The organism is Mycobacterium sp. IDUB_24 (assembly GCF_055419385.1).
The window spans coordinates 845996-961338 of record NZ_JBVAXO010000002.1 but is presented as its reverse complement, the minus strand read 5'-3'; the positions used below and the strand labels follow the sequence as shown (position 1 = coordinate 961338).

Sequence of the window (115343 nt, the reverse complement as noted above, 5' to 3'; positions counted from 1 at the left end):
ACGCGAGCCGTTCCGGCGTCGAGGACGGGGCTACCAGGAAGATCCGGTCCAGATCATGTTCCTCGGATGCGGCGATCCAGTCGACGGCTTCCTCGGGAATCAGATCGGGGGTGATCAGTCCGCATCCACCGGCTGAGGCCAGGTCGCGGGCAAATGTGTCAACGCCCTTGCGCAGCACCGGGTTCCAGTAGGTCATCACCACGGCGCGGCCGCCGGCGTTGCTGATCGCCTCGACCGCGGTCAGGGTGTCGCGCACCCGAACCCCGCCCGCCAGTGCGGCCTCGGCGGCGGCGGCGATGGTGGGACCATCCATTCCTGGATCCGAGTAAGGCACGCCGACTTCCACCAGGTCGCAACCGGACTCGACCATCGCCGTCATCGCTGCGATCGACGTCTGAACGTCCGGGAACCCGGTCGGGAGGTAGCCGATCAGCGCGGCACGGCCCTCGGCGCGGCAGCCGTCGAACAACTCCGCCAGCCGGCTCATCCCGCGCTCCCCTCATCGAGCAGCCCGAACCACGTGGCCGCCGTCTCGACGTCCTTGTCACCACGTCCGGACAAGTTCACCACGATGATCGATCCACTGCCCAGTTCAGGTCCCAGCTTGAGTGCACCGGCCACCGCGTGCGCCGACTCGATCGCCGGAATGATGCCCTCGAGGCGGCACAGCAGCGAGAACGCATCCATCGCCTCGGTATCGGTGATCGGGCGGTACTCGGCACGGCCGATGTCTTTCAGGAAAGCATGCTCAGGTCCGACACCCGGATAGTCCAAACCGGCCGAGATGGAATGCGATTCGATCGTCTGGCCATCCTCGTCCTGCAACAGGTAGGAGAATGAACCCTGGAACGCACCGGGCGAGCCACCCGCGAATGTCGCAGCGTGCCGCCCTGTTTCGACACCGTCGCCGGCGGCCTCGAAACCGACCAGCCGGACCGCCGGGTCATCGATGAACGCGTGGAACACGCCTATGGCGTTCGAACCGCCACCGACACACGCGGTGACCGCGTCGGGCAACCGACCGGCCTGATCAAGGATCTGCGCTCTGGCCTCCAAACCGATCACGCGCTGGAAATCACGCACCATCAGCGGGAACGGATGCGGGCCGGCAGCCGTCCCGAAGCAGTAGTAAGTGTCATCGGCGTTGGTGACCCAGTCCCGGAATGCCTCGTTGATGGCGTCCTTGAGGGTCTTGGAACCAGCCTCGACCGAGACAACGGTGGCTCCCAGCAGCCGCATCCGCGCGACGTTGAGGGCCTGGCGGGCGGTATCCACCGCGCCCATGTAAATGATGCATTCGAGACCGAGCAGCGCGCACGCGGTGGCAGTGGCCACGCCGTGCTGACCGGCGCCGGTCTCGGCGATGACGCGAGTCTTACCCATCTGCCGCGCGAGCAGCGCCTGCCCCAGAACATTGTTGATCTTGTGAGAACCGGTGTGGTTCAGATCTTCTCGCTTGAGGAAGATGCGCGCGCCGCCTGCATGCTCGGACAGGCGGGTGGCCTCGTACAGCGGGGACGGCCGGCCACTGTAGTGACGCTGTAACCGGTCCAGCTCATCGAGGAAGGCTTGATCACCGCGGGCCTTCTCGTAGGCCGCGGTCACCTCCTCGATGACTGCCATCAGCGCCTCGGGGACCAACCGGCCACCGTAAGAACCGAAATGTCCCAGCGCGTCGGGATCGTGAACGGTCGGTTCGGCCACGCCTGCGCTGGAACGGGGCAACTCGGGCCCCGCGAGATCCGCCATCAAACAGCCTTTTCGTGCAAGCGGCTCATCGCCTGGTTCAGCGAGCCGGTTTCGGGCAGGACGGGTGCGTACCGGCGGTGACCAGGTCGGCGACCGCGGTGCGGGGATCCCCGCTGGTCACCAGGCCCTCACCGACCAGCACGGCATCGGCACCCGCGCCGGCATACGCCAGCAGATCAGCGGTTCCACGAACTCCGGACTCCGCGACACGGATGACATTGCTGGGCAATCCCGGCGCGATCCGACTGAAGCAGTCGCGGTCGACTTCGAGCGTCTTGAGGTCGCGGGCGTTGACACCGATCACCGTGGCGCCGGCCTGCAACGCCCGGTCGGCCTCTTCTTCGGTGTGCACCTCGACAAGTGCCGTCATCCCGAGAGATTCCGTGCGCTCGAGCAGCGATTCCAACACCGGCTGCTCCAGCGCCGCGACAATCAACAGCAACAGGTCGGCACCATGGGCCCGGGCCTCATGGATCTGGTATGGCTTGATGACAAAGTCTTTGCGCAACACCGGGATTGACACCGCGGCCCGCACTGCGTCGAGGTCCTCCAGAGATCCGTTGAACCTGCGCTGCTCGGTGAGCACGCTGATCACCCGCGCACCACCGGCCTCATACGCCTGCGCCAGCTTCGCCGGATCGGCGATGTTGGCCAGCTCGCCCCGAGACGGACTTGCGCGCTTCACCTCGGCGATCACGGCAATTCCCGGTTCCCGCAACGCAGCCATCACGTTGAGGGGAGGAGGTGCGTCCTGGGCCCGCGCCTTGATATCAGCCAAGCTGATAACGGCCTCGCGGGCGGCAACGTCGGCGCGGACTCCCTCGATAATGGAGTCGAGCACTGTGGCCGAACTCATCGCCCGTCGGTTCCTTTCTGGTGCCTCCGGGCCGGTCCCGGTTGCCCTCCCTCGAAGGGTAGCCGTCGCCACACCTTCACCATTCACCGGCCCTTACTGTCCGGATCAGTGCCCTCGCCGGTCGGATCGTGACCTTCGTCCAGCGCATCCCACAGCATTCGCTCCGACATCGGCTCATCACCGCCGTCACCCCTGACTGCCTCCCGCCGCGCCGCGGGTGCCGCATAGCGGCCCGCATTGCCGCCCTTCGCGCTGTTGGCCGACCGCATCAGCAGCACCGCACCGACCAATGCACACACCGCTGCCACCAGGGTCAGCACTGCGCCCCCGAAGGAACGACTGGTCCCGCCCCCAGCTGCGGTCAGCTGGGAAACCGGAACAACTGCCAGGTCAGCGGCCCGCTGCGCCACATCCTTGACCACCCACAGGCTGATCCCCAGGTACCCCATCCCGGCGCTGGCAGCAGCGATCAGCAGGGCCAGTAACCGCAACGCCCAGCCGTGCACGGCCAGCACCGCGACCGCGGCCGCCAGCACCAGCAGTGCCAGCGGGATCAAGGCCGTCGACCAGGATGCGCCCGTCAACGCCGTGGTCTTGGGCTTACCCAGCCCATCGAACGACGTCACCGATACCCAGGTCATCCGCGACGCGACCCACAACATCACCGCCGCGACGACGAACAGCGCCTGCGCCACCCGGGTCACGGCTCGGCCAATGTGTCAGCGGCGGCAATGGCGTTGAGCACGGCTTTCGCCTTGTTCGCCGATTCGTTGTACTCGTAGGGGCCGTTGGAATCGGCCACAACTCCCCCTCCGGCCTGCACATAGGCCGTGCCGTCCCGCATCAGTGCGGTCCGGATGGCAATCGCGAAGTCGGCGTTTCCGGCGAAGTCGAGGTAGCCCAGCACGCCGCCGTATAGGCCGCGCCGGGTCATCTCGACCTCCTCGATCAACTCCATGGCCCGCACCTTGGGTGCCCCGGAAAGAGTGCCGGCCGGGAAACATGCCGTCACCGCGTCCAGCGCGGTCTTCCCCTCGGCCAACTCCCCGGTCACCGTGGACACCAGGTGCATCACATGGCTGTAGCGCTCGATATGGCTGTAGTCCTCGACCCGCACGGTGCCCGGGCGGCACACCCGCCCCAGATCGTTGCGGCCGAGATCGACGAGCATCAGGTGCTCGGCGCGTTCCTTCTCGTCGGCCAGCAGTTCCTTTTCGAGCAGCACGTCTTCTTCCTCGGTGGTGCCGCGCCACCGCGTACCCGCGATCGGGTGGGTGGTGGCCCGGCCGTCTTTCACTGTGACCAGAGCCTCGGGACTGGAGCCGACAACCGAAAAGTCCAGTCCGCCATCGGCATCGGGAACGTTGAGCAGATACATGTACGGGCTCGGGTTGGTCACCCGCAGCATCCGGTAGACATCAATAGGATCCGCTCTGGTGGTCATCTCGAACCGCTGTGAGGGCACCACCTGGAACGCTTCGCCGGCCTCGATGTCGCCGACGAGCTTCTCGACGATCGCGGTGTACTCCTCCACCGTGCGCTGCGCGCGGTGATCAGGCACAGGGCGGCTGAACGTCGCCACGGTGGACGACAGCGGCTGCCCGAGGGCGGTGGTCATCACATCGAGGCGTCGCACCGCATCGTCATACGCCTCGTCAACCCGTTCGTCGGTGCCGTTCCAGTTCACCGCATTGGCGATCAAGGTGATGGTGCCCTCGTGGTGGTCGACGGCCGCGATGTCGGTGGCCAGCAGCAGCACCATGTCCGGCAGTCCCAGATCGTCGACAGCGAGCTCTGGGAGCCGTTCCAGCCGGCGCACCATATCGTAGGCGAAATAGCCCACCAACCCCGATGACAGCGGCGGCAGATCGGGCACCGCCTCGGTCTGCAGCAGATCCAGCGTGGCTCGCAAAGCTGCCAACGGCTCGCCGCCGCTGGGTGCGTCCTTGGGTGCCGTACCCAGCCACACCGCCTCGTCGTTGCGGACCGTCAGGGCCGAGGGGGCACCGGCGCCGATGAACGACCATCGTGACCACGAGCGACCGTTCTCGGCCGATTCCAGCAGGAACGTGCCGGGACGGTTGGCGGCGAGCTTGCGGTACGCGGACAACGGCGTCTCGCTGTCGGCCAGCACCTTGCGCGTCACCGGGACCACGCGGTGCTCGGAGGCCAGCGCCCGGAAATCCTCGCGCGATGTGGTGCGGGTGAGGCTGTCGGGGGTGGTTTGCACAGACCAATCCTCCCAGATCGACGTAGCAGGACTGGCATGCAGACGGCTAGCGTGGGCGACCATGACACAGATCAGGACCGGTGACACCGTTCCCGACTTTGAACTCCCCGACCAGACCGGCACGATTCGCAGTCTGACGAGCCTGCTCGCCGACGGCCCGGTGGTGCTGTTCTTCTATCCGGCGGCGATGACTCCGGGATGCACCAAGGAGGCCTGTCACTTCCGCGATCTGGCCGGCGAGTTCACCGCCGCCGGGGCGAACCGGGTCGGGATCAGCACCGACCCGGTCGCCAAACAGGCCAAGTTCGCCGACATCCAGAATTTCGACTACCCGCTGCTCTCGGATGCCGACGGCAAGGTGGCGGCCCAGTTCGGGGTCAAGCGTGGCCTGCTGGGCAAGCTCATGCCCGTCAAGCGGACCACGTTCGTCATCGACACCGACCGCACCGTGCTGGCGGTGATCTCCAGCGAGATCAGCATGGACACCCATGCTGACAAGGCACTGGAAGTGCTCAAGGCGCGTTGACCGCCCGCAGCACCGCCGCCATCGACGCCGCGAGTACCGAATCGCTGCGCCCGCACGCCCATCCGGTGCGAGTGGCCGACCGGTACTCCAGGTAGCTGACGGCGGTGCTGCCGATCGACTGCTGGGTCAGACTCAACACCTCGACCGAATGGCCGATCTCCTCCAGCGCGGCCCGCAGTGCATCCACCGGGCCGATGCCACGATGGCTGCTGGTCACGGTGCGGCCGTCGCACACCAGCGTGAGGTCGGTGACCGCGGCTGCACCGTCGCCGCCGGTGTGCCAGTCCTTGAGGTGCACCGGCCCGGCGGGATCGAGATAGGCCGCTTCGAACAACTCGAACAGTTCGGCGGCGGTGATCTCGGCACCACTCTCGTCAGTGTGCGTCTGGACGTGGCGGGCGAAATCGATCTGCAGGCGGCGCGGCAGTTCCAGTCCGTATTCACCTGCCAGCAGGTACGCAATCCCACCCTTGCCTGACTGCGAGTTCACCCGGATCACCGCGTCATAGGTGCGGCCGATGTCGGCCGGGTCGATCGGCAGATACGGTACCCGCCAATCGATTTCATTCTCCGGCCGCCCCGTGTCCACGGCGCGTCGGCGATGTTCGGCGAACCCTTTCTTGATCGCATCCTGGTGTGTTCCCGAAAACGCCGTGTGCACCATGTCCCCGACATACGGATGGCGCTCGTGGATCGGCATTCGGGTGCAATGACTGACTGTCCGCGCGATCTCGTCGATGTCGGAGAAGTCGATCATCGGGTCCACACCCTGCGCATGCAGATTCAATGCCAAGGTCGCGATGTCGACATTGCCCGTGCGTTCACCGTTGCCGAACACGCAGCCTTCGACCCGCTGCGCCCCGGCGAGCACCGCCAGTTCGGCACACGCGATGCCCGTTCCCCGATCATTGTGCGGATGCACCGACAAGATGACGCTGTCACGGCGAGATACGTTGCGGTGCATGTATTCGATCTGATCGGCATACACATTCGGGGTGGCGACTTCGACGGTGGCCGGCAGGTTCAAGATGACCGGACGATCAGGCGTGGCTTGCCACCGCACCGTGACCGCGTCGCACAACTCCAGCACATAGTCGGGCTCGGTGAGGTTGAACACCTCCGGCGAGAACTCGAATCGCACATTGGGCATGCCGTCGGTGCATTCCAGGACGTCTTGCGCGCCGTTCAGAATGAGATCCCGCAGTTCGGTACGGGTTTTCCCCAGCACCACGTCGCGCCAGGTCGGTGCGGTGGCGGTGTACATGTGGATGACGACGTCGTTGCCGATGCCACGAACCGAGTCCACGGTCCGTTCGATCAGATCGCGGCGCGCCGGCACGAACACCACGATGGTGACATCCGGCGGGGCGATGTCGGATTCCGCCAGCAGCCGGACGAAGTCGAAGTCGGTCTGCGACGCGGATGGGTATCCGACCTCGATCTCCTTGTAGCCCATGGCGACGAGCAGTTCGAAGAACCGGCGTTTACGGGCCGGATCCATCGGCTCGGCCAGCGCCTGGTTGCCGTCCCGCAAGTCGACCGGAACCCACAGCGGCGCGGTAGTGATGCGTGCGGTGGGCCAATCGCGTTGCACCAGAGGGACTTCAACACGGTCGTAGATGCTGGCGTAGCGATGTGATGGCATCTGGGATTGCCGCTGCCGGTTCCACGTCGGTGCGGTCGCCGGGACTTCCCCGGCCGGGGTGTCGATGGTGGGAAATGCTGACGTCATCAGGGTGCCTTCGGTCGGATGGGTTTCGACCGGCGCGACACAGCCCCACGGCAGGGGGCCGGTCGATTCAGGCCCCGCCGCGGCGGCTAAGCAGGAGGACGCGCGTCATGATGCGTAGACTATACACAACTCCTCAGACAAGTAGACAGGTTGTGATGACGTCCCAAGTTCAGCGTCACCCGCTGGCAGCCCAGACCGCCCAGCTCCTCCTGACGCGCATCCGCCAGGGCGAGTGGCCGCTGGGCCATCGCCTTCCCGGCGAGACGACCCTCTCCACACAGCTCGGCGTGGGCCGCTCCACCCTGCGTGAAGCCATCCGTGAACTGTCCGGCAGGGGTGTGCTGGAGAGCCGCCAGGGCGCCGGGGTATTCGTGACGGCGCTCGACGCCGCCGAAGACTGGGACACCGTGCTGCGCCGCGCCACCATCGTGTCGGTGATCGAGGCACGTATCGCCATCGAAGCCGAGGCCGCCGCACTCGCCGCCACCCGGCGCACCCCTGCCGATCTGCGCGCGATCCGTCGCACCCTGGCCGCGCGCGGTGTGCTCGGCCAGTCGGTACCCGACCACGTCGACGCGGATATGGCGTTTCACCGAACGGTGATTGCCGCGGCCCACAATGACGTGCTGACCCAGCTGTTCGACGCCTTCCTCCCCCGGCTGCGCCTGGCGATGATCGACATGCTCAAGATCCGGCCGGTCGCGTCCGAACCCTGCGATCACGACCTGCACCAGCAGCTGGCCGACGCGATCGTCGCCCGGGATCCCGAGGCCGCCGCGGCCGCCAGCCGAACCCATTTGAGCTCATTGAAGGAGTCTTTCGCATGACGCCGGTCCTCGACATCGCCGATGTCACCTTCCGCCGTGACGGCAAGCAGATCATCGACGGCATCTCCCTGACCGTGCAGTCCGGTGAGCACTGGGCCCTGCTGGGACCCAATGGAGCCGGCAAGAGCACGCTGCTGGGTTTCTGTGCCGCCGTGACGTTTCCGACCTCGGGCACCGTGCGGGTGCTCGGCGGTCAGATGGGCCGCACCGACCTGGCGGTGCTGCGGCGCTCCATCGGTCACGTGAATCCGCGGCACCGCCTGCAGTACCCGCTCACCGTGCGCGAGGTGGTGCTTACCGGCATCACCGCCACCATCGACATCGCCGCGCACTGGACGCCCACCACCGAGCAGGCGCGCCGAGCCGAGGAACTGATCGACACCGTGGGACTCTCGGCCCGTACCGACGCGATCTGGCCGACACTGTCACAGGGCGAGCGGGGCCGCACCTTGATCGCACGAGCGTTGATCGCCGATCCTCAGCTACTCCTGCTGGACGAACCCACCACCGGCCTGGACGTCGCAGCCCGCGAACAACTACTGGAAACCCTTGACACACTGGATGACTCACACCCCGACATGGCCTCGATCCTGGTCACCCACCACCTCGAGGAGCTGCCAACCAGCACCACCCACGCGCTGCTGATCGCGCAGGGGCGCACCGTCGCCAGCGGCCCGGCCCGCGATGTCGTCAACACCGAGCATGTCAGCGAGGCCTTCGCTCACCCCGTGGTGGTCGGACATGAGGACGGCCGCTGGAGCGCGCGGGCCAAGGCCAGTTCGCGAGTGCTCTAAGCCTGGCGCTCGGGCTCGGTTGGGGTGTTGCGGCGTCGGCGCGCCTCGCGATGCCGGGTCACCGGAGTGGTGTCGATGACGCGGTTGACCATGGTCGCCAGAAAACGCGACGGCTGCAGCTCGGGCGGAACAACGTCATGCCGAATGGCGATGTCGGGCAATGCCGCCAAGGCCTCGTCGACAGCGGCTGTGGCAACGTCCACGATCTCGAACAGTGCGTCCGGCTCGGCCTTTTCGATGCTGTCGACTTCTTCGTCCGCGGATTCAACGACCTCGGAGTCGTAATCGATCATCACCAGCGCCACGGCGTGATAGGCGTCGTCCTCGGTGCCGAGCTTGCCCAGCAGGTCGATGAGCCACTCAGCCTTGTCCGGTTCCGTAGTCAGGATCGTCGAGCGCAAGCCGTAGACGAATCCCAGCGCCGACAACGGGTGGCGCAGGCGCAGATTCTTGGCGTCGCCGTAGCTTTCCTCGACACGGTTCGCGGCGTTCTTGCCGAAGCTGGAATCCATGCGTTTGGTGCTGATCAGCAATTCCGGGCCGGTGTCCCAGTCCGACATCACCACGTCGACCTGTTTCATGTAGTGCTTGCCCAACACGCTCGCGCTCGACGCGGCAACGCCTTTCATCGACCGCTTGAGCCGTTGCTCGATGAGGTGCCGCTCCTTCTGCGGCAGCGCTTCGAGCAGGCTGGCGATGGCGCCGGGCATGATCCGCGGATCGGTCGCCCTGGGCCACACCGCATCCGTATCGAACCCGGCGCGGCGCAACTCGTAGGCCAGCCACACATCGAGGGCCAGGGCCGGAACCCCGGTGGTGGACGGCGCATCCAGGAACAACGGCACCCCGAGCAGCTTCCGCAGAACCCGGAAATCGGGGACGAAGCTCAGATCGCCGGCCACCCGCACCCAGGGGTTGGTGTGCATGCCCCCGGGCGCGGCGTCAGCCACGATCCGGTCGAAGATGGCCCACGCAGTGGCTTTGGTCGACGGTTCAGCGGGCACGCCGAGACCTTACCGTCCGGCGCGTTGCCAATGAATCGCGCGCCGTCCGAACAGGTTCCAGGACGATCAGGGCCGGTAGTCCCAACGCGTCGTCGACGATGCGGGTCGCCTCCAGCAGTCCGCCGCGTTCCAACAGCGCGCCGACGCGACGACGCACCGCCCGCAGCTCGTCGGCGCGAGCCGCCACCAGATCAGGCGACGGAACCAGCCAACGGTCCGCCTCACGGGGTTCGATCTTGAGGATGCCGCCGCCGTAGGAGCGCCCCACGATCTCGGCGTGCAACACAGTCACCGAGTTCAGCGCGGCCAACCCCAGCAGGTCGCGGCCCAGCGTCCGCGGCCCCTCACGCAGGTACACGCCATGCACCGAATTGAGGTGATGTGCCTTGACCCGGTTGGTGATCAACCGCGGGGTGTCGGCGTTCATACAGGTCAGCAGCAAGTCGGCCGGATTCACCAGTGGGACCAGGTACCAGGGCCGGCGCACCCGGCACTTGTAGGCGAGATGCACGCCGGCGGCGTAACCGGCGTCGATGTAGCGCTGCGCGGCGCGCGACGGTTGCCCGAGCGGCCGGAACAGGTGGATGGACCGGCCGTCCTCCCCCAGTTTGTCCAGCTGGTCGGCGGTCAGTGTCAGCCCGCGAAGGTGCGCGCTGCCGGGCGGGGACAACGGCAGCAGATCGGTGCGCTGCAGACCCAGTTCACCGACGCGTTCCGGGGACAGCGCGAAGAAGCTGTTGTTGCCGGTCACCATGCCCAGAGTCGTGTCACCCCAACTCTCCAGCATCGTGAAATGCCCGTCGGTCTGCAGACCGTGGAGCGCGTCGACCGGTGCGTTGCCGATCAGCCCGCTGACCCATTTGTCGGCGGGATCGCGCGGCGACCAACGACGTTGTGCGAGTTCAGATGTCAGTGATGCCGCGTTGCGGGCCCGATGGATGACCGCGTGGTCACACGGACCGCCACCGTAGCCGTCTGCCAGCAGCAGCACCACGTCGGCCTCGGCCTCGGGAAACACCTGCTCGTCGAACATCACCAACTCGACACTGGTGAACCGCTCGAACAAGAACTTCCGTACTGCCGCCGCGTAGTTCACGCTGAGCAGCTCGGCGGGCAGCACCAGCGCCAGCCGGCCGCCGGGCCGCAGGAAGAGCGCGGCGTGCACGGTGAACGCCGCCCAACTCGAGGCCAGGCCCGACAGGGTGACGCCGGCTTTGAGCGCGGCCCGGCGCGATTGGGCCCGGGTGGCGCCGCGGAAGTCCTGATAACGGATGTAGGGCGGGTTGCCGATCACCGCGGTGTATTCAGCACGCGGGTCGATGGTGAAGAAATCGGCAGTCCTGATGCGGGCCGTGCCGCCGGCCGCGGCGACGCGCCTGCGTGCAGTGGCCGCGCTGGCCGCGTGGAGTTCCACTCCGTCAACCCTCGGCTGGATGGCCCCCAATTCGGTCAGCCTCGTGACGGCCTCGACCACGAACACGGCTTCCCCTGCCGCAGGCTCGAAGACCGCGTCATCAGCGGACCGGATGGCCCATCTGGTGAGGTAACGCGAAATCTCGGGCGGGGTGAAGAACGCACCGCGCGCTTTACGGGTCGCGGCGGTGTCGGTCATCCCGTCATTGTTGCCGATCGCCCCGACAAGTTCGGACATCGCAACGCGATGGTGCGTGATAAGGCGGCCACCGGATAGAACCCCGGTTGATCAGGATCGGGGTCCGGTGGCGGCGGAAGGTGCCAGCTGACCGAAAAGTTCTCAGGTTCGACCGGTGCGTTGATCCACCTCGCGAATGGGCCGGAGCTGAGGTCGTTACCGGCGTCAGGCTGGTCGATGATGTTAAGTTCGGATCGGTCTAATTCCGAGGTGCAACTGAGCGCGACGCCGGCGCGCGCCAGGGGTGACCGGCGATTGGCGCGTTTTCTGCCGCCGTCCCCAAGCTCGGGCACCCTAGCCCTGGCACCCTCAACTCCGACGCGCATCCTGCGCCAGGGCACATCATCGCTCCGCGAGGTTCGTGGCCGATTTGCGTCCTGCAACGACTCGTGGTTGTACTGTTTGCTGCACGGCGGCAAGGGGACAGCGCCGCTGGGCGTAGGCGGGGAAGCAAACAATGAAGACAGACAACATCATTCGTATTGCGCAAACCGTCCTCGCGTCCGCTGTCGCTGCGTTCGCGATATCTGTGGTGGTAGGCGGGCACTGGTGGGAAACCCCCGCCGCCCTTCCGCCGACGACCAATGTAGACGCCGTGGCTGCCCAGGTTGTGTCGCTGGCTCGCGCGCAGTTAGCGACCAGTGAGGGGACAAAGGATCTCGCTCTCACTCTGGGTGACGACCTGCAGCTGATCAACGTCGACCTCAACCAATACCGGGGTCTTCTCACCATCACCACGCCCAAAGGCACGCAGAAATACGTGCAGGTGAACGTTACGGCGGATCCGACCGGCGCAATGTTCTACAACATGGACGGCATGTCGCTGTCGAACTTGGTCGAAGCCGCCAACAAAGAAGACGCGAATTAATGACGATCGGCAGGATTTCAGTCGTGAACTTGTGGCGCAAGATGGTCTTAGTCGGCATCGCCTCAGCGACCCTATCGATGGTTGACGTAGCCGTCGCCAACGCCTACGACACCGTTGACTACGGGACGAATCGCGTGGCCTGCATGGCGGCAGAGAAACAACTAAAGGCCTCCGGTATCCGGTACGCGAATTGCTACGAAACGGGGCCAGGTCACTACTCCCTCGCCTGGGATGATTGACTACCGAACCGCTGAATCAGTGGCGTGTCGTCGGCTTTCGATACCGGCTGCGGAGGATTCGATGACCCACAAGACGACTTGGAGCGATCATGCGTGCCACCGCCACGGTGTTTTCCCGTGGTGGCGGCGTTCATGAGGCATTGGTTAACGCGACCTGCTAGGGCGGTCGTCAAACGAATCGAACCGTCAGTCGGAAAGCAGCACGTCCGCGTCGAAGCACGTGTGCGCCCCGGTGTGGCAGGCCGCACCGGTCTGATCGACCTCGAGCAACACCGTGTCGCCGTCGCAGTCCAAGCGGACCGAGTGCACGTACTGCGTGTGCCCGGATGTCAGGCCCTTGACCCACTGCTCGCCGCGGGACCGCGAAAAGTACGTGGCCTCACGGGTTTCCAAGGTACGGGCCAGCGCGTCGTCGTCCATCCAGGCGACCATCAGTACTTGACCGGTGGACCGCTCCTGCGCCACCGCACTGAACAAGCCGTCGGCGTTCCGCTTCAAGCGTGCCGCAATAGCCGGGTCGAGACTCATCGCGCCACACCTCGATCTGTCCTCTTCGCTGCGCTCATCGGACGATGATCCCTTCCGCCGCCATCGCCGCCTTCACCTCACCGATGGTCAGTTCCCGGAAGTGGAACACGCTGGCAGCCAGCACCGCGTCGGCGCCGGCCTGGACGGCCGGCGCGAAATCGGCCACCGCTCCGGCACCGCCGCTGGCGATCACCGGGACGCCCACCGCCGCGCGCACCGCACGCAGCATCGGCAGATCGAATCCGGCCTTGGTGCCGTCGCGGTCCATCGAGTTGAGCAGGATCTCGCCGACCCCGAGTTCGGCGCCGCGCACGGCCCACTCGATCGCATCGATGCCGGTGCCGCGGCGACCACCGTGCGTGGTCACCTCCCACCCCGAGCGGGTGGGCTGATCGCCGGCCGGCACGGTACGGGCGTCGACGCTGAGCACGATGCACTGGGAGCCGAACTGGCGGGCCATCTCGGCCAGGAGTTCGGGCCGGGCAATGGCGGCGGTGTTGACCGACACCTTGTCGGCGCCGGCACGCAGGAGCACGTCGACGTCGTCGACCGCGCGCACGCCGCCGCCGACGGTCAGCGGGATGAACACCTGCTCGGCGGTGCGCTTGACCACCTCGAGCATGGTGGCCCGGCCCGACGAGGACGCGGTCACGTCGAGGAAGGTCAGCTCGTCGGCGCCTTCGGCGTCGTAGGCCGCCGCGAGTTCGACGGGATCGCCCGCGTCGCGCAGGTTCTCGAAGTTGACGCCCTTGACCACCCGGCCGGCGTCGACATCCAGGCACGGGATGACCCTTGTCGCGACGTCACTGATGGTGTTCACAGGTAGTCCTCCGGATTGCCAGCGGATTTCACGAGTTCCAGCATGCGTTCGTGCACGCCGGGCGCGGCGGCCAGTGCCGACTTCGACTCGGCCGTCCACGGCTCACCGGCCAGGTCTGTCACGATCCCCCCGGCCGCGCGAACCAGCGCTACGCCGGCGGCATGGTCCCAGATGTGATGGCCGAAACTGATGGCTCCACCCAGGATTCCGGCTGCAACATAGGCCAGGTCCACTCCAGTGGCGCCGTGCATCCGCACGCGCGAGCACACCCGGCTGAGGTTCGACAGCACCTCGACCCGGTAGCGCCCGGGGAACCGGCCGCGGGAGTCGATGTTGAAGGTCTGGATGCCGATGATCGAGTCGGTCAGCGTCGGTGATCCCAGCGGTGGCAGCGCGGTGCCGTTGTCGCGCACCGGCCCTCCGGCGAGCGCCGAATAGCGCTGTCCGGTGAACGGCAGCCACGTCAGGCCGGCTACCGGCTCGCCATCGGCCAGCAGGCCGAGCAGGATCGCCGCCATCGGCGACCCGGCCGCGTAGTTGAACGTGCCGTCGATCGGGTCGAGAACCCACACCAACGGCGAATCGATCGGCTCACCGCCGAATTCCTCGCCGTGAACCCCGATCCCGGTGGCCTCGGTCAGCGCCCGCACCACCCGCCGCTCGATCGCGAGATCGACCTCGGTGGCGAAGTCGTTGCCCTGCTTGGTGACCGCGGAATCGGCGCGGTGCCCGGCGATGAACGGCACCGATGCCGCGTCGAGGATCTCGGTCGCCGCGGCAACCAGTGCGGCCAGCTTCGACGGATCCAGGTCACCCACCTCGCTTATCCGCTGACCGCGGCCAGTGCCTGCGGCAGAGTGAATCGTTCGGCGTAGAGCGCCTTCCCGACGATCGCGCCCTCGACACCATGGCCCGTCAGGGTGGCGATCGCCCGGAGGTCATCGAGGCTGGACACCCCGCCGGATGCGATCACCGGGGCGTCGGTGCGGTCGGCGACCGCGGCGAGCAGTTCCAGGTTAGGACCGGTGAGGGTGCCGTCCTTGGTGACGTCGGTGACGACGTAGCGCGAACACCCTTCGCGATCAAGACGATCCAGAACGTCCCACAGATCGCCACCGTCGGTTTCCCAACCGCGGCCGCGCAGCCGCCAGCTGCCGTTCTCGAACTGCACGTCCAGCCCGACCGCCACCCGGTCGCCATATTCGGCGATGGCACCGCGGCACCACTCGGGACTTTCCAGCGCCGCGGTTCCGATGTTCACCCGGGCACAGCCGGTGTCCATGGCGGCCTTTAAAGAGTCGTCATCGCGGATGCCACCGGACAGTTCGACTTTCACGTCGAGCTTGCCGACCAGATCAGCCAGCAGCTCGCGGTTGCTGCCCCGGCCGAAAGCGGCGTCCAGATCGACCAGGTGGATCCACTCGGCGCCGTCGCGCTGCCAGGCCTGCGCGGCCTCCAACGCCGAACCGTAGTCCGTCTCGCTGCCGGCCTTGCCCTGCACCAGACGCACGGCCTTGCCGTCCACCACGTCGACGGCAGGCAACAGAATTAAACTCACAGTCCCTCAACCCAATTCGCGAGCAGCGTCGCACCGGCGTCGCCACTCTTCTCCGGATGAAATTGCGTGGCCGACAACGCGCCGTCTTCGACGGCGGCGATGAACGGCACGTGATGCGTCGCCCAGGTAACCAATGCATCCGGGTTACCGGACCACTCCTGGGCGGCGTACGAATGGACGAAATAGAAACGCGTGGTGGCGTCGAGCCCCTTGAACAGCGTGCTGCCTGCCGCCGCGTCGACGACGTTCCAGCCCATGTGTGGGATCACCGGGGCCTCCAGCCGGGTCACCGAGCCGGGCCACTGACCGCAACCGGTGGACTCCGTCCCGAACTCCACCCCGCGAGCGAACAGGATTTGCATGCCCACACAGACGCCCAGAACCGGACGTTCGTTCTGCAGGCGGTCGGCGATGATCTTCTCGCCCCCGATCGCGCGGAGCCCGGTCATACAGGCCTCGAACGCACCGACACCGGGCACCACCAGACCGTCAGCCGCGGCCGCCGCGCCGGGATCTGCCGTGACCTCGACGTCGGCACCTGTGCGCTCCAACGCCCGCTGGGCCGAGCGCAGATTGCCCGATCCGTAGTCGAGCACGATGACTTTCTTTGTCACAGGGTGCCTTTGGTGGACGGGACGCCGGTTACCCGCGCGTCGTATTCGACGGCCTGACGCAGCGCGCGGGCCACCGCCTTGTACTGCGCCTCGGTGATGTGGTGCGGGTCGCGGCCGTACAACGTGCGCACGTGCAATGCGATGCGGGCATTGAATGCCAGCGATTCGAACACGTGCCGGTTGATCACGGTGTGGTACGGCGCGCTGGACCCGGCGATGGTGAACTCCACCATGAACTCGGGCTCTCCGGTGTGCACGAAGTAGGGCCGACCGGACACATCGACGGCCGCATGCGCGAGCGTCTCGTCCATCGGGATGAATGCGTCGCCGAACCGGCGGATGCCCTTCTTGTCACCCAGGGCCTGGCCCAACGCCTGGCCCAGCACGATCGCGGTGTCCTCGATCGTGTGGTGCCCCTCGATCTCGATGTCGCCCTTGGCGTGCACCGTGAGATCGAAGCTGGCGTGGGTGCCCAGCGCGGTCAGCATGTGGTCGAAGAACGGGACACCGGTGTCGATGTCGACGACACCGGTGCCGTCGAGGTCGATCTCGACGACGATGTCGGATTCCCTGGTCTTACGTTCGACCTTCGCGCGACGGGTCACGATGCTCCTACCGGGCTGTTGGCGGGCTGAAGTTCAGTGGCGGCGAGATCGGCGCTGGCTGCCAGGAACGCGTCGTTCTCCTCAGCCAGACCGATTGTGGTGCGCAGGAAGCCGGGGATGCCGACATCGCGGATGAGGATCCCCTTGTCCAGGTAGCGCTGCCAGCTGGCCGGGGCGTCGGCGAACTCGCCGAACAACACGAAATTCGCGTCGCTCGGGATCACCCGGTAGCCGAGTCGGGTCAGTTCGGCGCTCACCCGGTCACGTTCGGCGGCCAGAGTGGCGACGCTGGCCAGGGTGTCGTCGGCATGCCGCAGTGCCGCGCAGGCGGCGGCCTGGGTGAGCACCGACAGGTGATACGGCAGGCGCACGAGCAGCAGCGCGTCGATCACCGCGGGAGCGGCAGCCAGATAACCGAGCCGTCCGCCGGCGAAGGCGAACGCCTTGCTCATCGTGCGGGTGACGATCAGCTTGGCCGGGAACTCGTCGATCAGGGTGACTGCGCTGGGCTGCGACGAGAACTCGCCGTAGGCCTCATCGACGATCAAGATCCCACCGGTCATCGCCTCAAGCAGACGGCGTAGGTCGTCGACCGAAACGCTCTGTCCCGACGGGTTGTTCGGGCTGGCAACGAACACCACGTCGGGTGTGCGTTCCTTTACTGCCGCCACAGCTACGTCGACGGCAAGCCCGAAATCGTCAGCCCGGGCTGCCTGCAGCCACTCGGTCTGGGTGCCGTCGGAGATGATCGGGTGCATCGAGTACGACGGCACGAACCCGATCGCAGTACGTCCGGGCCCACCGAAGGCCTGCAACAACTGCTGCAGGATCTCGTTGGAACCATTTGCCGCCCAAAGATTGTCGATGGTGAGCTGCACCCCGGTGGCCGCCGTGAGATAGGTAGCCAGATCGGTGCGCAACGACACCGCGTCCCGGTCGGGATAGCGGTGCAGTTCGGCCGCGACCTCACGGACCGAGGCGGCGACGTCGTCGATGAGGGCCTGGGTCGGCGGGTGCGGGTTCTCGTTGGTGTTGAGCCGTACCGGAACCACCAATTGCGGTGCACCGTAAGGTGATTTCCCGCGCAGGTTCTCGCGCAGCGGCAGATCGGCCAGCGTCACATCTTGTGCGCTCATCAGCGTCCTCTGCTCTTCGCGCAAGCGCTCATCACCGCTCGAACCTCCGTCGTACCGCCTCGCCGTGCGAGGGCAGGTTTTCCGCCTTGGACAGCGTGATGACATGTCCGGAAACGTCCTTGAGTGCGGCCTCGTCGTATTCGACGACGTGGATGCCACGCAGGAACGTCTGCACGGACAGGCCACTGGAGTGCCGGGCGCAGCCGGCGGTAGGCAGCACATGGTTGGACCCGGCGCAGTAGTCGCCGAGGCTGACCGGAGACCAGGCGCCGACGAAAATGGCTCCCGCAGAACGGATCCGGCTGGCCACAGCGGGCGCATCTACGGTCTGGATCTCGAGGTGCTCGGCGGCGTAGGCGTTAACCACCCGCACCCCCGCCTCGATGTCGTCGACCAGCACGATCGCGGACTGCTTACCAGAGAGCGCCACCCGGACGCGCTCGACGTGCACGGTGGTGGCCAACTGGCGGGTGAGCTCGCGGTCGGTGGCTTCAGCCAGCGCTTCGCTGTCTGTGACCAGCACGCTGGCCGCCATCTCGTCGTGCTCGGCCTGGCTGATCAGATCCGCGGCGACGTGTACCGGATCGGCCGTGCCATCGGCCAAGATCGCGATCTCCGTCGGACCGGCCTCGGCGTCGATGCCGACCTGCGAGCGGCAGATCCGCTTGGCGGCGGTCACGTAGATGTTGCCGGGGCCCGTGATCATGTCGACCGGCGCGAGTTCGGCGCCATCGGTATCGGTGCCGCCGTAGGCCATCAGCGCCACTGCCTGCGCACCGCCGACAGCCCACACCTCTTCGACGCCGAGCAGTGCGGCGGCGGCCAGGATGGTCGGGTGCGGCAGGCCGTCAAATTCCGCCTGCGGCGGGCTGGCGATCACCAGCGAATCGACGCCCGCGGTCTGTGCGGGCACCACGTTCATCACGACACTCGACGGGTACACGGCGTTGCCGCCGGGCACGTACAGCCCGACACGCTCGACCGGCACCCAGCGTTCGGTGACGGTGGCACCGGGGGCCAGCGTGGTGGTGGTATCAGTGCGGCGCTGATCGGCATGCACGGTGCGAGCGCGGTCGATCGCGACCTGCAATGCAGCGCGTACGTCGGGGGCGAGCTCAGCCAGCGCGGCAGCCAATCGGGCAGCCGGCACCCGCACGGTATCGGGCCGGATGCCGTCGAACGTATGGCCGTAATCCAGGGCAGCCTTCGCGCCGTGCTCGGCGACGGCCTCCACGATCGGGCGGACCTTGGGCACCACTGCGTCCACGTCGACTCCGCCGCGGGGCAGCGCGGATCGCAGCTGCGCAGCGTTGAGTACGCGGTTACGCAGGTCGATTCGGGACATCTGAAACTCGGCCATCGGCTCAATTGTCCCTGATCAGTCCAGTTCATAAAAATCCGTCGCCCGCTGCCGCCGACACGGCCCACCGTAGGGTGGTCACAGACTGCCGAATGGAGCCCTAGATGTCAGCGAAAGACCATCCCAACGACGTTCCCGGTGTGCCGATGCTGGTGCCGCCCGCGCTGGAGCGGTTCCAGATCAAGTACATCAACCCGGCCCTCAGACCGCTCTCCAAGCGCCTGCCCGGGTTCACAGTGATCAAGCACCACGGCCGGAAGTCCGGAACGCCGTACGAGACCATCGTGACCAGCTACCGCAAAGGCAATACGCTGGCGGTTCTGCTGGCCCACGGAAAGACCAACTGGGTGAAGAACGTCCTGTCAGCCGGCGAGGCCGACGTGCACGTGTTCCGCGGCGACATCAAGATCACCAACCCCCGCGTCCTGCCCGCAGGCACCGACGATCCGACACTCCCGCGAATCGCCCGCATCGGCGCCCGCCGGACCGGCGTCTTCGTCGCAGATATCGTTTGACACACTCGCCAGACTGCATACATGACCTGGCAGATCTGGCTGGCGTTTCTCGGCGCGTCGATCGCCATCAGCGTGTCCCCCGGAGCCGGGGCGATTCTGTCGATGGCCACCGGCCTGACTCACAGCGTCCGCCGCGGCACGTGGAGCGTGGTGGGGCTGCAGATCGGACTGATGCTGCAACTGGTGTTGGTGGCCGTCGGGTTGGGCGCCGTCGTCGCCGGCTCGGTCCTGGCCTTCCAGATCGTCAAATGGCTGGGTGTGGCCTATCTGATCTACCTGGCGGTCCAGCAGTGGCGCAGCGCCTCGCAGGACCTGCGCGCCCGGATGGGCGGCACCGTCGAGCGGAGCCGGCTGGCATTGATGATGCGGGGCTTCCTGGTGAACACCACCAATCCGAAAGGCTTGGTGTTCCTGCTCGCCGTGCTGCCACAGTTCGTGGTGCCGACGGCGCCGCTGTTGCCTCAATACCTGACGATCGCGGCAACAATGGTCGCCGTCGACATCGTGGTGATGAGCCTCTACACCGGGCTGGCCGCACGGTTGCTCACCTGGCTGCAGACACCGCGCCAGCAGACCATCCTGGGCCGGGTGTTCTCCGGACTGTTCGCCACCGCCGCGGTGGTGCTGTCGCTGGTCCGCCGTGGCGCGACTGCCTAGGACCGCTCCGTCGTGCACTAAACCGAGGATTCCAGCCACATGTTGACCGAAATCCTCAGTTTAGTTGTCGAGGCCGGGCATGATCTGCGACCGGCGGACCCCACTTCGCGACTGCCTAGCTACCCGTCAAGCCCTCCAACGCGCCCTTGATGATCGGCGCTGCTTGCTCCATCGCAACCCGTAAGGGACCGGCGGCTTCGTGTGGCAGTACATCGCGGGACCAGAGGAAACGGCAGCGCTGTGGCCCTTCTGCCACCACCATCATCACGGCGTTGTCGTGCTCCGGTGGTGCGGTGTCGCCGATCAGTGAATATGCGATTCGGCTGGCCTGATCGTCGCGGCTGACCAGGCGCTCACGGGCGACGAAGCCATCGGCGAACGTCACGATCCGAATATCGCCGTCGGCCTCGGAGGATGTCACGAAGCCCGGCGCCATCCGCACCGGTCCGTCCGCCCAATCACCGATCACCTGCCACACGAGGGAACTGTCCGCTTCAACATCGAATTCAAGGTTGATCCATGCCATGGCACCAGTCTGGCCGGGCGCTGACCTCGTGTCTTGAACATTCTTGCGCGCTGTCGGCGTCGGCCCGGACTGTCGGTCCCGACGGCTACCGTGCAAGAGGTGTTGACCGCCGAGACCCTGATCGCGCGACCTGATTTCAGCGTCGCGACGTGGAACTGCACCGGCGGTGGTGCTGACTGGTCCGAGCCCGAGTGCCCCGTCGACGGACGGTTCGTGCTGGTGCGTTCGGGAGGCTTTCGCCGCCGCGGATCCGGCGATCCGGTGGAGCACGATGCAACGCTGGGCTACCTCGGCGAGCCCGGTGAAAGCGAGCAGTTCGCACATCCGCACGGGGGCGACGCGTGCACGTCAGTACAGCTCAACGCCCAGAACTGGTGGCAGCTCGCCGGCGATCCGGGACGGGCGGGGCCCGCTGCGGTGTATGTGGACGCCCGGCTGGAATTGACGCATCGACGGTTGCTGGCCAGCCATCAACACGATCCCGATTACGAACTTGCCGAGAACCTGGTGCAACTCGTGGGCACAGCGCTGCGCGCCGCCGCGCAACGACCGGTGCCGGCCGCCGATGCGCCGGGTCGGCCCGCCGACCGTCGGATGGTGGCTCAGGCGCGCGACGCCATCAGGCAGGACGATGACACAGCCGCGGGACTGTTCTCCCTTGCCGGTGCTCTCGGGGTCTCCGCGTACCGGCTGAGCCGATCGTTCAGCAATGAACTCGGAATCTCGGTGACGCGGTATCGCAACCGGGTGCGGGTCGGAAAGGCCCTCGACTTGCTGCAACGCGGTGAGTCCACAATGGCCGACGTCGCCGCCGGGCTGGGCTTCGCCGATCAGGCGCATTTGTGCCGGACAGTGCGCCAGCACACCGGCTACACGCCGACCGCGGTTCGGCGCGAATTGCGCCCGGTGTCCCCTCGTTAGGTGTCGAGACCGATGTCGAGCACCCGCACCGAATGGGTGAGAGCGCCGATCGCCAGGTAGTCGACCCCGGTGCCCGCGTACTCGGCAGCGCTGTCCAGGGACAGGCCTCCCGAAGATTCCAGCAGTGTCTTGGGCGAGCGCGTGTCCCGGCGCTGAACCGCGATCTGGGTCTGCCAGACCGGGAAATTATCGAGGAGCACCAGCTCCACGTCGGCGGCGAGCACGTCGTCGAGTTGCTCGAGGGAATCCACTTCGACCTCGCACGGCAGGTCCGGAGCCTCGGCCCGGACGGCCTTGAGCGCAGCCAGGACCGACCCTGCCGCGGCGACGTGGTTGTCCTTGATCAGTGCCGCGTCGCCGAGTCCCATTCGGTGGTTGACGCCGCCGCCGACGCGCACCGCGTACTTCTGCAGTGCCCGCATACCCGGCAGCGTCTTGCGCGTATCGCGGATCTTGGCGTGGGTGCCGGCCACCGCGTCGACCCAGGCCGCGGTCGCGGTGGCGATTCCTGACAGGTGACACATCAGGTTCAGCATGGTGCGCTCGGCGGTCAGCAGACCCCGGGTCGGCGCCTCGACGGTCAGGATCGCCGAACGGGCGTCCAACCGGACACCGTCCTCGACGCGGTCGATCACCCGGTAGCCGTCGGCACCGAGTACCTCGTCGAGGACCAGCAGGGCGATGTCGACACCCGCGGCCACGCCCGGCTCTCGGTTCACCACCGACGCTGTGGTCATCGCATCGGCGGCCACGGTGGCAAGGGTCGTGACATCGGGGCCGTAGCGCAAGTCCTCTTCGAGTGCCCGCGCGATCGTGGCCTGGGCCTCAGCCAACTCGGAATCCGAAAGTGCCATCAGCACACCGCCGTTGGGGCGTCGAGGGCAGGACGGCCGGCTACGGCACGAATCGTCACAGAATGCTCCTGAGCGGGATCGGTTTCGGGATGATCGCCACGATGGTGGCAACCCCGGCTCTCGGTGCGGGCCAGGGCTGAGACGGCAATCGCCTGTGCGGTTGCGGTGAGGGCCGCATCCTCGAAGCTGTGGCGAGTGGCGGGCTGTACGGATCCCGCGTCGGACAGGATTCCGTCGAGACGGCGCAGCCCCTCGGCGTCGCGCACCACCGAGGCACACTCGGACATGTTGCGCTGCAGGACATCTCGGTCAACAAAATCATGGCGGCGGTCCAGCGGTGCCTGCGCCCGCACCGAGCCCGCGGTACTCGCGTGCTCGGCAGCCGCCCGGCCGGCCCGGCCGCCGACGACCAGCCCTTCCAGAAGGCTGTTGGAGGCCAACCGATTGGCCCCGTGCATCCCCGTTCGGGCTACTTCGCCCGCGGCGAAAAGACCCGGCAGTTCGGTACGTCCGTGCACGTCGGTCACCACGCCGCCACAGCTGTAATGCGCACCGGGCACGACCGGGATGGGTTGGCGGGTCGGGTCGACGCCGGCTGCCGCGCAAGCCGCCGCCACCGTAGGAAACCGATTGGCGAACTGGGCCACACCCCGGGCGTCCAGGTACACGCACGGGTCACCGGTGACGCTCAGCCGGGCGTTGACGGCCGCGGCAACAACGTCGCGCGGGGCCAGGTCCCCCATCGGGTGCACCCCGTCGGTGACTGAATTACCGTGCGAATCAATGAGTATGGCGCCTTCACCGCGAAGCGCTTCGGTGATGAGCGGCCGCCGGCCACCACTGTTCGCGGCGTACAGCATCGTCGGGTGGAACTGGACGAACTCGATGTCGCGGACCGCAACGCCGGCCCACAAAGCCAGTGCGATGCCGTCGCCGGTCGAGCCACTGGGGTTCGTGGTCGCCTGGTACACGTGACCGAGGCCGCCGGTGGCCAGGATGACCGACGGTGCGTGCACGATGCCCAGGCCGTCCTCGTTGTGGACCAGCACTCCGGTCACGCCACTGTCGTCGCGCAGGACCTCGTACGCCACATGGTCACGTCGGATGTCGAGTTCGGCCGCCGCCGAATCGAGCGCCCGCTGCACCTCGGCCCCGGTCGCGTCGCCGCCGGCGTGAATGATCCGGCGTCGGGTGTGCCCGCCCTCTCGCGTCAATGCCCAGCGCCCGGGAGCGGTCTCGTCGAACTGGGCGCCGTCGGTCACCAGATCGGCTACCGCGCCGTACCCCGCCGCGACGATCGAGCGCACGGCGTCCGGATCGCACAGGCCACCACCGGCGGCAACGGTGTCCGCGACATGGGCCTCGACCGAGTCGTCGGTGTGCGGCAGAACCACGGCGATCCCGCCCTGGGCATGAAAAGTCGCCGTCTCACGGGCCTTGCTCAAAACCACCACCCGGCGGCCACGGCGATGCGCCGCCAAGGCCGCCACCAGTCCGGCGACACCGGTGCCGACCACAACGACGTCAGCACGCTGCTGCCACAGCGTCGAACTGCCGCAGGCGAAGCGGCTCGGTCCCCGGGCGCTGCCCGTCGGAGTCATTCGCCGCCGCCGGGCTGACCAATCGCTATCATCCGCTGCACGCTGGCACGACCCAGCCGGGCGGTTTCAGGATCGACATGCACCTCGTCGGCACCCTCGATCAGGCAGCGCAGCAGCGCGGCCGGAGTGATCATCTTCATGTAGCTGCACGAAGCCCGGTCGTTGACGGCCAGGAAGTCGACTTCCGGTGCGGCCCGGCGCAACTGGTGCAGCATGCCGACCTCGGTGGCGACGAGAACCTGCTTCGCCCGGGTCTGCCGCGCCGCGTCGAGCATGCCACCGGTGGACAGGATCTTCACCCGATCCTCGGGAACCGCGCCCTCACCCGCCAGGTAGAGCGCCGAGGTGGCACAACCGCATTCGGGGTGCACGAAGAGTTCGGCGTCGGGGTGTGACCGCGCCTGGGCCGCCAACTCGTCGCCGTTGATCCCGGCGTGCACGTGGCATTCGCCGGCCCAGACATGCAGGTTCTTGCGGCCGGTGACGCGACGCACGTGCGCTCCCAGGAACTGATCCGGGCAGAACAGCACCTCACGGTCCTCGGGGATGGACGCCACGACCTCGACGGCATTCGACGACGTGCAGCAGATGTCTGTCAGCGCCTTCACCGCTGCGGTGGTGTTGACGTAGGACACGACGACCGCGCCCGGGTGCTCGTCCTTCCACTCCTGCAGTTCGTCGGCGGTGATCGAATCGGCCAGTGAGCAACCAGCCCGCTGGTCCGGGATCAGCACCGTCTTGTCAGGGCTGAGGATCTTGGCCGTCTCGGCCATGAAGTGGACACCACAGAACACGATGGTGTCTTCGGGGGCCTCGGCGGCGATGCGCGAGAGCGCCAGGGAATCGCCGACGTGGTCGGCGACGTCCTGGATGGCCGGCAGCTGGTAGTTGTGCGCCAGCAGCGTCGCGCCGCGCAGGTCGGCCAACCGGCGGATCTCAGCGGCCCATTGCTCGTCGCCGTCAACGCCGGAATAGCCACCGGGACCATCGACGATCTGTTCTGCCAAGCCCCCCGAGAGGGTGTCATTGAGAGCGGTCACGCCGACCTCCTCCACTACGTCAGGTTTTCGACTTATAATCGAAAACATGCCACATCGTAACACCGCGCACGAAGTACTCGCCGCTGTGTTCCAGGTTCGCGGTCTCGACACCCGGCAACCCGCCCTCAACGTGCTGTTATGGCAGCGGGCACTGGACCCGGAGCGGGGCAAATGGTCGCTGCCGGGCGGTCAACTGGAGGACGACGAGGACCTGATCAGCTCGGTTCGGCGTCAGCTGGCAGAGAAGGTCGACCTGCGTGAACTTGCCCACCTCGAACAACTGGCCGTGTTCTCCGATCCACATCGGGTTCCTGGCGTGCGCACCATCGCATCCACATTCCTGGGCCTGATGCCCTCCCCCTCGACCCCAGCCCTACCGCCGGACACCCGGTGGCATCCGGTCAGCGACCTGCCCCCGATGGCCTTCGACCACGCGCCGATGGTCGAGCACGCGCGCAACCGGCTCGTGGCCAAGATGTCGTATACCAACATCGGATTCGCTTTGGCACCAAAAGAATTCGCCCTGTCCACGCTGCGGGACATCTACAGCGCCGCGCTCGACTATCAGGTCGACGCGACTAACCTGCAGCGAGTCCTAGAACGCCGCAATGTCATCACCCGCACGGGCACCACCGCTCGATCGGGCCGCAGCGGCGGACGCCCCGCAGCGCTCTACCGCTTCACCGAATCCCGGTACCGCGTCACCGACGAATTCGCCGCACTGCGCCCGCCTGGGTGAGTCGGCTGGCTTCTTAGACCCTCCTTAAGTAACAATGCCCTGATGGACTTGGGCAGCGCGGCCACCGCCACCAGAGCCGAATGGATCGGTCGAGCACCTCACGAGGATCTCGACCCGACCGCTCGCCCCCTGCTCCCCCACAAGGATCCGTTCTACGACCCGCCGGCGGGGTTCCAGCACGCCGTACCAGGCACCGTCCTGCGCAGCCGCGACGTCGAGCTGGCCTTTCTGGGCCTGATCCCGCAGCGCCTGCAGGCAACACAGCTGCTGTACCGCTCCACCGACCGCAACGGCATCCCCGAAGCCGCCGCCACCACCGTCATCGTCCCGGTCGACGCCGCCCCGGACTGCCCGGTGGTGTCCTACCAGTGCGCGATCGACGCCATCTCGGCCCGGTGCTTCCCGTCCTACGCGCTGCGCCACCACGCCAAGGCCACCGGTTCCCTGGCCCAACTCGAATTTCTGCTGATCTCGGCCGCCCTGGCCGAGGGCTGGGCGGTCTCGGTGCCCGACCACGAGGGCGTCAACGGCATGTGGGGCGCGCCCTACGAGCCCGGCTATCGAGTACTCGACGGACTGCGGGCAGCGATCAACACCGAACAGCTGTCGTTGTCACCATCGACGCGCATCGGTCTGTGGGGATACTCCGGCGGCGGTCTGGCCAGCGCCTGGGCCGCCGAGTTGGCCGGCAGCTATGCCCCTGAACTCAACATCGTCGGCGCCGTCCTCGGCTCCCCCGTCGGCAACCTCGGAAACACCTTCCGCCGGCTCAACGGCACCGTGTTCTCCGGGCTCCCGGCACTCGTGGTGGCCGCCCTCGCCGACATCTACCCCAACCTCAACCGCGTCATCGCCGAGCACGCCACCACCGAGGGACGCAAAGTCCTCGATCGGCTGCACCGGATGACCACCGTGGAGGCCATCGTGCGGATGTTCCGCACCGATATGGCCGACCTGGTCGACCTGCCTCTGGAAGAGATCCTCGACGGGCCCGAGGTCACCGAGGTGTTCCAGGACACCAAACTCGGCGTGGCCGTGCCCGTCCCGCCGGTTCTGATCGTGCAAGCGGTGCACGACGAGATCATCTCGGTCGACGACATCGACGAACTCGCCTACACCTATCTGGCCGGCGGCGCCGACGTGACCTACCACCGCGACATGTTCAGCGAACACCTTCTGCTGCACCCGTTCTCGGCACCGATGGCGCTGCGTTGGCTGACCGACCGGTTTGCCGACCGCCCGTTGACCGCCAACATCGTGCGGTCCAAGTGGCCGGCGCTGCTCAACCCGATCACCTACATGGGTATGGCCCGATTGGCCGGAATAGCCACCAAGGTCGCCCTGGGCCGGACGGTTCAGCGACGCCCGCTCTGATCTGCCGAAAGGCTGGCAGAATGGGGGTAGATGCGTTACATCCGTCAGCCCCCGACGGTGGCCTTGCGCGACAGCGCCGACCACCTGTGGTGCATTGCGGACGGACCGACGTACTCGGCCGAACGGATCTTGCCCACCGGGACGGCCGAATTGGTCATCAATCTCGGTACTGACGTCATCGCCATCACGAACCATCAAGTATCACAACGCCTTTCGGGAACCGTGGTCTCAGGTCCTTACACCAGGCCGTTCGATATCGACCCACGCGAACACACCGCCATGGTGGGGGTGCATTTCAGGACCGGCGGTGTCCGTACAGCCCTCGGAGTCGCATCGCACGAACTGCTCGGGTCGCATGTCGATCTCGACGCGTTGTGGAACAGCGCAGCCCGCGACCTCCGCGCCGAGATCTGCGAGAACAAGTCGGTCACACAACGTTTTGCCGTGCTCGAACGGGCATTGCTCACCCGATTACGCGGTGGCGGCGCACTGACACGTGAAGTGGCCTTCGCCGTCAACGCGCTCAGCCACAGCCGCCAGCCCTCGATCGCAACGCTCGCGCGCGAAGTGGGCTTCAGCCACCGCCGGCTGATCCAGCTGTTCACCACCCAGGTCGGCATGCCGCCCAAGCGGTTCGCCCGCCTGCAACGGTTCCGGCGCGCACACGACGCCATCTCATCAGCGGTGTCCCCGCCGGACTGGCCTATCTTCGCCATCGACCACGGATACGCCGACCAGCCCCACATGATCCGCGAGTTCCAGGAATTCTCCGGAATGACTCCCGGGGAGCAACTACGCCAAAGTCGATATGTGGCGAAGGACGACCACATCGCGCTCAGGCCGTAGGTCAATTTCGTTCAATACATCGGCCGCGAAGTTCGGCAGACTGCGGTCATGTCTGGACACATCACTTACCGCACCGGGGCGGTCCGCTACCAGGTCACCGACGTCGAGCGCGCGATCGCCTTCTACACCGAGCACCTAGGGTTTGATGTCGCCCTCCGCGGAGGACCGGCCTTCGCGTCCGTGGTCAACGGCAATCTCACCCTGTTCTTGAGCGGGCCGGGCAGCTCGGGCGCACGTCAACTGCCTGACGGGACTCCACAGATCTCTGGGGGCTTCAACCGATTCGTGCTCGAGGTCGATGACCTCGACGCTGCCGTCACCGAGTTGCGCGGCGCCGACGTCGCGTTTCGCAACTTAGTCGAGACGGGCCCCGGCGGACGCCAGATCCAGGTCGACGACCCCGACGGCAATCCCGTCGAGCTTTTCGAACCAGCAGCCGTCAGGCGCCCGGCGGACTGACCACCGGCGGGATCACCGGATAGGTCGGCGTCTGTACCGGAGGCCAAGCGCCCAGATCGTCGCGCACCGTCGAGACCGCGATCAGCGCGTAGACCATGGCCGCCGCGGCCGCCGGGAACAGGATCGTGCCCGCAATCTGCAGCGGCGTGTGCCCGAAGAAAACCGACGCCGCCTCCACCACATAGTGGACCCGGTGTTCGGGGGTGACTGGCGCACCCGCGATGTCGAGCGAGCCGAACCGCACGTGAGCCAGCGCCACACCGACGCCGGCAGCGGCCCCGGTGGCCAACGCACAACCGGCGCCCAATGCAGCGACCAGAACCGGCCCGCGATGCGGGGCCCACTGCCACAGCGCCACCGCGGCCACGACTGCCAGCACGACGAGCATGCCGACGAACATGAATGCCGACGTGAAGAAATGGTCGGATTCGCTGCCGAGATAGGCGTGCACCCGCTCACCGCTGCGGGTCAACGCGACCACCCCGTGCACACCTGGGGCCAGCCAAGCCCACAGCGCGCCGAGCACCACACCCGCCACCGCGAGGGCGACCATCACGATTAGCACTGCCCGTCCCCGCGAAACACGGGGTGCGCCAGGGAAATTAGCGGGAACCGGACCGGCCGGGGCAACCCGCTCTTCGCCCGAGAGGCTCATCGGTGCCTTCTGCTCTTCGCCCGAGAGGCTCATCGGTGCCTTCTGCTCTTCGCCCGAGAGGCTCATCGCCGCGTATCCAGGTCCATCGAATCAACCTGCCCATGCCGCGAACACTTGGCCCACCACCCAGTCGGCCGCACCTGGACGATCATCCGGCGACCGCACTCGGCACAGAACCGGGGCGGTTCAAGGCCGAGCTGGGCGGCGGTGGGGACGACGTTCCCGTCCGCCGCGTCCGCCTGGACCCCGGTGTAGACGTTGTATAGGCCGGCGCCGACGGGCGCGGGCAAGTCTTGAACCATCACCACCAGTTCTACAGGCTGGCGTTCAGCGCCTTGATGGGCATCTGCAGATCGTCGAGCAGTTCCAGGTCCGACTCGGCCGGGCGGCCCAACGTGGTCAGGTAGTTGCCGACGATGACGGCATTGATGCCGCCCAGGATGCCCTGCTTGGCGCCGAGGTCACCGAGGGTGATCTCACGGCCACCGGCGAAACGCAGCATGGTGCGCGGCAGAGCCAGGCGGAACGCGGCGACGGCCTTGAGCGCCTCCGACGCCGGCAGCACCTCCAGATCGCCGAAGGGCGTGCCCGGGCGCGGGTTGAGGAAGTTCAGCGGCACCTCGTGCGGGTTCAGCTCGGCCAGGTTGGCGGCGAACTCGGCACGCTGTTCGAGCGTTTCTCCCATGCCGAGGATGCCGCCGCAGCAGACCTCCATGCCGGCCTCGCGCACCATCTCCAGCGTGCCCCAGCGCTCCTCCCACGAGTGGGTGGTGACGACGTTGGGGAAATACGACTGCGCGGTCTCCAGGTTGTGGTTGTAGCGGTGCACGCCCATGTCCTTGAGGCGGTCCACCTGCTCCTGGGTCAGCATGCCCAGCGAGCACGCGATCTGGATGTCGACCTCGTTGCGGATCGCCTCGATACCTGCGGCCACCTGGGCCAGCAGCCGCTCGTCGGGACCGCGCACAGCGGCAACGATGCAGAACTCGGTGGCACCGGTTTTGGCCGTCTGCTTGGCCGCCTCGACCAGGCTGGGGATGTCGAGCCAGGCGCTGCGCACCGGTGAGGCGAACAGACCCGACTGCGAACAGAAGTGGCAGTCCTCCGGGCAGCCGCCGGTCTTGAGGCTGATGATGCCCTCGACCTCGACCTCGGGGCCACACCACTTCATCCGGACCTCATGGGCCAGGGCGAGCAGCTCTTCGAGTTGGTCGTCGGGGAGCTGCAGCACCTGCAGGGTCTGGTCTTTGTCGAGGCCGACGCCACGCTCCAGAACCTGCTCGCGAGCTACGCCCAATACGTCCACGGCTGCCTGCGTCACGAAATGTCCTCCTGTGGATCATGTGGTCGGCGGGCCGACACTTGAACACGTCGGCGGGCCGACACTTGAACACGTCGGCGGGCCGACACTTGAACACCGTTCAGGCTAGGGTAACGGTGTGCAACTCCACAAACCCGACGTGGTGGATGCGGCGACGGCCATCCTCGACAATTACGGCATCGCCGATCTGACGATGCGGCGCCTGGCCCGTGAGCTCAACGTCAGCCCGGGTGCTTTGTACTGGCATTTCGCCAACAAACAGGAACTGCTCGGCGCGGTCGCCGACCGCATCCTGCAGCCCGTCGGCGTCGAGGACAACACCACAGCGTGGCCGAGCCGGATCCACCAGATCTGTGTGGCGTTACGTGACGCGCTGCTGTCACACACCGACGGAGCCGAGTTGGTGTCGTCCAGCTTCGCGGCCGGGCAATCCCAGATCGTCGGTGGAATCGTCACACAGCTTGCCGAGGCCGCCCAGCGTGCCGGCGTGATGTCACCCGACGACGAGTTGGCCGCGAGGACGGTGCTCTATTACGTGCTGGGCTTCACGGCCGACGAGCAGTCCCGGCTGCAGTGGGACGCCGCCGGAGCACTGGTCGACGATCAGTCGGTGATTCACCGCGACACGTCACGGCAGTTCGCGTTCGGCCTGCAGTTGCTGGTCGACGGATTGGCGGTGCGCGGTACGAGCACGCTCAGCGCCGGACCCGACATCCTGCAGCGCGGCCGGAGCTGACCGTCCCGTCAGCCAATCGCGTATTCGACGCGTTCGTCGCCATCCCAGTGCCGTAGTCCGGTGACCTGGCCGACGATCTCTGCGGGCCGTCCGGCGATCCGCACGGCCGTGGACAGACTTGCCGGCGCGATCCGCCGGGCCAGTGTGACGTGTGGGGTCCAGTTCCCCGGTTCGGTGTGCGGCATCGGAGCCGGGTCCATGAACGGCAGGCACCGCCGATACGCCTCGGCCTGGATTTCGAGCAGCTCATCCGTCGGGACCAGCAGTCGCGCCAATACTCCGGCCGAGTGCCCGAAGATCAGCGTCGCGCCGAGGCGGCACGGCAGCGGGAACCGGTCGACGAGTTCGGTGAGCACGGCATCGGCCCCGGTATCGATGTGCTGTGCGACAGTCAGCGTCGCGTGGGGCCGGCTGGCCGGCGCCTGGCTTGGAATATCCTTGTTGCGCAACGTGTCCCAGATGCCGCGGACCACGGCTTCGGTATCGGGGTCGAACACCAGCTCCACGGAGTGCACCACGTCAGGTCAGACCGATCAGCCAGTCCGGGTCGAACGCCTCGGCGCATATCTTCTCGAACTCGGCCACACTGGCGGTTCCTGCCCCCGCCGGCAGCACCGCGCGCAGCGGCGCCAGTTGCGCCAGCGATTCTCGGTTGCCCGACTCCGCCACGCCGGGGTTCTCGGGCCACGCGCCGATGACCAGACCGGCGCAGGTAATGCCCTGCCCAGCAAGTGATTCCAACGTCAATGCGGTGTGGTTGAGCGTTCCCAACCCCGCGGACACAACCACCAGGACGGCAGCGGAGAGCTCGGAGGCCACGTCACGCAGCGTGACACCGTCGGCGCCCAACTCGACCAGAAGGCCACCGGCGCCCTCGACCAGAGTCAGCCCGTCGGCAACCTCGGCGTCACGCACCGCCCCCACCAGCTCGGCACTCGTCGGCAACGGAAGTCCGGCACGCTGCGCGGCCGCCGCCGGCGCCAGCGGCTCCGGATAGCGCCATCCCCCATGCAAGTTCGCCACGCCGGACAGCCGGTTCACCTCAGCGAGGTCGTTGTCACCGTCGGCAGTGCCGGTCTGTACCGGCTTGCACACCGCGACCTCGATCCCGGCCAGCCGGGCCGCGCAAGCCAACGCGGCGGTCGTCACCGTCTTTCCGACGCCGGTGTCGGTTCCGGTGACGACCAGCGTGCTCACAACCGGGCCCCGGACAGGACTTCGGTCAGCACCTGACGGGCCAAGCTCATCTCGTCGGCGGTCAGCGAGGCTCTGGCGGTCAGACGCAGCCGCGAGGTTCCCTCGGGAACCGTCGGCGGACGGAAACATCCCACCCGGACGCCGCGCTCCAGGCAGGCGGCGGCCGCAGCCACCGCGACCTCCGGCTCGCCGAGGATCACCGAGACCACCGCAGAATCGGGCACCGCGGTGCCACCGGAAATCCGGGCCAGCTCGGCGGCGTGGTCCAGCACGGCCTGCGCCCGCCGGGGCTCGGCGATCAGTACCCGCAGCGCAGCCAAGGCCGCACCGACGGCCGCCGGCGCCAGTCCGGTGTCGAAGATGAACGGGCGTGCCGCATCGATCAGGTGCGCGCGCACCGCCTCCGGGCCGAGCACCACTCCGCCCTGGCTGCCCAGCGCTTTCGACAGCGTCGTCGTCATCACCACGTCCGGCGCCCCGGCCAGCCCGACCTCGTACAGCAGACCCTGCCCACCCGGCCCGCGCACGCCGAGCCCGTGCGCCTCATCGACCAGCAGCAGTGCTCCGTGGCGGCGGCACACCCCGTGCAACTCGCGCAGCGGCGCCAGCACCCCGTCTGTGCTGAACACCGATTCGGTCAGCACCACCGCACGTTTCTCGGTACGTGCAGAGAGCACGGCCTCCACCGCTTCGACGTCACGGTGCGGAGTGACATTGACCCGGGCACGGGACAGCCGACACGCATCAACCAGAGAGGCGTGGGTCAGAGCGTCGGACACCAGCAGCGAACCCGGACCGGACAACGCGACAACGGCGCCCAGGTTCGCTGTGTAGCCCGACGAGAAGACCAATGCCGACTCGGCACCGACGAACGTCGCCAGCGCGGTCTCGAACTCTTCGTGCAACTCGGTGTTTCCGGTGACCAGCCGCGATCCGCCGGCGCCGGCTCCCCAGGTGCGCAACGCTTCGATGCCCCCGTCGAGCACCTCGGGATGTTGAGACAGCCCGAGATAGTCGTTGGAGGCCAGATCCAGTTCCGTTGCCACAGCCGGGCGGGTACGCAGCTCACGACGAAGCCCCGCCTGCCGGCGCTGTGCTTCCACATCGGCCAGCCAGGCCAGCGGTGATAGATCGGTGCGCGTCACGGTTGCTCCTCGCGGCAATTGAACACGTCGGCCGGGCCGACAATTGAACACGTCGGCCGGGCCGACAATTGAACACCGTTCAGGTTAGTGCACGAGCCACGCCGACCATGCCCGCGGTGATCTGTTCCACCTCCGCAGGGGTGCAGATGAACGGTGGCATGGCATAGATCAGCTTGCCGAAGGGGCGTAGCCAGAGCCCGTGACGCAGCGCCGCGAGCGTCGCCACCCGCATGTCTACCGGCTCACTCATCTCGATCACGCCGATGGCGCCGAGCACCCGGACATCGGCGACACCGGGCAATCCGCGGGCCGGCTCCAGCCCCTTCCGCAGGCCCACCTCGATCTCGGACACCCGGGCCGACCAATCACCGCTGACCAGCAGTTCCACCGCGGCTACCCCGACCGCGCAAGCCAGCGCGTTGGCCATGAACGTCGGCCCGTGCATGAGCGCGCCGGGCTCCCCTGCACTGATCGTCCGCGCGACCTCGCGGGTACACAGCGTCGCGGCCAAGGTGATGTAACCGCCGGTCATCGCCTTGCCGACGCACATGATGTCCGGGCTGACGCCGGCGTGTTCGGCAGCGAACAGCTTTCCGGTGCGGCCGAATCCGGTGGCGATCTCGTCGAAGATCAGCAGCACATCGTGGCGATCGCAGATCGCGCGCAGGTCCGCGAGGTAGCGCGGGTCATGAAAACGCATTCCTCCGGCACCCTGCACGACGGGTTCGACGATCACGGCGGCGAGCTCATCGGCGTGCTCGGCCAGCTGCCGCTCGAACGCCTCGATGTAGGACAGCTGGTAGTCGGCGGGTACCGGCGGCGCGAAAATTTGAGACACCAGGACGTCAGTCCAGAGGGAGTGCATGCCGCCGTCGGGATCGCACACGCTCATCGGGGTGAACGTGTCGCCGTGATAGCCGCCGCGCCAGGTCATCAGGCGGTGTTTCGAGCCCCGGCCCAGGCTGCGCCAGTACTGGAGCGCCATCTTGACGGCCACCTCGACCGACACCGACCCGGAATCGCTGAAGAACACGGTCTCCAGGGGCGCGGGGGTCAGCTCGACCAGCAGCTGGGCCAGCCGTGCAGCCGGCTCATGTGTCAGGCCGCCGAACATGACGTGGTTCATGGTGGCGAGCTGGTTGTTGATCGCACGGTCCAACACCGGATGTCCGTGTCCGTGCACGGCCGTCCACCAGGACGCCATCGCATCGAGAACCTCGATCGGTGCGCCGTCGGTAGGGTCGATCACAGTCAGCCACGCGCCCTTGGCCCCGACCGCAACCACGGGCGGCAATGCGTCCGCGTCCATGGCGCTGTAGGGGTGCCAGATGTGGGCCGCGTCAATGGCGCTGATCTGCGCCGGGGTCAGCTCAGCCACAGTCGGGCAGCCTAGCTCTTTGCTCACAGGGTGTGACGCACGCATCCGAAATGTGAGCGGCAGGCCGATGTTAGGTAAATTGGCCTCGACCATGAAAACCCTTGACGCCCCCCGGACGGAGCCCGGCACCGAATCCGGTTCCGTTCCGCACGCCGTCATGGGCACCCGAAAATCGGGCTTCTACCGCCATGATCTGGACGGACTGCGTGGTATCGCCATCGCCCTGGTCGCGATGTTCCACATCTGGTTCGGCCGGGTTTCCGGTGGTGTCGACGTTTTCCTGGCACTGTCCGGATTCTTTTTCGGCGGCAAGATGCTGCGCATCGCCCTCAACCCGGAGGCGCCGCTGTTGGTCCTGCCCGAAGTGGTCCGACTGGTGCGACGGTTGTTGCCCGCCCTGGTCGTGGTGCTTGCCGCAGGCGCGGTACTGACCATCCTGGTGCAGCCCGAGACGCGATGGGAAGCGTTTGCTGACCAAAGCCTGGCAAGCCTGGGCTACTACCAGAACTGGGAATTGGCCAACACCGCCGCCGATTACCTTCGCGCCGGTGAGGCGGTCAGTCCGCTGCAGCACATCTGGTCGATGTCGGTTCAGGGGCAGTTCTATGTGGCGTTCCTGGCGTTGGTCTTCGGGTTCGCTTTCCTGGGCCGCCGGATGTTCGGCCGGCACCTGCGGACCGCGTTCATCGTGTTACTGGGCGCGCTGACCATCGCATCGTTCGTGTACGCGATCATCGCGCACAACAACGATCAGGCCACGGCCTATTACAACAGCTTCGCGCGCGGCTGGGAGCTGCTGGCGGGCGCACTCGCCGGCGCACTGGTACCGGCCGTCCGCTGGCCGATGTGGCTGCGCACGATTCTGGCCACGGTGTCACTGGCCGCCATCCTGTCGTGCGGTTGGTTGATCGACGGCGTCAAGGAATTCCCCGGCCCCTGGGCGCTGGTTCCGGTCGGAGCCACCGTCATCTTCATCCTCACCGCCGCCAACCGGATGGACGATCCGAATACGGCCGAGCGGCTGCCCGCGCCCAACCGGATGCTGGCGACCAAACCGTTCGTGTCACTGGGCTCGATGGCCTACTCCCTCTACCTGTGGCACTGGCCGCTGCTGATCTTCTGGCTGTCCTACTCGGGCCACGCCCACGCCAACTTTCTCGAGGGCACGATCGTGCTTCTGGTCTCGGGTGTCCTGGCCTGGCTCACCACCCGCTACATCGAGGATCCGCTGCGCCCGCAGAAATCAAAGGACACCGCGCCGACTGCCTCCCTGCCCGCCGTCCCACTCCGCGTCCGGTTGCGCCGGCCCACCATCGTTCTCGGCTCCATCGTCGGACTGCTCGGCGTCGCGTTGACGGCCACCTCGTTCACCTGGCGCGAGCACGTCACCGTGCAGCGCGCCAACGGCAAGGAACTGTCCGGGCTGTCGGCCCGCGACTACCCGGGAGCCCGCGCGCTCATCGAGCATGCCCGGGTGCCCAAGCTGCCGATGCGTCCGACGGTCTTGGAGGCCAAGGACGATCTGCCCGCGTCCACGACCGACGGCTGCATCAGCGATTTCGGCAACACCGACGTGATCAACTGCACCTACGGTGACAAGGACTCGCCGCGGACGGTCGCGGTGGCAGGCGGATCGCATGCCGAGCACTGGATCACCGCGCTGGATCTGCTGGGTCGCCTCCACAACTTCAAGGTGGTCACCTACCTGAAGATGGGTTGTCCGCTGACCACGGAGGAGAACCCACTCGTAATGGGCGACAACCGCCCGTACCCGAAATGCCGTGAGTGGAACGAGAAGGTGATGTCCCAGCTCATCGCCGATCGCCCCAGCTTCGTTTTCACCACCTCGACCCGCCCGTGGAACATCAAGCCCGGCGACGTGATGCCCGGCACCTACATCGGCATCTGGGAAACCCTCTCCGAGAACAACATTCCCATCCTCGCGATGCGCGATACGCCGTGGCTCACGCGAAACGGTAAGCCGTACTTCCCGTACGACTGCCTGGCCAATGGTGGCGATGCCATCTCCTGCGGCATCGACCGGTCCAAGGTACTCTCCGACCACAACCCCACGCTGGATTTCGTCGGGAGGTTTCCACTGCTCAAGCCACTCGACATGAGCGATGCAGTGTGCCGTAAGGACTATTGCCGCGTGGTGGAGGGAAATGTGTTGCTGTACCACGATTCCCACCATCTCTCCACGACCTACATGCGCACGATGACAGGTGAACTCGGCCGTCAGATGGCGGTTGCTACCGGTTGGTGGTGAAACCATGACGTCATCGTCACCAACGCCTCCGCCGATCCCGACGCCGATGTCGACGGTCTGGCCGGGTGAGGCCTACCCGCTCGGCGCCACCTACGACGGCGCCGGAACCAACTTCTCGCTGTTCTCAGAGGTCGCCGAACGCGTCGAGCTGTGCCTGATCGCCAAGGATGGCACCGAACACCGGATCAACCTCGAAGAGGTCGACGGCTACGTCTGGCACGCCTACCTGCCCACGGTCACACCCGGTCAGCGTTACGGATACCGCGTGTACGGCCCGTGGGATCCCGGCACCGGACACCGGTGCGACCCCAGCAAGCTGCTGCTGGACCCCTACGGCAAGTCGTTTCACGGCGACTTCGACTTCAGCCAGGCCCTGTTCTCCTATGACCTGACCGCCGAACCACCCGGCACCGGCACCCCGCCCCAGGTCGACTCTCTGGGCCACACCATGAGCAGCGTGGTGATCAACCCGTTCTTCCAATGGGGCTCCGACCGGGCACCCAAGACGCCGTACCACGACACGGTGATCTACGAGGCACACGTCAAGGGGATGACCCAGACCCACCCCGGTATCCCCGAAGAGCTCCGGGGCACATACGCGGGGCTGAGCCACCCGGTTGTCATCGAGTACCTGCAGTCGCTGAACATCACCGCGATCGAGTTGATGCCGGTGCACCAGTTCATGCACGACCACCGACTGCTGGACCTCGGACTGCGAAACTACTGGGGCTACAACACGGTCGGCTTCTTCGCCCCGCATTTCCAGTACGCGGCCACGCGGCACGCCGGCGGTGCGGTGGCCGAGTTCAAGACCATGGTCAAGGCGTTCCACGATGCGGGTATCGAGGTGATCCTGGACGTGGTCTACAACCACACGGCCGAGGGCAACCACCTCGGTCCGACCATCAATTTTCGCGGGATCGACAATGCCGCTTACTATCGACTGCTCGACGGCCAACCCGAGTACTACAAGGACTTCACCGGAACCGGCAACAGCCTCAACGCCCGGCACCCGCACACCCTGCAGCTGATCATGGACTCGTTGCGGTACTGGGTCCTGGAGATGCATGTCGACGGGTTCCGGTTCGACCTGGCCTCCACTCTGGCGCGCGAATTCTATGATGTGGACCGGCTTTCGGCGTTCTTCGACCTGGTCCAGCAGGACCCTGTCGTCAGCCAGGTGAAGTTGATCGCCGAGCCGTGGGACATCGGTGAAGGTGGCTACCAGGTCGGCAATTTCCCAGGTTTGTGGACCGAATGGAATGGGAAATACCGCGATACTGTGCGCGATTACTGGCGGGGCGAGCCTGCGACCCTGGGCGAGTTCGCCTCCAGGCTGACCGGTTCCTCGGATCTGTACGAGGCCACCGGACGCCGCCCCGGCGCCAGCATCAACTTCGTCACTTGCCACGACGGATTCACCCTCAACGACCTCGTGTCCTACAACGAGAAGCACAACGAGGCCAACGGTGAGGACAACCGAGACGGCGAGAGCCACAACCGGTCCTGGAACTGTGGTGTCGAGGGGCCGACCGACGATCCGGAGATCCTGGCCCTGCGTACCAAGCAGATGCGTAACATCACCGGCACCCTGATGCTGTCCCAGGGGACCCCGATGATCGCCCACGGCGACGAGATCGGCCGAACCCAGCTGGGCAACAACAACGTGTACTGCCAGGACTCCGAGTTGTCCTGGATGGACTGGTCGCGGTTGGAGACCAACGCCGACCAGTTGGAATTCACGCGCAAGGTGCTGGCATTCCGTAAGCGCCACCCCGTGTTCCGGCGGCGCCGGTTCTTCGACGGCAAACCGATCCGCAGCGGCGATCAGGTTCGCGACATCGCCTGGCTGACCCCGTCGGGTACCGAGATGACGCCGGAGGATTGGGGCACGGGCCTGGGCACGTGTGTCGCTGTGTTCCTCAACGGCGACGCGATCGAGGCTCCCAACGCCCGGGGCGAGCGGGTGGTCGACGATTCATTCCTGTTGTGTTTCAACGCCAACGACCACGAGCAGGATTTCGTCACGCCGAACGGCGACTACGCCAAGGAGTGGACGGCCGACCTCGACACGGCCGACCCGACCGGAACCTCCGAACTGGTCGTGGCCGCGGGCGAGAAGATCTCGCTGCAGGCCCGGTCACTGCTCGTGTTGCGCAAGACGGCCTGACATGCGTCGCCCGGTTCTTTCCACGTATCGGCTCCAGATGCGTGGTGATTGCTGCACCTTCGATGACGCCGTGAACCTCCTCGACTATCTCGATCGCCTCGGGGTGTCTCACCTTTACCTGTCCCCGATCCTGACCGCCGCACACGGATCCACGCACGGGTACGACGTCACCGATCCCACCACGGTATCGGCGGCCCTCGGCGGGCCGGAGGGTCTGCGGCGGCTCTCGGAGGCCGCACGGTCCCGGGGTATGGGGCTTGTTGTCGACATCGTTCCCAACCACCTCGGGGTCGCTCACCCCGAGCAGAACCGCTGGTGGTGGGATCTGCTGCGGTACGGCCGAGCGTCGGCATACGCCGAGTACTTCGACATCGACTGGGATCTCGACGGCGGCCGGGTTGTGTTGCCGGTCCTGGGTTCCGACGACGACGTGGCCGATCTCGTGGTCGAGGGGGACGTGCTGCGCCTGGGCGATCTGGTCTTCCCCATCGCACCGGGAACCGGCACAGGCACGGGCAGCCAGGTGCATGACCGCCAGAACTACCGGCTGACCGGTTGGCGCAGCGGGATCTGCGGCTATCGTCGCTTCTTCTCGATCACGTCGCTGGCCGCGCTGCGTCAGGAGGACCGGGCCGTTTTCGACGCCAGCCATGTCGAGATCAAACGCTGGTTCGATGAGGGGCTCGTGGACGGCCTACGCATCGATCATCCCGACGGATTGTCCGACCCTGCAGGCTATCTGCGCTGGTTGCGTGAGCTCACCGGCCCCGACGCCTGGATCGTGGTGGAGAAGATCCTGGCCGCCGACGAGTCCCTCGACGCGTCACTGCCTGTCGACGGCACCACCGGATATGACGCACTGCGCGAGGTCGGTGGTCTGTTCATCGCCCCCGTCGGGGAAACCAGGCTGAGCGCCGTGAGCGGCCGCCCGGATCTCGACGCCGAACTCATGCTCAAGACCGCGGCGGTCACCGAAACCCTGGCCAGCGAGTTGGGCCGGCTGTGCCGATCCATCACGGCGGTGACCGCCCAGCAGGACCCTCGGCTTCCCGGAGCCGTCACAGCACTGATCAGCCGGATCGGCGTGTACCGAAGTGACTATCCGGCACTGGGCACGATCCTCCCGGTGGCGCTGCAGGAAACCGCGTGCACCACACCGGAACTCGCCGACGCGTTGTCCACCATCTCGGTGGCGATGTCGAGCAGCGTGGAGGTGGTGACCCGGTTCAATCAGCTGTGCGGGGCCGCGACCGCGAAAGCGGTCGAGGACTGCCTGTTCTACCGCGACGCCCGACTGGTCTCACTCAACGAGGTCGGTGGCGCACCCGAGTTGTTCGGGGTCACGACAGCCGAGTTCCACCAACGGGCGTCGACGCGCATGCGCACCTGGCCGTCGACGATGACCACGCTGTCGACCCACGACACCAAACGCGGCGAGGACGCCCGCGCCCGCATCGGGCTGCTGTCCCAGGTACCGGACACGTGGGCGGACTCCGTCGACCGGTGGAACAACCTGACCGCTCCCCCGGACCAAGCCACCGCGTTATTCCTGTGGCAGAACATCTTCGGCGTCTGGCCGGTCAGCGGCGAGGTTACCGACGAGCTCCGCATCCGGCTGCACAGCTACGCCGAGAAGGCGATCCGCGAGGCCGCCACCCGCACCTCCTGGCACGACCCGGCCCGCGACTTCGAGGACGAGGTACACCACTGGCTGGATCGAGTGCTCCACGGGCCGGTCGCAGCCGAACTGACCGCGCTGGTCAGTCGGCTGCACGTGCACGCCCGAAACGACAGTCTGGGCCAGAAACTGGTCCAGTTGACGGCACCCGGAATTCCCGACGTATACCAGGGCACCGAGACCACCGAGGACAGTCTGGTCGATCCCGACAACCGGCGTCCGGTCGACTACCCTGCGCTGCGCGATGCCTTGGAGCGTGGGGATGATGCGAAGCTGCGGGTAACCGAGTCCGCGCTGGCGCTGCGCCGGACGCGTCCGGAATCCTTCCTCACCGGGTCCTACGTCCCATTGTCTGCCACCGGCCACGCGGCGCGGCACGTGCTGTCCTTCTGCCGCGGCGGAGATGTCGTGGTGGCCGTGAGCCGGTGGACCGTGGCGCTCGCCGAAACTGGTTGGGCCGACACCGCATTGCCATTGCCCGCCGGCCGGTGGACGGATCGCCTCAGTGGCCGCCCTTGGGCCGGTGGACCGGTGCCGCTGACCGAGTTGCTCGCCGATTCTCCGGTGGCCTTGCTGGAGCGCACCGATGGCTGAATTCGCGGTGTGGGCGCCCATACCGGACCGGGTGCGTGTCGACGTGGACGGGACGCTGCACGACATGGCGCGCTCCCGAGACGGATGGTGGCGCGCCGAGGTCGCCTGCCGCACCGACGCCAGGTACGGGTTCGTCCTGGACGAGAATCCCGAGGTCTTGCCAGACCCTCGGTCACCGCGTCAGCCCGACGGCGTGCATGCCCGCTCGCAACTGTGGGCTCCGGCCCCCGATGCGTGGACAGACGCCACCTGGGCCGGCCGGTCCATCTGCGGCGGGGTGATCTACGAACTGCACACCGGAACCTTCACGCCCGAAGGTACTTTCGATGCCGCGATCGACAAGCTCGACCATCTGGTGGAACTCGGCGTCGATTTCGTGGAACTGATGCCGGTCAACGCGTTCAACGGTCCCCATGGCTGGGGTTATGACGGCGTGCTGTGGTACGCGGTACATGAACCGTACGGCGGTCCCGACGGCCTCATCCGGCTCGTCGACGCGTGCCACGCACGTGGGCTCGGGGTGCTGATCGACGCGGTGTTCAACCACTTCGGACCGTCCGGCAATTACCTTCCGAGGTTCGGCCCGTACCTGTCGTCCGGCCACAATCCGTGGGGCAGTTCGATCAACCTGTCCGATGCCGATGCCGACGAGGTCCGTGCGTACATCATCGAGTGCGCGTTGCGCTGGATGCGCGATTTCCACGCCGACGGGCTGCGTCTCGATGCGGTGCACGCACTCGTCGACAACACCGCGATCCATCTGCTCGAGGAACTGGCAGCCGAAACCGACGCCCTGGCCGACGAACTCGGCAGACCGCTGTCGCTGATCGCCGAAAGCGACCTCAACGATCCCCGGCTGATCACCCCGCGGGACCGCGGCGGGTACGGCTTGACCGCTCAGTGGGACGACGATATCCACCACGCCATCCACACTGCGGTATCCGGCGAACGGCAGGGCTACTACGCCGATTTCGGATCGCTGACCACACTGGCAGAAACGTTGAAGCACGGATACTTCCACGCCGGCACCTACTCGTCTTTCCGCCACCGCAGGCACGGTCGGCCGTTGGACACGGCCACCATTCCGGCCACCCGCCTGCTGGCGTACACCCTCACCCACGATCAGGTCGGCAATCGCGCCGTCGGCGACCGGCCCTCGCAGCGTCTGACCTTCGGCCAGCTCGCGGTCAAGGCCGCACTGGCTCTCGGATCTCCTTACACCGCCATGCTTTTCATGGGTGAGGAATGGGGATCCTCCTCGCCGTTCCAGTTCTTCAGTTCGCACCCCGAACCGGACCTGGCGCGTGCCACCGCCGAGGGACGCAAGGCCGAGTTCGCCGAACACGGCTGGGATGCCGACGAGATCCCCGATCCACAGGACCCAGCGACGTTCCTACGGTCCAAACTGAACTGGAGCGAGGTCACCGAGGGCGAGCATGATGCACTCCACCGAACCTATCGCGAGCTGATCGCATTGCGGGGCAGCGAACCTGACCTCGCCGATCCGTGGCTCGACCACTTGTCGATCGACTTCGACGAAGACCAACGCTGGATCGTGCTACATCGGGGCGCAGTGTCCATCGCCTGCAATCTGGGCACCGAGCCAGTAGCGGTACCGGTCTCCGGCGAGCTGCTGCTGGCCTGGGATCACCCTGACGTCTGCACCGACGCCACGATATTGGCCGGGCACTCCTTCGCGATCCTGCGCAGCGAGGGCGATCAGTAGTCCTTCTGCACGGATGTTCCGTCGAGGTCCAATACGGCGCCACGCGAGCTCTTCGGCCGTAGCTCCGAAACCTGCTCACCGCGCCGGTCCACCAGTATCGAGTGCGACTCGCCCGATGCGAACGCGTGCCGCTCACCCCATTGACGCAGCGCCACCACGACGGTGAAGAGATCACGACCGGCCTTCGTGAGCGTGTACAGCTGCCGCCGGCCCGACGCTGCCGGCTGCCGGTCGAGGATGCCGCGATCCACCAGTCGACGCAGCCGGTCGGTGAGGATGTTGCGCGCGATGCCGGTGCGCTGCTGAAAGTCGGTGAATGCGCGCGCGCCGTCCATGGCATCGCGGACGATCAGCAGGCTCCAGCGGTCTCCGACCAGGTCGAGCGTGCGCGCGACCGGACACGTGGGATCCGTCCAGGTCACGCCGTCCGTACTCAGCACCGACTCGGTCATCACGCCCCCTAAAGAGTTGCTGAATGAAACCATTCTGCCGTAGCCTCCAAATAGTTGCAATATGCAACCATTGAGAGGAGCGTGGATGGAGCTGACCTTCGGCCGCAGAGTGTTTTTCGCCACCGTGTGCGCAGTGGCTGTGGCCACGATCTACGCGGCACAGCCCGTCCTCGCGCAGATCGGCAGCGACCTCGGCGTGCCGGAGGCGCATCTGGGGTGGATCGTCACGGCCGGGCAACTCGGCTATCTGGTCGGATTGGTCCTTCTCGTCCCCTTCGGCGACATGATGAACCGCCGTAATCTGATCAGCGGGCACCTTCTACTGGCCGCGCTGGGTGTGGCGCTGGCCGCGACAGCCGCACAAACCTGGCAGCTGCTCGCCGGACTGGCAGTCGCCGGCCTGTTCGCCGTCGTCGTCCAGACCACGGTGGCTTTCGCTGCCGCCCTGTCCACACCCGAGCAACGCGGCCGCACCCTCGGCGCGGTCACCTCCGGGGTTGTCATCGGCATCCTCGGTTCCCGGGTGGCCGCAGGCGCTTTCGCCGCCGCGTGGGGGTGGCGCGGCGTCTATGCCGGGCTGGCCGTGCTGCTACTCGCCCTGGCATGCCTCGCCCCGAGGCTCCTGCCGGCCGATCCGCGGCGCGAATCAGCCTCCTACGTCGATATTCTGGCGTCACTGGGCCAACTGTTCGGTGACCGCCTGTTCATCTCACGCGGGCTGATCGCGTTCTTCCTCTTCGCCTCTTTCGGCACACTGTGGAGTGGCCTGGCACTGCCACTCGCCGCGGCTCCGTGGCATCTCAGTACCGCTCAGATAGGGCTTTTCGGAATCGCCGGTCTCGCCGGCGCACTCGGCGCCGCCCGGGCGGGACGCTGGGCTGACGCCGGCTTCGCACGTGCCGTCACCGGCGGGGCGCTCGCGCTGCTGACGGCCTCCTGGCTGGCCATCGGGCACGCATCATGGTCGTTGGCGCTGATCGTGGTCGGTGTGATCGTGCTCGACTTCGCGGTACAGGCCGTACATGTGAGCAACCAGCACCTGCTCACCACCGCCCATCCGCACCGCACCAGCAGCGTTATCGGCGGCTACATGTTCTTCTATTCACTCGGCTCGGCCCTCGGGGCGGCCGCCACGACCGCGGCGTATTCGGTTGCGGGATGGACCGGCTCGAGCATCCTCGGCGCCGCCTTCGCCACCTGCGCTCTCATCGTCTGGGCTGTCAGCCCAGCGGCGCACCGAGTGCCCAGATGACCCAACGCGCGTAGATCACTACCTGTGTTCAGCGCCGACGCGAACAGCGCGTGGCACCACGTGGGCACCGCAACGCCTGATCGCCGCGAATTCGAGTAGGGCACTACGCGCGCAACGGTGTCGCGCTCGACGCATGATCAGGTCATGCCACGCTGCTGACATCCGGCGGTCCGAAGCGAGACAGCCCAACCCACCAATGCGGGAGATGTGAGAACTGATGAACGACAACGGGTTAGAGAGTTTTGCGTTGCACAGTGCAGACAGGTTCCAGGGCCCGGCAGTGCAGGCCATCAATGACGAAGCAGTCGTGCCCGGCGCAGCGCCGGCAGTCGACGTGGCGACGCTCGATCCGGAATCGGCTGCGCGCCGCTACCTCAACCAGATGATCGCCAGCCCCGAGGTGCCGTCGATCACCGACAGCAGCGCGGGACCCGGGACCGAGTACCTGGCCCTCGGCACCGAGTCCGTTCCGTTGACCGACTCGACCGTCGTCAAGTTCGCCCAATACCGCCAACGCATCCCCGTATACGGATCGCTGGTCACGATCGAGCTGGATGACGCGAACAACATGCTGGCTGTCAATTCGGCGATCGGCAATCCCGATGGTGTCGATGCAGTCGCGACCATATCGCCGGCGCGGGCCCAGGATGTGATCGTCAAGGACGCAGGCAAAGACGCATTGCCACTGTCGGAACCACCCCGGCTCTACTTCTACTTCGACAAGAATTCGGACCCCGGGGTTTGGCACTTGGTGTACATCGCCAAGAACGTACAGCGCCACCGCAAACGCACCTCCGACGGTCACCCGGAGACGCTGCCGGAGCTCTTCGACTACGTCGTGGACGCTCATTCCGGTGAACTGATCGCCAAACTTCCTCGCACCCAGACGATTTCGTGGACACTGGAAGAACTGGACTCCACCGATGCCCTCGGCCAGACTCGCCGCATCCGGGCCGAACGGGACGAGAACCACAACACGCGACTGGTGGACCCCACCCGGCGCATCGAGACCTACGATTTCGGGTTCCGCAAGATCGAATCGCAGTTCCGCTCGCTACCGGGTGCGGAGCCGATCTCCAATCCGCCGGCACCTTGGAGCCCGGCCGCGATCAGCGCCCACGCCAACGCCCAGGAGGTCGCCGACTATCTGGTGAACACCTTGCAGCGCAACGGCCTCGACAACCAGGGCAGCCCGTTCATCTCGTCCATCAACTGCACGTCCATCCAGGATCCGACGCCCCAGCAGTGGCGCAATGCCGCCTGGATCGGCACCCAGATGGTGTACGGCCAGCGCAGCGTCGGCGGCGAGCTGCGGTCGTACGCGGTGGCCATGGACGTGGTGGCCCATGAGATGACGCACGGACTGACCGACAACACGGCCCGACTCGAGTACAAGGACGAGTCCGGCGCACTCAACGAGTCCTATTCGGACATCATGGGGATAATCATCGCCAATGCCCAGAAACCCGACATCGACAGCTGGAACTGGGAGATGGGCGAGGAGCTCGACGGCACCGGGGTGCCTCTGCGGGATCTGAGTGATCCGGCCCGACGCGGCCAGCCTGCGCACGTTCACGACTACGTACACACGACCCGGGACAACGGCGGTGTGCACACCAACAGTGGCATCCACAACAAGGCGGCGTTCAACGTCATCAGCGCGAAGAACGGCCAGGGCCATCTCTTCACCCCGCAGGATGTGGCGGTTCTGTTCTATCTCGCGCTGACACTTCACCTTTCACGAACGTCAGGCTTCAGTGACAGCCGCCGAGCCGTTGAGCTGGTGGCCAAGTCCCTCTTCCGCGGAAACCCCGAAAGCGTCCGGGATGAGAAGGTCGCCGCAGTGAGCGCAGGTTTCGAGGCGACCGGAATCAGCGCCTGAGTGCACCGCCGTCAGGCCGGGTTTCTCAGGTGAGGTACCGGTACGTCGGTGACCCTGGTTCGAGCAACTCGACGTGGATATCGGAATCCTCCATACGCGCCAGCAGGCCTTCGAGGTCTGTCGCCGCGCTCAACTGGACGCCGCACAGCGCCTCGCCGGTCTCGCGGTTGTTGCGCTTGACGTACTCGAACAGGGTGATGTCGTCACCGGGCCCGAGGACCTCATCGAGGAATCGGCGCAGCGCGCCGGGTTCCTGCGGGAAATCGACCAGGAAGTAGTGCTTGAGGCCCAGGTGCACCAGTGAGCGCTCCACCACCTCGATGTAGCGGGAGACGTCGTTGTTTCCGCCGGAGATCAGGCACACCACGGTGGAACCGGGCTCGATGTCCGCCTCCAACAGCGCCGCAACCGACAGCGCACCCGCGGGCTCGGCAATGATTCCGTCGTTCTGGTACAGGTCGAGCATCGCGGTGCACACCGCGCCCTCGTCCACCGTGGTGAGGGTGACCATGTCACCGGCCGCGGCCAACACGGCGTAAGGCAGCGCCCCGGCCCGCGCCACGGCCGCGCCGTCGACGAACTGATCGACGTGATCCAGGGTCACCGGTTCGCCCGCGGCCAGGGCGGCGATCATCGACGCCGCGCCCGCCGGCTCCACACCGAGTACCGAGGTTTCCGAAGCGCGCTCGGCGAGATACGTGGTGATGCCTGAGATACAGCCGCCGCCACCGACGGGGACGATCACCAGGTCCGGCTCGTCGTCGAGCTGGTCGAGCAGCTCGGCGCCGATGGTGCCCTGTCCGGCCATCGTGCGCAGGTCGTCGTACGGGGGTACGAGGGTCGCCCCGGTGCGTGCGACGTCTTCGAGCGCTGCGGCGGCGGCCAGATCGTAGGTCGAACCAACTGCGATGAGCTCGATGAACTCACGGCCGTGATAGCGGATCCGGTCCTGCTTCTGCTTGGGGGTTTTGGCCGGCACGTAGACGCGGCCATGGGTACGCATCGACCGGCAGGCCATTGCGAAGCCCTGCGCGTGGTTGCCTGCCGAGGAGCACACCACGCCGGCGGCCAACTCCTCGGGCGAGAGCTGCGCCATCAGGTTGAACGCCCCGCGCACCTTGTAGGAACGCACCGCCTGCAGGTCCTCACGTTTGAGGTACACGTTGGCTCCGGTGGCTTCCGATAGCCGCTCGTTGAACTGCAGCGGGCTGCGCGTGACCACCCCGGAAATTCGCTTGGCGGCCTCGTCGATGTCGGCCGCGGTCAGGGGCGCGGCCAGCGGGGAGACTCGGGAGCCTTTGCTCAGATCGGCAGTCACCGTTCAATGGTGCCACTGGCCAGGCGTTTCACTGCAGTTGGGTGGGGAGACACACTGGAATCCCACCAGTTGTGCCGCCAAATCGAAGAAATCCCGCGCATGCGGTTGAGAGGCCTCCGAACTGGGAAAACAACCTCATGCGGCACATCCAGCAGCGGGTGCGGCGGGCGGTAGCGCACACCCTGACGATCGGCGCGCTGGCAACGTCGGCCTGCTCGGCGGGCACCGGTACCCCGGCAGATGCGTCCACGGCGCGCGTATTCATCAACGGCCAGGAGATGCCGACGACCTACTCGGTGCTGTGCACGCAACGATCCTGGCTGTGGACCATCGAAACTCAGCCGGAAGCGCCCGGCTTCACCGCCATCATCCAGACCGGCACCACAGTCGAACCGAAGGTGATGCGCCTGACCGACATGTCGGGTTTCACCGGCGGTTCAGCCAACGTGGCGGCGTCCGCCGATGCCGGCATCGACGGCACCACATTCCACATGAGCGGCACGGCCCGCGGCTGGTTCGCGGACCGTCCCACCAGGCCAACCGAGGTCCAGTACCGGGTGGAAGCCCGTTGTTGAGCATTCTGGACCGATAAAGTGAGCCTCAACGAAGGTTTCGGCTACCCGAAATCATGGTTACGAGCTATCGTCAATACATGACCACCGCCGGGAACTTTCGTAGCGGCACCTCCCGGGCCGATCATCAGGTCGACATCGCCGGGGTGCCCTGGCCGACGTACAAGCTGATCGCCCTGGCGATCGGTGCCCTGGTCTTGGTGGTGGTCGGCGTGGCGACGATGAGCGCCGCCCCAGCAGTGCTCTCGGCCGCTGCAGCCGCCATCGTGGCCTGGCTGGGACTCGGCCACGTTTCACCCTCTGATCAATGACCTTCCAGCAGCCGCCGCAGCGTTTCTAGATCGGCGGCTACCGCGGCCACATCTGCCTCGAACTCTTCGTCGGTCATCCCGGGCCGCTGCCGGACCGTGAACACGACTTCGCACGACGTTGCGTCACCGCCTGCCGGTACCACCCGCATCGGGTTGTAGACGGCCTCACCCGAGGGCAGATGCACCACGTGATCGAGCACTCCCAGTGCGTTCGGTGCAGCAAATTCGACAGTGACCTCACCCATCGGGGAGTCCGCGAGCCAACCTCGCGGCGTGAGCCGCAACCCACCCTCGGCCAGGCCCGCCGCCCAGTTGACCATCTGTCGCGGATCCGCGGCATAGGCGTACACCGCGTCCGCGGCAACCTCGATCCAGACGCTCACATGCGTGCTGCGCATGCTCCCACCGTAGGCTGGATCGCAAGGGCGGTAAACGTTTTCGCCCAATTGTTCAGCCGCCGACCGGGTGTACCGTCGGGCGTGTGGGTATTGCGACGACGGGCCTGACGCCGGTAGAGGAAACCGCATTCCTGACCCTGTATGCCAGGGCTCTCGACAACCGGTGGGCCCGCCCAATCCTCGGCGACACGATGGCCGACGAGACGGTGGCCAGACTCGACTACGACTTCGCCGGCCTCGGGGTGCAGACCAGCGTGGTGTGCCAGTCGGCGTTACGCGCCAAGATGCTCGACGACCGGGTCCGTGCGTTTGTCGCCGACCATCCCGACGCCGTCGTGGTCGATCTCGGCGGAGGTCTCGACAGCGGCGTCCACCGCGTTGCACCACCGGCCACGGTCGATTGGTACAGCGTCGACCTACCCGGGATCAGCGAGCTGCGCGATCGGGCGATGCCCTCACTCCCCCAGGCACACACTGTCTCCGCGTCGTTGGCCGATCCGGACTGGACCGACCCGATTCATTCCGATCGACCCACCATGTTGGTGGCCGACGGACTGTTCGCATTCCTCAGCGAACCGTTGATCGCCGGCATCTTCCGGACGATCACCGAACACTTCGATTCCGGCGAGCTGGCGTTCAACGACTACGGCCGGATCGGCTGGATGAGCAGGGCCGCGCTGAAGTTCTTTCCTGCCAAAATGTTCAAGGACGTCGGAAGTCAGTGGGGCTACCCGGGTTTCAAGGATGCCCACCATCCCGAAACCTGGAACCCGCGGCTGCGACTCGTCGAGGAGTCCAGCCTCGCTCACCAACCGGAGGTCGATCGCTTTCCCGGTGCACTGCGGCTCGCAACGCGGGCCTCCGGCCTCAGCAAGGCGACGGCCCGTAAGGCGCGCATCCTGCGGTACCGGTTCTGACCGCTGCTGCGTCAGGCCGGTAGCTCGTTGTGAATCCCGCACGTGCACAACTCGATTGACGGACATGTGCACCGCATCCCCCACTCGATGATGGCGCGCGCCTGGGTCAGCGCCTCCATTTGTGCGTCGATCTCGGCAAGCTTGGTCTGCGCCAGCTCACGCGCCACCGGCCGGCCCGTGGTGTCATCCTGCAGCAGTTGCCCGATCTCGGTCAGCGAGAAGCCGGCAGCCTTGCACAACCTGATCACCTCAAGACGCATCAGGACAGATTCCTGATAGCGACGCTGCCCACCCAGGCGCTGCGGGGCGGGCAACAGCCCGACCTGCTCGTAGTAGCGGAGCGCGGTCTGAGCGACCCCACTCCGCTGCGTGACGTCTCCGATGGTCAGCGTCGCGGCCATCTGCCCTCCTCACCGAGCTTGACTTAGAGTCAACTCTAAGTCGTTGACTGGCTACATGCCACACACCGACACCACACTGGAGACCTTGAGTCGCTCCCATTACGCGTTGCTGCGCAGTTTTCGCCGCGACGGAACCGCTGTCGACACCCCGATCTGGTTCGTGCTCGACGGCCGAACGGCATTCTTCCGCACCAAGATCGGCCCGAAGACCCGCAGACTCGCGGTGCGGCCCGATGTCGAACTGGTGGTCTGCGACTACAAGGGACGAATCACCGGCACCACCTGGCTGACCGGCCGGGCCACTGTCCTGGGCGGTGAGGACGCCGAACAGGCCAACCGAGCGCTGCACCGGCGATACGGATGGCAATGGAACATCGTGCCGCTGCTGAAGATCCCCGGCGTCACCAACGTGCACCGCGACCTGCCGTTGCGGGAGAAGCTACGACGCGCCCGCACCCGCGGCGTGTGGCCCGACAGCGCGATCGTGAGGATCGATATGGCGCCGCAGGATGTCCCGGCTCAGCCCAGACAACCGGGGCCGAGCAGTGCCTTGAGGTCGCCCATCAACGCCGAGGACGGTGTCACCCGCAGCGACTGATCCAGCTCCAGCGTGGTGATGCGCTCACCGCTGATCAGCCGCAGATGCACCTGGGACGTGCCGGGATGATTGGCCAGCACCTGTTTGAGCGCACTCACCTTGTCGATCGTGCACTGGCGGGTGGGCAGACTCACGGCCAGCGGCCGGTCGGCCTGGGCGCTGCTGAAGTCGGGTACCACCAGTTCGTGCGCGATCAGCGAGATCCGGTCATCGCGGGCAGCCACCTTTGCCTTGACCAGCACCACGACGTCGTCGGCAATCTCATGACCGAACAGTGAGTAGGTCTGCGGGAAGAACAGCACCTCGATACCGCCGGTGAGGTCTTCCAATTGAGCTGACGCCCAGGGCAAGCCGTTTTTGTTCACCCGACGGTTCACCGAGGCCAGGATGCCGCCGACCACCACCTGCGCATCGTTGGCGACATCTCCGTCGAGAATCGCCGGGATCTGGGTATCGACCTGGTTGGCAAGCAGGTGGGCAACCCCGTTGAGCGGATGCCCGGACACGTACAGCCCCAGCATCTCGCGTTCGAGCGCGAGCTTGTGCTTGTCCTCCCACTCCTCCTCGGGCACGCGGATGGTGAACGCGGAATCGCCGGTGTCAGCGCCACTACCATCGGCACCGCCGAACAGGTCGAACTGGCCCATCGCCTCGGCCTTCTTGGTACCGAGCACCGAGTCGACGGCATCGGTGTGTACCAGGAACAACCCCTTGCGAGGGTGGCCGAGCGAGTCGAATGCGCCTGCCTTCACCAGAGATTCGGTGACCTTCTTGTTGCAGGCCGCGATGTCGATCTTGTTGAGGTAGTCGGAGAAGTCCGCGTATTTACCCTTCTCGGTACGGGTACTGATCAACGACGCAACGACATTCGCGCCGACGTTGCGGATGGCGCCCAGACCGAACCGGATATCGTCGCCAACCGACGCGAAGTTCTGCACCGACTCGTTGACGTCGGGCGGCAGCACTGTGATGCCGAGCCGACGGCAATCGGCCAGATAGACCGCGGCCTTGTCCTTGTCGTCACCGACCGAGGTGAGCAGGCCGGCCATGTACTCGGCGGGGTAATTCGCCTTGAGGTAGGCCGTCCAGTACGACACCAGGCCGTAGCCGGCCGCGTGCGACTTGTTGAACGCGTACCCGGCGAACGGAAGGATGGTGTCCCACAGGGCTTTCACCGCAGCCTCGGAGAACCCGTTGGCAGTCATGCCTTCCTTGAAGCCCTTGTACTCGGCCTCGAGCACCTCAAGCTTCTTCTTACCCATGGCCTTACGGAGCGCATCGGCCTTACCCATGGTGTAGGAGGCGACCTTCTGCGCGATGAACATGATCTGCTCTTGGTAGACGATCAGGCCGTAGGTCTCGGCCAGGATCTCCTTGAGCGGTTCCTCGAGCTCGGGATGGATGGGCTTGATCGCCTGACGGCCGTTCTTGCGGTCGGCATAGTCGTTGTGGGCGTTCATGCCCATCGGACCGGGTCGGTACAGCGCCAGCACCGCCACGATGTCGTTGAACCCGGTGGGCTGCATGCGCCGCAGCAGGTCACGCATCGCACTGCCGTCGAGCTGGAACACGCCCAGCGTGTCGCCGCGGCCGAGGAGCTCGTAGGCGGCCGGATCGTCGAGCGCCAGCGTTTCGAGATCCAGATCGATCCCCCGGTTCGCCTTGATGTTCTCCAGGCAGTCACCGATGATCGTCAGGTTTCGCAGACCCAGGAAGTCCATCTTGAGCAGACCGATGGCCTCACACGACGGGTAGTCCCAGCCGGTGATGATCGCGCCGTCCTGCGGACGCTTCCACAGCGGGATCGCGTCGACCAGCGGCTCGGAGCTCATGATCACCGCGCAGGCGTGCACGCCCGCGTTGCGCACCAGCCCTTCCAGGCCGCGCGCCGTCTCGAAGATGGTCCGCACGTCCGGATCGGTGTCGATCAGGGCGCGGACCTCGGCGGCTTCCTTGTACCGCTCGTGGTTGGGATCGGTGATCCCCGACACGGGGATGTCCTTGGCCATGATGGGTGGCGGCAGCGCCTTGGTGATCCGGTCGGCGATCGCGAAACCGGGCTGGCCGTAATGCACCCGGGCCGAATCTTTCAGCGCCGCTTTGGTTTTGATGGTGCCGAAGGTGATCACCTGGGCCACCCGGTCGCTGCCCCACTTGTTTGCCGCGTAACGCAGCATCTCGCCGCGGCGACGGTCGTCGAAGTCGATGTCGATATCGGGGGCCGACGGACGTTCCGGGTTCAGGAAGCGCTCGAACAGCAGCCCGTGCGGGATCGGGTCGATGTTGGTGATACCCAGCGCGTAGGCCACCAGTGACCCGGCGGCCGACCCACGGCCCGGCCCCACGCGGATCCCGACCGACCGGGCGTAGTTGATCAGGTCGGCCACGATCAGGAAGTAGGACGGAAAGCCCTTGTCGCAGATGACCTTGATCTCGTACGCCGCGCGGTCGGTGTACTCGGGTGGGACAGGTGCGCCACGAAACCTGCGCTCCTCCAGGCCGGCCTGGACCTCATGGGTCAGCCATGAGCCCTGGTCGTGTCCGTCGGGAACCGGGAACACCGGCATGCGGTCGCTGGGCGTCCACACGTCGGCGTAGGACTGCACCCGCTCGCCGATGAGCACTGTGGAATCGCACGCGCCCGGCACCTGGGCATCCCACAGGGCCCGCATCTCGTCGGCCGACTTGAGGAAGTAGCCGTCGCCGTCGAACTTGAACCGGTTCGGGTCCGACAGCGTCTTGCCCGTCTGAATGCACAGCAGCGCCTCGTGATTCTGCGAGGCCTCACGCGTGACGTAGTGACAGTCGTTGGTGGCCAACGGTGGGATGCCGAGCTTCTGCCCGACCTCCAACAGGCCCTCCCGGACGCGGCGCTCGATATCGAGACCGTGGTCCATCAGCTCGAGGAAGAAGTTGTCGGGGCCGAAGATGTCGCGCCATTTGGCGGCGGCCTCCAGCGCCTCCTGGCGTTGGCCCAGCCGTAGCCGGGTCTGCACCTCGCCGGACGGGCAACCGGTGGTCGCGATGATGCCTTCGGCATGCTCGGCGATGATCTCGGCATCCATGCGCGACCACTTGCCGAGCTGGCCTTCGAACGACGCCAGCGAGGACAGCTTGAAGAGGTTGCGCAGACCGGTGGCATTCTCGGCGACCATCGTCATATGGGTGTAGGCGCCGCTACCCGAGACGTCGTCACTCTTCTGGCTCGGGTCACCCCACTGGATCCGCTTGGTGTCAAAGCGCGACGCCGGCGCGATGTACGCCTCGATGCCGATGATCGGTTTGATGCCGACCGTGGTCGCGGAGTTGTAGAACTCACTGGCGCCGAACATGTTGCCGTGGTCGGTCATACCTATCGCAGGCATGCCCAGCCGCTGGGCCTCGGCCAGCATCGGCGTGATCTTCGCGGCCCCGTCGAGCATCGAGTACTCGGTGTGGTTGTGCAGGTGTACGAAGGACCCCGAAGATGAACCGCTCATAGGGGTGCCAGTCTATGGCGACCCACTGACACTTCTCGTACTTCCCGGCGTGTCGCCACTCGTGTCTTCGTCGGCGCGTCAACGATCCCGGTCGGCGATCGACAGCAACCCATTTCCGATCACAAGATGTAGTTGCTTGGCAATCTGCGGTACATCGACGGGCCTGCCCTGCCAACCACTGTAGGCACCCACTCCCCACAGCATCGCGTACAACAGTTCGACCATCGTTCCGTGCTCGGTGTGCGGCGGCAGTTCGCGCCGCACGATGGCCTCGGTCACCACCTCGCCGAGGAACCCGCGGGTGGCCGCGACGGTAGCGCAAGGCAGGTCCGGGTGGCGGTAGGCCTCCAGCCGCGCGTTGGCCAGGAATCCGACGACCGCGCGGTCCCGATGCCACACGGCCACCACGGCATCGATGTAGGCATGTAACCGATCCAACGGTCCATCATGCTGTTTCGCCACGCGGATGCACGAACTGATGACGTCGTGCGCCTGCTTGAGCAGTGTGCGGTAGAGATCCTCGCGACTGGCGAAGTAGTAGTTCAGCGTCGGACGGCTCAGACCGCTGCGCTTGGCGATCTCCTGGAATGTCGCCGCCGCGTATCCGCGCTCGTTGATGACTTCGTAGGCCGCCTGCACGATGCGCTCACGGGTTTGCGCGGCATCGGCGCCAACCGGTCTACCCGGCCGACGAACGGTGCGAGGACCGCTACGCCCAGTCATTCAGCAAACACTATGGCATTGCCAGAATGAGGTCAAAAGATGAGTTCGCAAATAACTTCCCGAGTCGGGTCACGACCCGTGTCCGGCGCGGCCGGTCGATTGCAGACTCCCCAGACGTCCGGTCAGGTACGCCCGGACCGCGTTGTCTGTGGTCAATTCGATGGCCCGGCGGTATGCCGCCGCTGCCTCGCCGACCCGTCCGGCCCCGGCAAGGAGGTGCCCGCGGGTGACCCACGCCGGCTGAAACGTACCGGCCGAGCGGTCCGTGATCCTGTCGAGGGCACGCAGTCCGGCATCGGGACCGTCGATTTCGCCCTCCAAGGCCGCCAGCGCCACCGCGGCACCCAGCGACGGACCGACCTGCATCAGCGCTCGATACAACTTGCGCAGCGCATGCCGGTCGACGTCGGGGGCGCAGTACGCCGATTGAATCGCCGCCTCGTACTGGAACCGGCCCGGAAGGGCCAAGCTGTGGGCACGGGCCAGCAGGCGTTCCCCTCGCACGTGCAGCGCGGAGTCCCACCGACCCCGGCTCTGATCCTCCAGCGCAACGAAGTTGCCCTCCGGATCGAGCCGCGCCGGACGCCGCGCCTCACACAGACACATCAGTGCCGCCAGTCCCAGAACCTCGGGTTCCTCCGGCAACAACTCGACGAGCACCATGGCGAGGTGCAGGGCCTCCGATGCCAGGGATTCGACGGCCGTACCCTGCGGGACGGACAGCCAGTCGATCGAATATGCGCCGTAAACCGCTTCGAGTACCTCGGGCAGCCGCGCATCGAGGTCGGCACGCGCCGGCAGGGTGAACGGGATTCCGGCGTCGCGAATGCGCTTCTTGGCCCGCACCAGTCGCTGCGCCATGGTTGCCGGAGCGACCGCGAATGCCGCGGCGATGACGGCCGCGTCCACTCCCAGCACCGTCTGCAGCATCAACGGGGTTCGGATGTCGGCAGCGATGGCCGGGTGTGCGCACACCAGCATGAGCTCAAGCCGGCGGTCGGGAATCGCCGCCGGTTCGGCTACGTCCCAGGCGACGTCGTGGCCCTCGGTCCACGGCCCGCTCAGCCGGTAGGCGGGTGATTTCCACATGTCCCGCAGTCGATTTCGTGCCACGGTTAGCAACCACGCCTCCGGATTACCCGGCACGCCGTCGCGCGGCCAGCGCTGTAGAGCACGTTCCGTCGCGTCTGCCAACGCGTCCTCGGCAGCGGCGATGTCGCGGCCCTGGGCCGCCAGCAGCGCGAGCAGCCGGCCGTAGGACTGGCCGACCACCTGCGCGAGCCGCGCTGAAACCTGGGTGTTCAGGGGGTGTACCAGCCCCGGCCTCGGCCGTAGGTGACTGCGACGGGTCTGATCTCGATCGAACCCCACGCCGCGGCCGGACACTTCTGCGCCCAGCCCAGTGCCGCGTCGAGGTCGGGCACCTCGATCACGAACACTCCGCCCAGGCGTTCCCTGGTATCGACGAACGGCCCGTCCTGGATCTCCGCCGCGCCGGTGCGTGCGGTATAGGTCGTTGTCGCCGACGCCGACTGCAGCACCTGCGTGCCGACCAGCACGCCGGCCGCATCGAGGTCATCGGCATATCGGGCGAACGCGGCCTGGGCGGGTTTCATGTCCTCCTCGCTCAGGCCCGCCTCTGGTCCTTCCTGGTAATGCATGAGTAGGCAGTACTGCACGGTGTCCTCCTGGTTGTCGATTCCAGCCTGTCACCGTGATGACGATTCCGGTTCGACCCGATCGACAATGTCGGCCACCCGACCAGCCGGCTTTCTGCGCAACGCACCGACCGTCATGATCATCAACGCCACCCAGATCAAGGCGAACCCGATCCACCGGCCCACTGGCATCGGCTCGTGACCGATGAACACACCCCAGGCCATCTGCAACCCGGGGTTCAGATAGAACAGCAGGCCCAGCGTGACCATCGGGAGTCGCTGTGCGGCTGCGGCGAACAGCAGCAACGGCACCGCGGTCACCGGGCCGGCGAGCAACAACAGCAGCGCGTGCCAGGTGCCGTGGTTGAGAAAGTTTCCCCGGCCCAGCACCTCCAGCGTGATCACATAGCCGGCGGCGAGCGGAAGGGCGAGCAGGGTCTCGACAGCCACGCTCACCCGTGGGTCGGCCTGCACCACTTTCTTGATCAGGCCGTACACGCCGAAGGACAGCGCGAGCACGACCGCGATGTAGGGCGGCGCGCCCAGCTCGACGGTCAGGATCACCACCGCGATCAGCGCGAGGACCAACGCGACCGCCTGCCATCGGCTGATCCGCTCGCGGAACACCAGTACCCCTAGCAGCACGCTCACCAGCGGATTGATGAAGTACCCGAGCGCCGCATCCACAACGTGGCCGGTCGTCACGGCGTAGATGTAGGTGCCCCAGTTGATGGAGATCAGCGCGGCGGCCGCCAGCAGTTGCAGCCACGTCTTGAGCGTCAACCTACGGAGGTCGCCGAGCCGCCGGGCCACCGCCAGCACCAACAGCAAGAACAGCGCGCTCCACACGATGCGGTGGGCCAGCACCTCCGGCGCACCCGCGGGGAGCAACAGCAGGAAGAAGCCGGGGCACAACCCCCACCAGATGTAGGCACCCGCACCGTAGAGCACGCCGGAGCGAGTGGCACCGGTCTGCTGTGCAGGTGTCGGCACAGCCACAGCTAGTGGCGGCGCAGAACGTCGAGGGCGGCCTGCAGGTCAGCCGGATAGGGACTGATGATCTCGATGCGCCGGCCGTCAGCCGGATGCGCGAAGGCCAGTGAGCGTGCATGCAACCATTGACGTTCCAGCCCAAGCCTTTTCGCCAACGTGGGATCGGCCCCATAGGTCATGTCGCCGCAACACGGGTGGTGCAGCGCGGCGAAATGCACGCGGATCTGATGCGTACGGCCGGTCTCCAGATGGACGTCCAGCAGGCTGGCGGCCTGGAACGCCTCAACGGTGTCGTAGTGGGTGATGCTGTGCCGTCCGCCATCGACGACTGCGAACTTCCAGTCGTGACCACGATGCCGCCCGATCGGGGCATCGATGGTTCCGCTCGACGGATCGGGGTGCCCCTGCACCAGCGCGTGATAGCGCTTGTCCACGGTGCGTTCCTTGAACGCCCGTTTGAGCACGGTGTACGCCCGCTCCGACAAAGCCACCACCATGACTCCGGAGGTGCCGACGTCGAGTCGGTGCACGATGCCCTGCCGTTCGTGGATACCCGAAGTGCTGATCCGGAACCCGGCAGCCGCCAGCCCGCCCAACACCGTCGGACCGTGCCAGCCCACCGTGGCGTGCGCCGCCACCCCCGGCGGCTTGTCCACCGCCACGATGTCGTCGTCGGAGTAGAGGATGCCCATCCCCTCGATGTCGACCGGGGTGTTCTCGACGGGGGCCGGCGCCGCCGGCAGCCGGACCTCCAGCCAGGCCCCCGCGACGAGCTTGTCGGACTTCGCTGCCGGCACACCGTCGATATCGACACCGCCGTCCTCGGCCATGGCGGCCACCGCAGTGCGTGACAGCCCCAGCAACCGGGCCAGGCCGGCGTCGACTCGCATTCCCGCCAGGCCCTCAGGCACCGGCATCGACCGGGTAGTCACTATGACGACTCGGCCTGGCGCCCGACCGCGCTCGACTCGTCCGAGGAGCTCACCGGCTCGGTGTCACCGGCCTTTGCGGCCTGCTCGTCAGGATCGTCGTCGGCGGGAGCGTCGTCACCGTCAGCCGGTTCGGATTTCGCCGGTGCATCGTCGCCCGGCTGGCGCCGGCCGACGGTATCGAAGTCGAAGCCGAACAACGACAGCGCCACCAACAGGATCGCGCCGCCGACCACAGCCGGATCGGCCACGTTGAACACCGGCCACCATCCGACCGAGAAGAAATCCACCACATGACCGCGCAGCGGCCCGGGCGCACGGAAGAAGCGGTCGATCAGGTTTCCGGTCGCACCGCCCAGGATCATGCCGAGACCGATCGCCCACCACGGAGACACCAGTCGGCGACCCATCCAGACGATTCCGATCACCACGCCGGTCGCGACGAGCGTCAACACCCAGGTGTATCCGGTAGCCATCGAAAACGCCGCGCCGGAGTTGCGTACCAACGTCCACGTCACAGTGTCACCGATGATCGAGACCGGCTGCCCGGGCGTCAGCAGGCGCACCGCGAGCACCTTGGTCACCACGTCGATGAGCAGCACGACCGCGGCGACGGTGAGCAGCAGACGCAGCCGCCGCCGGGGCGGAGCAGCGGTTACAGGGGCTGGTTTGGCTCCCCCGGTTGCGTCGGTCACCGGCTCTGCCGGGCCAGACGTTTCATCAGTCACTCCCCCATCATCCCAAACAGTCCAGCTGGAACAATTGCGGGACAATCTGGACCGTGACGGAGACCGTGACAGGGCCAGAGGTCCCGCCCAGACGAATCGTCGTGATCACCACCGGCGGCACGATCTCGACCAGCACCGACGATGCCGGAATCCGGCATCCGACACGGACCGGCGCTGAGTTGACGGCCGGGCTTGCCCTCGACCCGGACGTCGAGGTCGTGGATCTGTTGGCGACGGACAGCGCGCTGCTGACACCCGCGGACTGGGACCGGATCGGCGAGGCCGCCCGCGCCGCGGCGGCCCGGTCCGACGGCGTCGTCATCACCCATGGAACCGACACCATGGAGGAAACTGCCCTGTGGCTGGATCTCACTTACGGCGGAGACGTGCCCGTGGTGCTGACCGGGTCGCAACGCAGCGCGGACGCGCCCGACTCCGACGGCGCGGGCAACCTGCGCGACGCCGTCGCCGTCGCGTCCAGTCCGCAGGCCAGGAAGCTCGGGGTGGCGGTGTGCTTTGCCGGCGCCCTGTGGCAGCCGCTGGGCCTGCGCAAGCGGCACACCCATGAGTTGAACGCCTTCACCGGCCACAAGCTCGGAACCATCACCGACGGCCGGTGTGAGATCACTGCCGCCAAAGACCGCGTCTACCTCGGCGCTCTGGCCGCGGCGTCGGCCCCACGCGTCGATATCGTCGCGGCGTATCCGGGAGGTGATGCGACCGCCCTGGATGCCTGCGCCGCCGCCGGGGCACGCGCCGTCGTACTCCAGGCGATGGGCTCGGGCAATGCGGGAAGCGAGCTGATCGACGGGGTCCACAGGCACTGCCGCAATGGTGTCGTCATCGCGGTATCGACCCGGGTTCCCGACGGACCGGTCGCCGCGCAGTACGGACCCGGCCGGCGGTTGGTCGACGCCGGCGCCATCATGGTCCCCGCTCTGCGCCCGGCGCAGACGCGGGTTCTGCTCATGGCTGCGCTGGCGTCCGGCCGGCAGGTGGAAGAGGTCATGGACGCCTGCGGTTGACGGCCTGTGCTCAAATAGAGAACGTGCGTTTCCACATTGCAGCGGCAGCAGCCTCCGGCTTGTTGCTGATCGGCCCACTCCCGACCGCGGCGGCCCTGCCCTCACCGCCCGGCGTCGCGGAAATCGACGGCTATCCCATCGCGGAGGGCAATTACAGCTCGCCCACCGACTCCTATGGGCTGTTCTTCCGAACTCCGGACGGCCGATCCTGCGGAATCCGTCCCAACCGCGGCCCGGTCGGCTGCGACGCGGTGCCGGGGGACGCTCCGGCGGGAACCAACCAGACTTTCGCCGAGAGCGGCGCACCCGCTTCCTACCGATACTCCGGGACCGCGTCCTTCACCCGCGATGGCGTCGACGTGCTTCCCGCCGGACACCGGCTGGAGAACTGGGGCGCCAGCTGCGGCATCGGCGATCAGGGCGCAGTGATCTGCAAAACCTCCGGCCGGCATGGCTTTTCGCTGGATTCCGCTTCCGGCGTCCTCTGGTAGTTGACTCGATCGGTTGAATGGAAGCTATGCGCCACATCTGGGCAATTGCTGCGATCGGTCTCTTGACGCTCGGCGCCGCGCCGACCGCTACCGCCGAGCCACCGCCGGGCGCCGACGACATCGACAGCTATCCCGAAGCAGAGGGGCATTACAGCTCGCCCACCGACTTCTACGGTGTGTTCTTCCGGACCCCGGATGGCCGTCATTGCGGCATCGGCCCCAACGGCGGTCCGGTGGGTTGTGATGCAGTGCCGATCGACGCGCCGGCCGGCAGCAACCAGATCTTCGTCAACAGTGGCGGACCCGCCTCCTACCGGCACTCAGACACCGCGTCCTTCACCCGCGACGTCGACGTGCTGCCAGAGGGGCATCGGCTGGAGAACTGGGGCGCCAGCTGCGGAGTCGGCTATCAGGGCACCGTGACGTGCAAGACCTACGGCGAGCACGGCTTCATCCTCACCGCCACCTACGGCGTGCTCTGGTAGTCCGCCAATCCGCTCAGATAGTCACCCCAGTCCAGGCTGGCGATCGGATCAGCCCGGCTGAAACCCGGCGTGTCGTCGGGAAACGTGCGGGCCGGCCCGGGTCCGCTGGCCCGGGTTTCGAAACGGACGGTCATCACGCCGTGTCCGGCGCCCTGAACCCAGCCGTGACCGTGCTCGGGGTGCGCCACATCGTCGCCGATGCGCCATCCGCTTTGGGTGACCTGGGCCGCTTCCGTTGCCTGGTGGTGGGCGTCGAAGTCCTCGTCAGGTTGCTCGAGATCTGGAAACAACGACTCCTGCCTGCTGTCGGACAGTCCCGAAAAGCCCACGCCGACAAGGCGAATAGGGCCGATCTCCACTGGGTCGAGCAGCAGCCTGCGTGCGGCGCCGATCAGGATGGCGGCCTCGGTGGTGGCATAGGCCAGCGTGGCCGACCGAGTCAGCGTGCTCATGTCCGACTTTTTCAGCTTGACCGTCACGGTGCGAGCGCCGCGGCCGTCCTTCTCCAGGCGCCGATGCGCATGCTCGCCGATCGGGCCGATCGCATCCTGCAGCTGGCGCAACGTGGTGAGATCCTCGGCAAATGTCGACTCGGCGCTGATCTGCTTGGCCTCAGCGCGCTCGGCCACCGGACGATCGTCGATTCCGCGGGCCAGCCGATGCAGCGCAGTGCCGACCGCCGTACCGAGCACGCTGGTGGCCTCGGCATCCGACAGCGCGGCCAGCGCACCCACCGTCTCGATGCCCAGCCGGTGCAGCCTTTCCTCGGCCACCGGCCCGATCCCCCACAACTTGCGCACCGGCAGGCCGTGGAGCAACAGCGCCTCCTCGTCGCGGCGGACGATCCGGATCCCGTCCGGCTTGGCCAGCCCGGAGGCGATCTTGGCGATCTGCTTTCCCGAGCCCGCTCCCACGGAGGCCACCAGGCCGGTCTGCTCGCGCACTTTGGCGCGCAACTGCTGGCAGAACTGCTCGACGTCAGTCGCGGAGGCGCCGGCAAGTTCAACAGGCTCGCCGAACGCCTCGTCGAAAGACAACTGCTCGAGCACCGGGACGACGCTGCGCACGGTATCCAGGGCGCGACGGCTCGCCACGCCGTAGACCGCCCCGCGGGGCGGCAGCACCACCGCGGGGGCACCGACGAGCCGTCGGGCCTGGTGCATCGGCATCGCCGAACGTGCGCCCCACCGGCGCGCCTCATAGCTCGCCCCGGCCACCACGCCGCGCCCGCCCAGTCCACCGACCAGGACGGGCCGGCCGCGCAGGGTGGGGCGGGTCAACTGCTCGACCGACGCGAAGAACGCATCCATGTCCAGGTGCAGCACCCAGCGTCCGCCCGCGCCGTTGACCTCGGCGCCGTTCATAGCTGCTGATGCTATGGCGCTAGCCTGACCTGCATGACGCCGGATGACGTACCGATCAGGGACGAGTCGATTCGCCTGGGACAGTTTCTCAAGCTGGCCTCCCTGATCGACAGTGGAGCCGACGCCAAGGGAGTCATCGCCGACGGTCTGGTCAGTGTCAACGGCGAGGTCGAAGTCCGCCGCGGCCGCCAGCTACGTCCGGGCGACACCGTCACGCTCGCCGGCCGCACCGCGCGGGTCGCCGGTCCCTGATCGACCACTGCGCCGAACGTAAACATCATGTCGAAAAAGTTCTGATTTCTGGCAATCTTGTTCACGCTCGGCGTGGCCACGCGCCTCACGCTCTTGCGATCGCGACCCGTACCGCGTCTCCGATCTCCGTGCCCTCCGCCAGCGCAGCCCCGTCGACGAATTCGAAACTGGTCGCCAGGATTTCGCCGGCGATCAGGTCTCGGTGGGTCCGGGCCCACGGCTCGTACCGAGCAGGTACCGACATCTGTACGGAGATCCGGTCGGACACTTCGAGGCCGGTCGACTTGCGCAGTTCCTGCAGTTCGCGGATGCGGTCCTTGGCCCAACCCTCGGCCTCGAGTTCCTCGGTGACTGTTCCGTCGAGCACCACCAGGCCCGCACCTTCGGGCAGGGCCGCGGTCCATTCCGGATCGGCGGCAACCAGTTTGGCGGTGTACTCCTCGGGTTGCAGCACCACCGGGCCCGCGGTCAAGGTGCCGTCGGGGTTGACGACGCCCTCCCCCGCCTTGACGGCCTTGATCGCGGCCTGAACGTCCTTGCCGATCCGCGGGCCGGCGACGCGGGCGTTGACGGCCAGGTCGAACTTGCCATAGGTGTCGATGTCGTCGGTCAACTCGACCGCCTTGACGTTGAGTTCGTCGGCAATCAGATCCGCGAACGGCGCGAGTGCCGCCGGGGCGACCGAATCATTCAGCGCCACAGTCAGCTTCGGCAGAGGCAGCCGCACCCGCAGCTTCTTGGCCTTGCGTAGCGACGACCCGACCGAGCACACCTCGCGCACCTGGTCCATCGCGGCCACCAGATCGGGATCCTTGGGCAGCACGTCGGCTTCGGGCCAGTCGGTCAGATGCACCGAGCGCTCACCGGTCAGGCCCCGCCAGATCACCTCGGTGGCCAACGGCAACAACGGTGCAGCCAGCCTGCAAGTCACCTCGAGCACCGTGTGCAAGGTATCGATGGCGCCGGAGTCCTCTTCCCAGAAACGCGAACGCGACCGGCGCACATACCAGTTCGTCAATGCCTCGGTGAACTGCCGTAGTTCGTCACAAGCCCCCGAGATGTCGCACGTGTCCAACGAGACGGTGAGATCGTCACGCAGCTGGGCCAGCTTGGCCAGGATGTAGCGGTCGAGCACATTGTCCGAATCGGTCCGCCAGGTGCCCTTCTGCGGCGCGTACAGCGCCAGGAAGCTGTAGGCGTTCCACAGCGGAAGCAACACCTGCCGCACGCCTTCCCGGATGCCCTGCTCGGTGACGATCAGGTTGCCGCCGCGCAGGATCGGCGAGGCCATCAGGAACCAGCGCATGGCGTCGGAGCCGTCACGGTCGAAGACCTCGCTGACATCGGGATAGTTGCGCAGCGACTTGCTCATCTTCTGACCGTCGTTGCCCAGCACGATCCCGTGGGCCACACAGGTTTTGAATGCCGGCTTGTCGAAGAGTGCAGTGGCCAGCACGTGCATGGTGTAGAACCAGCCGCGCGTCTGGCCGATGTACTCGACGATGAAATCACCCGGGAAATGGGCGGCCTCACCGGTCTCGTTCCCGTCGAACCACTCCCGGTTCTCGAACGGATAGTGCACCTGCGCGTACGGCATCGACCCGGAGTCGAACCACACGTCGAACACGTCCTCGATCCGGCGCATCGTCGACTTGCCGGTCGGGTCGTCCGGGTTGGGCCGCGTCAGCTCGTCGATGAACGGCCGGTGCAGATCGGTCGGCCGCACGCCGAAATCGCGCTCGAGCTCATCGAAGCTGCCGTAGACATCGATCCGCGGATAGGCCGGATCATCGGACTTCCACACCGGGATGGGGCTGCCCCAGTATCGGTTTCGCGATACCGACCAGTCGCGGGCATTCGAGAGCCATTTGCCGAACTGCCCGTCCTTGACGTGTTCGGGATACCAGGTGATCTGCTGGTTGAGCTCGACCATCCGGTCCCGGAAGTCGGTGACCTTGATGAACCACGACGACACCGCGCGGTAGATCAACGGGTTCCGGCACCGCCAGCAGTGCGGATACGAGTGCTCGTAGGTTTCGTGCCGCAGCAGCACCGCGCCATTAGCAGCTGCGCCCGCGGCTCGATTCTTGAGGTCGCGGATGATCTGCGAGTTGGCCTCGAAGACGTGCAGGCCCGCGTAATCGGGCACGGACGCGTCGAAACGTCCCTTCGAGTCCACCGGGGTGACCGCGACGATGTCGGCGGTGTCAGCGGTGGCCTTGTCATCCTCGCCGTAGGCCGGCGCCATGTGCACGATTCCCGTTCCGTCCTCGGTGCTGACGAAATCAGCCGCGAGCACCTGGAACGAGTTGGGCGCGTCCATGAAGTATCGGAACGGCGGCAGGTAGCGGGTCCCGAGCAGATCCCGCCCGGCGTAACAGCCGAGAACCTCGGGTTCCTCCCCCAGCTCGCGGGCGTAGGCCGCGAGCCGGGCCTGGGCCAACACGTAACGACGCCCGTCGGTGCCCGCAACCAGGACATAGTCGATGTCCGGGTTGACGGCGACGGCCTGGTTGGACGGCAAGGTCCACGGCGTCGTGGTCCAGATCAGCAGGTGCGCACCCTTCAGCGGGCCGTCGGTCACGGTGAAGCCGACCGTCACCGCCGGATCCTGCCGGCTCTGGTAGACGTCGTCGTCCATGCGGAGCTCATGGTTGGACAACGGGGTCTCGTCGTTCCAGCAGTACGGCAGGACGCGGTTGCCCTCGTACGCCAGACCCTTGTCCCACAACTGCTTGAAGGCCCAGATCACCGACTCCATGAAGGTCGGGTCGAGGGTCTTGTAGTCGTTGTCGAAGTCCACCCAGCGGGCCTGCCGGGTGACGTACTCGCGCCATTCGTCGGTGTACTTCAGCACCGAGGCACGGCAGGCCGCATTGAACTTCTCGATGCCCATCTCTTCGATCTGGGCTTTGTCCGCGATGCCGAGCTGGCGCTGCACCTCGAGTTCGGCGGGCAGACCGTGGGTGTCCCACCCGAACCGGCGCTCCACCTTGTAGCCGCGCATGGTGCGGTAGCGCGGCACGATGTCCTTGACGTAGCCGGTCAGCAGGTGGCCGTAGTGCGGCAGGCCGTTGGCGAACGGCGGCCCGTCGTAGAAGACGTATTCCTCGGCATCCTCGCGGCGCGCAATGCTGGCCCGGAAGGTGTCGTCGCTGGCCCAGTAGTCCAGCACCTCAAGTTCGCGCTCCGGAAAATTCGGTGCGGCGGGCTTGGGATAGGCGCTCACGTCTCGTCTCCTGTGCCGGTGCCGAGCTCAACAGCTCAACACGCTCAAGGCACGGGGACGACGTCGCGCGGGTGCGCAAGCGCCGCGGTACCACCCCGCTTGCACGCTGCACCGCAGCGCGCCGCTCAACTTGCAGGCGATCACGGGCCCAACCGTCCGGTTCTACTGGACTGCGGATCCACGCATTCGAATCCTGCAGCTTTTCTTCCGAAGGCTCCCCGGTGATGGCCGGATCAGCGCCGATGCGCCCAGTCTAATGAGCACCGCAAATCGTCGGGAAATCACACCTAGCCGGAGGTGACCTCGATGAGCGCCAGCGGGAACTGCTCGGCCAGTTCGTGAACCGTGCAATGGTCGAACCCGCGGCTGTCGAACCGCCAATCCAGACGCATGGTGGTCGCGCTGTCGTGATGGATGTGCAATGCGAGCGGATGTTCGCACTGCACCGCCCGCGGCCCATCGCCATAGGCGAAGCCCATGTCGGCCGAGGGATGGTCACCGCTGTCGACTCCTGGACGTGCCGCGTCGAGCAATTCCGAACCCGACAGGCCACGATGCGACATGCAGGCCACGCCGACACGCCGATATCCGGCGCGCTCGGGACCGCTCACGACGTCGACGATCAGGACACCGTCACCGATCGTGCGGGCGACGGTCCGGCCCAAAGCGGCCAACAGCAGCTCCTCGGCGGTGCAACCCATCGCGATCTGAGCTTCGTGCAGTTCCGCGGACAACACGTCGTCCAGCGAGCTCGACACAGTTGCCATATCGGCGGCGACGGGAGGCCCTGCGGTGCCGTAGTCGGCAATCCACGAACTCGTGCCATATGCGTCGGGCAGGACGGAAACAGACATGTATGCAACGTTAGCCAGAGAGTCCCAGAAATGGGAGAGTTGTGCCAAAAGTCTGACACCCTTGTCAATAACGCCGTTGCTGACTTTGCTGCGGTTGGTTGTGACCAGGCGCGGGTCAGGGGTCTATGGTGTTCTGATGCCGCGTACCGACGAGAACGGCAGGCAGCTCAAGGCCCTGCTCGACTATCTACTGGACGGCGAGGTCGATGCCAAGGCCGTGTACAGCGCCCTTGGCGTGTCCAGCAGCACGTATTACCGGCGGGTCAAGGAAGCCGATTATCCGAATGCCGAGGAATTACGGCAGGTGGCCGACCGCTTCCATCTCAGCTACCCCGACCTGCAGATCCGGTTCGGGCTGATGAGCCGCCAGGAGGTCTGGCACTACATGGAATCGTCGCCGGTGACGGTGGCGCCCGGGGACACGGTCACCCGAGTTCGACCGGCCGTCCACCGGCACAAGAAACTGTCCGAACTGACCCCACGATCCGACGCTCCCCCGCTGTAGGCAACCCGCACGTCAGCTCAACCGCAACACCGTCCGAGGCAAAGTCTTATGTCCGTCGCCACGCTCATCCTCATCACACTGGCCTGCGTCCTGTGGAGCCTGTGGATCAGGAGAGTCACCTGGTCGTGCCGGTGGGAGGTGGCCGCCACCCTGAACATCGCGCTCCAGGGACTGGCCGTGCTGCTGATGTCGCCCTGGGCGTCGGCAACCATCGGGCACGTGCTCTACGAGCTGACGGGCAAGTGGAACGTCGAGGACTACATCGGGCACGACTGCTACATCGTCGCGGCATCGGCCATCGTCTACAACTCTCTGGGCCGGCTCCAGGACGACAGCGCCATGCAGCGCTCGTTCAAGCAGTACGTCGAGCGCCCGGCCACGATCTGCATCCCGGTCCTGCTCGCCACCTTCTCGATGGGCAACGGCGCCGCGGTGTACCGGGCCGACTTCTTCCAGGTACCCACCGACTTCTGGCTCAGCGTGTACTGGATCATCCTGTGCGGCACCTTGATCTATCTGCTGGGCTATGGGGCCCGCGCCATGCTGATTCTGCGTAAGGATCCGAGGTCACGCCGGATCGCCAACATCTACCTGTTCGCCTCGATCAGTGGCGTGCTCGCGTGCGCGACCCGGATCATCACATCGCTGGTACCAGCGCTGCAACCCATCGAGAACGGCCGTCTGGTATGGGTTTTCGCCTGTGGCTGCGGCGCGATCTTCGCACTCGCGTCCGCCCATTCCTGGCGGATCAAGACGCGGTGGCTGTCGTCGAGCAATCGGTGAGGTCGGGACACACATCATTTCACCGCCACCGCGGCGCCGCCTACTGCCCTACCGCTCGCCCGTAGGATCGTAAAGTGCCGTCGCAGACAAAATCTACGAGCACGGCCGAACACTCCTCGCTGTTCGTCCGGCTCGGCTCGGTGATCGTGCGATGGCCGTGGCTCGTCGTCGGAATCTGGCTGGCCATCGCGGCCGCCCTGCCCCTGACGTTCCCGTCGTTGACGCTGATGGTGCAGCAACGTCCGGTCGCGATCCTGCCGTCGCACGCGCCCGTCACCGTGGCCACCCGCGAGATGACCGAGGCGTTTCACGAATCCGGCTCGGAGAACGTCCTGTTGGTCGTCCTCAGCAACGACAAGGGCCTGGGCCCGGCCGATGAAGCGACGTACCGCACGCTCGTCGACAATCTGCGCAAGAACCACACCGATGTAGTCATGCTGCAGGACTTCATCAGTGCCCCGCCCCTGCGCGAATTCATGGCCAGCAAGGACGGCAAGGCCTGGATCCTGCCGGTCGGCATCGCGGGCGATGTCGGTTCGCCACAGTCGTACGCGTCCTATACCCGCGTCGCCGACATCGTCAAAGACAGCGTGCACGACGCCTCGCTGACCGCGAGCCTCACCGGACCCGCCGCCACCGTTGCCGACCTCACTGATATCGGCGAACGCGACACGACGGCCATCGAGATCGCCACGATCGGAATGGTTCTGGTGATCCTGCTGATCATCTACCGCAACCCGGTCACGATGCTGCTGCCCCTGCTCACCATCGGGGCGTCGCTGATCACCGCCCAATCGGTGATCGCCGGCCTCGCCTATCTGGGCATGGGCATCTCCAACCAGACTGTCGTGTTCCTGACCGCCATGATGGCCGGCGCCGGGACCGACTACGCCGTCTTCCTCATCAGCCGCTATCACGACTATCTGCGTGACGGACTGGAATCCGACCGCGCGGTCGAACAGGCACTCGGCTCGATCGGCAAGGTCATCGCCGCGTCCGCCGCCACGGTGGCCGTCACTTTCTTGGGCATGATGTTCGCTCAGCTGGGTCTGTTCTCCACCGTCGGCACCGCACTGGCCGTCGCCATCGGCATCGCCTTGCTGGCTGCGCTGACGCTGTTGCCCGCCGTGATGGTGTTGGTCGGGCGCCGGGGTTGGATCTCCCCGAGACGTGACCTCACAAGCCGGATCTGGCGACGGTCCGGTATCCGCATCGTGCGCCGGCCATGGTCCCATCTGGCCGCCAGTTTGGTCGTCCTCGCGGCACTGGCCAGTTGTGCGACCCTCGTCCAGTACAACTACGACGACCGCAAGGCGCTGCCGGCGCACGCTGAGAGCTCCATGGGTTATGCGGCCCTGGAGGACCACTTCCCGATCAGCTCGGCCATTCCGCAGTACCTCATCATCCAGTCCCCGAACGAGTTGCGTACGCCCCAGGCACTGGCCGACCTGGAACAGATGGCCCAGCGGGTGAGCCAGCTTCCCGGGATCGCGGTCGTGCGAGGGATCACCCGGCCGACGGGAGAATCGCTGCAGCAGGCACGACTGAGCTATCAGGCCGGCGAAGTCGGAACCAAGCTGAACGACGCGTCGACCCAGATCAACGGGCGCGCAAGCGACCTCAACCGGCTCACCGACGGTGCCGATACGTTGGCCACCAGCCTGCTCGATGTGCGCACTCAGGTCACCCGCGGCGTGGCCGGAGCGCGTGGCCTGGTCGATGCCCTGGCGACAATGCAGAAGCAGGTCGGCGGCAACAAGACGCTCCAGCAGATCGACAGCGCGGCAAAGCTGGTCAGCAGCATGCGGGCGCTCGGCGACTCGCTCGACACGAACTTCGCCGATCTGACCAACGGTATGCCGTGGATCGATCCAGTCCTGCGGGGACTGGACACCAGCCCCGTCTGTCTCACCGACCCGGCCTGTCTCGAGGCCCGCGGATCACTGCGCCGACTGGCCGCGGCCCGAACCGACGGTACCTTCGATCAGATCGCCGCCCTGGCACGGGATCTGCGGGCAACCGATTCCATGCAGACCCTCGATGACACCGTCAAGAAGCTCAGCGCCACCATCGACACCGCGAGCAAAGCCATGCAGTCCATGGGGCTGGCCAATCCGACCCAGGCGCGATCACAACTCAGCACCCTGCAGACCGGTGCCGACACGCTCGCCGACGCCAGCAGGCAGATCGCCGACGGAGTCTCGCAGCTGGTCACCGAGACCAAGCGGATGGGATCAGGGCTCGACGAGGCGTCGGCATTCCTGCTCACTATGAAGACCGACGCCGCCAGCCCACCGATGTCCGGGTTCTACGTGCCCGCACAGATTCTGACCCAGGACGAATTCCGTAAGGCCGCAGCGACGTTCATATCACCGGACGGCCATACCGCGCGCTACCTGATCCAGACCGATATCAACCCGTTCGGCACCGAGGCGATGAACCTGGTCAACTCGATCGGTGACACCGCGCGGGGCGCCCTGCCCAACACGGCGCTCGAGGGGTCTTCGGTGTCGATCGCCGGATATCCGGCGATGCTGCGCGACACCCGCGACTTCTACAACCACGACATCCGGCTCATCATCGCGATCACCATCGCGGTCGTGCTGCTGATCCTGGTGGTCCTGTTGCGTGCGTTTGTCGCGCCGCTCTACCTGATCGCCTCGGTGGTGATCTCTTACCTGTCGGCCCTGGGCATCGGTGTCGTGATGTTCCAGTATGTCCTTGGCCAACAGTTGCATTGGAGCGTGCCCGCACTGACTTTCATCGTGCTGGTGGCCGTCGGCGCCGATTACAACCTGCTGCTGATCTCTCGAATTCGCGACGAGTCGCCCAATGGCGTGCGCTCTGGCGTGATCCGTACCGTCGGATCCACCGGCGGCGTGATCACCGCGGCCGGGCTCATCTTCGCCGCGTCGATGTTCGGGCTGTTGTTCGCCAGCATCAGCACGGTCGTCCAAGCCGGATTCGTGGTGGGTGTAGGGATCCTGTTGGACACGTTCCTGGTGCGCACCTTGACCGTACCCGCGATCGCCACGCTGATCGGCACCGCGAACTGGTGGCCCTCGGATTTCGTCACCCGTCAGCTCGACCGGCTACGGAGCCGCCTCAAGGCCACGAGGGAAGCCGAGCCCGGCAGCTGAGCCGGTATCGGCTGGCTAGCCGATACCGGGGAACAGGTTCTTGACCTGCTGAGCGGCGTTGTCCATGTTGGCCTGATCAGTGGGGCTCAACTTGATGCCCTGCACCGCCTTGTCGATGTTCTCCTGGTCCGTGCGGCTCAGCTTGATCGTGGGCTGCGGCGCGGGCGCCTGCTGTGGCGGCAGTTCGGACAGGCCGGTGCCGGCCTGCCGCAACCAGTCCTCGACGTTGGCCCGGGCCACGGGATCGATACCGGTCGCCGGGGCCCCCGGGTAGTCGTTACGTGAGTATCCGGCGTCCACCATCGGCCGCAACACGCCGTCGAGCTGGTCGACCAGTTCGTTGGGAACTCCGTTGTCACGAAGCGGCCTGGTCAGCGGGAGGAGTTTGGTCGGCAGGAAATACGTCGTCTGTGCCGCTCCCTTGGAGTTGACCGTGACCACGACGTTCTGCAGTGGCACGTCCTCACGCGTGGAGTACGACGTTTCGGTGTGCAGATACTCCAGGGCGACAAGAGAATTCGCCAACGCCAGCCAATTGTCCGGCCGATCGGGGAAGTCGGCGATGAAGTCGTATTCACCCACCACCATGGTTGTGTCGTACTGACTTTCCACCGGACCACGCACGGTGTAGTCGATCAGCGGAATGTAGGTCCCCGGCGTCAGCGACGACAGGACCGAGTGGCTGAACGGTGTGACCGCCTGCGGCGGGCCGAACAGGGTGAAGGACACGCCTTCTGGAGCGCGCGCACCAGGATCCTGCGACAGGCGCGCCAGCGCCTCGCTGAGTACCAGGGCCCCCTCGGAGTTGCCGACCACCACGGTCTGGCCGGGGGTGCCCTGCAACGCGGCCTTCAGGTTGCGGGCACCGGTGTCCACCGACAGGCCCACGCTGTCGGTCGAGATGTCGTTGCCGGGCCACAACTTGTCGGGCAAGCGGCCATACACCATTCCGGCGGGATACTCGACGATGCGCCGGTTCGCATTCGGGTAATAGCCGCGCCCCACCCGGTTGGTGATCTGATCCCAGGGAATGCCGGGTCCACGAGCGCCACCGAAGATCAGCGCGGTTTCTGCGGAGGCGGTTCCGGCACCGAACACCGTTCCCGCAGCGACGAGACCGACCGCAAAGGATCCGGCCAGCAGGCCTCGGGGCACCCGGCGGAGGGCGTCTCGTGACCGGCGCCGCGCGCGGACGGCTTCGCGACGCCGATGTCCTCCGTTGACTCCAGGCATCCCGCCGTCTCCCTCCTGAGCACCGCCCATCGGCGGTGTCATGCCGTCGCTCATATCCCGAGCAGGCCGATAGTGATGAACAAAGCCCCAGCCGCAGTGAGAATCATCGCTACATCACGCCGCGTGCAGGAACGGATCCAGGTGTGCACGCGGGTCATCCACACCAGCGTACGTTGCGGGGCGATCAGGTAACTCAGGAGTGGGATCTCCACGAGTGCAAAGGCCACCAGGTTGAAGGCGATCACCGCACCCACCTGTGTTCCGGGCGCCACGTCGGAGGCGTGTATTACGGCCAGTGCCGCCAGGTAGTCGACCGACGGCAATGCGATACCCAACCCGCTCACGCCGGCTACCCACAGTGAATTGCCTTGCATGACCGCACGTATCCGGCCGCGCAGCCCCACTCGGGGCGCTGCGAGTGCCACCCTGCCGGCGGCAGACTCCTCTGCCTCCAGCTGTGATGGCCGGGCGCGGCGCGAACCCACGTTGGCGGCCACCAACACGGCGGCGACCAAGGCGAGGATGCCGATCCCGATCTGCATCCTCGGCACGGTGAGCGTGCCCGCGGCCAGCGGTGCGGCGTCGAGGACGAGCAACGCCGTCCCGCCGACCACCAGGCCCATGAGGAACCCGCCGCACAGGAACGCCAGCAACTGATGCACGGGTCGCGGCCGGTTCAGCATCAGCACGGTCAGCCCGATCCGCACCGGTTCGAGGCTGACCGCGACGGCCATCAGTAAAAGGGTTGCCCACATGGTGTTTTCAGCGCTTCGGGTCAGGCCCGATCAGGCGTCCAACCTCGCAAACTCCTGCCGACGGTACAGCTCCGCGCTTGCCTGACGGCGGACCTTGCCGCTGGTGGTGATCGGGAGCGAGCCGGGAGCGACCAGTGCGAGATCGGCGGGGTTGAGTCCATGCGTCGTCGAGATGGCGGAGATCACTTCGCGTTTCATCAATGTGAGACGCTCGGACAGGTCCTCCGGGGTTTCGTCGGAACGTTTCTTGACCTCGATGACGGCGACCAGTTTTTCTTCCTCGTCGTGGTTCACCGCAATCGCGGCGACGCGCCCGCGGGAGATCGCCGACACCGTGGCCTCGATGTCGTCCGGGTAGTGGTTGCGCCCGCGGACGATCAGGAGATCTTTGACCCGGCCGATGATGAACAACTCGCCCTCGGAGATGAAGCCCAGATCGCCGGTCCGCAGCCATGTTCCGCCGGGTACGCCGTCGACCGTCGCGCCGAATGTCGCCTGCGTCTCTTCGGGCCGGTTCCAGTATCCGGCCGCGATGTTCTCGCCTTGCGCCCAGATCTCACCGATCATCCCGGCGGGCATCTCGGTGAGGGTTTCGGGATCGACGATCCTTACCGCCGGGCTCTGCGGGGTCCCGTAGCTGATCAGAGCGGTTCCGCCAGCACAGCGCTCGGCGTGCCCGGCGGCGAGCTTCTCGGGCTCGAAGTGTGCCACCACCGGCGGCTTCCCCGGCTCGCGTGTCGCGACGTAGAGCGTGGCCTCGGCCAGACCGTAGGACGGCCGGATCACCTTGCCCTGCAGATTGAATGCGGCGAACTTCTTGGTGAAGCGTTCGATCGTGGCATGGTGAACGCGCTCGGCGCCGCTGATGATGCTCAGCACGTTCCCCAGGTCGCAACCCGCCATATCGTCATCGGTGGTCTTGGCCGAAGCCAGATCGAAGGCGAAGTTGGGTCCGGCGGTCAAGCCGGTGGTCACACTGCCGAGCTGCTGCATCCAGCGTGCCGGCCGGGCCAGGAACGCCAACGGACTCATCATCACGGTGCGCCATCCACCCAGGATCGGCGCGACGATACCCGCCATCATTCCCATGTCGTGGTACAGCGGCAGCCACGTCACCACCGTCGTGTCGGCCGGTGGCACCCGGTTGTAGTCCGGGTAGAAGCTGGCCATCATCTGTTCGAAGTTGGCCGTCAGGTTGCGATTCGACACCATCACGCCCGCGGGAATCCGCGTCGAGCCGGAGGTGTACTGCAGGTAGGCGGTCGCCGGCGCAGCTTCGCGCCGCAAGCGAACCGCTTTGCGGGCATCGAGGTCGAGTTTGTCGACCTCGAGCAGGACAGGCGCCGGATTGCCGTCCTGCGCCACCGCATACGGCGCCACCGTCTCGGAGATGGCGGATGTGGTGAGGATGACCGCGGGTGCGGCATCCCGGAGGACTGCGGTGACGCGCTCGTCGTGCGCGCCGATCATCGGCGTCGACAGCGGGACACAGACCACGCCGGCTTCCAGCGACGCCAGGAACGCGACGATGTAGTCCAGGCTCTGCGGCGCGAGGACCACCGCGCGGTCACCGACCGCGGCGTGAGTCTGCAGCTCCCCCGCCAGATTTCGGATGCGCCGGTAGAGCTGACCCCAGGTCAGGGTCTCCTCTACGCCGTCCCAGTCGCGTTCGTAATCGACGAAGGTGTAGGCGACGTCGTTCGGCTGCATGCTCGCCCGATCACGCAGCACGCTGTTGAGTGTCGACTCAGTCATCGAGTGTGCCTTCCTGTTCTGACTTCATTCCGCTACTCACCTGCGCGACCCTGCGCCGAGGTTTTCCAGCACCCGAGCACACGTCGACTTCAGCACCTTGACGTACCGGCCGACCGATTCATGTGCCTCGGGATTGTTCGGATAGACCACCGAAACCGCCGTGCGGTCCTTCAATCGCACCAGGAACACCGTCATCTGGTACGAGTACACGCCGTCGCTGAACATGCCGATCCGCATTGATTCCAGCTCGGTGGTGAGCAGCACCGACAGTGGCGCCGCCCCGGCATCCAGGAAGTTGATCACCTGGAAATTCGGCCTGGGCCAATCCAGTTCGGGCCGCAACTCAAGCACCCGGTAGAACGGGACGTCCACCAGTTGATGTCCGGCGTCGAAGGATTTCTGTGCCGCAACGGCCGATTCGGCAAAAGACCGGCCCGCGATGGGAACGGTGATCGGGACCAGCCCGGTGAACCAGCCCATCGTCATCAGATCGGCGGTGGTCTTGCGGGTGTCACTCGGAGTCAGCCCGTAATAGGTGTCCGCCCCGGTCAACTCATGCTCGGCCAGCCCGGTGCAGGCCAGCATGCCGCCGATGAAGCGGGCCCCGGCATCGACGCACAATGACTCGAACTGAGCGGTCTGCTCCTCGTCCATGAGGGTCTCGACCCACATCTCCGCTCCACACGGTTGGAGTGGATCACCCAGGGGCAGCGGGAAGTCCGGCAGGCTGCCGTTGTTGCTCGACGCGAAATCGGCCCAGGCCGTGACCTCCGGCGAGTCCGGTGTCAAGGAGCCGAGCAGCTCCTTCTGCCGCAGGCAGAAGGCGTCGTAACTGCCGGCCTCCGGAAGTGCCAGCGGCGCACCGCCACCGACGAGGGTGGTGTACATCGCGTGGAACTCCATGAGAGTCACCCCCGCGAACGTCGCATCCATGTGGAGGTGGTCGATGCTCACATAGATCGTGAACCGATCCGGGTACTGAACGATGCCGTAGGTGAAGCAATCCCAGTGCAACGGATCCGGTGTCGACAGCGTCAACTGCCGCAGTTCCTCTGACGTGAGATCGCCGTGCCGCGTGGGCACGAACTTGATGTCGGCCGGATTGGGCATCGTGTGCCGCACGATGTTGTGGACATCGTGGTACTCGAACCAGCTGCGGAACGTGTCATGCCTGCGCACATGGGCATTGACCACATAGGTCATTGCCCTGATATCGCATTGCCCTGGGATATCACACGTCACGATCACCAGACGGGAGTAGTCCAAGCCCTTGGCTCGCTGATCGACGAACCCGCGCAGGTGCTGGGCCTGCATGTAGCTGACCGGGATGTCACTGACGGGCGCTTCGGCCGCCTTGGCGCACGAGGCCGGCGAGGCTCGCCAGGAAACGGCAGAACCGGGCGGTGCTTCCCACTCTTCGATCGAACCGATCGAAACGGACCCTAACAGCAACGTGACTCCTCTATAAACTCAACCGAATTCGGCATCAAGCCGTCGGTGTCAGCTCCGTGTCGGCATTGGCGATCAACTTCTCGCACAGCTTGTCGGCGAGCCCACGAACGGTCGTGATGTCCGCCGGGCTGATCCGCACCCGGGTTTCGGTCTCGATCCTTGTACGTACCTCGAGGTTGCCCAGCGAGTCGATGCCGTATTCGGCCAGCGGACGGTCGGGGTCGATCGAACGACGCAGCAACACGCTGATCTGGTCGGAGACCAGACGGCGCAACCGCGAAGGCCATTCGTCCTGCGGAGTGGCGTACAGCTCGGTGAGGAAGCCGCTGGCGTCGGAATCGCCGGAACTCGCGGGACGGAACGATTCGGCGAACGGGACCCGCTTGGCGAAGTCGGCTAGCCAGGACACCCCCACAATCGGCGTGTAGCCGGCGTATCCACGGTTGTGCCGCAACATCGTCTCGAAAGCATGGGCACCTTCGTCGGGCGCGATCGCCGAGTCGGAGGCTTCGGCAAATCCGGTGCCCTTGCCGATCTCGGTCCACGCACCCCAGGCGATGGCGCTCGACGGCAGTCCCTCACTTCGTCGCCACCGGGTGAATCCGTCCAACCAGCTGTTGGCCGCCGCGTACGCACCCTGCCCGGGTGAGCCGACCAGGGCCGCGGCCGAGGAGAAGCAGCAGAACCAGTCCAGCGACTCCGACCGCGTGGCGTCATGAAGGTTCCACGCACCCACAGCCTTTGGCGTCCAATCTCGGGCCACCAGGTCATCGGTGATGTTGGCCAACGTGGCATCTTCGACGACAGCCGCCGCGTGCAGGACACCCCGTAGCGTCAGTCCGGTGGCCGTTGCCGCCGACACCAGCGCCGCGGCAGTGGCGGGGTCGGCGATGTCGCCGGTGACCACCTCGACCTCGGTACCGAGAACCCGCATCCGGTCGAGATCCGCCGTCGCTTCGGCGGAGGGCTGGGACCTGGCGTTGAGCACGATCCGGCCGCAGCCGGCCGACGCCATCTTCTCGGCGAGGAACCGTCCCAGGCCACCCAGTCCGCCGGTGATCACGTACGCCCCGTCGGCTCGGAAGACCGGTGCGTGTTCGGGCGGCACCACCGCCATGTCAGAACCCGACTCGGGGATCTCCAAGACGAGCTTGCCGGTGTGTTCGGCCGCACCCATCAGTTCCATCGCCGCCGTCCATTCGGTCAACGGATAGGTGCTGACCTCCGGGAGCGGCAGCGCGCCGTCACCGATCTTGCCGAACACGTTCTGCAGTACGCGACGAACCGCGTCTGGCCTGCGTTGGCTCAGCGACGACAGATCGACCGCGTGGAACGACAAGCCGTCTCGGATCATCGCCGGCGTGAGGGTGGCATCACCGCGAACGTCGGCGACTCCGGTCTCGATGAACCGGCCGCCGAAGGCGAGCAGTTCCAGGCCGGCACGTTGCGTCGATCCCCCCGCCGAGTTGAGGACGACGTCTACACCGTATCCGTTGGTGTCACGTCTGATTTCGTCGGCGAAGCTCAGCGTGCGCGAGTCGTAGACGTATTTGATGCCCATGTCGCGCAACAGTTGTCGACGCTCCGGACTGCCCGCGGTGGCGAACACCTCGGCTCCGCTCTCGCGTGCGACCGCGATCGCAGCCAGACCGAGACCACCGGTCGCCGAATGGATCAGCACCTTGTCCTGTGCCGATATCCGCGCCAGCTCTCGCAACGCGTACCACGCCGTGGCATGCGCGGTGGGTACTGCGGCGGCTCTGTCCATCGCCAACCCGGCGGGCAGTGCGACGGCAAGGTCGGAGGCACACGTGACGAACGTGCCCCAGCAACCTGTTGCTGCCACACCGGCCACCCGATCGCCGATCTTGTGGTCGGTGACATCGGGGCCGACCGCCGTGACAGTTCCGGCGAAATCACGGCCCAGCGTTGCGGATTGCTCGGCCAGACCTGGGTACCGGCCCGAGGCCGCCAGGATGTCGACGAAATTCAGGCTCGACGCGCTGACCCGCACCTCGATGCACCCGGCCTCGGGCGCGGTCCGCTCAAAGGTGGTGAGCTCCAGGGAACTGAAATCCCCTGGGGTACGGATGCTCAGGCGGACGGCATCGGTGGACATGTCGACAATGGTTGAGTGCCGCTCACCGGCGGCAAACGGGCTGGCCCCCAGCCGCGCGGCATACCACTGACCGTCACGCCAGGCGGTCTCGTCCTCAGGACTTCCCGCGAGTAGTTGGCGGGCAATGTCTTTGGGATCGGTGCGCTCATCGACGTCGATCTGAGTCGCACGCAGTTGCGGCTGCTCGTTGCCGATCACGCGGAGCAATCCGCGCAACCCGATCTGGTCGAGGTTGAGTGCGTCGCCGGGTAGCACCGCCTGCGCGCCACGCGTGACGAGATGGAGGCGAGGCGCCTGATCCTCGACGTCGATGAGTTCACGCACGATGTGAACCACACGCTGGACCAGCTCAAGACCCCGGGAAGCCGATTGCCGGTCCCCCGTTGCCGCCGCGCCGGCCAGGACCAAGGCCACATCGCTGTAGGCCTCTGCACCGAGGTGTTTGCGCAGCGAATCGGCATTGGTCGGTTGGTTCGCCCCTTCAGACCAGACCACCGTCGACACGTCACCGAGATCGGGTTCGAGTGCATCGGCCAACTCGGTGGTCAGCAGATCCGAGGCGTCGGACGTGATCAACAACCATTTGCCCGTCCCGGATGTCTGCGCCTCCGGCAGGTCCTGCTCGTGCCACTCGACGGCGAGCAGCCGCTCATTGAAGATGCGTTCCAGATGACCGCTTTCGGACATACCGGTGCCCAACCGCAGGCCGCGAACGCTGAGCAGAACGTCGCCGTCCTCATCGAGGAGGTCGAGATCGGCTTCCACGTTGGCGGGGTCGGCGTTGGTGACCTGGAGCAGGCAGTAATGCGCCGCACGGGTAGAACCGGATGCGCGCAGGCTCTTCACACCCAGAGGGAGCAGCAGACCGCCGGGGGCCTCACCTTCGGCGTACGCCGCCACGGACTGGAAGCACACGTCGAGCAGGGCCGGATGGATCTGGTAGGCACCCTGTTGGGACCGGATGGCACTGGGCAGGGCCACCTCGGCCAGGACACTGGTGACGGGCCCGTCGGCGGTGTATGCCGCGGCCAGACCAGAAAACGCAGGACCGTACTGAATCCCTTTGTCCCCGAACCATTTCCGCAGCGCGTCCCCTTCGACGCGACGGGGATGGGTCGCCTTGAGTTCGGCGAGATCGTGCCGGGCCGGGGCATCGGAGCGCTCCACCTCGACGATCACCGCCGCCGCACGCCGGATCTGCTCGCGTTCCCCGGCCGTCTCGACCAGGAATTCCACCGCGCCCTCGGGGTTCACCTTCGCCTCGGCCGAGATCACGGTCTCGTCGTCGAGCAGCAGCATCTGTTCGAAGGTGATGTCACGCACCTCGCAGGCATCGCCCAACAGTGAGCGGCCCGCCGCCAACGCCATCTCGCAGTACGCGGCACCCGGAAGCGCAGCCACGTTGTGAACCTGATGATCGGCCAGCCACGGCTGGGCGTCGACACCGACGTCGGCCTGCCAGACGTGGCGCTCGGGATCCTCGGGAAGGACGACATGCGCCCCCAGCAACGGATGGACGCTGAGCAGATGTCCACCGCCCGGAAGGTGCTCGCGTGCGTCCCGGCTGACGGTCAGGGGCAGGCGAGTCCAGGTGGGCAGTGGCGCGTCGGCGAGGGCGCCCGACGGGTACAACGTCCCGAAGTCGACGGCGGCACCTGCACTGTGCAGGTCGCCGACGTACTGCAGCAGACCGGAGGGCATCTCGGTCTCGCGTCGCATACTCGGCAGTGCCGCGATGTTGATGTCCAGGCTCCGGGCAACCTGTTGGGCCGGGTGGACCAACAATGGGTGCGGGGCCAGCTCACCGAACACCCGGTAACCGTCTTCGAGAGCGGCCTGCACCGCGGCCGAGAACCGCACGGCGTGGCGCAGATTGTCGACCCAGTAGTCGGCGTCGGTGTAGGGCTCGTCGCGTGGGTCGTAAGAGGTTGACGAGTAGTACGGCACCGTGGGCGTGAGCGGGGTCAGGTCAGCGAGCACCTCGGCGAGATCGTCGAGGATCGGGTCGACCTGCGGCGAGTGCGACGCGACGTCAACCGCGACCTCGCGGGCCATGATGTCGCGCTGTTCCCAGTCGGCGACGAGCTCTCGGATGCGTTCGGTGGTCCCGCCGACCACAGTGGACTTCGGCGATGCGATCACCGAGATCACCACGTCCTTGATGCCGCGCGCGGCAAGTTCGGACAACACATGCTGTGCAGGCAGTTCGACTGAGGCCATGGCACCCGAACCCGAGATGCGGGTCATCAGTGCCGACCGCCGGCAGATCACGCGCACAGCGTCCTGCAGCGACAACGCGCCCGCGACCACGGCGGCTGCGGCCTCGCCCATGGAGTGGCCGATCACCGCTCCGGGCTGCACTCCCCTGGACTTCAGTGCGGCAGCGAGTGCGACCTGCATTGCGAAGATCGTCGGCTGCACCCGGTTGATGCCCTCGACCGGCTCGGAATCCGAAATCGCCTCGGTCACAGAGAATCCCGACTCTGCGGCAATGAGAGGTTCCAGTTCGGCGATGGCCGCCGCGAAGGCTGGCTCGGTGGCAAGCAGTTGCGCACCCATCCCCGCCCACTGCGAACCCTGGCCGGAGAACAACCACACCGGTCCGCGCTCGCCGGTCCCGACAGCCGGCTCGTAGACCGCATCGCCCTCGGCGACCTCGCGCAGCGCCGCACCGAGTTCGTCGGTGGTCGCCGCGGTCACCGTGGTCCGGAACGGCCGGTGGGCCCGGCGCCTCGTCAGCGTGTAGGCCAGATCCGGCAATGGCTGCTCGCCGGCCTCGTGGATCAGCCAGTTGGCCAGCCGGCCCGCGGTGCGACGAAGTTCGTCGGCCGAGGTGGACGACACCGGGAACATCATCGGCTCGCCGTCACTATCCGGCGCACCGGCCGGCTCAGACCCGGCAGCGGGCGCCTGCTCGAGCACCGCGTGCACGTTGGTACCGGACAACCCGTAGGACGACACGGCCGCGCGGCGCGGGTGTTCCCCGTCGACCGGCCACGGCATCAGATCGGTCGGGACGACCAGTGAGCTGTTGAGCCGGGCCATCGCCTCGGGCAACTCGGTGAAATGCAGGTTGGCCGGAACGGCACCGTGCTGCAGGGCGAGGACGGCCTTGATCAGACCGATCGCCCCGGATGCCGACTGGGCGTGCCCGATGTTCGTCTTCACCGACCCGAGGGCGCACGGGCCCTCGGTGCCGTAGACCGCGGCCAAACTGGCGAACTCGATGGGATCGCCGACGGGTGTTCCGGTTCCGTGGGCCTCGATCATGCCTACGGTGACCGGGTCGACCCCGGCTGCGGCCAGTGCAGTGCGGTAAACCGCGCTCTGCGACTCCTCCGAAGGGGTCGCGATGTTGATCGTGCGGCCATCCTGGTTGGCGGCGGTCCCGCGGATCACGGCCAGTACCCGGTCACCGTCACGCTCGGCATCGGCCAAACGCTTCAGCAGCACCATCGCGACGCCCTCGCCCGAGACGAACCCGTCGGCGCCGACGTCGAACGCGTGGCAGCGACCGGTGGGCGACAACATTCCCTGCGCCGAGCCGGCCACCATCTTCTTCGGGTCGAGCAGGAGCGAAGCGCCGCCGGCCAGGGCCAGGTCGCTCTCCGACTCGTGCAGGCTCCGGCACGCCATGTGAATCGCCAGCAAGCCCGATGAGCACGCTGAGTCGACCGTCAGCGCGGGTCCGTGCACACCCAGTGCGTAGGCGACGCGGCCCGACGCCAAGCTGAAGTTCGTCCCGGCGAAGCCGTAGGCACCGTCGAGCGCGTCGGCCTCGGCGGCGACCATCTGGTAGTCGTTGTGCGTCATGCCGAGGAAGACGCCGGTCAACGAACCGGAGATGTCCGCCGGGGCCAGGCCCGCGTGTTCGAGGGCCTCCCACGACGTCTCGAGCAGGAGTCTGTGCTGCGGATCGATGGACGGCGCCTCGCGCTCGCCGTAACCGAAGAAGTCTGCGTCGAATCCCGCGACGTCGTCGAGGAACGCACCCCACTTTGACACCGAACGACCAGGAACTCCGGGCTCCGGATCGTAGTACTCGTCAGCATCCCAACGATCGAGCGGAACCTTCGTGACGAGGTCGTCACGCCGCAGGAGGGCCTGCCAGAACCCGGCCGGTGAGTCGATCCCCCCGGGCAGACGGCAGCCCATGCCGACAACGGCAATCGGGGTGACTGGTGTCTCGGCCAAGTTGGCTCACCTCTCTCGATGCGATCGATCAGCAAAGCGTCGATCAACATACTTAGAACGCGGAAAAGAATGTGCGCTACGTCGCCCACGACGCACGGTACCGAATCCCCGTATCCGGTTCGAGTCGTTGCCAACGCGGGTCCGTAGCCTAGCGCGTGACCCAACCAGATGTTGGAAACACCCGATCGCAAAAACGTTCATGCGTTCGCTGCGCCGACCAATTCTTGAGAAATGGCAGCACCGGCCAATTTCCCCAGCGAGACACCGGATAGTTGTCGGCGATGCCGCTGTGAACCGCTAATCCCGCTGTCGCACAGCGCTATTCGTGATCCTGTTGCGCACCGCCGCCCCTCGGGACGAATTATCCCGCTAACTAACAGTGAACCGATCTCGGATCCGAAAGCACATTTTCACAGGTTGTCCATAGTTTGAAAACGGTGTTCAGTTCATCACTCACAGTTAATTCGTAGGCTGCCTGTCAATAGTTAGCTGGCTACCCGCACGCAAACTACCGAAACCGTAGTTGAACCGAATTCATGTTCTGCCGGTTGGATGCTCGGTAATGGTACGAATGTGTACCCAAATGACACATCAGCTAATGGTCATTGTTGACTATGCAACCTCATAACCAGCATTGATCACCCGGACCGGCCAAAGTGTCGCAACCCCCGGGACATCGGCGTACCAAACTTCGGGGCCGGGACGGGCCGTTTGAGATCCAGCCCACGCCGAAGCTGGATGCGTGACAGAAACCACATTCTGTTCACTGAGGCAAAGAAACCGAGGTTAACGGTGGACATGCGCTGCAATGCCGGGAGGATCGTCCCATTACTGGGACAATATGTGATGTATATCACTGCAGGTAGAAGCGGTACGGCGATGTTCCGGCCGGGCGATCAACCCCCCGCAACGAACAGAGCCGACCAGGACTAGCCCGCAGCGGGCTTGGGGAGCTCGTACGGTGACGCACCGAGATCCGGCACGGCCTCGAATCCGCGCTCACGTGCGCGAGCGACATCCTGACGAATCAGCGCGTTCAGGCCGACGAAGGCAGCCATGTCCAACACCATCGGTGTCAGCAGCCGGTTGTGCACGAATCCGATCGCCAGCCCGCTGGCCGGGTCCGCCCAGCCGACCGACCCGCCGAGTCCGACATGGCCGAATCCCGGCATGATCCCGAACGGCACCGAGTGATACCCGAGGTGGAAGCCCAGCGGCACCCCGAGATTGCGGTCCGCGCGTAAACCGGACGGACCGGCCAGACCGGCCACGGTGCGCTCGGACAGGTAGTCGACGCCACCCAAGCGGCCCTGGTTGGCGATGGCACCGTACATCCGGGCCAGGCCGCGGGCTGTCGCGACACCGTTGACGGCGGGCGCCTCGGTGTCCAGGAACGGGGTGTCGCCCTGAACCAGCGACATCACTCCTGGGAAGTACATGGAGCCGAAGGCGCCCGAGAAGTTCAGTCCGGCGACGCGCGGCGCCACGAAGTCGAAGACATGGTTGGGCCACCGACGTTGTGGAACGAGGATCTGTGCGGCCCGAGTCGGGGCGTCTGCGGGCGGACGCCCCAGGTGCAGACCGTCGGTGCCCAACGGCTCGGCCAACTCGATGCGGAACAGCTCACGCATGCCCTGCCCCGTCACCGCGCGCGCCAGACCCGACAACAGCCAGCCATAGGTGAGCGCGTGATACGCGGACTTGCCGAACAGAAGTGCGTTCACCGGAGCCGCCGCGACCCGGCTCTCCATCACTCGGTGATCCAACAGATCGGCTTTGCTGACGCCGTTGAGCTGAGACAGGCCGGCCTCGTGCGCCATCACCTGACGCACTGTGACCGCGGATTTGCCGTTGGCCCCGAATTCAGGCCAATATTCGCTCACCGCGCCGTCGTATTCGATCAGACCGCGGTCGACGAGGCGGTGGATGACCGTCGAGGCCATACCCTTCGTCGCGGAGAACACCATCGCACCGGTATCGGCCGACCAGTACTGCGTCCCGTCACGGTCCGAGTAGCCGGTCCAGACATCGACGACCGGTTGTCCGCCTTGGAGGATCACCAGCGCGCCGCCGCCGTACTTTCGGCCCGGGAACAGTTTCGAGAAGCCTCGAACGGTGCAGGAGAAGTTCCTGTCCGCCGCGCCCTGGACGCCGTGTGGAAGCGCCTCGTCGCGCTCCCCGTTGTGATCGGTCACACACTCGAATTTACCTGGAACCCCGGCAAATTCCATAAGCGTTACCCACCTGTTAGCCCAGATGGGCCGCCCGCTCACGAGGTCGGCTTGTCGTCCACCTTGAAGTCGACATTGACCTTGCCGGACTCGACGGCCTTGACCGTAGCCGTAACGCCGTACTTGCTGCCGTCCTTGGCTGTCAGCACACAATGTTGAGTCGCCCCGACTTTGCCGTCGATGCCGTCGTCGCAGGTCACAGACTTGGCCTTGCGCTTGGCCGCGGCTTCCAACTTCTCTTTCGCCATGGTTTGCAGCTTGGTCTTGGCCACCGTGGGCTGTACACCGGTCGACGCGCCGCCACAGCCGGTCAGCAGCACTGGGCCGACCATCGCGGCAGCTGCCAACACACGCAGTTTCGCCTTCACGTCCCTCATCTCTGGTCAGCCCAGCCTTTCACTTTCAGTCGGCCGCGTCGAGAATTTCCTGCGCGGCCAAGGCCGGAGTGAGTTCCCCCTCGCGCACCCGGCGCTCCACCTCGTCGCGGATGCTGCGCACACCGGGATGCGACATCACGCGGTCCAGCACGGTGTCGCGCACCATCGACCAGGTCCAATCGACCTGCTGCGCGCGACGCCTGGCCTCGAACTCGCCGGCCTCGGTGAGCACCTTACGATGCTTGAGCACTGTCTCCCACAGCTCGGTCAGGCCATGTCCTTCGATCGCACTCATCGTGAGAACCGGTGGCCGCCACAGCGTTTCGCGGGGATAGATGAGGCGGATGGCGCCCGTCAGTTCGCGGGCGGCAGCCTTGGCCTCGATCGCATGCTCGCCGTCGGCCTTGTTGACGACGATGACATCGGCGAGTTCCAGCACGCCCTTCTTGATGCCCTGCAGTTGGTCACCGGTGCGGGCCAGGGTGAGGAACACGAACGTGTCGACCATGTTCGACACCGTGACCTCGGACTGCCCCACCCCGACCGTCTCCACGAGGATGACGTCGTAGCCGGCCGCCTCCAGCAGGACAATGGTCTCCCGGGTGGCCTTGGCCACTCCACCGAGCGTCCCGGACGTCGGCGACGGCCGGATATAGGCATCCGGATGGACTGCCAGACGGGCCATTCGGGTCTTGTCACCCAGGATCGAGCCACCGGTCCGGGTGGACGACGGGTCCACCGCCAGGACCGCGACCCGGTGTCCGGCCTCGATGAGGTACATGCCGAGGGCTTCGATCGTGGTCGACTTGCCGACTCCGGGCACCCCGGTGATACCGATGTGCTGCGCCTTGCCTGCGTCCGGCATGAGCTCCAGCAACAACTGTTGGGCCTGGTCACGATGGTCGGCCCGGGTGGACTCGACCATCGTGATGGCCCGCGCCAGCGCGGCGCGGTCCCCCTCGCGGATGGCCGCCGCCAGTTCAGGAACCGAAGTCATATCCCGGGTCGCTCCGCTCCTGCCCTCCGAACGGAAGCCACTACTGGCTCAGCTGGTAACCGAGCCGCTGCGCCAGCTTCTGCAGCAGACCGATGGCGGCATCGGCGATCACGGTGCCCGGCGGGAAGATCGCGTTCGCCCCGGCCTCGTACAGCTCGTCGAAATCCCCGGGCGGGATGACCCCGCCGACGACGATCATGATGTCGGGACGGCCGACCTCTGCCAACGCGTCACGCAGCGCGGGCACCAAGGTCAAGTGCCCGGCGGCCAGCGATGACACCCCGACCACGTGAACATCGTTGTCGGCGGCCTGGCGGGCCACCTCCTCGGGGGTCGAGAACAGCGAGCCCACGTCGACGTCGAAACCGATGTCGGCGAATGCCGTCGCAATCACCTTCTGACCACGGTCGTGCCCGTCCTGACCCATCTTGGCCACCAGGATGCGCGGACGGCGGCCGTCGGCCTCGGCGAACTTACCGACCAGCTCCGTGGCAGTAGACATTCCGCCGACCTTTCCAGCTCCCCCAATTTCGTCGCGGTAGACGCCCGAAATCGTACGGATCTCAGCCTGATGCCGCCCGTAGACCTTCTCCAGCGCATCAGAGATCTCGCCGAGGGTGGCATTGGCCCGAGCCGCATTGATCGCCAGGGCCAGCAGGTTGTTGCCCAGCCCGTCCTCCCCTGCCGAGCCGGAGGCCTCGGCGGCGCGGGTCAGCTCGGCCAACGCAGCCTGGGTGGCCGACTCGTCGCGGTCGGCTCGCAGCTGCTGCAGCTTGGCAAGCTGTTCGGCCCGCACCCGGCTGTTCTCGACCTTGAGCACCTCGATCTCTTGATCCTCGGTGACCTGGTACTTGTTGACGCCGATCAGTGGCTGTGCGCCCGAGTCGATGCGGGCCTGCGTACGGGCGGCGGCCTCTTCGATGCGCAGCTTCGGGATTCCGTCGCTGATGGCCTGCGCCATGCCGCCGTGCTCGGCGACCTCTTTGAGATGGGCTCGCGTGCGCTCCGCCAATTGGTACGTCAAAGACTCCACAAAATACGAGCCGCCCCACGGATCGATCGGCCGAGTGGTGCCCGACTCCTGCTGCAGCAGCAGCTGAGTGTTTCGGGCGATCCGCGCCGAGAAATCGGTGGGCAACGCCAGCGCCTCGTCGAGCGCGTTGGTGTGCAACGACTGGGTGTGGCCCTGGGTGGCCGCCATCGCCTCGATGCAGGTACGGGCCACGTTGTTGAACGCGTCCTGCGCAGTCAGCGACCACCCCGAGGTCTGCGAATGGGTACGCAGGGAGAGCGACTTGTCGTTCTTCGGGCCGAACTGGGCCACCAGCTCACTCCACAGCAGCCGGCCGGCACGCAGCTTGGCGACCTCCATGAAGAAGTTCATGCCGATGCCCCAGAAGAAGCTCAGCCGCGGCGCGAATTTGTCGATGTCCAGCCCGGCGTCCAAGCCGGCCTTGATGTACTCGACACCGTCGGCCAGCGTGTAGGCCAACTCCAGATCGGCTGTCGCCCCGGCCTCTTGGATGTGATAGCCCGAGATCGAGATGGAGTTGAACTTCGGCATCTTGGTGCTGGTGTAGGCGAAGATGTCCGAGATGATCCGCATCGACGACTTCGGCGGATAGATGTAGGTGTTGCGGACCATGAACTCTTTGAGGATGTCGTTCTGGATGGTCCCGGCCAGCTTCTCCGGTGGCACCCCCTGCTCCTCGGCGGCGACGACGTAGAGCGCGAGGATCGGCAGCACGGCACCGTTCATCGTCATCGACACACTCACCGTCGACAGGTCGATGCCGTCGAACAGCTGGCGCATGTCGAGGATGGAATCGATCGCCACCCCGGCCATTCCGACGTCACCGGCCACCCGCGGATGATCCGAGTCGTAGCCGCGATGGGTGGCCAGATCGAATGCCACCGACAGACCCTTCTGACCGGCGGCCAGGTTGCGTCGGTAGAACGCGTTGGATTCGGCGGCGGTGGAGAAACCGGCGTACTGACGGATGGTCCACGGCTGGTTGACGTACATCGTCGGGTACGGCCCGCGCACGAAAGGCGGTGCGCCGGGGAAGGTGTCGAGCGGGTAGCCCGCCGCGGCCGCGTCGTCCCGGTCGGCAGAGATGTAGACCGGCTTGACGTCGATGCCCTCGGGTGTGGTCCACGTCAGCTGTTCAGGAGCGTAGCCATGGGCCGCCGCAGCCTCGGCGACGTGCGCCTCGACAGCCTCTGGAGTGGCAAGCTCACCCGTGCCTTCGCCGTGCAGCGGTACGTCCGCAAAACTTCCGATTCCAGTTGTGGCAGTCATCTCAGGCCCCCAGTCCGGTGAGCAGGTTCGACAAAGCTTCGACCGCATCGATCTTGGCGGTGAGGTATCCGTCAGGCTTCGAATCAGCCTCGGCGACAGCCTTTTCCGGGCCGGCAAGGAGCACCTGACGCACGCCGGCGGCGTGCGCGGCAGCCACTGCGCCGGACGCCTCGGCGCCGTAGCGGGCGTCGGTGCCACACAGCACGGCCACCGCCGGGGCACCGGCATCGGCCACCGCGGCGGCGACCGCGGCGGCGACCGCCGCTGCGTCCAGGGGCCCGGGGTTGACCGCCTCGATCCCGCCGGAGGCCAACAGGTTCGACGCGAATGTGGTGCGGATGTTGTGCTCGGCCAGCGGCCCCAGCGGCAGCAGCAGGACCCTGGGTCGCGCTCCGTTCGCATCCAGGAAGGCGTCCGAGCGGTCGCGCAAGGCCTCGAATCCGGCCGCGTACCGAGCGATCGACGACGCCGAACCACCTTGCGGGAGCGGCTTTTCGTCGAGGTTGGGGAATTCGTTGACACCGGTGATCGCGGTGCGGCGGTGCGCGATGTCGGCACTGCGCCGAGCAGCGACCTCAGCGATCTGGGCGGCGATGTAGTCGCGGGCCGCGACGAATCCGCCACGCGCCTCGATGTCCTGGAAGTGCGCCCAGGCCTGCTCGGCGAGCTGAGCGGTCAGATCCTCGACGAACCACGAGCCACCCGCCGGGTCGAGCACCTGACCGATGTGCGACTCCTCCAGCAGCAGCAGTTGGGTGTTACGGGCGATACGGCGGGCGAAGCTCGCCGATGTCCCGTCCAGTCCGCCCGGAATCGCCGCGTCGAACGGATGCACCTGCACGGTGTCGGCACCCCCGACGCCCGCCGAGAAGGCGGCCAGCGTGGTACGCAGCATGTTCACCCAGGGATCACGCTGGGTCATCATCGGCAGCGAGGTCACCGCGTGAATCCGGGCGGCGCCGGAGGCGCCGACCACCTCGGCGACCCGCGCCCAGAGCTGCCGCGCGGCGCGCAGCTTGGCGATTGTCATGAACTGGTCGTCGTCAGCGGCGTAGCGGAAGCTGATCTGCCGCAACGCATCCGGTGTGGCAACCCCGCCGTCGCTGAGGATACGCAGGTAGGCGACCGCCGCCGCGACCGATCCTGCGAGCTCCCAGGCCGCGCTGGCTCCCAGGTTGTGGAACGCCGGACCGTCGACGGTGATTGCCCGAACCCCGCCGGCGTAATCACCGAGCTTGGCAACGGTGGCCGGCAGGTCGGCCTCGTCCGTGGCGGATTTCCCCGACAGCGGTGCAGTCAGCGGGTCGGCTCCCAGGTCGATCGACAGCCGCGAGCGCTGGTCGTCGTCAAGGTCTGCGAGCAGTGGCAACACCGCATCGGCGATGGCGGACGCGTCAGCCCCGGTGTTCGCAACGGGTTCGAAGATGACCGGCACCAGATCCAGGAAAACGCCGTCGAGCAGGCGGTCCAATTCGCTGACGGCGATACCGCCCTCGTGGCCGACCCGCAGGGCGAGGGCGCTGGCCCCTTCGGTCAACGCCACCAATACGGCACCGTTGACGGTGCCGACCTCGGTACCCGCGACAGCGGGGAAGCTCTCCACGACCTTCCAGCCGGACTTCACGTCACGCAGGGCGTCTCCGCCGCGCACGAACGGCCACTGCCCCGGCAGAGTTGGCTCGGGGCGCGCGTCGAGCCTGGTGTAGAGCGGCCGGATGGCGAAACCCTCGTACGTCTGTGAATCCAGTAGGCGTTCCGGCTCGGCCGGCAGATCGGCCACGTCCCGCCGACTGCTCTTGGCCAGCACGCCGGCAACCGCCGTCCGCCACTGTGCGCGGTCCGACTCGATCGCACTCGTCCCCTGTAACGACACCCGCATCTCCTGTTATCGCAGCGTGTGACATACCCACTCGCGCTAAAGGCTAAATGATCGCCATCACGGCCCTGACCGCTGGTAGGTGGAATCACGGCCGCGCCCAGCGGAGTTCCCCGCCCGTGGCCCGTACTGTTGTAAGACATGAAACCCGTCGTCAGAACCCTGCGCATGGTGCGCGCCGCGGTGCTCACGACGGCTTCCCAATTGCCGACCAGGCGGATCGTGGGGCTGCTGGCCGGCATTGTGATTCTTGTCGCAGTTGCCGTGCTGGTTCCGTTGCCGACGGCGATGCAGATGCGGGACTGGGCCACCTCGGTAGGTCCGTGGTTCCCGCTGGCCTTCCTCTGTGCCCACATCGTCGTGACCGTCTTCCCATTCCCCCGCACTGCGTTCACCCTGGCCGCGGGCCTGCTGTTCGGGCCGGTACTGGGCGTGGCGATCGCGGTTGTGGCCAGTGCGGTGAGCGCCGTGCTCGCGTTGTTCTTGATCCGCGCGGCCGGTTGGCAGCTCAATCGGCTGGTCCCCCATCCTCGGATCGACATGCTGGATACCCGGCTGCGCCGGCGCGGCTGGCCGGTGGTGCTGTCCATGCGGTTGATCCCGGCAGTGCCGTTCTCGGTGCTGAACTACGCGGCCGGCGCCTCTGCAGTGCGGGCCCTGCCCTACACGCTCGCGACGCTGGTCGGCTTGTTCCCCGGCACGGCGGCCGTCGTCATTCTGGGCGACGCGTTGACCGGGAACATCAGCCCGGCGCTGGTTCTGGTGTCGGTGAGCACCGCCGCGCTCGGGGTTGCCGGCCTCGTCTACGAATGGCGCCTCCACCACCGCGAACGTGCGCGTCTGCACGCCGACACGCCGCCATCGGTGGGCATTGCACGCACGCTCACGGAACCCTGAGGAGTCAACGGATGGCCGCGCTGCCCGATTTCGGTGCCAAACTCCTTCGCAACCGCCGGCTCGTGCGTGCCCCGATCTGGCTCTACCGGATGCGGGCCGGGGCACTGTTCGGCGCGAGGATGATGATGCTCGAGCACATCGGTCGCACCTCCGGCGCACGTCGCTACGTCGTGCTCGAAGTGGTGGGCCGGCCGACCCCCGACACCATCGTCGTCGCCTCGGGTTTCGGCGCAAAGGCCCAGTGGTTCCGCAACGTTTCCGTCAATCCGCAGGTCCGGGTGTGGCTCGGTAGCCACCGCCCGGCCCCCGCTGTCGCGCATGTACTCGACCAACAGGCCGTCGACCAGGTACTGGCGGATTACCGCACGCAGCATCCGAAGACGTGGGACCAGTTCAAGCTCGTCCTCGAACAGACGCTCGGTCAACCGATCACCGATACGAACGCACCGCTGCCGATGGTGGAGCTGCGGTTGCAGCCCCGCCGCTGATTCCCCGCCTTCCTAGCCGGGTGGAGGTTGGATGCGCACCTGACGCCGGGTGGGCCGATGCGCGACGACGATACCGACGGTCACGCAGGCCTGCACGCCACCGGTCGGTGACGGGTCGACGGCCCAATCACGTTGTCCCGCATCCTCGAACAGGGCGACTGCATTCGCGCCGGCGCCGGTGCTGAACCGGGTCTGATAGCGAATTCCGCTGTGACGCCCGGTCGCGAAGAAGGCCGCCGCCCAGGCTTGCGGCAGTTCATAGACCGGGCACGTACCGATCTCGCGGGTCATGCCGACGAACGAGGCCGCCCGCGGCGAACATGTGTTGGCCAACCATCTGGGGGCCGGCACCCGCACCCTCGACAGCGCGGTGCGGGCCGCTGCCTCGAACGTGACCACGCCCTGACGCACCAGGTCGTGACCGAAGCGCTCCCGCAACGCCGTCGTGACATCGGTTGCCAGATAACAGGTTCCGTTCGGCGGGAGCAGATCGAAGCGTCCGGTCAGATCTGAGGAGAACCACCACGGCGACCTGTCCACGGTGTGGGCCCGGTACAGCTGATGGTCTGTGCGTAACCGGGACCGGGGGAACCCGGCGACATCCGGTGGTGAACCGAGTGCGGGCCGTTGACGGCTCATGCGCTCCAGCTCGCGGCGGTCTCCCGCGCCATCTCGATCACCCGTTGCGGATCTCCACCGCGGCGCAACCAGTCCGCGGGGCAGGACCCGTCGAGTCGGTCACTGGGCGCCCGCATCCACAGCGCTGCCATCCACGGATCGTCGGTGCCCTCGGTCAGCACGGTCAGCACGTCGCGCAGCGAGGGAATGGTGGCGCCGCTGTCCAGAAACTGCCACGTCGGGTACACGACCCCGCCGTCGTCGAGCGGACAGGCCAGTACCGCGTACCGCGCGACCTTCTGGTGCAGCGCCTGGCGGGTGACACCGAGCCAGCGGGCCAGCCCTGCCGTGTCGTAGAACGGCCCCGTGATCTCGTCGAACACATGCCCCAGCGGCAACGCGGCGACCATGGCATCGGCGATCTCCTCCGGGTCTCCGAATGCCTCCGGGCCGAGGCTGGCCTCGTCGGCCCGACGCAGCCGCTCATGGACCTTCCGGCTGACCGACCGCATGATCTGACGCTCGAACAATGCGAGATCGGTCATCGAGGCCTCCCAGGTGCGTCAACTCCGTCAAGTCTACTGCGTCAAGGAGGTCAAGCAAGGCTGCCAACCCGATGGCTATGCGCGGTGTGCGCCGCCATCCAGCTCATTCGGCGGGAACCCGGACGGATTCCCCAATGACTGCTGCGGTGGTGCGGCACCCAGCGGCGGCGCGGTGGCCCGTGCCGCTTCCTCGGCCTTCGCCACGGCCCGCGCGATCTCCGGGTCGGTTTCGGTGTTGAACCATCCGGCGACCTCGTCGCTGTCATCCTCCGGCTTGGGCAGATCCTGCTCCACCGGCGGTGGGGTGTAGCGGAAGACCCCGTCCTCGCCGGGCGCCCCCAGCATCTTGGTGAATCCCTGCAGGGCCGAACCGAAGTCACTGGGCACCAGCCACACCTTGTTGGCCTCGCCCTTCGCCATCTGCGGCAGCGTCTGCAGGTACTGGTAGGCCAGCATCTCCGGTGTCGGCCGTCCCGCCTTGATCGCGGCGAAGGTCTTCTCGATGGCCTTGGCCTGACCCTGGGCCTGCAGATACTGGGCAGCCCGTTCACCCTGGGCGCGCAACATCCGGGACTGCCGGTCGGCTTCGGCCGCCAGGATCGCGGCCTGCTTGGCCCCCTCGGCGGCCAGGATCTGCGACTGCTTCTGGCCCTCGGCCTGTTTGATCGACGACTCCCGCACACCCTCTGCGGTGAGGATCATGGCCCTCTTGTCGCGGTCGGCCTTCATCTGCTTTTCCATCGACTCCTGGATCGAGGGTGGCGGGTCGATGCTGCGCAGCTCGACCCGCGCCACCCGCAGCCCCCAGCGACCTGTCGCCTCGTCCAGCACACCCCGCAACTGGGCGTTGATCGAGTCGCGTGAGGTCAGCGTCTGCTCGAGAGTCATCCCGCCGACGACGTTGCGCAGTGTCGTGGTGGTCAGCTGCTCCACACCGACGATGTAGTTGCTGATCTGGTACACCGCCTTGGCCGGGTCGGTCACCTGGAAATAGACCACGGTGTCGATGTTGAGCGTCAGGTTGTCCTCGGTGATCACGGGCTGCGGCGGAAAGGACACCACCCGCTCACGCAGGTCCACGCGTGCCCGGATCCGATCGATGAACGGCACCAGCAGCGTCAGCTGACCACTGACCGTGCGGCTGTACCGGCCGAGACGCTCGATCACCGCCGCCTCGGCCTGCGGAATGAGCGCAACCGACTTGGCCACGATGATGATCGCGAACACCACAAGCACAAGCAGCAAGATCAGCCCGGCTACGGCACCTTCCATGGTGAATCCCTCCTGAGGTACTGAGTCGTTTTGCAGAGCTACTACATCGTTCTGAAGACCACCGCGGTGGCGCCGTCGATCTTGACGACGGTCACGTGATCACCCGGCTCGTACACATCGTTGTCGTCGAGAGGCCGCGCCGTCCAGATCTCTCCGTCGAGCTTGACCTGCCCCTCGTGCTGCGCCACCCGGTCCAACACCAGTGCGGACTTGCCTTCCAGCGCCTTGACCGGTTCCGGAAGTCCCCGGCCGGCCTCGAAACGGCGCCGCAGCGTCGGCCGAACCAGAACCAGCAAAAGGACGGAGACCACGAGAAAGACCACGCCGTCGGCCCAGAGCGGCAGGTCGAACAGCCAACTCGATCCGGTCGCGGCCAATGCACCGCCGGCCAGCATGAGCAGGAACATGTCGCCGGTCAGCGCCTCTGCCCCGGCGAGTCCCAGCGCCAGGATGAGCCAGATCAGCGGAAGGGGCATACGGACACCCTAGCGAATCCGACCTCATCGGCGGCCGACAATTACACTGCCAGGATCATGTGGTGTCCAAGTGCAACTCTTTCGATGTGGGCCAACGCCTGGCTCGCGGGCGCAGCCGCGCCGGACGACGTCCTCGACGCGTTATCCCAGTGGGCACCAATGCATTCTGTGACTGCCTATGACTCGCAAGCCGCGGTCCGGACCGGGCTGCCCTGGCCTGAGTTGGAAGACTCGGGTTCGGTGTCGTTGCTGCAGACCCTGCGCACCGCCGTCGGCAGGTCCGGCACCAGGCCCTCCATCAGAGTCGCCCTCCCGGTGCCCGGCGATGTCCGCGGACTGCCCGCCGGTTCGCAGTTTCAGCGCGATGCACTGACCGTGGGTGAAGCGGTGCTGGTGACCCATGACGAGCTCGACGGCGTCGGGCTCGTGCCGGAGTTCGAATACTTCGAATTTGACGACGTGGAAACCGAATCCACGTTCGAGCCCGAGCCTCGGGCACTGTCGTGGACCGTGTACTCACTGCCCGTTCTGCCGCCGCCTCAGCACTACGATCTCGGCGAGGCCGAGTATGAGTTGCGCTCAGCCGTGCGCTCGGCCGCGGACACGCTGGTCGCATTGCGGGCCGGTATCGGTGTGGATGTCGACGATCCCCGCGGCATGGTCGAGGACATCCTCGAAGCCGGACGGCTGCACCACATCCCCGACCACGCCCCCACCCGGGCCGTGCGGGTGCTGGAGAACGCCGCCCACGTGGAAGCGATCATCACCGTGAGCTCTGGCCTGATGCCGATCGGCCTCCAGAGTTCCTCGGAGGTTCAGATCGCCGGCGACGCCATGCGGCCGCTGGCTCAGGTGGTGCGCTCGGCACGGTTGGCCGCGCTCGAGGCCATTCTTCAATCTGCTTGGCGTGACTAGCTTTTCGTGCCGCAGCAGTACGGTGAGCACGGTGCGCCGTTGACGCTGGATCCGTAGCCGGCGACCGGATCTGGGCCCGCTACCCGCAGGGGTGCCGCACCGGTACGCAGCTCGTCGATCAGCCCGGCGGCCAACTGCGCGAAACGCGGATCCGCGTTCGGGGTACGCGCCCGCGCGAAGGCCACACCGGCCTGTTCGGCCTGCAGTCGCAGCTCGTAATCCAGATCCCACACCACCTCGATGTGGTCGGCGACGAACCCGATCGGGCAGACGATCACTGCCCGGGTTCCCTTCTGGTCCAACATGGTCAGGTGATCAGCCACGTCAGGCTCCAGCCACGGTATTCGGGGCGGACCCGACCGCGACTGCCAGACCTGGTCGTAATCGTCGTAACCCGCGGCGGCGGCCACCAGACGCGTCGCGTACTCCACCTGACGGCTGTAGAGCCGCGGGCCGTGGCGTTCATCGGCGGCGATGGGAATCGAGTGGGCGGTGAACACCAGCCGGGCCTCATCCCGCAGTTCGGCCGGCAATGTGGCGGCCGCTGCCGCGATCGAGTCGGCGAACATCTCCACCAGGAGCGGGTGGTCGAAGTACTGGCGCAGTTTGACCAGCTCCGGTGCGGTCGCACCTGCCGCGGCGCGAGCCCGGGCGATGTCCTCGACGTACTGGGTGCAGCCGGAATACCCGCCCCAGGCCGACGTGGTGAACACCGCCGCCCGCCGAATGCCGTTGTCGCGCATCGCCGCAACCGTGTCCTCGACGTACGGTTCCCAATTCCGGTTGCCGAAATAGACCGGCAGGTCGGGCAACTGCAACCTCAGCTGCTCGATCAGTGCCCGATTGATCCCGTTGATCGGCGACACCCCACCGAAATGCAGGTAGTGCTCGGCGACGTCGGCCAACCGCTCGGCCGGGATTCCGCGCCCCCGGGTGACGTTCTCCAGGAACGGCATCACCTCGTCCGGCGCCTCCGGTCCCCCGAAAGACAGCAGCAGGACAGCGTCGAAGGAATCCGGGCGTTCCATGCTTCTAGAGCAGCTGGGTGCTGGCGCCGCCGTCGGCGTAGACGATGGTGCCGGTGGTGGCGGGCAGCCAGTCGGACAGCAGGGCACACACGGTCTTGGCAACCGGCTCGGGGTCCTTCATGTTCCAGCCGACCGGCGCCCGCTGATCCCAGCCCTCTTCGAGCAGCCGCATCTGATCACCGGCTTCGGCGCCCAGCGCACCGCCGACGATGGCGCTCATGGCCAGGGTCCGGATCGGGCCCGCCGCAACGAGGTTGGAGCGGACACCGAACGGGCCGGCCTCACGAGCGACGAACCGGTTGACCGACTCGAGGGCGCTCTTGGCCACCGTCATCCAGTTGTACGCGGGCATCGCGCGGGTCGGGTCGAAGTCCATGCCGACGATGCTGCCGCCGGAGTTCATGACCGGCAGCGTGGCCTTGGCCAGCGAGGCGTAGGAGTACGCCGAGATGTGGATGCCCTTGGCAACGTCCTCGTACGGGGCGTCGAAGAAGGGGTTCACACCCATGCCGGTCTGCGGCATGAAGCCGATTGAGTGGACAACGCCGTCGAGCTTGTTGCCCTCGCCGATGACGCCGGAGATCCGGTCGGCCAGGCTCGCCAGGTGCTCCTCGTTCTGCACGTCGAGTTCCAGCAGCGGCGCCGGCTTGGGCAACCGGTCGGCGATGCGCTGGATCAGCTTCATCCGGTCGAATCCGGTGAGCACCAACTCAGCCCCGGCCTCCTGGGCCACCTTCGCGATGTGGAACGCGATCGACGAGTCCGTGATGATTCCGGTGACGAGGATGCGTTTGCCTTCGAGCAGACCTGCCATTATTGCGACTCCTTCTTGAGGAAAGTTTCAGTAGACCAATATCTTTGGGTCAGATCCAGGTGGATCAGTGGCCCATACCCATGCCGCCGTCGACGGGGATCACCGCACCGGCGATGTAGCTTGCATCCTCGGAGGCAAGGAAGCTCACCGCGCCGGCGACCTCCTCGGCGGTGCCGACCCGCTTGGCGGGGATGAATTCCAGAGCACCCGCCTGGATCCGGTCGTCCAGGGCACGGGTCATCTCGGTGTCGATGTAACCCGGGGCCACCACGTTGGCGGTGACACCGGCCTTGGACAGCTCCCGGGAGATCGAGCGGGCCATACCGATCAGGCCGGCCTTGGCGGCCGCGTAGTTGGCCTGATTGCCGATGCCCCACATGCCCGAGACTGAACCGATGAAGATGATCCGGCCGAATCGCTTGCGCTGCATGCTGCGCGAGGCCCGCTGCGCCACCCGGAATGCTCCGGTGAGATTGGCGTTGATGACGTTCTCGAACCGCTCCTCGGTCATCCGCATGAGGAACGCGTCCTGGGAGATGCCGGCGTTGGACACCAGCACCTCGACCGGCCCCTGGTGCTCCTCGACCTCTTTGAACGCGCGGTCGACGGCCTCGTTGTCGGTCACGTCGCACACGACGCCGAACAGCCCCTCCGGTGCTCCGGACCCGCGGTGTGTGACGGCAACCTTGTGCCCGTCGGCGGCCAGCCGCTGCGCGATCGCCAGCCCGATCCCCCGGTTTCCGCCCGTTACCAGCACGGAACGGGGAACGAACGCGGGCCGGCTGCCGGCTTCTGCAACTGCGGTTTCGGTGGCACTCTCGGTGGCGACACTGTCACTCATGCCCGCCAACTTAACGTGTCAGCCATGGATCGCCGAAATCGACACCAGGGCTGTTGTACGTGCGAATTCACAACCATGACGTAGATCTCGACGTCGGCTCAACCGGGCAGTCTGCGGTTGATCAGCAGGGCCGCCGCCCCGGCCAGGGCCAGCACCAACGCGCCCAGCCGCAGCCAGCCGAGACTGGCATCGCCCTTGATCGTCTCGTAGCCGATCTGCTGCTGCAGCGAGGTGAACACCTGCTTGAGCTGTTCCAGGCTGGACGCGGTGAAGGCGTCACCGCCGGACAGCTTGGCGATCTTGCCCAGCATCTCGTCGTCGACCGGAACCGGCTGGCGCTGGTCATTGATCTCGACATAGCCGTAGGGCGTGCCGAAGGACACCGTGGAGATCGGCACCCCCTGGTCCTTGGCGGTGCGCGCCGCCGTGTAGGCGCCCTTGGGATTGTCCGGATTGGACGGCACGGTCTCCTTGCCGTCGGACATCAGCACGATGCGCGCGGGCGGCTTCTCGTCACCACCGCCGATCACCGCACCGACGGTGGCGATCGCCTGCAATGCGGTGAAGATGCCCTCACCCGTGGCGGTCCGGTCGGCCAATTGCAGCTTGTCGAGGCCGTTCTTGGTGGCATCACGGTTGGTGGTCGGCTGCACCAGGACGGTCGCCGTCCCGGCATAGGCGATGAGGCCGAGGTTGATCCCGGGGGTGAGCTGATCGGCGAACTGCTTGGCAGCTTCCTGCGCGGCAGCCAACCGGCTGGGCGCGACGTCGGTGGCACGCATCGACTGCGACACGTCGATCACCAGCATCACGACCGCGCGATTGCGCGGAATCCGCACATCATGGGTCGGGCCGGCCATCGCCACCGTCAGCAGGACGAGCGAGACCGCCAGCAGCGCCGCGGGCAGATGCCGCCAGCGAGTCGGCTGTTTGGGCGCCACACTCTCGAGCAGCTCCATGTTGGCGAACCGCAGGATCCGCTGCTTGCGCGCGCGCTGCACGATGACGTAGTACGCCATCAGGCCCAGTACGACGAAGAGGAACAGGAACCACCACGCGTGCGCGAAGCCCGTCAGGCTCATCGGACCGAGAATCGGTAAAGTCATGTGCTAGAAGTCATTTCGGTTGGTTGCTGATCAAGCTTCTTCTACCGGCCGGCCAGGGCGCCGCGCCGCCGGCTCGCCACGAACCGCACCACATCGGCGATCCAGTCCCGGTCGGTGCGCAGACTCAGCAGCGGTGCGTCGCAACGCCGCAGGGTGCGAGCCACTTCCTCGCGATGAGCCGTGGCGGCCCGCTCGAAGTCACTGCGGAGCTGCTCGTCGATGGTGAACTCGCGGGTGACACCGGTCTCGGTGTCCTGCAGCACCACGTCGCCCACGGCGGGCAGTTCGACGTCGCGCGGATCGAGTACCTCGATGCCGAGCACCTCGTGCCTTCCGGCGATCGCCCGCAACGGGCGCATCCAGTTGACCGGTCCGAGGAAGTCGCTGATGATCACCGCCATGCCGCGGCGGCGCTCGGGACGGCGCAGGGCGTCGATCGCCGCGGCCAGGTCACCGCGGACCCCGGTCGGGGCCTTGGGCATCGTGGCGATGGCCCGCAGCATTTCCTGCTCGTGAACGCGGCCGGACAGCGCGGGCACCCGCCGCACCGATTCACCGTTGGCGATGATCGCGCCGATCCGGTTGCCACCACCGCTGTTGAGGAACGTGATCGCCGCGGCGGCTGCCACCGCGAGATCGCGCTTCTCGCAACCGGTGGTTCCGAAGTCGAGACTGGCGGACATGTCGACGACCAGCCAGGTCTCCAGCTCACGGTCGGCGATCATCTGCCGCACATGGGGCGTCATCGTCCGCGCTGTCACCGACCAGTCCATCCGGCGCACATCGTCGCCGGGCTGGTAGATCCGCGAGTCCCCCGGCTCCGATCCCGGGCCCGGGATCAGGCCGAGGTGGTCGCCGTGGAGCACGCCGTCGAGCTTGCGCCGTACCGTCAGCTCAAGCTTGCGTAACGCCGCCGTCAACGCCGGGTCCCGAATCTCCCCGCGCTTCAGAGACGGCAGATCCACAGAGCGTCGGGCCCCGGAAGAACTGGTCACCGACCACCAGCCGCGGCAGCCGCGGCAGGAACGGCGGGCGGAACCGAATGCCCTTGCTGCGGAAGCGCATTCACCTGCGGCAGGGCGACGGTCTGCAGGATCCGGTTGACCACGGTCTCGGCCGACACCTCGTCTGCCAGCGCGTCGTAGGTCAGCACCAGTCGGTGACGCAGCACATCGGGGATCACCTCGACGACGTCCTGCGGGATGACGTAGTCACGGCCCCGCACCAACGCCAGCGCGCGGGCCGCCGAGATGATGCCCAGCGAGGCACGCGGCGAGGCGCCGTAGGCGATCCACGCCTTGGCGTCGGGCATGCCGAACTTCTCGGGCTCGCGGGTCGCGGTGACGATCCGCACCACGTAATCCACCAGCGCGTGATGCACGAAGGTGTTGGCCGCGAGTTCCTGCAGCCGCAGCAGGTCGCCCGTGTCCAGGATCTGCTTGGGCTCCGGGGGCTTCACACCCATCCGGTAGATGATCTCGCGCTCTTCCTCCGGCGTCGGGTAATCGACGTTGAGCTTGAACAGGAAGCGGTCGCGCTGGGCCTCCGGCAGCGCGTAGACGCCTTCCTGCTCGATCGGGTTCTGGGTGGCCATCACCAGGAACGGGCTGGGAAGCGGGAAGGTCTTACCGCCGATGGAGATCTTGCGCTCGGCCATCACCTCGAGCAGGGCGGACTGCACCTTGGCCGGTGCACGGTTGATCTCGTCGGCGAGCAGGAAGTTGACCACGACCGGGCCGAGCTCGATGTCGAAGTCTTCCTTGCCCTGCCGGTAGATGCGGGTACCGATGATGTCGGTGGGCACCAGGTCAGGGGTGAACTGGATGCGGGCGAAGGTTCCGCCGACCACCTTGGCGAACGTCTCGACGGCCAGCGTCTTGGCCACACCGGGCACGCCCTCGAGCAGCACGTGGCCCTTGGCGAGCAGACCGACGAGCATCCGCTCGACGAGCTGGTCCTGGCCGACGATGATCCGCTTGACCTCGAAGATGGCGCGTTCCAGGGTGTGCACCTCGGCCTGCAGGCTGCCGTTGGTCGCGGCCGGGGCGCCCGGGGCGGCGTGGGAGCCGGCCGACCCGGGCGGAAAGCCCGGCGCCGGGCTCGAACCGGGATAACCTCCGGAGCCCTGCGGCGGTCCACTCGGTGACGTCATCAACTTCCTCCCACGGTGTTCGACTACAGAACGCTGGTAACGCGCACTTGCTCTATCGGGCAATCGGGTGCCCGTCGTCAACTATTCCAGGCACTTCGAGATCCGTCGACGCCGCCCGGAAGACTTCAGGTTCCCCTCAGGATTCGATGATGCGGGCCGCATAGGGCTGGATGCCCGACATCCGGACCGGGCTCACCGTCACTTTTTCCGCGCTGCCCGATGCCTCCAGCATCTTGCCGCCGCCGAGGTACATCGCCACGTGCTGACTGCCGCCCGGCCCCCAGAACAGGAGGTCACCGCGCTTGGCCTGGGCCACCGGCACCTTTCGGCCGGTGTTGTACTGGTCGCCCGAGTACTTCGGGACCTGCACGCCCACGCCGGCGAAGGCGTAGCGGGTCAGCCCCGAACAGTCGAAGCCCATTTTTCCGGCGTCGTAGTCCACGCCCGGGCCGGGTCCGGTGAGCGTGCCGCCGCCCCAGGAATACGGCACACCCATCTGGCTGCCGCCCCTGCGGATCGCGTATTCGATGGCCTGCGGGCCGCGTACCCGTCCGCCGGGGAATGTCGAGGCGGCCTGTTTGGGGGCCAGACCGATGGTCTGCAGGAACTGCGAACCGAGACTCTGTGTGGTCTGCAGCGCGATCTGGCTGACCTGGAACGAGGCGTTGGCGATGGCCACCGGATCCCCCGGAGCGCCCGAGCTGACGATCTTCGGCAGGGTCGGATCCCATTGGCCGTCGTCTGGCGCAGCGTTGGCCGGCGCCACCAGGCTGATCGCCGCAAACGCGGTTGCGGCGATCAGGATCAGGCAACGTAAGGCGAAGGAGCGCAATGTATTCCCATCAGTATTCGATGTAGCGGACGACGTACGGGGTCATCCCGCTCGTGCGGACCGGGGAGATCTTGACCTCCGAACCCGTGTAGGGCGCTTCGAGCATCTGGCCGTTGCCGAGATAGAGCGTCACGTGCTGGCTGCCGCCGGGGCCGTAGAAGATGACGTCGCCACGGCGCATCTGCGACGACGGGATCTTGCGGCCGGCGTTGTACTGCGAGCCCGAGTAATGCGGCAGCTTGATTCCGACGCCGGCGAACCCGTAGAGGATCAGGCCCGAACAGTCGAACCCGACCGTGTTGGCGCCCGAATCGATGCCGCGACTCGGACCGGCAGCGTTGCCACCGCCCCAGGAGTAGGGAACGCCCATCTGCGAGCCGGCCCGCTGGATCACATATTCGGAGGCCTGCCGTCCGTACACCCGCGGGATGGCCCCGTTGGTGTAGCCGGTCGGTGTGGGCAGGATCCCCATCTTCTGCAGGAACTGCCGCCCCATGTTCTGGGTGACCTGCGCCGAAGTCGACGAGATACCGAGAATGGTGTTGATGATGGCGACCGGGTCACCACTGACGAATGCACTGGGGATCGCCGGCAGCGTGGGATCCCACGCGCCGTCCCAGTTCTGGCCCGCCTGCACGGGCGCGCCCGGGGCACGGTCCCAGTTGTCCGCCGCGGCGGCAGCGGCGGGTGCCGGCGCTGCGGGGGCGGTCGACGCCGACGCCTTGTGCACCTGAGCGAGTTGGGCTTGGGCCGAGGCGCGTTCGGCGGTCAGCCGCTGGAGCTCACCTTGCTGCGAGCTGAACGTCTGCTGCGCGGTTTGCAGCGCCGCGACCGCAGTGTCCTGGCTCGTCTGGGCGTTGACCGTGGCCTGATCGGCGTTCTGCTTGGCCAGGCGTGCGGCCGACTCTCGGTTGACCTGCTCGGTACGGGCGCGCTGTAGATCGGTGATCACCTTGTCGCTGCTGGCGGCCAGGGTCTGACCGGTGGCGGCGGCGCTGACGATGTCGGTCGGGTCGGACGCGGTCAGGTACGAACTGGAGGGGCCACTGACATAGGTTGCGGCGGCGAAGGTGTCGAAGCGCTTCTGCGCCTGGGTGATGGCGTTGTTGGCGTCGGTGATGCCTTGCTGGCTGGCATCGACCTCTTGCTGCGCCGTGGCGGCCGCATCACGGGCATCCTGCACGTCGACAATTGCCTTGTTGACGGCTTCCTGCTGGGTCTGGATGGCGGCGCCGAGCTCCTGGAGCTTCTGGTCGGCGTTGGCCACCGCGGCGACGAGCGTTGCGACCTGATCGGGTGCTCCCGGATCAGCGGCGGCGGCCGGGACACCTCCCGACATGGCCGTGGCCAACAGCATCCCGGCGGTCACCGGCACGGCCAAGAAACGGCCGTACAGCCGGGACGCCGAGGCGCCAACGGTGCGTCTCATTCGACTCAAGTCTCCTATGGCTCAACGACGGCGTACCGGCGTTTGCTCGGGGCCATTGCACAGAAGTCACAGGAAGCACAACTGCAACAATGGGTACCGATTGCACCGTACGTCACATCCAGAACTAAAGAAACTTTAGTCACGAATTACAAGATTGTAATTGCGAATAGTGTGACCAATTAGTGATATTGAGCGTTATTCCGAACGACTGTTCGATGGATTTCCGGCACCTACTCCGAGGGTGCGCTCGACGCCTCTGACCCGGCCAATTGTTTGCTGCGGCGCTGCAGAACCCGGGTGAGGGTGGCTGCCCCCGCGACGCCGACAATCAATGCGAGAGCGAGCGCGGTCCAGGGGAAATCCGGCGTGGAAATCTCGCTGACGAAATTCTTCGCGGATAAGACCGGATCACCGGTCTTGGCGACGTCCTGACCCGCCTCCAAAGTCACCCGATCGATCGTCGGACTGTAAGTACCGGCGAACGACGGGCTCAGCGCGAGCACGGTCGCACCCGGATTGGCCTGCCCGACCTCGGTGGCGATATCCCGCAGCGGGGTGTCGATACCCGGGTTACTCGGCAGCACGACGATCTTGAGGTCGACACCCTCCTGCCGGGCATCGCTGACCACCTGACGCAGAGCTTCGACATCTGCGGCGGGGGCACTGACCCCGTCGTCGCGAACATCGGACTGCACGGCCGCCATGCACTTGGCCACCCCGTCGGGTTGCGCCGCATCGAGCCCTACGGTGTCGCACACCTCGACCGGAATGTAGGCCGGCAGGGATGGGATGACATGGGGTCCGGTCACGTCAGGCACGGTACGCTGCGCCCACCCGCCCCCGGAAAGCGACACAGGAATCGTCATCGCATCGGTATGCGGACGGATCCGACGCATTCACCCGACTCCGTTGGCAACGAGCACCCGACAGGGAAGACTGGACCCCGGCCCACTGAGCCTTGCAGGACAAGCGTACTGTTAAGATCGGAACGCCGCCGACACAGCCCGTCGCGGCGAGATCGAGCCGGGAGTTGATGTGAGCAGCGAGAATACGGAAAATTCGTCCCTTAACTCATTTGGTGCCCGCGACACACTGACTGTCGGGGACCAGAACTACGAGATCTATCGACTGGACGCGGTACCCGGTACCGAAAAGCTCCCGTACAGCCTCAAAGTACTTGCCGAGAATCTGTTGCGCACCGAAGACGGCGCCAACATCACCAAGGACCACATCCAGGCCATCGCCAACTGGGATCCCTCGGCCGACCCGAGCATCGAGATCCAGTTCACCCCGGCCCGGGTGATCATGCAGGACTTCACCGGCGTGCCGTGCATCGTCGACCTGGCCACCATGCGTGAGGCCGTCGCGACCCTCGGCGGCGACCCGGACAAGGTCAACCCCCTGTCACCCGCCGAGCTGGTCATCGACCACTCCGTCATCCTCGATGTGTTCGGCAACGCCGGCGCGTTCGAGCGCAACGTCGAGCTCGAATACGAGCGCAACGGCGAGCGCTACCAGTTCCTGCGCTGGGGCCAGGGCGCCTTCGACGACTTCAAGGTCGTCCCGCCCGGCACCGGCATCGTGCACCAGGTCAACATCGAATACCTCGCCCCCACGGTGATGGTCCGCAACGGCAAGGCCTACCCGGACACCTGTGTGGGCACCGACAGCCACACGACCATGGTCAACGGCCTGGGCGTGCTGGGCTGGGGCGTCGGTGGTATCGAGGCGGAGGCGGCCATGCTGGGCCAGCCCGTCTCGATGTTGATCCCCCGCGTCGTCGGCTTCAAGCTGACCGGTGAGATCAAGCCCGGCGTGACCGCCACCGACGTGGTGCTGACCGCCACCGACATGCTGCGCAAGCACGGCGTGGTCGGCAAGTTCGTCGAGTTCTACGGCAAGGGTGTTGCCGAGGTGCCGCTGGCCAACCGCGCCACCCTGGGCAACATGAGCCCCGAATTCGGTTCCACCGCAGCGATCTTCCCGATCGACGAGGAGACCATCAACTACCTGCGACTGACCGGGCGCACCGACGAGCAGCTTGCGCTGGTCGAGGCTTACGCCAAGGCGCAGGGCATGTGGCACGATCCGGATCACGAGCCGGCCTTCTCCGAGTACATCGAGCTGGATCTCTCCACCGTGGTGCCCTCGATCTCGGGCCCCAAGCGCCCGCAGGACCGCATCGAACTGTCAGATGCCAAGAACGCCTTCCGCAAGGACATCCACAACTACGTCGAGGAGAACCTGCCCGTCGAGCACACTCAGCTCGACGAGGCGATCGAGGAGTCCTTCCCGGCCTCGGATCCGGCCAAACTGTCCTTCGCCGACGACGGCGCCGTCGACGTCCGTCCGTCGGCCGCCAACGGCTCCACCGGCCGCCCCTCCAAGCCGGTCACCGTCAAGTCCGCCGAGCGCGGCGACTTCGTGCTGGACCACGGCGCCGTCGTTGTCGCAGGCATCACCTCGTGCACCAACACCTCCAACCCGTCGGTCATGCTCGGCGCGGCACTGCTGGCCAAGAAGGCCGTCGAAAAGGGCCTGACCACCAAGCCGTGGGTGAAGACCAACATGGCGCCGGGCTCGCAGGTCGTCACCGACTACTACAACAAGGCCGGGGTGTGGCCCTACCTGGAGAAGCTCGGCTACTTCCTGGGTGGCTACGGCTGCACCACGTGCATCGGGAACACCGGCCCGCTGCCCGAGGAGATCTCCAAGGCGATCAACGAGAATGACCTCTCGGTGACCGCGGTGCTCTCGGGTAACCGCAACTTCGAAGGCCGCATCTCCCCCGACGTCAAGATGAACTATCTGGCCTCCCCGCCGCTGGTCATCGCCTACGGCATCGCGGGAACCATGGACTTCGACTTCGAGGCCGACCCGCTCGGTCAGGACCAGGACGGCAAGGACGTCTTCCTCGCAGATATCTGGCCGACAGCCGCCGAGATCGAAGAGACCATCGCGTCGTCGATCAACCGGGAGATGTTCACCGACTCGTACGCCGACGTGTTCAAGGGCGACGAGCGCTGGCGGTCGCTACCCACCCCGGAGGGCAACACCTTCGAGTGGGACGAGAACTCGACCTATGTCCGCAAGGCACCGTACTTCGACGGTATGCCCGCCGACCCGCAGCCGGTCAAGGATATCTCCGGCGCCAGGGTCCTTGCGCTGCTTGGCGATTCGGTGACCACCGACCACATCAGCCCGGCCGGCGCCATCAAGCCGGGCACCCCGGCCGCCCAGTACCTCGACGCCCACGGTGTGGAGCGCAAGGACTACAACTCGCTGGGCTCGCGACGCGGCAACCACGAGGTGATGATCCGCGGCACCTTCGCCAACATCCGCCTGAAGAACCAGCTCCTCGATGATGTCTCCGGTGGCTACACGCGCGACTTCACCCAGGATGGCGGCCCGCAGGCGTTCATCTACGACGCGTCGGTGAACTACCAAAAGGCCGGCATCCCGCTGGTGGTGCTGGGCGGCAAGGAGTACGGATCCGGCTCCTCGCGTGACTGGGCGGCCAAGGGCACCACCCTGCTCGGCGTGCGTGCGGTCATCACCGAGTCCTTCGAGCGCATCCACCGGTCGAACCTGATCGGCATGGGCGTCATCCCGCTGCAGTTCCCGGCCGGAGAGTCGGCCGCGAGCCTCAAGCTCGACGGCACTGAGACCTTCGACATCTCCGGGATCACCGCGCTCAACGAGGGCAAGACCCCGAAGACGGTGAAGGTGACCGCCACGCGTGAGAACGGCGAGAAGGTGGAGTTCGACGCGGTGGTCCGCATCGACACCCCCGGTGAGGCCGACTACTACCGCAACGGCGGCATCCTGCAGTACGTGCTGCGCAACATGCTGAAGTCGAAGTAATCCCCATCAGACCGACCGAAGCAGCCATGGGACGTCCGACGAGCGCTTGCGCGAGGAGTGTGGGTTAAGTGCCCCGGGTGACGGACGACCACCTCGCAGCCCGGCGCCGTCAGATTCTTGACGGCGCCCGGCGCTGCTTCGGTCAGTACGGATACGAGAGTGCGACCGTGCGACGGCTCGAAGAAACCATCGGGCTGTCGCGCGGCGCAATCTTTCACCACTTCAAGGACAAGGACACCTTGTTCTTCGAACTGGCTCGCGAGGACGCCGAGCGGATGGCCGAAGTGGCCGCCCGCGAAGGGTTGATTCAGGTGATGCGGAACATGCTGGCCGCACCCGAGCAGTTCGACTGGCTGGCCACGCGGCTGGAGATCGCCCGAAAGTTGCGTAACGATCCGGCTTTTCACCAAGGTTGGGCCGAACGGTCAGCCGAGTTGGATGCGGCCATCACCGAGCGTCTGCGTCGCCAGAAGCAGGCCGGTCGACTACGCGACGACGTGCCGAGTGCGGTCCTGCACATCTACCTGGACCTCGTGCTCGACGGTCTGGTCGCCCGGATCGCCTCCGGCGAGGACCCGAAGAACCTCACCGCGGTGCTCGATCTGGTCGAGGACAGCGTCCGGCAACCGACACCAACCGATAGCTGAATCCCGCTACCGCGCAGCGGTTGTGCGTGTCACGCCCTGGCCCGGGTGCGGTGATTGGGCCCGCCGCGGCTGCGCATGGTCGTTCCGGACTCACGCAGCAGGCTGTGGATCGAGCCGTACGAACGTCCGGTCTTGGCGACGAGCGAGCGGATACTCGCACCCCCCTCGTATGCCTTGCGAAGCTCTGCCAGCAGCTCGCCGCGATTCTTGTTCATATCCCTCATCGACATCTCCCCGCTTGTGATGTCCCGACGGGTACCCACACTAGAAACCACGCACACACCCATGTGCCGATTTGTCCAACGTCTTATATTGACGTCTTCGAAAGTGCGGTGGTTCTTGAGAATTCGCCGTCAGGCGAGCTCGATGAGATCCCGGTACTCGTTGGACCAGAAGTCCTCGGTACCGTCCGGCAGCAGCACCACCCGTTGCGGATTCAGCGCCTCGGCGGCACCCGGATCGTGGGTCACCAACACGACGGCACCCTGGTAACTGCGCAGCGCTTCGAGCACCTGCTCACGGGATGCCGGGTCGAGGTTGTTGGTGGGCTCGTCGAGCAACAGCACATTGGCCTTGGAGGCGACCAGCCCGGCCAGCGCCAGGCGGGTCTTCTCGCCGCCGGACAGCGTGCCGGCCGGCTGATCGAGCTGCGGTCCGGTGAACATGAACGCACCCAGCAGACCGCGCAGATCCTGTTCGCCGGTATCCGGGGCGGCGTGGCGGATGTTCTCCCACACCGACGCATGGTCGTCGAGCGTGTCGTGCTCCTGGGCGAAGTACCCCATCTTCAGCCCGTGACCGGGTTCCAGGGCACCGGCGTCGGCGGTTTCTGTGCCGGCCAGCAGGCGGAGCAGGGTCGTCTTGCCCGCACCGTTGAGCCCGAGCACCACCACCCGTGAGCCTCGGTCGATGGCCAGGTCGACGCCGGTGAAAATCTCCAGCGAGCCATAGGTCTTGGTCAGGCCCTTGACCACCAAGGGGGTCTTCCCGCACGGATCCGGAGTCGGGAACCTGATCTTGGCGACCTTGTCGGACACACGCTCGGCGTCCAGCTCAGCGATCATCCGCTCGGCGCGGCGCAACATGTTCTGGGCCGCAACAGCTTTGGTGGCCTTGGCGCCCATCTTGGCGGCCTGGGCCCGCAATGCACCGGCCTTCTTCTCGGCATTGGCGCGTTCACGGCGGCGACGCTGCTCATCGGTGGCGCGGGCGTCGAGGTACTTCTTCCAGCCCATGTTGTAGACGTCGGCCTCACCGCGTACCGCGTCCAGGAACCAGACCCGGTTGACGACCTCGTCGAGCAGCTCGACATCGTGGCTGATGACGACTAGTCCACCGGTATGGCTGTGCAGGTAGTCCCGCAGCCAGCCGATCGAGTCCGCGTCGAGGTGGTTGGTGGGCTCGTCGAGCAGCAATGTGGTGTCAGATCCCGAACCGGTGTCGCTGGCCGCGAACAGGATGCGGGCCAGTTCGACGCGCCGGCGCTGACCACCTGAGAGGGTGCGGAGCGGCTGTGTCAGCACCCGATCGGGCAGGCCGAGGCTCGCACAGATCCGGCCGGCCTCGCTCTCGGCGGCGTACCCGCCCAGAGCCGAGAACCGCTCCTCGAGCTGACCGTACTTGCGGACCGCCTTGTCCCGGGCTGCGTCGTCGGCAACCTCGGCCATCAAGACCTGCTGCTTCTCGAGGTCCGCCAGCAGCGTGTCGAGACCGCGGGCCGACAGCACCCGGTCGCGGGCCAGGACATCGAGATCCCCTTCTTTGGGATCCTGTGGCAGGTAACCGATTTCACCGGTCGTGGTGACAGCTCCGGCGTACGGCTCACCCTCGCCTGCCAGAATTCGCATCGTGGTGGTCTTGCCTGCGCCGTTACGCCCGACAAGTCCGATCCGGTCACCGGGCTGCACCCGCAGTGCCGAGCCCTCGAAGGACAGCAGCGTGCGCGCTCCGGCGCGGACCTCCAGGTCCGTTGCGGTGATCACGCTGCAGTCCTCCTATTTGTCGTCAGTAAAAGCTGCGGGCCGCTTCTCCGCGCGCGCGGCAACCGCTTCCTCAAAGTTTGCGGTGAGCAGGCGCACGAAGAGTTGTCCCAGGCCCTCGGCCTGCATGTGCCCCTCCAGGCTAGCGGCGTCCAGTCCACTCCAAAGTGTGCGCTTGGTCAACTCGATACCCGGCCGGGAGAATGCCGCCATCCCTTCGGCCATGCCGTAACAGGTCTCCAGAAGTGCTTCCTCGGCCACCACGCTGGACACCAGACCGATGCGCGCAGCCTCCTGAGCATCGACGTCACGACCGGTCAACATGATCTCAAAGGCACGCGACGAGCCGATGGCGCGTGGCAGCAGGTAGGACAATCCCAGCTCACTGGCGGTAAGCCCGTTGTTGATCCCCGCGGCGCGGAAGTAGGCGCCCTTGGCTGCCACCCGGATGTCACAGGCCAGGGCCAGGCAGAGGCCGCCTCCGATGGCCGCGCCGTTGACGGCGGCGATCACCGGCTGATGCAGCCGTCGTAGGGCGAGAATCACATCGTCGAGGATCTCCATCGACCGCAGCGCGTACGTCGGTCTGGTCAGACCGGCGCCGTGCGGCACCGACCCGGCCGACTTGTGGTCGGCTCCGGACGAGAATCCCCGACCGGCGCCGGTCAGCACCACCACGCGCACGCTGTTGTCGTAGCGCAGCTCTTCCAGAATGGCCTTGAGCGGCACCATGACGTCGAACGCCATGGAGTTCATCCGCTCAGGCCGATTGAGGGTCACCAGGGCCACGCCCGGCTGGGGGCGGTCGACCAGTACGAATTCGTTCTGCGCAGTCACGGACAGCACGCTATCGCGTGCCGGTGATCACACTTGCTGTGCGTCGTCCGCAGCAGCCTGCTCTTTCATGGCCGCGTCGATGTCGAACTCTTTGATCTTCTGAACCAGATCCTCGAGCGCCGCCGGCGGCAGCACTCCGGCCTGGTTGAAGACCAACTTGCCCTTCTTGAAGGCCATCAGGGTGGGAATCGACCGGATCTCGGCTGCGGCAGCCAGCCCCTGCTCGGCCTCGGTATCCACCTTGGCGAAGACAACATCGGGGTGGTTCTCGGAAGCGGCCTTGAATGTCGGCGCGAACGCCCGGCACGGTCCGCACCACGACGCCCAGAAATCAACAAGCACGATTTCGTTGCCGTTGACGATGTCGTCGAACTGTTCTGTGGTGATGTCCTGCGTACTCACGCTCTTCCTAACGTTGGGGCGTAGCGGCCTGTTCCCAGCCTATTTCAGTAGAGCCTGGCCAGCGCAGTTTCGGCGTGGTAGCCGGCGAAGCCGCCCAGCGTGTCGTCACGCAACCGGTTCACCCAGCCCGGATCGGCAAGCAAGGCCCGGCCGATCGCCACGATGTCGAACTCGTCCGCCTCGAACTGCGCCAGCAACCGGTCGATCGGGGCCGGTTCGATCGGGTCACCGCCTCGTTTTCCGGGTTGGAACTCGGTGGCCAGCCCAACCGAGCCGACCCCGATCACCGGCACACCGGCAACCTTCTTGGTCCATCCGGCCAGGCTCAGATCCGAACCCGGGAACGCGGGTACATATACGCGGCGAGTCGACGGATGCAACACGTCGACGCCGGCGCCTACCAGCGGAGCGAGCACCTGTTCCAACTCAGCCGGGCTCCCGACCAGTTGCGCGTCGTAAGCATTGGCCTTCCACTGCGAGAAGCGGTAGATGATCGGAAACCCGGAGCCGACCGCATCGCGCACCGCCGCAACGACCTCGACTGGGAAGCGGGTCCGAGCCGCCAGCGACCCGCCATAGGAATCGGTGCGCAGATTTGTTTTCTCCCAAAGGAATTCGTCGAGCAGATAACCGTGGGCGCCATGCAGTTCGACCGCATCGAATCCGGCAGCCTTGGCATTGCCGGCGGCCTCGGCGAACTGCGCTGCAACCCCGGCCAATTCATCGGTTCGCAGCGCCCGGCCTTTCACCACCCCGACACTGTTGACTCCCGACGGACTGACGGGGACCAGCCCGTCACTGTCAGCCCGCTCGGCGCCCTGATGCCACAGTTGCGCGGCGATCACGGCGCCTTGCGCGTGCACCGCATCGGTGACGGCCCGCCAGCCGGCGAGTACCTCGTCGCCGGCCAGCGTCGGAATGCTGAACGGCCAACCCGCGGCCGGATCGGCCAGCCGCACCCCCTCGGTGATGATCAGGCCGACACCGCCGGCTGCGCGACGGGCGTAATAGGCCGCCACGTCGGCCCCGGGCACCCCGCCGGGTGACGCCGCTCTGGTCATCGGCGCCATCGCGAAGCGATTCGGGACCGTCAGCGATCCGATGGTGAACGGGCTGAACAGATCGCGGAGAGGTTGGCTCACGTGTGCGTCAACGCCCGGCAGGGCGGTGGGATTCCAGCTGAGCCTCGGGGCAGAAGTGTCACCGATGTCCTGATAGATAACCGCGTGCGTGTCCGGGGCGTGTGACATAATCGAACATGTGTTCGACGCCGATTCTGCTGCTGACCTGATCGACCGGGTCAGTGTCGGGGCGCGGGCCGAATCGGCGGCGATCGCGGGCCGGTTGGCGGCGATCGGGGAACTCGACACCCGCCGCGCACACGAACTGGCCGAATCGATCTTTTGGACCACCGACCCCTTCGCCGAGGTGGCCGCCGAAATCTCGGCTGCCCTGCGGATCAGCCGACACCGGGCCGGCACCCAGATCCACCACGCCCGCGTCCTGCGCGACAAACTGCCCCTGGTCGCAGCCCGCTTCGCCACCGGGGACATCGACTACCGGGTGGTGCAGATGATCATCGCCCGCACCGGCATCGTGGACCCCTCGGTGTGGGCGGGGCTCGATGAGGAACTGGCCACCCGCGCACACCGATGGATGCGCCTGTCCGAAAACCAACTCCGCGACCGGATCGATCAGTGGATCGCCAAACTCGACCCCAACGGGGTACGGGTGCCACCCAATGTGGCCGAGGAACGGTTTGTTCAGGTCGAGGTGGGCAGCCCGGGCAAGGCCACGGTGTGGGCCAATGTGGACGTCACCGACGGGGCCGCCCTGGATCAGCGGCTGGACGCGTTGGCCGACACCGTGTGTGAGCATGATCCGCGCACCCATGCCCAGCGCCGCGCTGATGCGATCGGTCCGCTGGCCCGCCTGCAGTCCCAACTGCAATGCCGGTGCGGGTTACCGGACTGCCCGGCCAGCCAGCAGCGGGCCGCCGCCACCGCCGCAATGGTCCATGTGTTGGCCACCGAATCGACCCTAGACGGCACCTCCGATGATCCGGGCTATCTGCCCGGCTACGGGATCCTGCCCGCCGAGACGGTGCGCAACCTGGCCGCCAACGCCAAACACAAACCGGTCGTGGTGCCCGCCACTGACACCGGCACACACACCGGCACCGACACACACACCGAGAACACTGCGCAGACGGCCCACACCGAGAACGCTGACGCCGGCGCGGCTGAGCCGCAGTACCGCCCGTCAGCAGCATTGTCGGAGTTCATCCGGTTCCGCGATCTCACCTGCCGCTTCCCCGGCTGTGACGCCCCGGCGGTGGTTTCCGATATCGACCACACGGTGCCCTACCCCCTGGGCCCGACACACCCGTCAAACACCAAATTATATTGCCGCGCACACCATTTGGTCAAAACGTTCTGCCCCGGCTGGACCGACCGCCAATTTCCTGACGGCACCATCGAATTCAGCTCACCCACCGGACACACGTATCTCACCGAACCCCACGGCGCCGCGATGTTCCCCACCCTGGCCCAACCCACCGGGAACCTGGACCTCCCCGAGCCCGAGCCGCAAGCGCCAGAGACGAACCGGTGCGCGAAGATGCCGACCCGCCGCCAAACCCGCGAACAAGACCGCCAAGACCGCATCGCCGAA

Annotated in this window: 103 protein-coding genes and 1 pseudogene (2 of these 104 running past the window's edge); 35 read left to right on the top strand and 69 right to left on the bottom strand. The window is 66.4% G+C overall.

The genetic code is table 11. From position 1 onward, the window contains the following. The 5 genes from trpA to ACZYZF_RS12275 form a co-directional block, all read right to left on the bottom strand. Positions 1 to 487 carry the 5' portion of a tryptophan synthase subunit alpha gene (gene trpA / locus ACZYZF_RS12295; protein WP_463835814.1) on the bottom strand. 302 nt of this gene lie to the left of the window's left edge, so the window shows 487 of its 789 coding nt (coding positions 1-487); the start codon lies at positions 485 to 487; its stop codon lies beyond the left edge, outside the window. Then, the gene (trpB, locus tag ACZYZF_RS12290; protein ID WP_463745918.1) at positions 484 to 1749 is read right to left on the bottom strand and encodes a tryptophan synthase subunit beta; all 1266 of its coding nucleotides are present in this window, start codon (positions 1747 to 1749) and stop codon (positions 484 to 486) included. Before trpB ends, trpA begins: the two co-directional genes overlap by 4 nt. A 37-nt stretch (positions 1750 to 1786) precedes the next feature. Further along, positions 1787 to 2605 carry an indole-3-glycerol phosphate synthase TrpC gene (gene trpC / locus ACZYZF_RS12285; protein WP_463745917.1) on the bottom strand — a complete coding sequence of 273 codons (819 nt, stop codon included), beginning with the start codon at positions 2603 to 2605 and terminating at the stop codon, positions 1787 to 1789. An 83-nt stretch (positions 2606 to 2688) separates the two neighbouring features. Continuing rightward, complete coding sequence (locus ACZYZF_RS12280) at positions 2689 to 3309, bottom strand: TIGR02234 family membrane protein (RefSeq protein WP_463835812.1); 621 nt, start codon at positions 3307 to 3309, stop codon at positions 2689 to 2691. Then, positions 3306 to 4835, bottom strand: coding sequence for an anthranilate synthase component I (locus ACZYZF_RS12275; protein ID WP_463745915.1), 1530 nt, complete (start codon positions 4833 to 4835; stop codon positions 3306 to 3308). The genes ACZYZF_RS12280 and ACZYZF_RS12275 overlap by 4 nt, the downstream gene beginning before the upstream one ends. Before the next feature lie 70 nt (positions 4836 to 4905). Here ACZYZF_RS12275 and ACZYZF_RS12270 point away from each other — a divergent pair, with 70 nt between their 5' ends. Further along, complete coding sequence (locus ACZYZF_RS12270) at positions 4906 to 5361, top strand: peroxiredoxin (RefSeq protein WP_463745996.1); 456 nt, start codon at positions 4906 to 4908, stop codon at positions 5359 to 5361. Here ACZYZF_RS12270 and ACZYZF_RS12265 read toward each other — a convergent pair. Further along, a complete protein-coding gene (locus tag ACZYZF_RS12265) occupies positions 5348 to 7006 on the bottom strand; it encodes a 2-isopropylmalate synthase (RefSeq protein WP_463745995.1) in 1659 nt (552 codons plus the stop codon). The genes ACZYZF_RS12270 and ACZYZF_RS12265 overlap by 14 nt on opposite strands. A 242-nt stretch (positions 7007 to 7248) precedes the next feature. Here ACZYZF_RS12265 and ACZYZF_RS12260 point away from each other — a divergent pair, with 242 nt between their 5' ends. Together ACZYZF_RS12260 and ACZYZF_RS12255 are read left to right on the top strand one after the other, a co-directional pair. Then, complete coding sequence (locus tag ACZYZF_RS12260; RefSeq protein ID WP_463745914.1) at positions 7249 to 7920, top strand: FadR/GntR family transcriptional regulator; 672 nt, start codon at positions 7249 to 7251, stop codon at positions 7918 to 7920. After that, on the top strand, positions 7917 to 8714 hold the full coding sequence (locus ACZYZF_RS12255; protein WP_463745913.1) for an ABC transporter ATP-binding protein: 798 nt from the start codon (positions 7917 to 7919) through the stop codon (positions 8712 to 8714). The genes ACZYZF_RS12260 and ACZYZF_RS12255 overlap by 4 nt, the downstream gene beginning before the upstream one ends. Here ACZYZF_RS12255 and ACZYZF_RS12250 read toward each other — a convergent pair. Both ACZYZF_RS12250 and ACZYZF_RS12245 read right to left on the bottom strand, forming a co-directional pair. Continuing rightward, a complete protein-coding gene (locus tag ACZYZF_RS12250; protein WP_463745912.1) occupies positions 8711 to 9718 on the bottom strand; it encodes a hypothetical protein in 1008 nt (335 codons plus the stop codon). The two genes, ACZYZF_RS12255 and ACZYZF_RS12250, sit on opposite strands and share 4 nt — an antisense overlap. After that, complete coding sequence (locus ACZYZF_RS12245) at positions 9708 to 11369, bottom strand: N-6 DNA methylase (RefSeq protein ID WP_463835810.1); 1662 nt, start codon at positions 11367 to 11369, stop codon at positions 9708 to 9710. The genes ACZYZF_RS12250 and ACZYZF_RS12245 overlap by 11 nt, the downstream gene beginning before the upstream one ends. Before the next feature lie 457 nt (positions 11370 to 11826). On the opposite strand from ACZYZF_RS12245, the gene ACZYZF_RS12240 reads away from it, so the two are divergent. After that, positions 11827 to 12237: a hypothetical protein gene (locus ACZYZF_RS12240; RefSeq protein WP_463745910.1), complete on the top strand. Its 411-nt coding sequence runs from the start codon at positions 11827 to 11829 to the stop codon at positions 12235 to 12237. 425 nt (positions 12238 to 12662) lie between these two features. Here the strand turns inward: ACZYZF_RS12240 and hisI are convergent, their stop codons facing one another. From hisI to hisD, 8 genes are read right to left on the bottom strand one after another with little or no spacing between them, the layout of a single operon-like run. After that, positions 12663 to 13004, bottom strand: a complete 342-nt coding sequence (gene hisI, locus ACZYZF_RS12235; protein WP_463745909.1) for a phosphoribosyl-AMP cyclohydrolase — start codon at positions 13002 to 13004, stop codon at positions 12663 to 12665. 34 nt (positions 13005 to 13038) lie between these two features. Then, a complete protein-coding gene (hisF, locus tag ACZYZF_RS12230) occupies positions 13039 to 13824 on the bottom strand; it encodes an imidazole glycerol phosphate synthase subunit HisF (protein WP_463745908.1) in 786 nt (261 codons plus the stop codon). Beyond that, positions 13821 to 14651: an inositol monophosphatase family protein gene (locus ACZYZF_RS12225; protein ID WP_463835883.1), complete on the bottom strand. Its 831-nt coding sequence runs from the start codon at positions 14649 to 14651 to the stop codon at positions 13821 to 13823. Before ACZYZF_RS12225 ends, hisF begins: the two co-directional genes overlap by 4 nt. Next, the gene (gene priA / locus ACZYZF_RS12220) at positions 14648 to 15382 is read right to left on the bottom strand and encodes a bifunctional 1-(5-phosphoribosyl)-5-((5-phosphoribosylamino)methylideneamino)imidazole-4-carboxamide isomerase/phosphoribosylanthranilate isomerase PriA (RefSeq protein WP_463745907.1); all 735 of its coding nucleotides are present in this window, start codon (positions 15380 to 15382) and stop codon (positions 14648 to 14650) included. Before priA ends, ACZYZF_RS12225 begins: the two co-directional genes overlap by 4 nt. Then, positions 15379 to 15996 carry an imidazole glycerol phosphate synthase subunit HisH gene (gene hisH / locus ACZYZF_RS12215; protein ID WP_463745906.1) on the bottom strand — a complete coding sequence of 206 codons (618 nt, stop codon included), beginning with the start codon at positions 15994 to 15996 and terminating at the stop codon, positions 15379 to 15381. Before hisH ends, priA begins: the two co-directional genes overlap by 4 nt. Continuing rightward, positions 15993 to 16601, bottom strand: a complete 609-nt coding sequence (gene hisB, locus ACZYZF_RS12210) for an imidazoleglycerol-phosphate dehydratase HisB (protein ID WP_463745905.1) — start codon at positions 16599 to 16601, stop codon at positions 15993 to 15995. Before hisB ends, hisH begins: the two co-directional genes overlap by 4 nt. Beyond that, entirely contained in the window at positions 16598 to 17737 is a 1140-nt protein-coding gene (locus tag ACZYZF_RS12205; RefSeq protein ID WP_463745904.1) for a histidinol-phosphate transaminase, read from the bottom strand. The genes hisB and ACZYZF_RS12205 overlap by 4 nt, the downstream gene beginning before the upstream one ends. Before the next feature lie 31 nt (positions 17738 to 17768). Further along, positions 17769 to 19097, bottom strand: coding sequence for a histidinol dehydrogenase (hisD, locus tag ACZYZF_RS12200; protein WP_463745903.1), 1329 nt, complete (start codon positions 19095 to 19097; stop codon positions 17769 to 17771). Between the two features lie 104 nt (positions 19098 to 19201). On the opposite strand from hisD, the gene ACZYZF_RS12195 reads away from it, so the two are divergent. Both ACZYZF_RS12195 and ACZYZF_RS12190 read left to right on the top strand, forming a co-directional pair. Then, entirely contained in the window at positions 19202 to 19612 is a 411-nt protein-coding gene (locus ACZYZF_RS12195) for a nitroreductase family deazaflavin-dependent oxidoreductase (RefSeq protein WP_463745902.1), read from the top strand. A 21-nt stretch (positions 19613 to 19633) separates the two neighbouring features. After that, positions 19634 to 20269 carry a LysE family transporter gene (locus ACZYZF_RS12190; RefSeq protein WP_463745901.1) on the top strand — a complete coding sequence of 212 codons (636 nt, stop codon included), beginning with the start codon at positions 19634 to 19636 and terminating at the stop codon, positions 20267 to 20269. 115 nt (positions 20270 to 20384) lie between these two features. On the opposite strand, the gene ACZYZF_RS12185 is transcribed toward ACZYZF_RS12190, so the two are convergent. Next, complete coding sequence (locus tag ACZYZF_RS12185; protein WP_463745900.1) at positions 20385 to 20795, bottom strand: SRPBCC family protein; 411 nt, start codon at positions 20793 to 20795, stop codon at positions 20385 to 20387. 99 nt (positions 20796 to 20894) lie between these two features. Between ACZYZF_RS12185 and ACZYZF_RS12180 the strand changes: the two genes are divergently transcribed. Beyond that, on the top strand, positions 20895 to 21716 hold the full coding sequence (locus ACZYZF_RS12180) for a helix-turn-helix domain-containing protein (RefSeq protein ID WP_463745899.1): 822 nt from the start codon (positions 20895 to 20897) through the stop codon (positions 21714 to 21716). Here the strand turns inward: ACZYZF_RS12180 and nadC are convergent. From nadC to nadA, 3 genes are read right to left on the bottom strand one after another with little or no spacing between them, the layout of a single operon-like run. Continuing rightward, positions 21713 to 22570: a carboxylating nicotinate-nucleotide diphosphorylase gene (gene nadC, locus ACZYZF_RS12175; protein ID WP_463745898.1), complete on the bottom strand. Its 858-nt coding sequence runs from the start codon at positions 22568 to 22570 to the stop codon at positions 21713 to 21715. The genes ACZYZF_RS12180 and nadC overlap by 4 nt on opposite strands. Beyond that, entirely contained in the window at positions 22570 to 24171 is a 1602-nt protein-coding gene (locus ACZYZF_RS12170) for an L-aspartate oxidase (protein WP_463745897.1), read from the bottom strand. Before ACZYZF_RS12170 ends, nadC begins: the two co-directional genes overlap by 1 nt. After that, positions 24168 to 25211, bottom strand: a complete 1044-nt coding sequence (gene nadA, locus ACZYZF_RS12165; protein WP_463745896.1) for a quinolinate synthase NadA — start codon at positions 25209 to 25211, stop codon at positions 24168 to 24170. The genes ACZYZF_RS12170 and nadA overlap by 4 nt, the downstream gene beginning before the upstream one ends. A gap of 46 nt (positions 25212 to 25257) precedes the next feature. On the opposite strand from nadA, the gene ACZYZF_RS12160 reads away from it, so the two are divergent. The 4 genes from ACZYZF_RS12160 to ACZYZF_RS12145 are packed head-to-tail and all read left to right on the top strand — an operon-like array spanning position 25258 to position 28629. Then, a complete protein-coding gene (locus ACZYZF_RS12160; RefSeq protein WP_463745895.1) occupies positions 25258 to 25950 on the top strand; it encodes an NUDIX hydrolase in 693 nt (230 codons plus the stop codon). Positions 25951 to 25992: 42 nt separating this feature from the next. Next, positions 25993 to 27324, top strand: a complete 1332-nt coding sequence (locus ACZYZF_RS12155; protein ID WP_463835809.1) for a lipase family protein — start codon at positions 25993 to 25995, stop codon at positions 27322 to 27324. Between the two features lie 30 nt (positions 27325 to 27354). After that, entirely contained in the window at positions 27355 to 28170 is an 816-nt protein-coding gene (locus ACZYZF_RS12150) for a DUF6597 domain-containing transcriptional factor (protein WP_463835808.1), read from the top strand. 48 nt (positions 28171 to 28218) lie between these two features. Continuing rightward, on the top strand, positions 28219 to 28629 hold the full coding sequence (locus tag ACZYZF_RS12145) for a VOC family protein (protein ID WP_463745893.1): 411 nt from the start codon (positions 28219 to 28221) through the stop codon (positions 28627 to 28629). On the opposite strand, the gene ACZYZF_RS12140 is transcribed toward ACZYZF_RS12145, so the two are convergent. The 3 genes from ACZYZF_RS12140 to bioB are packed head-to-tail and all read right to left on the bottom strand — an operon-like array spanning position 28610 to position 30605. Next, on the bottom strand, positions 28610 to 29350 hold the full coding sequence (locus tag ACZYZF_RS12140) for a DUF2567 domain-containing protein (RefSeq protein ID WP_463745892.1): 741 nt from the start codon (positions 29348 to 29350) through the stop codon (positions 28610 to 28612). The two genes, ACZYZF_RS12145 and ACZYZF_RS12140, sit on opposite strands and share 20 nt — an antisense overlap. Then, the gene (gene bsaP / locus ACZYZF_RS12135; RefSeq protein WP_064930455.1) at positions 29347 to 29586 is read right to left on the bottom strand and encodes a biotin synthase auxiliary protein BsaP; all 240 of its coding nucleotides are present in this window, start codon (positions 29584 to 29586) and stop codon (positions 29347 to 29349) included. The genes ACZYZF_RS12140 and bsaP overlap by 4 nt, the downstream gene beginning before the upstream one ends. 11 nt (positions 29587 to 29597) lie before the next feature. Continuing rightward, entirely contained in the window at positions 29598 to 30605 is a 1008-nt protein-coding gene (gene bioB, locus ACZYZF_RS12130) for a biotin synthase BioB (protein WP_463745891.1), read from the bottom strand. 118 nt (positions 30606 to 30723) lie between these two features. Between bioB and ACZYZF_RS12125 the strand changes: the two genes are divergently transcribed. Then, positions 30724 to 31341 (top strand): TetR/AcrR family transcriptional regulator, encoded by a 618-nt coding sequence (locus ACZYZF_RS12125; RefSeq protein WP_463745890.1) that lies wholly within the window; start codon positions 30724 to 30726, stop codon positions 31339 to 31341. Between the two features lie 8 nt (positions 31342 to 31349). On the opposite strand, the gene ACZYZF_RS12120 is transcribed toward ACZYZF_RS12125, so the two are convergent. From ACZYZF_RS12120 to ACZYZF_RS12105, 4 genes are all read right to left on the bottom strand, one after another. Next, positions 31350 to 31859, bottom strand: a complete 510-nt coding sequence (locus tag ACZYZF_RS12120) for a 2'-5' RNA ligase family protein (RefSeq protein ID WP_463745889.1) — start codon at positions 31857 to 31859, stop codon at positions 31350 to 31352. 1 nt (position 31860) lies between these two features. After that, positions 31861 to 32538 (bottom strand): dethiobiotin synthase, encoded by a 678-nt coding sequence (gene bioD / locus ACZYZF_RS12115; protein WP_463835807.1) that lies wholly within the window; start codon positions 32536 to 32538, stop codon positions 31861 to 31863. Next, positions 32535 to 33683 (bottom strand): 8-amino-7-oxononanoate synthase, encoded by a 1149-nt coding sequence (locus ACZYZF_RS12110; protein WP_463745887.1) that lies wholly within the window; start codon positions 33681 to 33683, stop codon positions 32535 to 32537. Before ACZYZF_RS12110 ends, bioD begins: the two co-directional genes overlap by 4 nt. 79 nt (positions 33684 to 33762) lie before the next feature. Next, on the bottom strand, positions 33763 to 35061 hold the full coding sequence (locus ACZYZF_RS12105; RefSeq protein ID WP_463745886.1) for an adenosylmethionine--8-amino-7-oxononanoate transaminase: 1299 nt from the start codon (positions 35059 to 35061) through the stop codon (positions 33763 to 33765). 91 nt (positions 35062 to 35152) lie between these two features. Between ACZYZF_RS12105 and ACZYZF_RS12100 the strand changes: the two genes are divergently transcribed. From ACZYZF_RS12100 to treZ, 4 genes are read left to right on the top strand one after another with little or no spacing between them, the layout of a single operon-like run. Beyond that, positions 35153 to 37330 carry an acyltransferase family protein gene (locus ACZYZF_RS12100; RefSeq protein ID WP_463745885.1) on the top strand — a complete coding sequence of 726 codons (2178 nt, stop codon included), beginning with the start codon at positions 35153 to 35155 and terminating at the stop codon, positions 37328 to 37330. A gap of 4 nt (positions 37331 to 37334) precedes the next feature. Next, a complete protein-coding gene (gene glgX, locus ACZYZF_RS12095; protein WP_463745884.1) occupies positions 37335 to 39500 on the top strand; it encodes a glycogen debranching protein GlgX in 2166 nt (721 codons plus the stop codon). A 1-nt stretch (position 39501) separates the two neighbouring features. After that, positions 39502 to 41772, top strand: a complete 2271-nt coding sequence (treY, locus tag ACZYZF_RS12090; protein WP_463745883.1) for a malto-oligosyltrehalose synthase — start codon at positions 39502 to 39504, stop codon at positions 41770 to 41772. Beyond that, positions 41765 to 43498: a malto-oligosyltrehalose trehalohydrolase gene (gene treZ / locus ACZYZF_RS12085; RefSeq protein ID WP_463745882.1), complete on the top strand. Its 1734-nt coding sequence runs from the start codon at positions 41765 to 41767 to the stop codon at positions 43496 to 43498. The genes treY and treZ overlap by 8 nt, the downstream gene beginning before the upstream one ends. Here treZ and ACZYZF_RS12080 read toward each other — a convergent pair. Further along, positions 43492 to 43950 (bottom strand): winged helix-turn-helix transcriptional regulator, encoded by a 459-nt coding sequence (locus ACZYZF_RS12080; RefSeq protein WP_463745881.1) that lies wholly within the window; start codon positions 43948 to 43950, stop codon positions 43492 to 43494. The two genes, treZ and ACZYZF_RS12080, sit on opposite strands and share 7 nt — an antisense overlap. Before the next feature lie 85 nt (positions 43951 to 44035). Between ACZYZF_RS12080 and ACZYZF_RS12075 the strand changes: the two genes are divergently transcribed. Beyond that, positions 44036 to 45202: an MFS transporter gene (locus ACZYZF_RS12075; RefSeq protein ID WP_463745880.1), complete on the top strand. Its 1167-nt coding sequence runs from the start codon at positions 44036 to 44038 to the stop codon at positions 45200 to 45202. A gap of 247 nt (positions 45203 to 45449) precedes the next feature. Further along, on the top strand, positions 45450 to 47084 hold the full coding sequence (locus ACZYZF_RS12070; protein ID WP_463835805.1) for a M4 family metallopeptidase: 1635 nt from the start codon (positions 45450 to 45452) through the stop codon (positions 47082 to 47084). Positions 47085 to 47109: 25 nt separating this feature from the next. Here ACZYZF_RS12070 and ilvA read toward each other — a convergent pair whose 3' ends face one another. Continuing rightward, positions 47110 to 48390 carry a threonine ammonia-lyase IlvA gene (gene ilvA, locus ACZYZF_RS12065; protein ID WP_463745992.1) on the bottom strand — a complete coding sequence of 427 codons (1281 nt, stop codon included), beginning with the start codon at positions 48388 to 48390 and terminating at the stop codon, positions 47110 to 47112. Positions 48391 to 48539: 149 nt separating this feature from the next. Here ilvA and ACZYZF_RS12060 point away from each other — a divergent pair, with 149 nt between their 5' ends. Next, entirely contained in the window at positions 48540 to 48977 is a 438-nt protein-coding gene (locus tag ACZYZF_RS12060) for a lipoprotein LpqH (RefSeq protein ID WP_463745878.1), read from the top strand. Between the two features lie 77 nt (positions 48978 to 49054). Next, the gene (locus ACZYZF_RS12055) at positions 49055 to 49285 is read left to right on the top strand and encodes a hypothetical protein (RefSeq protein ID WP_463745877.1); all 231 of its coding nucleotides are present in this window, start codon (positions 49055 to 49057) and stop codon (positions 49283 to 49285) included. Here ACZYZF_RS12055 and ACZYZF_RS12050 read toward each other — a convergent pair. Further along, entirely contained in the window at positions 49279 to 49683 is a 405-nt protein-coding gene (locus ACZYZF_RS12050; protein ID WP_463835803.1) for an SRPBCC family protein, read from the bottom strand. The genes ACZYZF_RS12055 and ACZYZF_RS12050 overlap by 7 nt on opposite strands. A gap of 83 nt (positions 49684 to 49766) precedes the next feature. Here ACZYZF_RS12050 and ACZYZF_RS12045 point away from each other — a divergent pair, with 83 nt between their 5' ends. Then, positions 49767 to 50600, top strand: coding sequence for a class I SAM-dependent methyltransferase (locus tag ACZYZF_RS12045; RefSeq protein ID WP_463745876.1), 834 nt, complete (start codon positions 49767 to 49769; stop codon positions 50598 to 50600). Positions 50601 to 50611: 11 nt separating this feature from the next. On the opposite strand, the gene ACZYZF_RS12040 is transcribed toward ACZYZF_RS12045, so the two are convergent. Next, a complete protein-coding gene (locus tag ACZYZF_RS12040; RefSeq protein ID WP_463745875.1) occupies positions 50612 to 51001 on the bottom strand; it encodes a MerR family transcriptional regulator in 390 nt (129 codons plus the stop codon). Between the two features lie 55 nt (positions 51002 to 51056). Here ACZYZF_RS12040 and ACZYZF_RS12035 point away from each other — a divergent pair. Then, positions 51057 to 51503, top strand: a pseudogene (locus ACZYZF_RS12035) (PPOX class F420-dependent oxidoreductase); the annotation flags it as partial. A gap of 17 nt (positions 51504 to 51520) precedes the next feature. Here ACZYZF_RS12035 and dnaE read toward each other — a convergent pair. From dnaE to lspA, 7 genes are all read right to left on the bottom strand, one after another. Continuing rightward, the gene (dnaE, locus tag ACZYZF_RS12030; protein ID WP_463745874.1) at positions 51521 to 55078 is read right to left on the bottom strand and encodes a DNA polymerase III subunit alpha; all 3558 of its coding nucleotides are present in this window, start codon (positions 55076 to 55078) and stop codon (positions 51521 to 51523) included. Between the two features lie 78 nt (positions 55079 to 55156). Beyond that, positions 55157 to 55801 (bottom strand): TetR/AcrR family transcriptional regulator, encoded by a 645-nt coding sequence (locus tag ACZYZF_RS12025; RefSeq protein WP_463745873.1) that lies wholly within the window; start codon positions 55799 to 55801, stop codon positions 55157 to 55159. A gap of 69 nt (positions 55802 to 55870) precedes the next feature. Continuing rightward, positions 55871 to 57073, bottom strand: coding sequence for an RNA polymerase sigma factor (locus tag ACZYZF_RS12020; protein ID WP_463835802.1), 1203 nt, complete (start codon positions 57071 to 57073; stop codon positions 55871 to 55873). A gap of 29 nt (positions 57074 to 57102) precedes the next feature. After that, positions 57103 to 57480, bottom strand: coding sequence for a YciI family protein (locus ACZYZF_RS12015; RefSeq protein WP_463745871.1), 378 nt, complete (start codon positions 57478 to 57480; stop codon positions 57103 to 57105). A gap of 30 nt (positions 57481 to 57510) precedes the next feature. Further along, positions 57511 to 58410, bottom strand: a complete 900-nt coding sequence (gene rarD / locus ACZYZF_RS12010) for an EamA family transporter RarD (protein WP_463745991.1) — start codon at positions 58408 to 58410, stop codon at positions 57511 to 57513. A 50-nt stretch (positions 58411 to 58460) separates the two neighbouring features. Beyond that, entirely contained in the window at positions 58461 to 59384 is a 924-nt protein-coding gene (locus ACZYZF_RS12005; protein WP_463745870.1) for an RluA family pseudouridine synthase, read from the bottom strand. Continuing rightward, the gene (gene lspA / locus ACZYZF_RS12000; RefSeq protein ID WP_463835800.1) at positions 59384 to 60109 is read right to left on the bottom strand and encodes a signal peptidase II; all 726 of its coding nucleotides are present in this window, start codon (positions 60107 to 60109) and stop codon (positions 59384 to 59386) included. The genes ACZYZF_RS12005 and lspA overlap by 1 nt, the downstream gene beginning before the upstream one ends. A gap of 53 nt (positions 60110 to 60162) precedes the next feature. Here lspA and ACZYZF_RS11995 point away from each other — a divergent pair, with 53 nt between their 5' ends. The 3 genes from ACZYZF_RS11995 to ACZYZF_RS11985 are packed head-to-tail and all read left to right on the top strand — an operon-like array spanning position 60163 to position 62110. Continuing rightward, positions 60163 to 61134, top strand: coding sequence for an asparaginase (locus tag ACZYZF_RS11995; protein ID WP_463745868.1), 972 nt, complete (start codon positions 60163 to 60165; stop codon positions 61132 to 61134). Between the two features lie 23 nt (positions 61135 to 61157). Then, positions 61158 to 61625, top strand: a complete 468-nt coding sequence (locus tag ACZYZF_RS11990; protein ID WP_463745867.1) for a hypothetical protein — start codon at positions 61158 to 61160, stop codon at positions 61623 to 61625. Between the two features lie 26 nt (positions 61626 to 61651). After that, positions 61652 to 62110 (top strand): hypothetical protein, encoded by a 459-nt coding sequence (locus tag ACZYZF_RS11985; RefSeq protein WP_463745866.1) that lies wholly within the window; start codon positions 61652 to 61654, stop codon positions 62108 to 62110. Here the strand turns inward: ACZYZF_RS11985 and ACZYZF_RS11980 are convergent. Then, on the bottom strand, positions 62092 to 63474 hold the full coding sequence (locus ACZYZF_RS11980) for a DNA polymerase IV (protein ID WP_463835799.1): 1383 nt from the start codon (positions 63472 to 63474) through the stop codon (positions 62092 to 62094). The genes ACZYZF_RS11985 and ACZYZF_RS11980 overlap by 19 nt on opposite strands. A 33-nt stretch (positions 63475 to 63507) precedes the next feature. On the opposite strand from ACZYZF_RS11980, the gene ACZYZF_RS11975 reads away from it, so the two are divergent. Then, complete coding sequence (locus ACZYZF_RS11975) at positions 63508 to 63726, top strand: RNA-binding S4 domain-containing protein (protein WP_463745864.1); 219 nt, start codon at positions 63508 to 63510, stop codon at positions 63724 to 63726. An 85-nt stretch (positions 63727 to 63811) separates the two neighbouring features. On the opposite strand, the gene ileS is transcribed toward ACZYZF_RS11975, so the two are convergent. Together ileS and ACZYZF_RS11965 are read right to left on the bottom strand one after the other, a co-directional pair. Beyond that, positions 63812 to 66955 (bottom strand): isoleucine--tRNA ligase, encoded by a 3144-nt coding sequence (gene ileS / locus ACZYZF_RS11970; RefSeq protein WP_463745863.1) that lies wholly within the window; start codon positions 66953 to 66955, stop codon positions 63812 to 63814. A gap of 287 nt (positions 66956 to 67242) precedes the next feature. Beyond that, positions 67243 to 67809 (bottom strand): hypothetical protein, encoded by a 567-nt coding sequence (locus ACZYZF_RS11965; protein ID WP_463745862.1) that lies wholly within the window; start codon positions 67807 to 67809, stop codon positions 67243 to 67245. Positions 67810 to 67945: 136 nt separating this feature from the next. Between ACZYZF_RS11965 and ACZYZF_RS11960 the strand changes: the two genes are divergently transcribed. The 3 genes from ACZYZF_RS11960 to ACZYZF_RS11950 all read left to right on the top strand — a co-directional run bounded on the left by ACZYZF_RS11960 (position 67946) and on the right by ACZYZF_RS11950 (position 72237). Then, positions 67946 to 68314 carry an XRE family transcriptional regulator gene (locus ACZYZF_RS11960; RefSeq protein WP_463745861.1) on the top strand — a complete coding sequence of 123 codons (369 nt, stop codon included), beginning with the start codon at positions 67946 to 67948 and terminating at the stop codon, positions 68312 to 68314. A gap of 48 nt (positions 68315 to 68362) precedes the next feature. After that, complete coding sequence (locus tag ACZYZF_RS11955; RefSeq protein WP_463745860.1) at positions 68363 to 69097, top strand: hypothetical protein; 735 nt, start codon at positions 68363 to 68365, stop codon at positions 69095 to 69097. A gap of 140 nt (positions 69098 to 69237) precedes the next feature. After that, positions 69238 to 72237 (top strand): MMPL/RND family transporter, encoded by a 3000-nt coding sequence (locus ACZYZF_RS11950; protein WP_463745990.1) that lies wholly within the window; start codon positions 69238 to 69240, stop codon positions 72235 to 72237. A 15-nt stretch (positions 72238 to 72252) separates the two neighbouring features. Here ACZYZF_RS11950 and ACZYZF_RS11945 read toward each other — a convergent pair whose 3' ends face one another. The 10 genes from ACZYZF_RS11945 to mutA all read right to left on the bottom strand — a co-directional run bounded on the left by ACZYZF_RS11945 (position 72253) and on the right by mutA (position 91531). Continuing rightward, positions 72253 to 73524: a PE-PPE domain-containing protein gene (locus tag ACZYZF_RS11945; protein WP_463835797.1), complete on the bottom strand. Its 1272-nt coding sequence runs from the start codon at positions 73522 to 73524 to the stop codon at positions 72253 to 72255. Then, on the bottom strand, positions 73521 to 74225 hold the full coding sequence (locus tag ACZYZF_RS11940) for a GAP family protein (RefSeq protein ID WP_463745858.1): 705 nt from the start codon (positions 74223 to 74225) through the stop codon (positions 73521 to 73523). Before ACZYZF_RS11940 ends, ACZYZF_RS11945 begins: the two co-directional genes overlap by 4 nt. 30 nt (positions 74226 to 74255) lie before the next feature. Next, a complete protein-coding gene (locus tag ACZYZF_RS11935; protein WP_463745857.1) occupies positions 74256 to 75980 on the bottom strand; it encodes an AMP-binding protein in 1725 nt (574 codons plus the stop codon). 36 nt (positions 75981 to 76016) lie between these two features. Beyond that, entirely contained in the window at positions 76017 to 77432 is a 1416-nt protein-coding gene (locus tag ACZYZF_RS11930) for a condensation domain-containing protein (protein WP_463745856.1), read from the bottom strand. A 34-nt stretch (positions 77433 to 77466) separates the two neighbouring features. Further along, positions 77467 to 83745, bottom strand: coding sequence for a sulfolipid-1 biosynthesis phthioceranic/hydroxyphthioceranic acid synthase (gene pks2 / locus ACZYZF_RS11925; RefSeq protein ID WP_463745855.1), 6279 nt, complete (start codon positions 83743 to 83745; stop codon positions 77467 to 77469). Positions 83746 to 84674: 929 nt separating this feature from the next. Next, positions 84675 to 85940: an esterase/beta-lactamase LipL gene (gene lipL / locus ACZYZF_RS11920; RefSeq protein ID WP_463745854.1), complete on the bottom strand. Its 1266-nt coding sequence runs from the start codon at positions 85938 to 85940 to the stop codon at positions 84675 to 84677. A gap of 74 nt (positions 85941 to 86014) precedes the next feature. Continuing rightward, complete coding sequence (locus tag ACZYZF_RS11915) at positions 86015 to 86353, bottom strand: DUF4333 domain-containing protein (RefSeq protein WP_463745853.1); 339 nt, start codon at positions 86351 to 86353, stop codon at positions 86015 to 86017. A gap of 25 nt (positions 86354 to 86378) precedes the next feature. After that, complete coding sequence (gene meaB / locus ACZYZF_RS11910; protein WP_463745852.1) at positions 86379 to 87350, bottom strand: methylmalonyl Co-A mutase-associated GTPase MeaB; 972 nt, start codon at positions 87348 to 87350, stop codon at positions 86379 to 86381. A 40-nt stretch (positions 87351 to 87390) separates the two neighbouring features. Then, positions 87391 to 89652: a methylmalonyl-CoA mutase gene (scpA, locus tag ACZYZF_RS11905; RefSeq protein ID WP_463745851.1), complete on the bottom strand. Its 2262-nt coding sequence runs from the start codon at positions 89650 to 89652 to the stop codon at positions 87391 to 87393. A 1-nt stretch (position 89653) separates the two neighbouring features. After that, complete coding sequence (gene mutA, locus ACZYZF_RS11900; protein ID WP_463835796.1) at positions 89654 to 91531, bottom strand: methylmalonyl-CoA mutase small subunit; 1878 nt, start codon at positions 91529 to 91531, stop codon at positions 89654 to 89656. Between the two features lie 138 nt (positions 91532 to 91669). Between mutA and ACZYZF_RS11895 the strand changes: the two genes are divergently transcribed. Together ACZYZF_RS11895 and ACZYZF_RS11890 are read left to right on the top strand one after the other, a co-directional pair. Then, complete coding sequence (locus ACZYZF_RS11895) at positions 91670 to 92425, top strand: TVP38/TMEM64 family protein (protein ID WP_463835795.1); 756 nt, start codon at positions 91670 to 91672, stop codon at positions 92423 to 92425. 11 nt (positions 92426 to 92436) lie between these two features. Then, a complete protein-coding gene (locus ACZYZF_RS11890) occupies positions 92437 to 92913 on the top strand; it encodes a nitroreductase family deazaflavin-dependent oxidoreductase (protein ID WP_463835794.1) in 477 nt (158 codons plus the stop codon). 12 nt (positions 92914 to 92925) lie between these two features. On the opposite strand, the gene ACZYZF_RS11885 is transcribed toward ACZYZF_RS11890, so the two are convergent. The 4 genes from ACZYZF_RS11885 to ACZYZF_RS11870 form a co-directional block, all read right to left on the bottom strand. Further along, positions 92926 to 93552, bottom strand: a complete 627-nt coding sequence (locus ACZYZF_RS11885; RefSeq protein ID WP_463745847.1) for an RES family NAD+ phosphorylase — start codon at positions 93550 to 93552, stop codon at positions 92926 to 92928. Next, a complete protein-coding gene (locus ACZYZF_RS11880) occupies positions 93549 to 94076 on the bottom strand; it encodes a hypothetical protein (RefSeq protein ID WP_463745846.1) in 528 nt (175 codons plus the stop codon). Before ACZYZF_RS11880 ends, ACZYZF_RS11885 begins: the two co-directional genes overlap by 4 nt. A 75-nt stretch (positions 94077 to 94151) precedes the next feature. Next, positions 94152 to 95348, bottom strand: coding sequence for an SPFH domain-containing protein (locus ACZYZF_RS11875; RefSeq protein ID WP_463745845.1), 1197 nt, complete (start codon positions 95346 to 95348; stop codon positions 94152 to 94154). Positions 95349 to 95389: 41 nt separating this feature from the next. Then, positions 95390 to 95824 carry an NfeD family protein gene (locus tag ACZYZF_RS11870; protein ID WP_463745844.1) on the bottom strand — a complete coding sequence of 145 codons (435 nt, stop codon included), beginning with the start codon at positions 95822 to 95824 and terminating at the stop codon, positions 95390 to 95392. A gap of 57 nt (positions 95825 to 95881) precedes the next feature. On the opposite strand from ACZYZF_RS11870, the gene ACZYZF_RS11865 reads away from it, so the two are divergent. Then, positions 95882 to 96739, top strand: coding sequence for a hypothetical protein (locus ACZYZF_RS11865; RefSeq protein WP_463745843.1), 858 nt, complete (start codon positions 95882 to 95884; stop codon positions 96737 to 96739). Here the strand turns inward: ACZYZF_RS11865 and ACZYZF_RS11860 are convergent. From ACZYZF_RS11860 to ACZYZF_RS11820, 9 genes are all read right to left on the bottom strand, one after another. Continuing rightward, positions 96736 to 97767, bottom strand: coding sequence for a ferrochelatase (locus ACZYZF_RS11860; RefSeq protein ID WP_463745842.1), 1032 nt, complete (start codon positions 97765 to 97767; stop codon positions 96736 to 96738). The two genes, ACZYZF_RS11865 and ACZYZF_RS11860, sit on opposite strands and share 4 nt — an antisense overlap. A gap of 4 nt (positions 97768 to 97771) precedes the next feature. Continuing rightward, entirely contained in the window at positions 97772 to 98581 is an 810-nt protein-coding gene (gene inhA, locus ACZYZF_RS11855; RefSeq protein ID WP_463745841.1) for an NADH-dependent enoyl-ACP reductase InhA, read from the bottom strand. Positions 98582 to 98645: 64 nt separating this feature from the next. Next, complete coding sequence (gene fabG1 / locus ACZYZF_RS11850) at positions 98646 to 99422, bottom strand: 3-oxoacyl-ACP reductase FabG1 (protein WP_463745840.1); 777 nt, start codon at positions 99420 to 99422, stop codon at positions 98646 to 98648. A gap of 98 nt (positions 99423 to 99520) precedes the next feature. Next, positions 99521 to 100528: a VWA domain-containing protein gene (locus tag ACZYZF_RS11845; protein ID WP_463835792.1), complete on the bottom strand. Its 1008-nt coding sequence runs from the start codon at positions 100526 to 100528 to the stop codon at positions 99521 to 99523. A 41-nt stretch (positions 100529 to 100569) separates the two neighbouring features. Further along, positions 100570 to 101523: a DUF58 domain-containing protein gene (locus ACZYZF_RS11840; RefSeq protein WP_463745839.1), complete on the bottom strand. Its 954-nt coding sequence runs from the start codon at positions 101521 to 101523 to the stop codon at positions 100570 to 100572. Then, positions 101520 to 102680, bottom strand: coding sequence for a chaperone MoxR1 (gene moxR1, locus ACZYZF_RS11835; protein ID WP_463835790.1), 1161 nt, complete (start codon positions 102678 to 102680; stop codon positions 101520 to 101522). The genes ACZYZF_RS11840 and moxR1 overlap by 4 nt, the downstream gene beginning before the upstream one ends. A gap of 136 nt (positions 102681 to 102816) precedes the next feature. Beyond that, positions 102817 to 103512 (bottom strand): NlpC/P60 family peptidoglycan endopeptidase RipB, encoded by a 696-nt coding sequence (ripB, locus tag ACZYZF_RS11830; RefSeq protein ID WP_463745837.1) that lies wholly within the window; start codon positions 103510 to 103512, stop codon positions 102817 to 102819. Between the two features lie 10 nt (positions 103513 to 103522). Further along, positions 103523 to 104941: an NlpC/P60 family peptidoglycan endopeptidase RipA gene (gene ripA / locus ACZYZF_RS11825; RefSeq protein WP_463835788.1), complete on the bottom strand. Its 1419-nt coding sequence runs from the start codon at positions 104939 to 104941 to the stop codon at positions 103523 to 103525. Positions 104942 to 105171: 230 nt separating this feature from the next. Further along, positions 105172 to 105750 (bottom strand): Rv1476 family membrane protein, encoded by a 579-nt coding sequence (locus ACZYZF_RS11820; RefSeq protein WP_463745835.1) that lies wholly within the window; start codon positions 105748 to 105750, stop codon positions 105172 to 105174. Between the two features lie 226 nt (positions 105751 to 105976). Here ACZYZF_RS11820 and ACZYZF_RS11815 point away from each other — a divergent pair, with 226 nt between their 5' ends. Both ACZYZF_RS11815 and ACZYZF_RS11810 read left to right on the top strand, forming a co-directional pair. Next, positions 105977 to 108805, top strand: coding sequence for an aconitate hydratase (locus ACZYZF_RS11815; RefSeq protein WP_463835786.1), 2829 nt, complete (start codon positions 105977 to 105979; stop codon positions 108803 to 108805). 68 nt (positions 108806 to 108873) lie between these two features. Beyond that, positions 108874 to 109452, top strand: a complete 579-nt coding sequence (locus tag ACZYZF_RS11810; protein ID WP_463745833.1) for a TetR/AcrR family transcriptional regulator — start codon at positions 108874 to 108876, stop codon at positions 109450 to 109452. Positions 109453 to 109481: 29 nt separating this feature from the next. Here the strand turns inward: ACZYZF_RS11810 and ACZYZF_RS11805 are convergent, their stop codons facing one another. From ACZYZF_RS11805 to ACZYZF_RS11785, 5 genes are all read right to left on the bottom strand, one after another. Further along, complete coding sequence (locus ACZYZF_RS11805) at positions 109482 to 109676, bottom strand: helix-turn-helix domain-containing protein (RefSeq protein WP_463745832.1); 195 nt, start codon at positions 109674 to 109676, stop codon at positions 109482 to 109484. Positions 109677 to 109805: 129 nt separating this feature from the next. Next, the gene (locus tag ACZYZF_RS11800; protein ID WP_463745831.1) at positions 109806 to 111434 is read right to left on the bottom strand and encodes an ABC-F family ATP-binding cassette domain-containing protein; all 1629 of its coding nucleotides are present in this window, start codon (positions 111432 to 111434) and stop codon (positions 109806 to 109808) included. A gap of 12 nt (positions 111435 to 111446) precedes the next feature. Beyond that, complete coding sequence (locus ACZYZF_RS11795; protein ID WP_463835785.1) at positions 111447 to 112277, bottom strand: enoyl-CoA hydratase; 831 nt, start codon at positions 112275 to 112277, stop codon at positions 111447 to 111449. An 18-nt stretch (positions 112278 to 112295) separates the two neighbouring features. Beyond that, positions 112296 to 112670 carry a thioredoxin gene (gene trxA, locus ACZYZF_RS11790; RefSeq protein ID WP_463745829.1) on the bottom strand — a complete coding sequence of 125 codons (375 nt, stop codon included), beginning with the start codon at positions 112668 to 112670 and terminating at the stop codon, positions 112296 to 112298. 44 nt (positions 112671 to 112714) lie between these two features. Continuing rightward, entirely contained in the window at positions 112715 to 113812 is a 1098-nt protein-coding gene (locus ACZYZF_RS11785) for an oxidoreductase (RefSeq protein ID WP_463835783.1), read from the bottom strand. 118 nt (positions 113813 to 113930) lie between these two features. Here ACZYZF_RS11785 and ACZYZF_RS11780 point away from each other — a divergent pair, with 118 nt between their 5' ends. Continuing rightward, positions 113931 to 115343: the 5' portion of an HNH endonuclease signature motif containing protein gene (locus tag ACZYZF_RS11780; RefSeq protein WP_463835782.1), read on the top strand. 99 nt of this gene lie beyond the right edge of the window; only the first 1413 of its 1512 coding nucleotides appear in the window; it begins with the start codon at positions 113931 to 113933; its stop codon lies off the right edge, out of view.

Excerpts from the sequence above, each read along its gene's own strand:
- trpB (WP_463745918.1), bottom strand. The coding sequence starts at position 1,749 with ATGGCGGATCTCGCGGGGCCCGAGTTGCCCCGTTCCAGCGCAGGCGTG.
- trpC (WP_463745917.1), bottom strand. The coding sequence starts at position 2,605 with ATGAGTTCGGCCACAGTGCTCGACTCCATTATCGAGGGAGTCCGCGCC.
- ACZYZF_RS12265 (WP_463745995.1), bottom strand. The coding sequence starts at position 7,006 with ATGCCATCACATCGCTACGCCAGCATCTACGACCGTGTTGAAGTCCCT.
- ACZYZF_RS12260 (WP_463745914.1), top strand. The coding sequence starts at position 7,249 with ATGACGTCCCAAGTTCAGCGTCACCCGCTGGCAGCCCAGACCGCCCAG.
- ACZYZF_RS12255 (WP_463745913.1), top strand. The coding sequence starts at position 7,917 with ATGACGCCGGTCCTCGACATCGCCGATGTCACCTTCCGCCGTGACGGC.
- ACZYZF_RS12245 (WP_463835810.1), bottom strand. The coding sequence starts at position 11,369 with ATGTCCGAACTTGTCGGGGCGATCGGCAACAATGACGGGATGACCGAC.
- ACZYZF_RS12240 (WP_463745910.1), top strand. The coding sequence starts at position 11,827 with ATGAAGACAGACAACATCATTCGTATTGCGCAAACCGTCCTCGCGTCC.
- hisI (WP_463745909.1), bottom strand. The coding sequence starts at position 13,004 with ATGAGTCTCGACCCGGCTATTGCGGCACGCTTGAAGCGGAACGCCGAC.
- ACZYZF_RS12205 (WP_463745904.1), bottom strand. The coding sequence starts at position 17,737 with ATGAGCGCACAAGATGTGACGCTGGCCGATCTGCCGCTGCGCGAGAAC.
- hisD (WP_463745903.1), bottom strand. The coding sequence starts at position 19,097 with ATGGCCGAGTTTCAGATGTCCCGAATCGACCTGCGTAACCGCGTACTC.
- ACZYZF_RS12195 (WP_463745902.1), top strand. The coding sequence starts at position 19,202 with ATGTCAGCGAAAGACCATCCCAACGACGTTCCCGGTGTGCCGATGCTG.
- ACZYZF_RS12190 (WP_463745901.1), top strand. The coding sequence starts at position 19,634 with ATGACCTGGCAGATCTGGCTGGCGTTTCTCGGCGCGTCGATCGCCATC.
- ACZYZF_RS12185 (WP_463745900.1), bottom strand. The coding sequence starts at position 20,795 with ATGGCATGGATCAACCTTGAATTCGATGTTGAAGCGGACAGTTCCCTC.
- nadC (WP_463745898.1), bottom strand. The coding sequence starts at position 22,570 with ATGGCACTTTCGGATTCCGAGTTGGCTGAGGCCCAGGCCACGATCGCG.
- ACZYZF_RS12170 (WP_463745897.1), bottom strand. The coding sequence starts at position 24,171 with ATGACTCCGACGGGCAGCGCCCGGGGACCGAGCCGCTTCGCCTGCGGC.
- ACZYZF_RS12160 (WP_463745895.1), top strand. The coding sequence starts at position 25,258 with ATGCCACATCGTAACACCGCGCACGAAGTACTCGCCGCTGTGTTCCAG.
- ACZYZF_RS12155 (WP_463835809.1), top strand. The coding sequence starts at position 25,993 with ATGGACTTGGGCAGCGCGGCCACCGCCACCAGAGCCGAATGGATCGGT.
- ACZYZF_RS12150 (WP_463835808.1), top strand. The coding sequence starts at position 27,355 with ATGCGTTACATCCGTCAGCCCCCGACGGTGGCCTTGCGCGACAGCGCC.
- ACZYZF_RS12145 (WP_463745893.1), top strand. The coding sequence starts at position 28,219 with ATGTCTGGACACATCACTTACCGCACCGGGGCGGTCCGCTACCAGGTC.
- ACZYZF_RS12140 (WP_463745892.1), bottom strand. The coding sequence starts at position 29,350 with ATGAGCCTCTCGGGCGAAGAGCAGAAGGCACCGATGAGCCTCTCGGGC.
- bsaP (WP_064930455.1), bottom strand. The coding sequence starts at position 29,586 with ATGGTTCAAGACTTGCCCGCGCCCGTCGGCGCCGGCCTATACAACGTC.
- ACZYZF_RS12100 (WP_463745885.1), top strand. The coding sequence starts at position 35,153 with ATGAAAACCCTTGACGCCCCCCGGACGGAGCCCGGCACCGAATCCGGT.
- glgX (WP_463745884.1), top strand. The coding sequence starts at position 37,335 with ATGACGTCATCGTCACCAACGCCTCCGCCGATCCCGACGCCGATGTCG.
- treY (WP_463745883.1), top strand. The coding sequence starts at position 39,502 with ATGCGTCGCCCGGTTCTTTCCACGTATCGGCTCCAGATGCGTGGTGAT.
- treZ (WP_463745882.1), top strand. The coding sequence starts at position 41,765 with ATGGCTGAATTCGCGGTGTGGGCGCCCATACCGGACCGGGTGCGTGTC.
- ACZYZF_RS12080 (WP_463745881.1), bottom strand. The coding sequence starts at position 43,950 with ATGACCGAGTCGGTGCTGAGTACGGACGGCGTGACCTGGACGGATCCC.
- ACZYZF_RS12075 (WP_463745880.1), top strand. The coding sequence starts at position 44,036 with ATGGAGCTGACCTTCGGCCGCAGAGTGTTTTTCGCCACCGTGTGCGCA.
- ACZYZF_RS12060 (WP_463745878.1), top strand. The coding sequence starts at position 48,540 with ATGCGGCACATCCAGCAGCGGGTGCGGCGGGCGGTAGCGCACACCCTG.
- ACZYZF_RS12055 (WP_463745877.1), top strand. The coding sequence starts at position 49,055 with ATGACCACCGCCGGGAACTTTCGTAGCGGCACCTCCCGGGCCGATCAT.
- ACZYZF_RS12050 (WP_463835803.1), bottom strand. The coding sequence starts at position 49,683 with ATGCGCAGCACGCATGTGAGCGTCTGGATCGAGGTTGCCGCGGACGCG.
- ACZYZF_RS12040 (WP_463745875.1), bottom strand. The coding sequence starts at position 51,001 with ATGGCCGCGACGCTGACCATCGGAGACGTCACGCAGCGGAGTGGGGTC.
- dnaE (WP_463745874.1), bottom strand. The coding sequence starts at position 55,078 with ATGAGCGGTTCATCTTCGGGGTCCTTCGTACACCTGCACAACCACACC.
- ACZYZF_RS12025 (WP_463745873.1), bottom strand. The coding sequence starts at position 55,801 with ATGACTGGGCGTAGCGGTCCTCGCACCGTTCGTCGGCCGGGTAGACCG.
- ACZYZF_RS11985 (WP_463745866.1), top strand. The coding sequence starts at position 61,652 with ATGCGCCACATCTGGGCAATTGCTGCGATCGGTCTCTTGACGCTCGGC.
- ACZYZF_RS11980 (WP_463835799.1), bottom strand. The coding sequence starts at position 63,474 with ATGAACGGCGCCGAGGTCAACGGCGCGGGCGGACGCTGGGTGCTGCAC.
- ACZYZF_RS11975 (WP_463745864.1), top strand. The coding sequence starts at position 63,508 with ATGACGCCGGATGACGTACCGATCAGGGACGAGTCGATTCGCCTGGGA.
- ACZYZF_RS11965 (WP_463745862.1), bottom strand. The coding sequence starts at position 67,809 with ATGTCTGTTTCCGTCCTGCCCGACGCATATGGCACGAGTTCGTGGATT.
- ACZYZF_RS11960 (WP_463745861.1), top strand. The coding sequence starts at position 67,946 with ATGCCGCGTACCGACGAGAACGGCAGGCAGCTCAAGGCCCTGCTCGAC.
- ACZYZF_RS11955 (WP_463745860.1), top strand. The coding sequence starts at position 68,363 with ATGTCCGTCGCCACGCTCATCCTCATCACACTGGCCTGCGTCCTGTGG.
- ACZYZF_RS11945 (WP_463835797.1), bottom strand. The coding sequence starts at position 73,524 with ATGAGCGACGGCATGACACCGCCGATGGGCGGTGCTCAGGAGGGAGAC.
- ACZYZF_RS11940 (WP_463745858.1), bottom strand. The coding sequence starts at position 74,225 with ATGTGGGCAACCCTTTTACTGATGGCCGTCGCGGTCAGCCTCGAACCG.
- ACZYZF_RS11935 (WP_463745857.1), bottom strand. The coding sequence starts at position 75,980 with ATGACTGAGTCGACACTCAACAGCGTGCTGCGTGATCGGGCGAGCATG.
- ACZYZF_RS11915 (WP_463745853.1), bottom strand. The coding sequence starts at position 86,353 with ATGAGGGACGTGAAGGCGAAACTGCGTGTGTTGGCAGCTGCCGCGATG.
- meaB (WP_463745852.1), bottom strand. The coding sequence starts at position 87,350 with ATGACTTCGGTTCCTGAACTGGCGGCGGCCATCCGCGAGGGGGACCGC.
- scpA (WP_463745851.1), bottom strand. The coding sequence starts at position 89,652 with ATGACTGCCACAACTGGAATCGGAAGTTTTGCGGACGTACCGCTGCAC.
- mutA (WP_463835796.1), bottom strand. The coding sequence starts at position 91,531 with ATGCGGGTGTCGTTACAGGGGACGAGTGCGATCGAGTCGGACCGCGCA.
- ACZYZF_RS11895 (WP_463835795.1), top strand. The coding sequence starts at position 91,670 with ATGAAACCCGTCGTCAGAACCCTGCGCATGGTGCGCGCCGCGGTGCTC.
- ACZYZF_RS11890 (WP_463835794.1), top strand. The coding sequence starts at position 92,437 with ATGGCCGCGCTGCCCGATTTCGGTGCCAAACTCCTTCGCAACCGCCGG.
- ACZYZF_RS11885 (WP_463745847.1), bottom strand. The coding sequence starts at position 93,552 with ATGAGCCGTCAACGGCCCGCACTCGGTTCACCACCGGATGTCGCCGGG.
- ACZYZF_RS11880 (WP_463745846.1), bottom strand. The coding sequence starts at position 94,076 with ATGACCGATCTCGCATTGTTCGAGCGTCAGATCATGCGGTCGGTCAGC.
- ACZYZF_RS11875 (WP_463745845.1), bottom strand. The coding sequence starts at position 95,348 with ATGGAAGGTGCCGTAGCCGGGCTGATCTTGCTGCTTGTGCTTGTGGTG.
- ACZYZF_RS11870 (WP_463745844.1), bottom strand. The coding sequence starts at position 95,824 with ATGCCCCTTCCGCTGATCTGGCTCATCCTGGCGCTGGGACTCGCCGGG.
- ACZYZF_RS11865 (WP_463745843.1), top strand. The coding sequence starts at position 95,882 with ATGTGGTGTCCAAGTGCAACTCTTTCGATGTGGGCCAACGCCTGGCTC.
- ACZYZF_RS11860 (WP_463745842.1), bottom strand. The coding sequence starts at position 97,767 with ATGGAACGCCCGGATTCCTTCGACGCTGTCCTGCTGCTGTCTTTCGGG.
- inhA (WP_463745841.1), bottom strand. The coding sequence starts at position 98,581 with ATGGCAGGTCTGCTCGAAGGCAAACGCATCCTCGTCACCGGAATCATC.
- fabG1 (WP_463745840.1), bottom strand. The coding sequence starts at position 99,422 with ATGAGTGACAGTGTCGCCACCGAGAGTGCCACCGAAACCGCAGTTGCA.
- ACZYZF_RS11845 (WP_463835792.1), bottom strand. The coding sequence starts at position 100,528 with ATGACTTTACCGATTCTCGGTCCGATGAGCCTGACGGGCTTCGCGCAC.
- moxR1 (WP_463835790.1), bottom strand. The coding sequence starts at position 102,680 with ATGACGTCACCGAGTGGACCGCCGCAGGGCTCCGGAGGTTATCCCGGT.
- ripA (WP_463835788.1), bottom strand. The coding sequence starts at position 104,941 with ATGAGACGCACCGTTGGCGCCTCGGCGTCCCGGCTGTACGGCCGTTTC.
- ACZYZF_RS11805 (WP_463745832.1), bottom strand. The coding sequence starts at position 109,676 with ATGAGGGATATGAACAAGAATCGCGGCGAGCTGCTGGCAGAGCTTCGC.